At 70.0% G+C, this 113290-nt stretch carries 102 protein-coding genes, 3 rRNA genes and 2 pseudogenes (1 of these 107 cut by a window edge); 67 read left to right on the forward strand and 40 right to left on the reverse strand.

Annotated elements, in window-relative coordinates; all coding sequences use genetic code 11:
• Positions 1-17: 17 nt before the first annotated feature.
• Positions 18-1427 carry a DNA repair protein RadA gene (gene radA / locus PGH47_RS24150; protein WP_271665181.1) on the reverse strand — a complete coding sequence of 470 codons (1410 nt, stop codon included), beginning with the start codon at positions 1425-1427 and terminating at the stop codon, positions 18-20.
• 215 nt (positions 1428-1642) lie between these two features.
• Here radA and PGH47_RS24155 point away from each other — a divergent pair, with 215 nt between their 5' ends.
• Positions 1643-3439, forward strand: coding sequence for a BACON domain-containing protein (locus tag PGH47_RS24155; protein ID WP_271665182.1), 1797 nt, complete (start codon positions 1643-1645; stop codon positions 3437-3439).
• Positions 3440-3477: 38 nt separating this feature from the next.
• Here the strand turns inward: PGH47_RS24155 and PGH47_RS24160 are convergent, their stop codons facing one another.
• Positions 3478-4338 (reverse strand): hypothetical protein, encoded by an 861-nt coding sequence (locus tag PGH47_RS24160; protein WP_271665183.1) that lies wholly within the window; start codon positions 4336-4338, stop codon positions 3478-3480.
• A gap of 74 nt (positions 4339-4412) precedes the next feature.
• On the opposite strand from PGH47_RS24160, the gene PGH47_RS24165 reads away from it, so the two are divergent.
• The 4 genes from PGH47_RS24165 (at position 4413) to ilvD (ending at position 9157) form a co-directional block, all read left to right on the forward strand.
• Entirely contained in the window at positions 4413-5345 is a 933-nt protein-coding gene (locus PGH47_RS24165) for a Ppx/GppA phosphatase family protein (protein WP_030959342.1), read from the forward strand.
• 345 nt (positions 5346-5690) lie between these two features.
• On the forward strand, positions 5691-6515 hold the full coding sequence (locus PGH47_RS24170; RefSeq protein ID WP_271665184.1) for a sugar phosphate isomerase/epimerase family protein: 825 nt from the start codon (positions 5691-5693) through the stop codon (positions 6513-6515).
• Complete coding sequence (locus PGH47_RS24175; protein WP_271665185.1) at positions 6512-7138, forward strand: TetR/AcrR family transcriptional regulator; 627 nt, start codon at positions 6512-6514, stop codon at positions 7136-7138. Before PGH47_RS24170 ends, PGH47_RS24175 begins: the two co-directional genes overlap by 4 nt.
• 165 nt (positions 7139-7303) lie before the next feature.
• Positions 7304-9157, forward strand: a complete 1854-nt coding sequence (gene ilvD, locus PGH47_RS24180) for a dihydroxy-acid dehydratase (RefSeq protein WP_271665186.1) — start codon at positions 7304-7306, stop codon at positions 9155-9157.
• Between the two features lie 95 nt (positions 9158-9252).
• Here the strand turns inward: ilvD and PGH47_RS24185 are convergent, their stop codons facing one another.
• A complete protein-coding gene (locus tag PGH47_RS24185) occupies positions 9253-11439 on the reverse strand; it encodes a serine/threonine-protein kinase (protein WP_271665187.1) in 2187 nt (728 codons plus the stop codon).
• Positions 11440-11621: 182 nt separating this feature from the next.
• Here PGH47_RS24185 and PGH47_RS24190 point away from each other — a divergent pair, with 182 nt between their 5' ends.
• The 6 genes from PGH47_RS24190 to proC all read left to right on the forward strand — a co-directional run bounded on the left by PGH47_RS24190 (position 11622) and on the right by proC (position 16613).
• Positions 11622-11966, forward strand: coding sequence for an SH3 domain-containing protein (locus tag PGH47_RS24190; protein WP_271665188.1), 345 nt, complete (start codon positions 11622-11624; stop codon positions 11964-11966).
• Positions 11967-12033: 67 nt separating this feature from the next.
• On the forward strand, positions 12034-12546 hold the full coding sequence (locus PGH47_RS24195; protein WP_271665189.1) for an EamA/RhaT family transporter: 513 nt from the start codon (positions 12034-12036) through the stop codon (positions 12544-12546).
• A 428-nt stretch (positions 12547-12974) separates the two neighbouring features.
• Entirely contained in the window at positions 12975-13745 is a 771-nt protein-coding gene (locus tag PGH47_RS24200; protein WP_271665190.1) for a class I SAM-dependent methyltransferase, read from the forward strand.
• 329 nt (positions 13746-14074) lie between these two features.
• Positions 14075-14887: an ABC transporter ATP-binding protein gene (locus tag PGH47_RS24205; protein ID WP_271665191.1), complete on the forward strand. Its 813-nt coding sequence runs from the start codon at positions 14075-14077 to the stop codon at positions 14885-14887.
• Positions 14884-15675, forward strand: coding sequence for an ABC transporter permease (locus PGH47_RS24210; protein ID WP_271665192.1), 792 nt, complete (start codon positions 14884-14886; stop codon positions 15673-15675). The genes PGH47_RS24205 and PGH47_RS24210 overlap by 4 nt, the downstream gene beginning before the upstream one ends.
• A gap of 122 nt (positions 15676-15797) precedes the next feature.
• Positions 15798-16613 (forward strand): pyrroline-5-carboxylate reductase, encoded by an 816-nt coding sequence (gene proC / locus PGH47_RS24215; RefSeq protein ID WP_271665193.1) that lies wholly within the window; start codon positions 15798-15800, stop codon positions 16611-16613.
• Positions 16614-16656: 43 nt separating this feature from the next.
• Here the strand turns inward: proC and trpS are convergent, their stop codons facing one another.
• Positions 16657-17688, reverse strand: coding sequence for a tryptophan--tRNA ligase (gene trpS / locus PGH47_RS24220; protein WP_271665194.1), 1032 nt, complete (start codon positions 17686-17688; stop codon positions 16657-16659).
• Positions 17689-18517: 829 nt separating this feature from the next.
• On the opposite strand from trpS, the gene PGH47_RS24225 reads away from it, so the two are divergent.
• From PGH47_RS24225 to PGH47_RS24280, 12 genes are all read left to right on the forward strand, one after another.
• Positions 18518-20043: ribosomal RNA gene (locus tag PGH47_RS24225) — 16S ribosomal RNA — on the forward strand.
• 318 nt (positions 20044-20361) lie between these two features.
• Positions 20362-23486, forward strand: a 23S ribosomal RNA gene (locus tag PGH47_RS24230).
• A gap of 85 nt (positions 23487-23571) precedes the next feature.
• Positions 23572-23688 (forward strand): 5S ribosomal RNA (gene rrf, locus PGH47_RS24235).
• Together the 16S, 23S and 5S rRNA genes form the textbook arrangement of a ribosomal RNA operon.
• A 60-nt stretch (positions 23689-23748) precedes the next feature.
• Complete coding sequence (locus PGH47_RS24240; RefSeq protein ID WP_271668138.1) at positions 23749-24393, forward strand: HAD family hydrolase; 645 nt, start codon at positions 23749-23751, stop codon at positions 24391-24393.
• A 93-nt stretch (positions 24394-24486) separates the two neighbouring features.
• The gene (locus tag PGH47_RS24245; protein WP_271665195.1) at positions 24487-25254 is read left to right on the forward strand and encodes a VC0807 family protein; all 768 of its coding nucleotides are present in this window, start codon (positions 24487-24489) and stop codon (positions 25252-25254) included.
• Positions 25255-25320: 66 nt separating this feature from the next.
• A complete protein-coding gene (locus tag PGH47_RS24250; RefSeq protein ID WP_271665196.1) occupies positions 25321-26538 on the forward strand; it encodes an MFS transporter in 1218 nt (405 codons plus the stop codon).
• The gene (locus PGH47_RS24255; RefSeq protein ID WP_271665197.1) at positions 26489-27661 is read left to right on the forward strand and encodes an acetoin utilization protein AcuC; all 1173 of its coding nucleotides are present in this window, start codon (positions 26489-26491) and stop codon (positions 27659-27661) included. Before PGH47_RS24250 ends, PGH47_RS24255 begins: the two co-directional genes overlap by 50 nt.
• A gap of 255 nt (positions 27662-27916) precedes the next feature.
• On the forward strand, positions 27917-28732 hold the full coding sequence (locus PGH47_RS24260) for a phosphatase (protein WP_271665198.1): 816 nt from the start codon (positions 27917-27919) through the stop codon (positions 28730-28732).
• Between the two features lie 129 nt (positions 28733-28861).
• Positions 28862-29074, forward strand: a complete 213-nt coding sequence (locus PGH47_RS24265; RefSeq protein ID WP_004984898.1) for a helix-turn-helix domain-containing protein — start codon at positions 28862-28864, stop codon at positions 29072-29074.
• Positions 29075-29231: 157 nt separating this feature from the next.
• Positions 29232-29330, forward strand: a complete 99-nt coding sequence (locus tag PGH47_RS24270; protein WP_003948845.1) for a 30S ribosomal protein bS22 — start codon at positions 29232-29234, stop codon at positions 29328-29330.
• A gap of 254 nt (positions 29331-29584) precedes the next feature.
• Positions 29585-30646, forward strand: coding sequence for an NAD-dependent epimerase/dehydratase family protein (locus PGH47_RS24275; RefSeq protein ID WP_271665199.1), 1062 nt, complete (start codon positions 29585-29587; stop codon positions 30644-30646).
• 14 nt (positions 30647-30660) lie between these two features.
• Complete coding sequence (locus PGH47_RS24280; RefSeq protein ID WP_107904444.1) at positions 30661-31716, forward strand: lysophospholipid acyltransferase family protein; 1056 nt, start codon at positions 30661-30663, stop codon at positions 31714-31716.
• 108 nt (positions 31717-31824) lie between these two features.
• On the opposite strand, the gene PGH47_RS24285 is transcribed toward PGH47_RS24280, so the two are convergent.
• The 3 genes from PGH47_RS24285 to PGH47_RS24295 form a co-directional block, all read right to left on the reverse strand.
• Positions 31825-33072 (reverse strand): DUF5667 domain-containing protein, encoded by a 1248-nt coding sequence (locus PGH47_RS24285; RefSeq protein WP_271665200.1) that lies wholly within the window; start codon positions 33070-33072, stop codon positions 31825-31827.
• Positions 33073-33323: 251 nt separating this feature from the next.
• The gene (locus PGH47_RS24290) at positions 33324-34097 is read right to left on the reverse strand and encodes an ECF subfamily RNA polymerase sigma factor, BldN family (protein WP_107904440.1); all 774 of its coding nucleotides are present in this window, start codon (positions 34095-34097) and stop codon (positions 33324-33326) included.
• A 407-nt stretch (positions 34098-34504) separates the two neighbouring features.
• Positions 34505-35434: an HAD family hydrolase gene (locus tag PGH47_RS24295; RefSeq protein WP_271665201.1), complete on the reverse strand. Its 930-nt coding sequence runs from the start codon at positions 35432-35434 to the stop codon at positions 34505-34507.
• A gap of 131 nt (positions 35435-35565) precedes the next feature.
• Between PGH47_RS24295 and PGH47_RS24300 the strand changes: the two genes are divergently transcribed.
• The 5 genes from PGH47_RS24300 (at position 35566) to PGH47_RS24320 (ending at position 41300) form a co-directional block, all read left to right on the forward strand.
• Positions 35566-35853, forward strand: coding sequence for a glutaredoxin family protein (locus PGH47_RS24300; protein WP_269642374.1), 288 nt, complete (start codon positions 35566-35568; stop codon positions 35851-35853).
• 281 nt (positions 35854-36134) lie between these two features.
• Positions 36135-36905 carry a redox-sensing transcriptional repressor Rex gene (locus PGH47_RS24305; protein WP_030957690.1) on the forward strand — a complete coding sequence of 257 codons (771 nt, stop codon included), beginning with the start codon at positions 36135-36137 and terminating at the stop codon, positions 36903-36905.
• Positions 36902-38641, forward strand: a complete 1740-nt coding sequence (locus PGH47_RS24310; protein WP_271665202.1) for a glutamyl-tRNA reductase — start codon at positions 36902-36904, stop codon at positions 38639-38641. The genes PGH47_RS24305 and PGH47_RS24310 overlap by 4 nt, the downstream gene beginning before the upstream one ends.
• Complete coding sequence (gene hemC, locus PGH47_RS24315; RefSeq protein ID WP_126902604.1) at positions 38638-39597, forward strand: hydroxymethylbilane synthase; 960 nt, start codon at positions 38638-38640, stop codon at positions 39595-39597. Before PGH47_RS24310 ends, hemC begins: the two co-directional genes overlap by 4 nt.
• Entirely contained in the window at positions 39594-41300 is a 1707-nt protein-coding gene (locus tag PGH47_RS24320) for a uroporphyrinogen-III synthase (RefSeq protein WP_271665203.1), read from the forward strand. Before hemC ends, PGH47_RS24320 begins: the two co-directional genes overlap by 4 nt.
• Positions 41301-41369: 69 nt before the next feature.
• Here the strand turns inward: PGH47_RS24320 and PGH47_RS24325 are convergent, their stop codons facing one another.
• Complete coding sequence (locus tag PGH47_RS24325; protein WP_271665204.1) at positions 41370-42761, reverse strand: FAD-binding oxidoreductase; 1392 nt, start codon at positions 42759-42761, stop codon at positions 41370-41372.
• A gap of 161 nt (positions 42762-42922) precedes the next feature.
• Between PGH47_RS24325 and hemB the strand changes: the two genes are divergently transcribed.
• The gene (gene hemB / locus PGH47_RS24330; RefSeq protein WP_271665205.1) at positions 42923-43921 is read left to right on the forward strand and encodes a porphobilinogen synthase; all 999 of its coding nucleotides are present in this window, start codon (positions 42923-42925) and stop codon (positions 43919-43921) included.
• A 21-nt stretch (positions 43922-43942) separates the two neighbouring features.
• Here hemB and PGH47_RS24335 read toward each other — a convergent pair whose 3' ends face one another.
• On the reverse strand, positions 43943-44128 hold the full coding sequence (locus tag PGH47_RS24335; RefSeq protein WP_271665206.1) for a hypothetical protein: 186 nt from the start codon (positions 44126-44128) through the stop codon (positions 43943-43945).
• A gap of 305 nt (positions 44129-44433) precedes the next feature.
• On the opposite strand from PGH47_RS24335, the gene PGH47_RS24340 reads away from it, so the two are divergent.
• Together PGH47_RS24340 and PGH47_RS24345 are read left to right on the forward strand one after the other, a co-directional pair.
• Positions 44434-45786, forward strand: a complete 1353-nt coding sequence (locus PGH47_RS24340) for an aminotransferase-like domain-containing protein (RefSeq protein ID WP_271665207.1) — start codon at positions 44434-44436, stop codon at positions 45784-45786.
• Between the two features lie 71 nt (positions 45787-45857).
• Positions 45858-46694, forward strand: coding sequence for an arylamine N-acetyltransferase family protein (locus PGH47_RS24345; RefSeq protein WP_271665208.1), 837 nt, complete (start codon positions 45858-45860; stop codon positions 46692-46694).
• 10 nt (positions 46695-46704) lie between these two features.
• Here PGH47_RS24345 and PGH47_RS24350 read toward each other — a convergent pair whose 3' ends face one another.
• From PGH47_RS24350 to PGH47_RS24360, 3 genes are read right to left on the reverse strand one after another with little or no spacing between them, the layout of a single operon-like run.
• Positions 46705-47520: a DUF4253 domain-containing protein gene (locus PGH47_RS24350; protein WP_271665209.1), complete on the reverse strand. Its 816-nt coding sequence runs from the start codon at positions 47518-47520 to the stop codon at positions 46705-46707.
• Between the two features lie 31 nt (positions 47521-47551).
• Positions 47552-48421, reverse strand: coding sequence for a helix-turn-helix domain-containing protein (locus tag PGH47_RS24355; protein WP_271665210.1), 870 nt, complete (start codon positions 48419-48421; stop codon positions 47552-47554).
• Positions 48418-49239 (reverse strand): peptidoglycan-binding protein, encoded by an 822-nt coding sequence (locus PGH47_RS24360; protein WP_271665211.1) that lies wholly within the window; start codon positions 49237-49239, stop codon positions 48418-48420. Before PGH47_RS24360 ends, PGH47_RS24355 begins: the two co-directional genes overlap by 4 nt.
• 319 nt (positions 49240-49558) lie before the next feature.
• Between PGH47_RS24360 and PGH47_RS24365 the strand changes: the two genes are divergently transcribed.
• Entirely contained in the window at positions 49559-50014 is a 456-nt protein-coding gene (locus tag PGH47_RS24365; protein ID WP_271665212.1) for a peptidoglycan-binding domain-containing protein, read from the forward strand.
• A 74-nt stretch (positions 50015-50088) separates the two neighbouring features.
• Here PGH47_RS24365 and argS read toward each other — a convergent pair whose 3' ends face one another.
• Positions 50089-51846 carry an arginine--tRNA ligase gene (gene argS, locus PGH47_RS24370; RefSeq protein WP_271665213.1) on the reverse strand — a complete coding sequence of 586 codons (1758 nt, stop codon included), beginning with the start codon at positions 51844-51846 and terminating at the stop codon, positions 50089-50091.
• A gap of 144 nt (positions 51847-51990) precedes the next feature.
• Here argS and lysS point away from each other — a divergent pair, with 144 nt between their 5' ends.
• Positions 51991-53736, forward strand: a complete 1746-nt coding sequence (gene lysS, locus PGH47_RS24375) for a lysine--tRNA ligase (RefSeq protein ID WP_271668139.1) — start codon at positions 51991-51993, stop codon at positions 53734-53736.
• An 86-nt stretch (positions 53737-53822) separates the two neighbouring features.
• Here the strand turns inward: lysS and PGH47_RS24380 are convergent, their stop codons facing one another.
• The 3 genes from PGH47_RS24380 to PGH47_RS24390 form a co-directional block, all read right to left on the reverse strand.
• On the reverse strand, positions 53823-55133 hold the full coding sequence (locus PGH47_RS24380) for a DUF2637 domain-containing protein (protein ID WP_271665214.1): 1311 nt from the start codon (positions 55131-55133) through the stop codon (positions 53823-53825).
• A 167-nt stretch (positions 55134-55300) separates the two neighbouring features.
• Positions 55301-56197: a DUF3558 family protein gene (locus PGH47_RS24385; protein WP_271665215.1), complete on the reverse strand. Its 897-nt coding sequence runs from the start codon at positions 56195-56197 to the stop codon at positions 55301-55303.
• A 121-nt stretch (positions 56198-56318) separates the two neighbouring features.
• Positions 56319-57182 carry a DUF3558 domain-containing protein gene (locus PGH47_RS24390; protein WP_271665216.1) on the reverse strand — a complete coding sequence of 288 codons (864 nt, stop codon included), beginning with the start codon at positions 57180-57182 and terminating at the stop codon, positions 56319-56321.
• A 216-nt stretch (positions 57183-57398) separates the two neighbouring features.
• On the opposite strand from PGH47_RS24390, the gene PGH47_RS24395 reads away from it, so the two are divergent.
• Positions 57399-58592 carry an RtcB family protein gene (locus tag PGH47_RS24395; RefSeq protein ID WP_271665217.1) on the forward strand — a complete coding sequence of 398 codons (1194 nt, stop codon included), beginning with the start codon at positions 57399-57401 and terminating at the stop codon, positions 58590-58592.
• 242 nt (positions 58593-58834) lie between these two features.
• Here PGH47_RS24395 and PGH47_RS24400 read toward each other — a convergent pair whose 3' ends face one another.
• The 3 genes from PGH47_RS24400 to PGH47_RS24410 form a co-directional block, all read right to left on the reverse strand.
• On the reverse strand, positions 58835-59479 hold the full coding sequence (locus PGH47_RS24400) for a hypothetical protein (protein ID WP_333938102.1): 645 nt from the start codon (positions 59477-59479) through the stop codon (positions 58835-58837).
• Between the two features lie 148 nt (positions 59480-59627).
• Entirely contained in the window at positions 59628-59756 is a 129-nt protein-coding gene (locus PGH47_RS24405) for a hypothetical protein (protein WP_271665218.1), read from the reverse strand.
• Positions 59756-60532, reverse strand: coding sequence for an SDR family NAD(P)-dependent oxidoreductase (locus PGH47_RS24410; protein ID WP_271665219.1), 777 nt, complete (start codon positions 60530-60532; stop codon positions 59756-59758). Before PGH47_RS24410 ends, PGH47_RS24405 begins: the two co-directional genes overlap by 1 nt.
• 119 nt (positions 60533-60651) lie before the next feature.
• On the opposite strand from PGH47_RS24410, the gene PGH47_RS24415 reads away from it, so the two are divergent.
• Complete coding sequence (locus PGH47_RS24415; RefSeq protein WP_271665220.1) at positions 60652-61086, forward strand: ester cyclase; 435 nt, start codon at positions 60652-60654, stop codon at positions 61084-61086.
• 24 nt (positions 61087-61110) lie between these two features.
• Here the strand turns inward: PGH47_RS24415 and PGH47_RS24420 are convergent, their stop codons facing one another.
• Entirely contained in the window at positions 61111-61446 is a 336-nt protein-coding gene (locus PGH47_RS24420) for a YnfA family protein (RefSeq protein ID WP_271665221.1), read from the reverse strand.
• Between the two features lie 122 nt (positions 61447-61568).
• On the opposite strand from PGH47_RS24420, the gene PGH47_RS24425 reads away from it, so the two are divergent.
• On the forward strand, positions 61569-62072 hold the full coding sequence (locus PGH47_RS24425; protein ID WP_271665222.1) for a hypothetical protein: 504 nt from the start codon (positions 61569-61571) through the stop codon (positions 62070-62072).
• A gap of 53 nt (positions 62073-62125) precedes the next feature.
• Here PGH47_RS24425 and PGH47_RS24430 read toward each other — a convergent pair whose 3' ends face one another.
• Positions 62126-62533, reverse strand: a complete 408-nt coding sequence (locus PGH47_RS24430) for a winged helix-turn-helix transcriptional regulator (protein ID WP_271665223.1) — start codon at positions 62531-62533, stop codon at positions 62126-62128.
• A gap of 130 nt (positions 62534-62663) precedes the next feature.
• Between PGH47_RS24430 and PGH47_RS24435 the strand changes: the two genes are divergently transcribed.
• Positions 62664-63560, forward strand: coding sequence for an NADP-dependent oxidoreductase (locus tag PGH47_RS24435; RefSeq protein WP_271665224.1), 897 nt, complete (start codon positions 62664-62666; stop codon positions 63558-63560).
• A 144-nt stretch (positions 63561-63704) separates the two neighbouring features.
• On the opposite strand, the gene PGH47_RS24440 is transcribed toward PGH47_RS24435, so the two are convergent.
• Complete coding sequence (locus PGH47_RS24440; RefSeq protein ID WP_271665225.1) at positions 63705-64526, reverse strand: helix-turn-helix domain-containing protein; 822 nt, start codon at positions 64524-64526, stop codon at positions 63705-63707.
• Between the two features lie 62 nt (positions 64527-64588).
• Here PGH47_RS24440 and PGH47_RS24445 point away from each other — a divergent pair, with 62 nt between their 5' ends.
• The 6 genes from PGH47_RS24445 (at position 64589) to PGH47_RS24470 (ending at position 70762) form a co-directional block, all read left to right on the forward strand.
• Entirely contained in the window at positions 64589-65182 is a 594-nt protein-coding gene (locus PGH47_RS24445; RefSeq protein WP_271665226.1) for a TIGR03086 family metal-binding protein, read from the forward strand.
• A 144-nt stretch (positions 65183-65326) separates the two neighbouring features.
• The gene (locus PGH47_RS24450; RefSeq protein ID WP_271665227.1) at positions 65327-66421 is read left to right on the forward strand and encodes an LLM class flavin-dependent oxidoreductase; all 1095 of its coding nucleotides are present in this window, start codon (positions 65327-65329) and stop codon (positions 66419-66421) included.
• Entirely contained in the window at positions 66418-67023 is a 606-nt protein-coding gene (locus PGH47_RS24455; protein ID WP_271665228.1) for a CE1759 family FMN reductase, read from the forward strand. Before PGH47_RS24450 ends, PGH47_RS24455 begins: the two co-directional genes overlap by 4 nt.
• 177 nt (positions 67024-67200) lie before the next feature.
• Entirely contained in the window at positions 67201-67926 is a 726-nt protein-coding gene (locus tag PGH47_RS24460) for a response regulator transcription factor (protein ID WP_107904384.1), read from the forward strand.
• Positions 67927-69411 (forward strand): sensor histidine kinase, encoded by a 1485-nt coding sequence (locus PGH47_RS24465; RefSeq protein WP_376052412.1) that lies wholly within the window; start codon positions 67927-67929, stop codon positions 69409-69411.
• 85 nt (positions 69412-69496) lie between these two features.
• The gene (locus tag PGH47_RS24470; protein WP_271665229.1) at positions 69497-70762 is read left to right on the forward strand and encodes an ArgE/DapE family deacylase; all 1266 of its coding nucleotides are present in this window, start codon (positions 69497-69499) and stop codon (positions 70760-70762) included.
• Positions 70763-70775: 13 nt separating this feature from the next.
• Here the strand turns inward: PGH47_RS24470 and PGH47_RS24475 are convergent, their stop codons facing one another.
• Positions 70776-71525: a thioesterase II family protein gene (locus PGH47_RS24475; protein WP_271665230.1), complete on the reverse strand. Its 750-nt coding sequence runs from the start codon at positions 71523-71525 to the stop codon at positions 70776-70778.
• A 210-nt stretch (positions 71526-71735) separates the two neighbouring features.
• Here PGH47_RS24475 and PGH47_RS24480 point away from each other — a divergent pair, with 210 nt between their 5' ends.
• Genes PGH47_RS24480 through PGH47_RS24490 form a run of 3 tightly spaced genes read left to right on the forward strand, consistent with a single transcriptional unit; the run spans position 71736 to position 75297 of the window.
• Positions 71736-72800 (forward strand): LLM class flavin-dependent oxidoreductase, encoded by a 1065-nt coding sequence (locus PGH47_RS24480; RefSeq protein WP_271665231.1) that lies wholly within the window; start codon positions 71736-71738, stop codon positions 72798-72800.
• Positions 72797-74059 carry an MFS transporter gene (locus PGH47_RS24485; protein ID WP_271665232.1) on the forward strand — a complete coding sequence of 421 codons (1263 nt, stop codon included), beginning with the start codon at positions 72797-72799 and terminating at the stop codon, positions 74057-74059. The genes PGH47_RS24480 and PGH47_RS24485 overlap by 4 nt, the downstream gene beginning before the upstream one ends.
• Positions 74059-75297: an ATP-grasp domain-containing protein gene (locus tag PGH47_RS24490; protein WP_271665233.1), complete on the forward strand. Its 1239-nt coding sequence runs from the start codon at positions 74059-74061 to the stop codon at positions 75295-75297. The genes PGH47_RS24485 and PGH47_RS24490 overlap by 1 nt, the downstream gene beginning before the upstream one ends.
• 6 nt (positions 75298-75303) lie before the next feature.
• On the opposite strand, the gene PGH47_RS24495 is transcribed toward PGH47_RS24490, so the two are convergent.
• A complete protein-coding gene (locus tag PGH47_RS24495; protein ID WP_126899632.1) occupies positions 75304-76059 on the reverse strand; it encodes a sulfite exporter TauE/SafE family protein in 756 nt (251 codons plus the stop codon).
• A 4-nt stretch (positions 76060-76063) separates the two neighbouring features.
• A complete protein-coding gene (locus PGH47_RS24500) occupies positions 76064-77611 on the reverse strand; it encodes a PqqD family protein (protein ID WP_271665234.1) in 1548 nt (515 codons plus the stop codon).
• A 230-nt stretch (positions 77612-77841) separates the two neighbouring features.
• Here PGH47_RS24500 and PGH47_RS24505 point away from each other — a divergent pair, with 230 nt between their 5' ends.
• From PGH47_RS24505 to PGH47_RS24535, 7 genes are read left to right on the forward strand one after another with little or no spacing between them, the layout of a single operon-like run.
• The gene (locus PGH47_RS24505) at positions 77842-78087 is read left to right on the forward strand and encodes a phosphopantetheine-binding protein (protein WP_163016846.1); all 246 of its coding nucleotides are present in this window, start codon (positions 77842-77844) and stop codon (positions 78085-78087) included.
• Positions 78084-78890, forward strand: coding sequence for an FkbM family methyltransferase (locus tag PGH47_RS24510; protein WP_271665235.1), 807 nt, complete (start codon positions 78084-78086; stop codon positions 78888-78890). The genes PGH47_RS24505 and PGH47_RS24510 overlap by 4 nt, the downstream gene beginning before the upstream one ends.
• Positions 78887-81055, forward strand: a complete 2169-nt coding sequence (locus tag PGH47_RS24515; protein ID WP_271665236.1) for an amino acid adenylation domain-containing protein — start codon at positions 78887-78889, stop codon at positions 81053-81055. The genes PGH47_RS24510 and PGH47_RS24515 overlap by 4 nt, the downstream gene beginning before the upstream one ends.
• A 41-nt stretch (positions 81056-81096) precedes the next feature.
• Positions 81097-82296 (forward strand): TauD/TfdA family dioxygenase, encoded by a 1200-nt coding sequence (locus PGH47_RS24520; protein ID WP_271665237.1) that lies wholly within the window; start codon positions 81097-81099, stop codon positions 82294-82296.
• A gap of 44 nt (positions 82297-82340) precedes the next feature.
• Entirely contained in the window at positions 82341-82598 is a 258-nt protein-coding gene (locus tag PGH47_RS24525; protein WP_271665238.1) for an MbtH family NRPS accessory protein, read from the forward strand.
• Positions 82595-83830 carry an ATP-grasp domain-containing protein gene (locus PGH47_RS24530; RefSeq protein WP_271665239.1) on the forward strand — a complete coding sequence of 412 codons (1236 nt, stop codon included), beginning with the start codon at positions 82595-82597 and terminating at the stop codon, positions 83828-83830. Before PGH47_RS24525 ends, PGH47_RS24530 begins: the two co-directional genes overlap by 4 nt.
• A 13-nt stretch (positions 83831-83843) precedes the next feature.
• Positions 83844-84362: a flavin reductase family protein gene (locus tag PGH47_RS24535; RefSeq protein WP_271665240.1), complete on the forward strand. Its 519-nt coding sequence runs from the start codon at positions 83844-83846 to the stop codon at positions 84360-84362.
• A gap of 97 nt (positions 84363-84459) precedes the next feature.
• On the opposite strand, the gene PGH47_RS24540 is transcribed toward PGH47_RS24535, so the two are convergent.
• Together PGH47_RS24540 and PGH47_RS24545 are read right to left on the reverse strand one after the other, a co-directional pair.
• Entirely contained in the window at positions 84460-85062 is a 603-nt protein-coding gene (locus PGH47_RS24540) for an ABATE domain-containing protein (protein ID WP_271665241.1), read from the reverse strand.
• A gap of 194 nt (positions 85063-85256) precedes the next feature.
• A complete protein-coding gene (locus tag PGH47_RS24545) occupies positions 85257-86786 on the reverse strand; it encodes an MFS transporter (RefSeq protein WP_271665242.1) in 1530 nt (509 codons plus the stop codon).
• A 134-nt stretch (positions 86787-86920) separates the two neighbouring features.
• On the opposite strand from PGH47_RS24545, the gene PGH47_RS24550 reads away from it, so the two are divergent.
• Positions 86921-87586, forward strand: coding sequence for a TetR/AcrR family transcriptional regulator (locus PGH47_RS24550; protein ID WP_376052398.1), 666 nt, complete (start codon positions 86921-86923; stop codon positions 87584-87586).
• Between the two features lie 15 nt (positions 87587-87601).
• On the opposite strand, the gene PGH47_RS24555 is transcribed toward PGH47_RS24550, so the two are convergent.
• On the reverse strand, positions 87602-88501 hold the full coding sequence (locus PGH47_RS24555) for a LysR family transcriptional regulator (protein WP_271668142.1): 900 nt from the start codon (positions 88499-88501) through the stop codon (positions 87602-87604).
• Positions 88502-88580: 79 nt separating this feature from the next.
• Here PGH47_RS24555 and PGH47_RS24560 point away from each other — a divergent pair.
• Positions 88581-89477, forward strand: a pseudogene (locus PGH47_RS24560) (EamA family transporter); the annotation flags it as partial.
• 413 nt (positions 89478-89890) lie between these two features.
• Positions 89891-90694 carry an NAD(P)-dependent oxidoreductase gene (locus PGH47_RS24565; protein ID WP_271665243.1) on the forward strand — a complete coding sequence of 268 codons (804 nt, stop codon included), beginning with the start codon at positions 89891-89893 and terminating at the stop codon, positions 90692-90694.
• A gap of 91 nt (positions 90695-90785) precedes the next feature.
• Here the strand turns inward: PGH47_RS24565 and PGH47_RS24570 are convergent, their stop codons facing one another.
• The 8 genes from PGH47_RS24570 to PGH47_RS24605 all read right to left on the reverse strand — a co-directional run bounded on the left by PGH47_RS24570 (position 90786) and on the right by PGH47_RS24605 (position 98893).
• Positions 90786-91076, reverse strand: a complete 291-nt coding sequence (locus PGH47_RS24570) for an alpha/beta fold hydrolase (RefSeq protein WP_271665244.1) — start codon at positions 91074-91076, stop codon at positions 90786-90788.
• Positions 91077-91177: 101 nt separating this feature from the next.
• Entirely contained in the window at positions 91178-91900 is a 723-nt protein-coding gene (locus PGH47_RS24575; RefSeq protein ID WP_271665245.1) for an alpha/beta hydrolase, read from the reverse strand.
• 276 nt (positions 91901-92176) lie between these two features.
• A complete protein-coding gene (locus PGH47_RS24580) occupies positions 92177-92692 on the reverse strand; it encodes a DUF4760 domain-containing protein (protein ID WP_271665246.1) in 516 nt (171 codons plus the stop codon).
• A gap of 137 nt (positions 92693-92829) precedes the next feature.
• Entirely contained in the window at positions 92830-96297 is a 3468-nt protein-coding gene (locus PGH47_RS24585) for a type ISP restriction/modification enzyme (RefSeq protein ID WP_271665247.1), read from the reverse strand.
• A gap of 209 nt (positions 96298-96506) precedes the next feature.
• Entirely contained in the window at positions 96507-96860 is a 354-nt protein-coding gene (locus tag PGH47_RS24590; protein ID WP_271665248.1) for an ASCH domain-containing protein, read from the reverse strand.
• Entirely contained in the window at positions 96857-97978 is a 1122-nt protein-coding gene (locus PGH47_RS24595) for a hypothetical protein (protein ID WP_271665249.1), read from the reverse strand. Before PGH47_RS24595 ends, PGH47_RS24590 begins: the two co-directional genes overlap by 4 nt.
• Before the next feature lie 70 nt (positions 97979-98048).
• On the reverse strand, positions 98049-98444 hold the full coding sequence (locus PGH47_RS24600; RefSeq protein ID WP_271665250.1) for a hypothetical protein: 396 nt from the start codon (positions 98442-98444) through the stop codon (positions 98049-98051).
• A gap of 32 nt (positions 98445-98476) precedes the next feature.
• A complete protein-coding gene (locus tag PGH47_RS24605; RefSeq protein ID WP_271665251.1) occupies positions 98477-98893 on the reverse strand; it encodes a recombinase family protein in 417 nt (138 codons plus the stop codon).
• A 119-nt stretch (positions 98894-99012) separates the two neighbouring features.
• On the opposite strand from PGH47_RS24605, the gene PGH47_RS24610 reads away from it, so the two are divergent.
• From PGH47_RS24610 to PGH47_RS24620, 3 genes and pseudogenes are all read left to right on the forward strand, one after another.
• Positions 99013-100056: a helix-turn-helix domain-containing protein gene (locus tag PGH47_RS24610; protein ID WP_271665252.1), complete on the forward strand. Its 1044-nt coding sequence runs from the start codon at positions 99013-99015 to the stop codon at positions 100054-100056.
• Entirely contained in the window at positions 100053-100742 is a 690-nt protein-coding gene (locus tag PGH47_RS24615) for a YdcF family protein (protein ID WP_271665253.1), read from the forward strand. Before PGH47_RS24610 ends, PGH47_RS24615 begins: the two co-directional genes overlap by 4 nt.
• Before the next feature lie 28 nt (positions 100743-100770).
• A pseudogene (locus PGH47_RS24620) lies at positions 100771-101064 on the forward strand (WbqC family protein); the annotation flags it as partial.
• 178 nt (positions 101065-101242) lie between these two features.
• On the opposite strand, the gene PGH47_RS24625 reads toward PGH47_RS24620, so the two are convergent.
• The gene (locus tag PGH47_RS24625; RefSeq protein ID WP_003974483.1) at positions 101243-101680 is read right to left on the reverse strand and encodes a hypothetical protein; all 438 of its coding nucleotides are present in this window, start codon (positions 101678-101680) and stop codon (positions 101243-101245) included.
• A gap of 605 nt (positions 101681-102285) precedes the next feature.
• Between PGH47_RS24625 and hemL the strand changes: the two genes are divergently transcribed.
• The 8 genes from hemL to PGH47_RS24665 all read left to right on the forward strand — a co-directional run bounded on the left by hemL (position 102286) and on the right by PGH47_RS24665 (position 110542).
• On the forward strand, positions 102286-103620 hold the full coding sequence (gene hemL, locus PGH47_RS24630) for a glutamate-1-semialdehyde 2,1-aminomutase (protein WP_126900747.1): 1335 nt from the start codon (positions 102286-102288) through the stop codon (positions 103618-103620).
• Entirely contained in the window at positions 103617-104345 is a 729-nt protein-coding gene (locus PGH47_RS24635; RefSeq protein WP_271665254.1) for a histidine phosphatase family protein, read from the forward strand. Before hemL ends, PGH47_RS24635 begins: the two co-directional genes overlap by 4 nt.
• A 111-nt stretch (positions 104346-104456) precedes the next feature.
• A complete protein-coding gene (locus PGH47_RS24640; RefSeq protein WP_271665255.1) occupies positions 104457-105758 on the forward strand; it encodes a hypothetical protein in 1302 nt (433 codons plus the stop codon).
• A 66-nt stretch (positions 105759-105824) separates the two neighbouring features.
• The gene (locus PGH47_RS24645; RefSeq protein ID WP_271665256.1) at positions 105825-106430 is read left to right on the forward strand and encodes a TlpA family protein disulfide reductase; all 606 of its coding nucleotides are present in this window, start codon (positions 105825-105827) and stop codon (positions 106428-106430) included.
• 1 nt (position 106431) lies between these two features.
• Entirely contained in the window at positions 106432-107205 is a 774-nt protein-coding gene (locus tag PGH47_RS24650) for a cytochrome c biogenesis CcdA family protein (protein ID WP_030944790.1), read from the forward strand.
• 3 nt (positions 107206-107208) lie between these two features.
• Positions 107209-108939 (forward strand): cytochrome c biogenesis protein ResB, encoded by a 1731-nt coding sequence (gene resB, locus PGH47_RS24655; RefSeq protein ID WP_271665257.1) that lies wholly within the window; start codon positions 107209-107211, stop codon positions 108937-108939.
• Complete coding sequence (gene ccsB, locus PGH47_RS24660; RefSeq protein ID WP_271665258.1) at positions 108936-110036, forward strand: c-type cytochrome biogenesis protein CcsB; 1101 nt, start codon at positions 108936-108938, stop codon at positions 110034-110036. Before resB ends, ccsB begins: the two co-directional genes overlap by 4 nt.
• A 92-nt stretch (positions 110037-110128) precedes the next feature.
• Complete coding sequence (locus PGH47_RS24665) at positions 110129-110542, forward strand: SRPBCC family protein (protein WP_271665259.1); 414 nt, start codon at positions 110129-110131, stop codon at positions 110540-110542.
• Here the strand turns inward: PGH47_RS24665 and PGH47_RS24670 are convergent.
• The 3 genes from PGH47_RS24670 to PGH47_RS24680 all read right to left on the reverse strand — a co-directional run.
• Positions 110539-111936: a condensation domain-containing protein gene (locus PGH47_RS24670; RefSeq protein WP_271665260.1), complete on the reverse strand. Its 1398-nt coding sequence runs from the start codon at positions 111934-111936 to the stop codon at positions 110539-110541. The two genes, PGH47_RS24665 and PGH47_RS24670, sit on opposite strands and share 4 nt — an antisense overlap.
• Positions 111937-112076: 140 nt before the next feature.
• Positions 112077-113072 (reverse strand): isopenicillin N synthase family dioxygenase, encoded by a 996-nt coding sequence (locus PGH47_RS24675; protein WP_271665261.1) that lies wholly within the window; start codon positions 113070-113072, stop codon positions 112077-112079.
• Positions 113065-113290 carry the 3' portion of a nucleoside deaminase gene (locus tag PGH47_RS24680; protein WP_271665262.1) on the reverse strand. 224 nt of this gene lie beyond the right edge of the window, so 226 of the gene's 450 nt are visible here — the last part of the coding sequence; its start codon lies beyond the right edge, outside the window; its stop codon occupies positions 113065-113067. Before PGH47_RS24680 ends, PGH47_RS24675 begins: the two co-directional genes overlap by 8 nt.

The following is a 113290-nucleotide window of genomic DNA, read 5'->3' on the forward strand; positions in this document are numbered from 1 at the left end:
CGAGACCAGGGCAAAGTCTACCGGCGGTCCTCCTCGTCCCGTGGGGCCTCTCGCCGACGCGAGCGCGGAAGCACCCGGAGCGCGTCTCCTATGTCGGCCACTTCCAGCACCTTCATGCCCGTCGGGATCTTGCCGGGGTCGCCCGGGACGAGGGCGTGCGTGAAGCCCAGGCGGTGCGCCTCGGCGAGCCTGCGCTGCACGCCCGTGACCCGTCTGACCTCGCCCGCGAGGCCCACCTCGCCGATCGCGACGAGGTTCTTGGGGAGAGGTGTGTCACTGGCCGCGGAGGCCAGCGCGAGGGCGACGGCGAGGTCGGCCGCGGGCTCCGAGAGCTTCACGCCGCCGACCGTCGCGGAGTAGATGTCCCGCTTGCCGAGCGCGCTGATCCGGCCGCGCTGCTCCAGCACGGCCAGCATCATCGACACGCGCGAGGTCTCCAGACCGGACGTCGTGCGGCGGGGCGAGGGGATCTGGGAGTCGACGGTGAGCGCCTGAACCTCGGCCACCAAGGGTCGGCGGCCCTCCAGGGTGACGGTCAGGCAGGTGCCGGGGACCGGTTCGGCGCGACGGGTCAGGAAGAGTCCGCTCGGGTCGGCGAGGCCCGTGATGCCCTCGTCGTGCAGTTCGAAGCAGCCGACCTCGTCGGTCGCGCCGTAGCGGTTCTTGACGCCCCGCACGAGCCGCAGGCGCGCGTGCCGGTCGCCCTCGAAGTGGAGGACCACGTCCACGAGGTGCTCCAGGAGGCGGGGTCCGGCGATGGCGCCGTCCTTGGTGACGTGGCCCACGAGGAGCGTGGACATGCCGCGCTCCTTGGAGGCCCGGATCAGGGCGCCGGCCACCTCCCGGACCTGGGCCATGCCGCCGGGCGCGCCGTCGATCTCGGGGGAGGCGACCGTCTGCACCGAGTCGAGGATGAGCAGGGACGGCTTCACCGCGTCCAAGTGGCCGAGCACGGCGGACAGATCGGTCTCGGCCGTGAGGTACAGATGGTCGTCGAGGGCGCCGATGCGGTCGGCCCGCAGCCGCACCTGGCTCGCCGACTCCTCACCGGTGACGTACAGCGTGCGGTGCTCGTCGCTCGCCGCCTTGGCCGCCACGTCCAGCAGCAGGGTGGACTTGCCGACGCCGGGCTCGCCCGCGAGGAGGACGACGGCCCCGGGCACCAGCCCGCCGCCGAGGACGCGGTCCAGCTCCGGCACGCCGGTGGAGCGCGCGGTCGCCTGCCGCCCGTCGATCTGCCCGATCGGCAGCGCGGACGACGTGACCCGGCCCGGCGCCGTCGTACGGACCGCGGGCGCGCCGTACTCCTCGACCGTCCCCCATGCCTGGCACTCGGGGCAGCGGCCGAGCCACTTGGCCGTCTGCCAGCCGCACTCGGTGCAGCGGTAGGACGGTCGGTCCTTCGTGGTCTTGGTACGGGCAGCCATGCGATGAACCGTAGCCGAGCCCACTGACAACGCCGTACGGCTGTGCACGAGGCGCCTCTTCGGCCTCTGTTCGGGGCGCCGCGGCGGCCTACTCGTCATGCACAAGCCATGGAATCCGGGGTTCCTGTACCCCTTTGAGGGATCGTTTCACCCGTATGGATTAAAACTGCTCAAGCAGGCAGAAGGCGCAACTCCGGGCCGCCTACGGTCCACCAATGATGAGCAGCACTCCGGACACCACGACCCGCACCACCGGCGCGCATCGGGCGCACCGGGAGGCGCGTGATCGTGCGGCGGCGCGCACATTGGCGCAGCGGCCGCCCGCGCGCTACGAGCCTTATCTGGACGGGCTGTTCACCTACTGCCTGTCCGTCCTGTGCGACCACGACACCGCGACCGCCGCCCTCGGCGACGTCCTCGCGCTCGCCGAGCGCCGCGGTCAGCGCGTGCCCGAGACCGCCGCCGACCGGCGCCCCTGGCTGTACGCGCTGGCCCGCTGGGCGTGTCTGCGCAAGCTGGCCGAGGTCAAGCAGAAACGTACGGGCAGCCATGCGGCGGGCCGGCACGGCGCGCATCGGCCGACCGGCGCACAGCCCGCCGGACAGCCGGTCACCGAGGAGATCCAGGAGCAGCGGCGCCGCGAACTCGCCCTGCTCGCCTGGCCGGAGGCCGCCGGCACCACCCCGGAGCAGCGCGAGGCCCTCGAACTCGCCGTCCGCCACCACCTCGCCGCGGGCGAGGTCGCCGCCGTCCTCGGCCTGGACCTGGCCGCCGCGCGCGAGCTGCTCGCCTCCGCCGCCTGCGAGGTGGAGCGCACCCGCGCGGCCCTCGCAGTCGTCGAGACCGGCGCCTGCCCGAGCGTGGCCCGGCTGACCGGCGACAACCAGGTCGTGCTCGGCACGGCCCTGCGCCGCGAACTCGTCCGGCACGTCGACGACTGCCCGCGCTGCCGCCGCACCGCCGAGCGCGCGATCCCCGGCCGGTGGCCCGGCGCGGCCGTCACCCCCGCCGAACTGCCCGTCCTTCAGGCGCCCCGCGCGGCCCTGCACATGGCCCTCGCGCACCACCCACGCGCGCGGGGCGCCGCCGTGCCGCGCTTCGACCGGCGCGGATTCCCCATGGACCCGAAGGACCGTGCCGCCCGCAGGGACCGGCTACGCGCGCGTGCCGTCACCACGACCGTCGTCGCCACCGTGGTCGCCGCCCCGGTCATCGCCCTGTGGGCCGCCTACCGGGGCACCCCGACCGGCGAGGGCGTCGAAGGCGGCGCGGCCAGCGCCAGCGAGGCGCACGACCCGGGCGCCCTCGAGGGAGACAGCGCGGGCGGCGGCTACGAGAACGCGGGCAACGCCAGCACCGCCCCCGGCGGCCGCTTCGGCGACCACCCCGGCTCGGACGTCCTCGTCGAGGTCGTCGGCGTCAGCGGCGCGAGCGCGGGGAACCTGGACGTGAGCGCCGACCACAGCGGCGACACCACTCTCGTCACCCTCACGGCGACGGGCAGCAAGCCCGTGCGCTGGTCGGCGAGCACCGGCGCGCACTGGCTGTACCTGAGCCGGTCGTCGGGAACGCTCGCGCCGGGCGAGTCGTTGACGATCAAGGTGTACGTCGACCAGCTGCGCGAGCCGGCCGGGTTCTGGAGCGCGCGGGTGGCGATCTCACCGGCCGGTGCCGTCGTCGCCATCGAGGGCTACGGCACCGCCCCGAGCCCCTCCGACCCCGGTCAGGGCCCCGGCCCCGACCCCCTGCCCAGCGACCCGACCGCCCCCGGGACGCCCAGCGACCCACCGCCCTCGTCCTCCGGGCCCGACCCGACGCCGACGACCCCGGATCCGACGCACCCGACCCCGGGCGACCCGACGCCGAGCGACCCGACCGATCCCGGGACGCCCAGCGAGCCCCCGCCCTCGTCGTCCGACCCGGCGCCGTCGGACCCGTCCGGTTCGTCCGACCCGACGAGCTCGACACCGCCGCCCGGCGGGAGCGGGGAGCCCGGCCCGTCGGGGCCGTAGGTCCTCTCGTGCGGCGCCGTGCGGGAGGCGGCCGTCGGTCAGCCGGCCGGGTCCGCCGGGTGCGGGGCCAGCAGGGGCAGCTGGGAAGCCAGCCGCTCCTCGCACAGCTCGACCAGACGGTCGTAGCCGGCCTTGCCCATCAGCTCCGTCAGCTCCGGCCCGTAGGACACGTACACCGGGTCGCCGGCGCCGTGCGCCGAGGTCGCCGACGTGCACCACCAGTGCAGGTCGTGGCCGCCCGGACCCCAGCCGCGGCGGTCGTACTCACCGATCGACACCTGCAGTACCCGGGTGTCGTCGGGCCGGTCGATCCAGTCGTAGGTCCGCCGGACCGGCAGCTGCCAGCAGACGTCCGGCTTGGTCTCCAGCGGCTCGCGGCCCTCCTTCAGGGCGAGGATGTGCAGCGAGCAGCCCGCGCCGCCCGCGAAGCCGGGGCGGTTCTGGAAGATGCACGAGCCGTTGAAGGGACGGGTCTGGCGGTCGCCGTCCTCGTCCTCCGAGATCCAACCGTGCTCCATGCCCTCGTCGTGGTGCTGCCAGATCTCCGGCGTGAGCCTCGCCACATGCTCCGCGACGCGCTTCTCGTCCTCCTCGTCCGAGAAATGAGCCCCCAGCGTGCAGCAGCCGTCGTCCGCGCGGCCCGCCTGGATGCCCTGGCAGCCACTGCCGAAGATGCAGTTCCAACGGGAGGTCAGCCATGTCAGATCGCAGCGGAAGACCTGCTCGTCGTCCGCCGGATCAGGGAACTCCACCCATGCGCGTGCGAAGTCGAGACCCTTCTCGTCCGACTCCGGGGAGCCCTTCTTCGGCTGCTTCGACTTCGTGGCCGCCTTCGCCTGCGAAGAACCCTTGCCGGTTTTGGACGTCTTGTCGTCCTTCGCCTTTTTCGTCTTTGGCACGGGACCAGGGTACGGCGTCCGTACCTGCGACTTCGAGGACGGAGGATCGCCCAGCTGGCAGTAGCGTTCCGTACATGAGACTCGGTGTCCTCGACGTGGGATCGAACACGGTGCATCTGCTGGTGGTGGATGCGCACCCCGGCGCACGCCCGCTGCCCGCGCACTCGCACAAGGCGGACCTGCGCCTGGCCCAACTCCTCGACGGCAGCGGAGCCATCGGTCCCGACGGGGTCGACCGGCTGATCGGGGTCGTCCACGAGGCGCTCCAGGCCGCCGAGGACAAGGGTGTCGAGGAAGTCCTGCCGTTCGCCACGTCCGCGGTGCGCGAGGCGAGCAACGCCGACGACGTACTCGCACGGGTGATGGACGAGACCGGGGTACGCCTCCAGGTCCTCACCGGTGCGGAGGAGGCACGGCTGACCTTCCTCGCCGCCCGGCGCTGGTTCGGCTGGTCGGCCGGAAAGCTGCTCGTGCTGGACATCGGCGGCGGCTCCCTGGAGATCGCGTACGGCATGGACGAGGAGCCGGACGCGGCGGTGTCGCTGCCGCTGGGTGCCGGACGGCTGACCGCCGGGTGGCTGCCGGGGGACCCGCCGGACCCCGAGGACATACGGGCACTGCGGCGGCACGCGCGCGCACAGATCGCTCGCACGGTCGGCGAAATCAGCCGCTTCGGAGCGCCGGACCACGTGGTCGCGACGTCCAAGACCTTCAAGCAGCTGGCCCGCATCGCCGGCGCCGCACGCTCCGCCGAGGGCCTGTACACCCAGCGCGAGCTGAAGCGGGAGTCCCTGGAGGCCTGGGTGCCGCGGCTGGCCGGGATGACCACGGCCCAGCGCGCGGAACTGCCGGGCGTCTCCGAGGGCCGCGCCGGACAGCTGCTCGCCGGGGCGCTGGTGGCCGAGGGCGCGATGGACCTGTTCGGCGTGGAGACGCTGGAGGTCTGCCCCTGGGCGCTGCGCGAGGGCGTGATCCTGCGGAAGCTGGACCAGATGACGGTGGGCTGACGGATGCGGTCGGCGACCTGGGCCGACCCGGGCGGGCGGGCCCGCGCAGCCGTAGAGCTGTGGAGCCGTGGGACCGTGAGGCGCTCGCGGCGGCTGTAGGGCTGTGGAGCCGTGGGACCGTGAGGCGCTCGCGGCGGCCGTAGAGCTCGCGGCCGTACCCGCGCGCCCGCGGCCGGCGGCGCCCCACGCCCCGCGCGTGAACCCCGCCACACCCCCCGCCCCGCGCCCGCGCTCCACCTGCCCCGCATCGGCCCAGTTCGCGCACCTGGCCGGTTGTCGGCCCTCCCCGCGGGCGTGCGGTCATCGGTTCCCCCGCGTTCCGTGCCGCCCCGTACTCTGTCCCTCGTGGCAGAACCAGTGGTGCGCATCCCGGATGCGAAGGTCGCTCTGTCGACGGCCTCCGTCTATCCGGAGTCGACGGCGACGGCCTTCGAGATCGCCGCGCGCCTCGGTTACGACGGTGTCGAGGTCATGGTGTGGACCGACCCCGTCAGCCAGGACATCGAGGCGCTGCACCGGCTCAGCGACTACCACCGGATCCCGATCCTCGCCGTCCACGCTCCTTGTCTGCTGATCACACAGCGCGTCTGGTCGACGGATCCCTGGACCAAGCTCCAGCGCGCCCGGGCCGCCGCCGAGAAGCTCGGGGCGGGCACGGTCGTGGTGCATCCGCCGTTCCGCTGGCAGCGCCAGTACGCGCGGGACTTCGTCGCCGGCATCTGGCGTATGGCGAACGAGACGGACGTACGGTTCGCCGTCGAGAACATGTACCCCTGGCGCTACCGCGACCGCGAGATGCTCGCCTACGCGCCCGACTGGGACGTCACCAAGGACGACTACCGCCACTTCACGATCGATCTCAGCCATACGGCGACCGCCCGCGCGGACGCCGTGCAGATGATCGACCGGATGGGGGACCGGCTCGGGCATGTGCACCTCGCGGACGGGCGGGGGTCCGCGAAGGACGAGCACCTGGTGCCCGGCCGCGGCAACCAGCCCTGCGCCGAGGTGCTGGAACGTCTCGCCCTGACCGGCTTCGACGGGCACGTCGTCATCGAGGTCAACACCCGCCGCGCGATGTCCGGCGCCGAACGCGAGGCCGACCTCGCCGAGGCCCTCGCCTTCACGCGGCTGCACCTGGCCTCCGCGGTGAAGGTGCCCCGGCCGTGACCGACACGGCGGGCGGGCGGGGCGGCGTCGGCTCCAGGCGCCGGGGCCGGCCCCCGCGCGCAGAGTCCGCCGACACCCGCGACCGGATCCTGGACGCCGCCCGCGAGGAGTTTTCCGAGCGCGGCTACGACAAGACCTCGGTTCGGGGCATCGCCAAGGCCGCCGGCGTGGACTCCGCGCTAGTGCACCACTACTTCGGCACCAAGGAGCAGGTCTTCGAGGCGGCCGTGGAGGTCGCCCTGGTGCCCGCTCTGGCGGTGCGGGACGAGGTGCTCGAAGTGCCCCTCGACGATGTCGGCGAGCGCCTGACCCGCTTCCTCTTCGGGCTCTGGGAGAACCCCGTGACCCGCAGGCCGCTGCTCGCGATCGTGCGCTCCGCGGTCAACAACGAGGCCGCGGCCACCGTCTTCCGCCGCCTGGTCTCGGCCCAGCTGCTGCGCCGCATCGCCGGCGAGATCGACGCCCCGGACGCGGAACTGCGCGCCGAGCTGGCCGCCGCGCAGCTGGTCGGGGTCGCGATGCTGCGCTACGTCATCAAGATCGAGCCGATCGCCTCCGCGGACCCGGAGCAGATCATCGCCCGCGTGGCGCCCGTCGTACAGGGGCACCTGACCGGCCCGTGACGGCCCGGCCGGCTAGCTGCGCCCAGCCGTACGCCACTGATTCCGCGAGACATGCGTCCCGTATTCCGGACACCCCGTCCCGACCTCTGGATGACGGGCGTACGCTCGTTAGCAGTCAGAAGTCTCTGATCGCAGTCCCTGCAGTCCTTGAAGGAGCGAGCGACGATGCCCGAGCTGAGGTCCCGCACAGTCACCCACGGCCGCAACATGGCGGGCGCCCGCGCCCTTATGCGCGCCTCCGGTGTACCCGGTGCGGACATCGGCCGGAAGCCGATCATCGCGGTGGCGAACTCCTTCACCGAGTTCGTGCCCGGCCACACCCACCTCCAGCCCGTCGGCCGGATCGTCAGCGAGGCGATCAGGGAGGCCGGCGGCATCCCGCGCGAGTTCAACACCATCGCGGTGGACGACGGCATCGCCATGGGCCACGGCGGCATGCTGTACTCCCTGCCGTCCCGCGACCTGATCGCGGACAGCGTGGAGTACATGGTCGAGGCGCACTGCGCCGACGCCCTGATCTGCATCTCCAACTGCGACAAGATCACCCCGGGCATGCTGAACGCCGCCCTGCGGCTCAACATCCCCACGGTCTTCGTCTCCGGCGGCCCGATGGAGTCCGGCCGCGCCACGCTGGTCGACGGCACGGTCCGCACCCTCGACCTGGTCGACGCGATCTCCGACGCCGTGAACGACAAGATCTCGGACGAGGACATCCTCCGTATCGAGGAGAACGCCTGTCCGACCTGCGGCTCCTGTTCCGGCATGTTCACCGCCAACTCGATGAACTGCCTGACCGAGGCCATCGGCCTGTCCCTGCCCGGCAACGGCTCGGTCCTCGCCACGCACACGGCCCGCAAGGCCCTGTACGAGGACGCGGCCCGCACGGTCATGGACATCACCCGCCGCTACTACGAGCAGGACGACGACACGGTCCTGCCGCGCAACGTCGCCACCTTCGCGGCGTTCGAGAACGCCATGGCCCTCGACATCGCCATGGGCGGCTCCACCAACACGATCCTGCACCTGCTGGCCGCCGCCCAGGAGGCCGGCGTCCCGTTCGGGCTTGAGCAGATCAACGAGGTCAGCCGCCGGGTGCCGTGCCTGGCGAAGGTCGCGCCCAACGTCGCCAAGGACCGCACCTACTACATGGAGGACGTGCACCGCGCCGGCGGCATCCCGGCCCTGCTGGGCGAGCTGCACCGGGCCGGCCTGCTCAACGAGGACGTCCACGCCGTCCACAGCCCGTCCCTGTCGGACTGGCTGAAGACCTGGGACGTGCGCGGCGGATCCCCCTCGCCGAAGGCCGTCGAGCTGTGGCACGCCGCCCCCGGCTGTGTCCGCTCCGCCGAGGCCTTCTCCCAGTCCGAGCGCTGGGAGGCGCTGGACGAGGACGCCGAGGGCGGCTGCATCCGCAGCGCCGAGCACGCCTACTCCAAGGACGGCGGCCTCGCGGTCCTCAAGGGCAACCTCGCCGTCGACGGCTGCGTCGTGAAGACCGCGGGCGTCGACGAGTCCATCTGGACCTTCGAGGGCCCGGCGGTCGTCTGCGAGTCGCAGGAGGAGGCCGTCGAGAAGATCCTCAACAAGCAGGTGACCGACGGCGATGTCGTCGTCATCCGCTACGAGGGCCCCAAGGGCGGCCCCGGCATGCAGGAGATGCTCTACCCGACGTCCTTCCTCAAGGGCCGCGGCCTCGGCAAGACCTGCGCCCTGATCACCGACGGCCGCTTCTCCGGCGGCACCTCGGGCCTGTCCATCGGCCACGCCTCCCCGGAGGCCGCGTCCGGCGGCACGATCGCCCTCGTCGAGAACGGTGACCGCATCCGCATCGACATCCCGAACCGCTCGATCGAGCTGCTCGTCGACGAGGCGGAACTCGCGCGCCGTGAGCAGGCGTTGGACGGGGTGTACGCCCCGAAGAACCGCGAGCGCAAGGTGTCGGCGGCCCTGCGGGCGTACGCCGCGATGGCGACGAGCGCGGACAAGGGCGCGGTGCGGGACGTGTCAAAGCTGGGCTGACGCCCGTAGCCCGGATCGTGAAGGGCCGTCTTCTCGGAGACGGCCCTTTCGGCTGTCAGCGGCGGAGCTTCACCGGGCGCCCGTGGCTCACTCCGTCACCACTGCGACGGATCGCGGGCGTCGACGCCGAAGACGGTGCCGTCGGGGGCGGCGGAGTAGACCCGGCCACCGGCGAGCACCGGCTCCGGCAGGTTGGCCGCCAACCGGTCCGAGTCGGAGCCGAGCCGGGGCGGTGTCTGGCCGAGCAGCTTGCCGGTGCGGGCGTCCACGGCGAGCAGCCGGCCGTCCGGAGCGCTGACGTACACGTGCCGCTCGTCGGCGACGGGCGACGACGTACGGATCACGGACGTCTCCAGGCTCCACAGCTGCTTGCGCGCCTTCATGTCGACGGCGACCAGCGAGCCGCCGTCGCTGACGACGTAGACGACATTCCCCCGCACCGTGCCGTGCGCCTGCTGCATCGCACGGGACAGCGACACGCGCTGCGACGTCCCGTCGGTGGGGGAGTAGCGGATCACGGCCCTGGTGTCGCTGTAGATCCCGTCGACGGGGAGCAGGAGGACGGACCCGTCCGAGGTGCCGGCCAGCTCCAGCGTCCCCTCAAGGCGGGCGTCCCAGCGCACGTCACCCGTGGCAGGGTCCACCGCCGTGACACGGGTGCTGGATCCATCGTCGGACGTGGTCGTCCTGTACGCCAGCGGATCCTTCGCGAAGGACACGAAGTACGGCCCCCTGTGCCCCGGCAGCGAACGGCTCCACTTCTTCTCGCCCGACGCCCCGTCCACACCGGTGACCGTGCCGTCGGCACCGGTGAGCAGCAGCATTCCGCCCGCGGCCGACAGTTCGCCGTACACGGGCCCGTCCTGCCGCCAGGCCGACTTGCCGGTGGCGGGGTCGAACGCCTCCAGGCGGCCGTCCGTCGGCGCCGACGCCGGGCGCACGAGGCCGCCCGCGACGACGGGCGCCGCGCTCGCGGCCGACGGGGCCACGGGCCGGCGCCACAGCAGCCGGGCGTTGCCCGGGTCGAGTGCGTAGAGAAGCCCGCTCTGCGCGCACAGCAGCTTTCCCGCGCCATATGTGCACTGCGGCGTGCCCTTGTCGGGGGCCGGTGTCGCCGTCCACCCGGCGAAACCGGCCGACGTGGTCCGCGCGTCCCCGCCCTTCGGCGCCGGGTCACCACCGCCGAGCAACTGCACCGACGCCAGCGTGGCGACCGCGGCGAGCGCGACGACTCCGGCTCCGAGGGCGAGCAGCCGACGGCGCCGGGGTCCACCGGACGCCCCTTCGGGCTTCCTCCCGGCATCGGACGGCGACTTGGCATCCGAGCCCGAGCCCGAACCGGCCCCCGCCCCCGCCCTCGCCCCTGCCTCCGGCTCCGCCTCCGCGGGGGACTTCGGCTTGCGTGTCCCGTCCGTGGCCCGCTGCGCCGGTATGAACGCCTGCGTGTCGTACGACGCCGCCACCGACCGCAGCTCGCGCATCATCTCGTCGGGCGTCGGCCGGTCCTCGGGCTCCTTGGCGAGGCAGCGCAGCACCAGCGGCGCGAGATTCGGCGGCAGCCCGGTCAGATCCGGCTCGTCATGAACGACCTGGTAGGCCACGACATACGGGCTGTCCGAGTCGAACGGCCCCCGTCCCGTCGCCGCGTGCACCAGCACCGACCCGAGCGCGAAGATGTCGGCGGCCGGCCCGACCTCCCGTGGCCGCCGGAACTGCTCCGGCGCCATGAACGGCGGCGTGCCGATCAACTTCCCCGTCTCGGTCCGCAGTTCGCTGTCCTTTGGCCGAGAGATGCCGAAGTCGATGACCTTCGGCCCGTCCTCGGCGAGCAGCACGTTGCTCGGCTTCAGATCCCGGTGCACCACGCCGACGCGGTGTATGTCGCGCAGCGCCTCGGCCAGCCCAGCCATCAGCCGCCGCACCTGCGCCGGCTCCATCGGACCATTCCGCTTCACATGATCGGAAAGGGTCGGGCCGGGGATGAACAGCGTTGCCATCCAGGGCCGTTCGGCCTCCGGATCGGCGTCCACGACAGGCGCGGTGAAGGCGCCGCTGACCTTGCGAGCGGCCCCCACCTCCTGCCGGAAACGCCCTCTGAACTCGGGATCCCTGGCGAACTCGGCATGCACGACCTTCACCGCGAGCTGCATGCCCGAGGTGCTCCGCGCCAGATGGACGACGCCCATGCCACCGGAGCCCAGACGTTCCTCCAGGCGGTAGTGACCGGCGTATTCGGGAAGTTCCGCTTCCGCGCCCGCTCCGGCGTTCTGCTGTGGCGCCATGGGACCACCCCCGTGCTGTTCGTCCGCGCGCGCGACGCACGGAGCCTAGTCGATTACTCGTACGAGACAGAGGCGGCTTGCTAGCCTCCCTGTTCCCAACACGCACATGTGTGCGTGGCGTGATTTAGGGGAATCAACGGGACCCCATGGCAGCCATGGGGATCAACGGGGGAGGAACGATCATGTCCGCAGATCGCGTCGAAGAAGCCGAAAGAGCCGAGGAAACCGGGGGTGTCGCGGCCGAGGGCGTAGCGACGCTGGCCGCCACGGCCAACGCCGTGCGCTACTACTCGGTCGCACCGGGCGTCCGCCTGAACGTCCGCCGGGGCCCCGGCACCGCCTACGGCATCGTCCGCATCCTGCCCGAGGGCGCCAGGATCCCGATCTACTGCCAGACACCGGGCACAAGCGTGTCCGGTCCGTACGGCACGTCGAACATCTGGGACAACATCGACGACGGCGAGTTCGTCGCGGACGCCTACGTCCAGACGGGCAGCGACGGCTACGTCCGTCCGCGCTGCTCCTGAGCCGGCCGGTCCCGGTGCGCCGGGACCCGTACGGAGCCCGCGGCCCCGCCGGAGCCATAATCGACTCGTGAGCGAGAAGAGCGAGAAGAACGGCACGCCGGCCACCCCCGCGGGCTCCTCGGGCCCCCGCCCCGAGCCCCTGCGCTTCTTCGGCACGACCTGGGTCGACCACGACCACGGCTACACCGCCCGCCGCATCGGGGCCGGCGCCGGGTCCCTCCTCGCCGCGGCAGTCTCCTGCCTGGTGCTGCGCTTCGCCTACGAGGGGATCGCGATCGCCGGCCCCGGCAGCTTCGTGACCGTCCTGGTCGTGGCGATGTTCGCGATCTGCAGCGCGCTCGCCTTCCGCCACACCTGGGAGGCCTTCACCAAACGCCCCGACCCCGACCGGCACGCCTCCCTGCGGGGCCTGCTCACCATCGGCTTCGTCGGCTCCCTCCTCGCCTATTTCTTCCGCTCCCTCATCGAGGCCCCCGGCGAGAAGCTCCACCGCGAGGAATACGAGAAGGCCCGCAAGCAACACGATTCCCGAACCACCCGCCGCACCGGCAACCCATCCAAGAAACGCCGCCGCGACTAGGGGCTGGTTTGGGGTGCGGGGGTGAGGCCGGAGTCCGATGTGGGGGACGCTGCGCTGGCAGACGCGGGGAATGAGCCGCCATTGGAGGAGGGGGCTTGCGCCGCCGCTAGACGCCGGTGCGTGTGCGGAGATGAGCGGCTGGGGCGTGTCGCGTAGACGGACGGCCAAGGCGTGTTGGTGGGCCGAGCGCCGGGCGTGTGCGCATACAGGGACAGCGGCGTTCGTGCTGCACGGACCTGGCCGGCGGTGATGCCCTCCCTGGTCGCCCTCACGGAACTACGTCCCCACCGGACCGCGCCCTGCCTGGCGAGGCACGCCGCCGAACCGTGCCCGCCCACCTGGCCGCGCAGTCCGGCCGAGTCACGCCGCCCCGACCCACCCCACCAAACTCGGTGCACACGACACCAACCAGCGCGCACCATGGCCGTATGACCGCCCCCTCCCACTCCGACCGCGCCAGTTCCTTCAACGCCGCCGCGGCCCAGTACGCCGCGAACCGGCCCTCCTACCCACCCGCCCTCTTCGATGCGATCGAACAACTCGCCGGCCGTCCCCTCGCCGGGGCGCGGGTCATCGACATCGGCGCGGGCACCGGCATCGCCACCGACCTCCTCCGCCGACGCGGCGCCGACGTCCTCGCCGTGGAACCCGGCGACGGCATGGCCGCCCAGTTCCGCAGCGCCCACCCGGACATACCGATCGTCCGCGGCAACGGCAACCACCTCCCCCTGGCCTCCGCCTCCGCCGACTTCCTCACCTACGCCCAGGCCTGGCACTGGACCGACCCCGCCCACTCGGTGCCGGAGGCCCTGCGCGTGCTGTGTCCTGGCGGCGCACTGGCCCTGTGGTGGAACACCACCCCGCTCGACATCGCCTGGCACGCCGACCAGGCGCGACGCATCGAGCGCAGCTTCGGCAACCACCCCGCCGTCGAACAGAACGGCAGCGGCGCCCGAGCCGCCCTGGGCGACCCGACCGGCAAGCTCGACTTCATCCGCCGCAAGGTGCGCTGGAGCCGCCGCGTCCCTGTCGACACCCACCTGGCCAACATCGGCAGCCACTCGATCTTCCTCGTCCACGGCACCGAGGCGAGCACCGCTTTCCTCGCCGAGGAAAGGCAGCTCCTCCTCAACGCCTTCCCCGACGGTGTCGTCGAAGAGACCTACGACGTCGACCTCCTCGTAGCCACCACCCCCTGACGCATCCCGCCACCCGCGTTCTACGCCCTGCCCGTCCTACGCCCCGAACCGGCGAGGGCGGGCGAACTCATGCCCGGCACCCCGGAGCACCTCGACACCCCAGAGCACCTCGGCAGCCCGGAGCACCTCGACACCCCAGAGCACCTCGGCAGCCCAGAGCACCTCGCCAGCCCAGAGCACCCCAGCACCCCGCGACTTCACGAATCCCAGGGGCACCCCCCGGGCTCCGCGCACCCCAACGCACACCTCCACACGCACCTCCACGCACCCCCTCCCCAAGCCCACCCCGGCGCTTGACGCCACACCCCCGTCGGAGCATTATTCATCGCATGATGAATTATTCGCCGGCCGACGCCGTCCGCTCCGACCCTCCCGACACCCCAGCCATCCGAGCCGAAGCCCTGAACGTCGTACGCGGCCCGCGCCAGGTACTCCGCGACCTCGCCTTCACTGTCCCGCGCGGCCAGATCACCGGCCTGCTCGGCCCCTCCGGCTGCGGCAAGACCACCCTCATGCGGTCGATCGTCGGCACCCAGGGCAAGGTCACCGGCACCCTCGACGTCCTCGGTCGCCCCGCCGGCCACTCCACCCTGCGCACCCGCATCGGCTACGTCACCCAAGCCCCCTCCGTCTACGACGACCTGACGATCCGCCAGAACCTCGACTACTTCGCGGCGATCCTCGACCCCGGCCACGCCGCCGCCGACCGGCGACACGAGAACGTCACCCGCGCCATCGCCGACGTCGACCTCACCAGCCACGCCGACGCCCTGGCCGGCAACCTCTCCGGCGGCCAGCGCAGCCGCGTCTCCCTCGCCGTCGCCCTCCTCGGCACCCCCGAACTCCTCGTCCTCGACGAACCCACGGTCGGTCTGGACCCGGTACTGCGCCGCGACCTGTGGAACCTCTTCCACGACATCGCCGCCGCCCGCGGCGCCACCCTCCTCATCTCCTCCCACGTCATGGACGAGGCCGAGCGCTGCCACCGCCTCCTCCTCATGCGCGAGGGCCAGATCCTCGCCGACGACACCCCCCAAGCCCTCCGCACCCGTACGGGATCCGAGACCGTCGAGGCGGCCTTCCTGCACCTGGTCGACGAGGCGGTCGCCGCTGCCGCCCGCGCGAAGGAGACCACGCGATGACCACGACGACGAGCACCACCGGCACACTCCGGCCCGTCCCCACCGGCGCCCTGAACCTCGCCCGCACCACCGCCACCGCCGCCCGGGTCCTGCGCCAGCTCCGCCACGACCCGCGCACCATCGCGCTGATGCTCCTCGTGCCCTGCGTGATGCTGTTCCTGCTGCGCTACGTCTTCGACGGCAGCCCGCGCACCTTCGACAACATCGGCGCCTCCCTCCTCGGGATCTTCCCGCTGATCACGATGTTCCTGGTCACCTCCATCGCCACGCTGCGCGAACGCACCTCGGGCACCCTCGAACGCCTCCTCGCCATGCCCCTCGGCAAGGGCGACCTGATCGCCGGCTACGCACTCGCCTTCGGCACGATCGCGATCATCCAGTCCGCCCTGGCGACCGGACTCGCCCTCTGGTTCCTCGGCCTGGACGTCACCGGCAGCCCCTGGCTGCTCCTGCTCGTGGCCCTGCTCGACGCCCTGCTCGGCACCGCACTCGGTCTCTTCGTCTCGGCCTTCGCGGCCTCCGAATTCCAGGCCGTCCAGTTCATGCCGGCCGTGATCTTCCCCCAGCTCCTCCTCTGCGGCCTGTTCACACCCCGCGACAACATGCATCCCGCCCTGGAGGCCATCTCCAACGTCCTCCCCATGTCCTATGCGGTCGACGGCATGAACGAAGTGCTCAAGCACACCGACATGACCGCCAACTTCGTCCGCGACGCCCTGATCGTGGCGGGCTGCGCACTGCTGGTCCTGGGCCTGGGAGCGGCGACCCTGCGACGCAGGACGGCATGACCCCCGAGGGGCCGGGCCCGGCGTCGCCCGGACCGTCCGCCCACCGGACACGTCACCGCCAAAGGCGGCGCCCGGTGCGAGGATGAATCCGGACGACGCAACCCCCGGAGGACATCCCAGCCATGACTCAGAAAGTCGCAGTCCTCGGCACCGGCAAGATCGGCGAAGCCCTGCTCAGCGGAATGATCCGCGGCGGCTGGGCCCCGGCCGACATCCTGGTGACGGCCCGCCGCGCGGAACGAGCCGAAGAACTCCGCACCCGCCACGGAGTCACGCCGGTCACCAACGCGGAAGCCGCCAAGACCGCCGACACCCTGATCCTCACCGTCAAACCGCAGGACATGGGCACCCTCCTCGACGAGCTCGCCCCGCACATCCCCTCCGACCGCCTGGTCATCAGCGGAGCTGCCGGCATCCCCACCTCCTTCTTCGAGTCCCGCCTCGCCGCGGGCACCCCGGTCGTCCGCGTCATGACGAACACCCCCGCCCTCGTCGACGAGGCCATGTCCGTCATCTCCGCCGGCAGCCACGCCAGCGAGGCCGACCTCGCGCACACGGAGGAGATCTTCGGCTCCGTCGGCAAGACGCTCCGCGTCCCCGAGTCCCAGCAGGACGCCTGCACCGCCCTCTCCGGCTCCGGCCCGGCGTACTTCTTCTACCTGGTCGAAGCCATGACGGACGCCGGCATCCTCCTCGGATTGCCCAGGGACAAGGCGCACGACCTGATCGTCCAGTCCGCGATCGGCGCCGCGACGATGCTCCGCGACAGCGGCGAACACCCCGTCAAGCTCCGCGAGAACGTCACGTCCCCCGCCGGCACCACCATCAACGCCATCCGCGAACTCGAGAACCACGGCGTACGAGCCGCCCTCATCGCCGCCCTCGAAGCCGCCCGCGACCGCAGCCGCGAGCTCGCCTCCGGCAGCAGCAACAAGTGACGCCCCGCCGCCCCCTGCCCAGGGGGCGGCACAGCGCACCCCTCTATACGGTCACCCCGGTATCGGCGGTCGCGGGCACAGCCGCCGGCAGGAGTCCGATCGCCCGATACGCGGCATCCACGGTCGGCCGAGCCATCGCCCGCGCGCGCTCCGCACCATCCCGCAGCACCCCCTCCACATAACCAGGATCCGTGCACAGCTCCCTGTGCTTGTCCTGTACGGGCTTGAGGACCCCGATCACGGCCTCGGCGGTGTCGTTCTTCAAGGATCCGTACGATTCATATACACCGCTCAGCTCCGATGGGTTCCCACCCGTGCACGCCGCGAGGATCTCCAGCAGATTTGCCAGACCCGGCTGCGCCTCCCGGTCGTACACGACCTCCCGCCCGCTGTCGGTCACGGCCCGCATGACCTTCCGCCGCACCACGTCCGGCTCGTCCAGCAGATAGACGATCCCCGGCCCGGAGTCATCGCTCTTGCCCATCTTCGACACCGGATCCTGCAAGTTCATGACCCGAGCCGCGACCTGCGGCGAAGTGGCCCGAGGCACCACGAACGTATGTCCGTACCGGTCGTTGAACCGCGCCGCGAGATCCCGCGCGAGCTCCACATGTTGCGTCTGGTCGTCCCCGACCGGCACCTCGTCGGTCCCGTAAGCCAGGATGTCCGCCGCCATCAGCACGGGATACGTCAGCAGCGACAGCCGCACACTCCCGCCCCGCACCCGCTCCCGCGCCGCCTTCTCCTTGTACTGGATCATCCGCCTCATCTCGCCGTCCGTGGCCACGCACTCCAGGACGTACGACAGCCGCGCGTGCTCATCCACATGACTCTGTACGAAGACGGTGCACAGCTCCGGATCCAGCCCCGACGCCAGCAACAACGTCGCCGCCTGCCGACTGAGCCTGCGCACCCGCGCTGGATCGTGATCCACGGTCAGCGCGTGCAGATCGACGATGCAGAACAGCGCGTCGGCCTGGTGCTGATCGAGGGTCGCCCACCGCCGCATGGCCCCCAGGTAGTTCCCCAGCGTCAGATGCCCGGTCGGCTTGACCCCACTGAAGACTCGCGTCATCTCTTCTCCACCTCCTGGTCGAGACCGCCGTCCCCGGCCGGCCGACCCTCTGGAGGGAGATACGAAAACGGCCGCCGAGGCGGCGGCCGTTGAGTGCGTACGTGAGCGCGGCCGCCGTCAGGCGGCCCACCACAGCTGGGTACACGTACGCGTAGTCATGCGCCCCACACTACGCCCCCGGGGTGCCACGCGGAGTGAAGTTGACACGCCCAGACCCGGTACGTAGTGTTCTCCGAGTTGTCCGACGTGAGCGCCGACTCCGGTCGGTCCCCGGACAGCCACTCCGCAAGTACCAACCACTACTCGACGACAGCCGATCTGTCTGCCGTCGTTTCATTGGTATGCGTATTTAAGGAATGAGGAATCCGCGCCCGACAGGGTGCAGCCCCCGATTAGCTCGGGAGCGAGGAATCCGCTAAAGTCTCACTCGTCGGAACGGCCCAACGGCCGGGAAGACAAGCCCCGCTGACTGGGAGTCAGACCCGAAAGGATCTGATAAAGTCGGAACCGCCGGAAAGGGAAACGCGAAAGCGAGAACCTGGAAAGCGCCGAGGAAATCGGATCGGAAAGATCTGATAGAGTCGGAAACGCAAGACCGAAGGGAAAAGCCCGGAGGAAAGCCCGAGAGGGTGAGTACAAAGGAAGCGTCCGTTCCTTGAGAACTCAACAGCGTGCCAAAAATCAACGCCAGATATGTTGATACCCCGTCTCCGACCGTCAGGTTGGGGCGAGGTTCCTTTGAAATAACACAGCGAGGACGCTGTGAACCGGGAGATTATTCCTCTCCTGGTTCCGCTCTCGTGTGTGTGCACCGGATTACCGGTAAACATTCACGGAGAGTTTGATCCTGGCTCAGGACGAACGCTGGCGGCGTGCTTAACACATGCAAGTCGAACGATGAACCACTTCGGTGGGGATTAGTGGCGAACGGGTGAGTAACACGTGGGCAATCTGCCCTTCACTCTGGGACAAGCCCTGGAAACGGGGTCTAATACCGGATAACACTCCTGTCCTCCTGGACGGGGGTTAAAAGCTCCGGCGGTGAAGGATGAGCCCGCGGCCTATCAGCTTGTTGGTGAGGTAATGGCTCACCAAGGCGACGACGGGTAGCCGGCCTGAGAGGGCGACCGGCCACACTGGGACTGAGACACGGCCCAGACTCCTACGGGAGGCAGCAGTGGGGAATATTGCACAATGGGCGAAAGCCTGATGCAGCGACGCCGCGTGAGGGATGACGGCCTTCGGGTTGTAAACCTCTTTCAGCAGGGAAGAAGCGAAAGTGACGGTACCTGCAGAAGAAGCGCCGGCTAACTACGTGCCAGCAGCCGCGGTAATACGTAGGGCGCAAGCGTTGTCCGGAATTATTGGGCGTAAAGAGCTCGTAGGCGGCTTGTCACGTCGGGTGTGAAAGCCCGGGGCTTAACCCCGGGTCTGCATTCGATACGGGCTAGCTAGAGTGTGGTAGGGGAGATCGGAATTCCTGGTGTAGCGGTGAAATGCGCAGATATCAGGAGGAACACCGGTGGCGAAGGCGGATCTCTGGGCCATTACTGACGCTGAGGAGCGAAAGCGTGGGGAGCGAACAGGATTAGATACCCTGGTAGTCCACGCCGTAAACGGTGGGAACTAGGTGTTGGCGACATTCCACGTCGTCGGTGCCGCAGCTAACGCATTAAGTTCCCCGCCTGGGGAGTACGGCCGCAAGGCTAAAACTCAAAGGAATTGACGGGGGCCCGCACAAGCAGCGGAGCATGTGGCTTAATTCGACGCAACGCGAAGAACCTTACCAAGGCTTGACATACACCGGAAACGTCTGGAGACAGGCGCCCCCTTGTGGTCGGTGTACAGGTGGTGCATGGCTGTCGTCAGCTCGTGTCGTGAGATGTTGGGTTAAGTCCCGCAACGAGCGCAACCCTTGTTCTGTGTTGCCAGCATGCCCTTCGGGGTGATGGGGACTCACAGGAGACCGCCGGGGTCAACTCGGAGGAAGGTGGGGACGACGTCAAGTCATCATGCCCCTTATGTCTTGGGCTGCACACGTGCTACAATGGCAGGTACAATGAGCTGCGATACCGTGAGGTGGAGCGAATCTCAAAAAGCCTGTCTCAGTTCGGATTGGGGTCTGCAACTCGACCCCATGAAGTCGGAGTTGCTAGTAATCGCAGATCAGCATTGCTGCGGTGAATACGTTCCCGGGCCTTGTACACACCGCCCGTCACGTCACGAAAGTCGGTAACACCCGAAGCCGGTGGCCCAACCCCTTGTGGGAGGGAGCTGTCGAAGGTGGGACTGGCGATTGGGACGAAGTCGTAACAAGGTAGCCGTACCGGAAGGTGCGGCTGGATCACCTCCTTTCTAAGGAGCATCTAGGCCGCCAAGCTTGCTTGGTGGTCCAGAGCCACTACGTCGGCAAACGATCGACGGTGGTCAGCTCATGGGTGGAACGTTGATTATTCGGCCGATCTTCTGGGTCGGAGGCTTGCCAGTACTGCTCTTCGGAGCGTGGAACGCATGATCTCCGGACAGGGTCCGGCCGGGCACGCTGTTGGGTGTCTGAAGGTACGGCCGGTCAGGCTGCCTTCAGGTGCTGGCCCCAGTGAACTCGTGCTTCGGTGCGGGGTGATGGGTGGCTGGTCGTTGTTTGAGAACTGCACAGTGGACGCGAGCATCTGTGGCCAAGTTTTTAAGGGCGCACGGTGGATGCCTTGGCACCAGGAACCGATGAAGGACGTGGGAGGCCACGATAGTCCCCGGGGAGTCGTCAACCAGGCTTTGATCCGGGGGTTTCCGAATGGGGAAACCCGGCAGTCGTCATGGGCTGTCACCCTTGTCTGAACACATAGGGCAAGTGGAGGGAACGCGGGGAAGTGAAACATCTCAGTACCCGCAGGAAGAGAAAACAACCGTGATTCCGGGAGTAGTGGCGAGCGAAACTGGATGAGGCCAAACCGTATACGTGTGAGACCCGGCAGGGGTTGCGTATGCGGGGTTGTGGGATCTCTCTTTTACAGTCTGCCGGCTGTGAGACGAGTCAGAAACCGTTGATGTAGGCGAAGGACATGCGAAAGGTCCGGCGTAGAGGGTAAGACCCCCGTAGTCGAAACGTCAGCGGCTCGTTTGAGAGACACCCAAGTAGCACGGGGCCCGAGAAATCCCGTGTGAATCTGGCGGGACCACCCGCTAAGCCTAAATATTCCCTGGTGACCGATAGCGGATAGTACCGTGAGGGAATGGTGAAAAGTACCCCGGGAGGGGAGTGAAATAGTACCTGAAACCGTGTGCCTACAAGCCGTGGGAGCGTCGGACGTCAAGTTTACTTGATGTCTCGTGACTGCGTGCCTTTTGAAGAATGAGCCTGCGAGTTTGCGGTGTGTTGCGAGGTTAACCCGTGTGGGGAAGCCGTAGCGAAAGCGAGTCCGAATAGGGCGGTTTAGTAGCGCGCTCAAGACCCGAAGCGGAGTGATCTAGCCATGGGCAGGTTGAAGCGGAGGTAAGACTTCGTGGAGGACCGAACCCACCAGGGTTGAAAACCTGGGGGATGACCTGTGGTTAGGGGTGAAAGGCCAATCAAACTCCGTGATAGCTGGTTCTCCCCGAAATGCATTTAGGTGCAGCGTCGTGTGTTTCTTGCCGGAGGTAGAGCACTGGATAGGCGATGGGCCCTACCGGGTTACTGACCTTAGCCAAACTCCGAATGCCGGTAAGTGAGAGCGCGGCAGTGAGACTGTGGGGGATAAGCTCCATGGTCGAGAGGGAAACAGCCCAGAGCATCGACTAAGGCCCCTAAGCGTACGCTAAGTGGGAAAGGATGTGGAGTCGCAGAGACAACCAGGAGGTTGGCTTAGAAGCAGCCACCCTTGAAAGAGTGCGTAATAGCTCACTGGTCTAGTGATTCCGCGCCGACAATGTAGCGGGGCTCAAGCGTACCGCCGAAGTCGTGTCATTCATACAACAGGGCCAACGCCCGTATGGATGGGTAGGGGAGCGTCGTGTGCCGGGTGAAGCCGCGCCGGAAGGCAGTGGTGGACGGTTCACGAGTGAGAATGCAGGCATGAGTAGCGATTCACACGTGAGAAACGTGTGCGCCGATTGACTAAGGGTTCCTGGGTCAAGCTGATCTGCCCAGGGTAAGTCGGGACCTAAGGCGAGGCCGACAGGCGTAGTCGATGGATAACCGGTTGATATTCCGGTACCCGCTGTGAAGCGTCAAACATCGAATCCAGTGATGCTAAGCCCGTGAAGCCGCCGGCTGAGTCTTCGGACGAGGTCGGAGTGGTGGAGCCGGTGACCCGAGCTGGTAGTAGGTGAGTGATGGGGTGACGCAGGAAGGTAGTCCATCCCGGGCGGTGGTTGTCCCGGGGTAAGGGTGTAGCCCGAGTGGTAGGCAAATCCGCCACTCATACAGGGTGAGACCTGATGCCGAGCCGATTGTGGTGAAGTGGATGATCCTATGCTGTCGAGAAAAGCCTCTAGCGAGTTTCATGGCGGCCCGTACCCTAAACCGACTCAGGTGGTCAGGTAGAGAATACCGAGGCGTTCGGGTGAACTATGGTTAAGGAACTCGGCAAAATGCCCCCGTAACTTCGGGAGAAGGGGGGCCACGTCTGGTGAGGAGACTTGCTCTCCGAGCTGGGGGTGGCCGCAGAGACCAGCGAGAAGCGACTGTTTACTAAAAACACAGGTCCGTGCGAAGCCGTAAGGCGATGTATACGGACTGACGCCTGCCCGGTGCTGGAACGTTAAGGGGACCGGTTAGCTCAGATTCGTCTGGGCGAAGCTGAGAACTTAAGCGCCAGTAAACGGCGGTGGTAACTATAACCATCCTAAGGTAGCGAAATTCCTTGTCGGGTAAGTTCCGACCTGCACGAATGGCGTAACGACTTCTCGACTGTCTCAACCATAGGCCCGGTGAAATTGCACTACGAGTAAAGATGCTCGTTTCGCGCAGCAGGACGGAAAGACCCCGGGACCTTTACTACAGTTTGATATTGGTGTTCGGTTCGGCTTGTGTAGGATAGCTGGGAGACTGTGAACTCTGGACGCCAGTTCAGGGGGAGTCGTCGTTGAAATACCAGTCTGGTCGTGCTGGATGTCTAACCTGGGTCCGTGATCCGGATCAGGGACAGTGTCTGATGGGTAGTTTAACTGGGGCGGTTGCCTCCTAAAGAGTAACGGAGGCGCCCAAAGGTTCCCTCAGCCTGGTTGGCAATCAGGTGTTGAGTGTAAGTGCACAAGGGAGCTTGACTGTGAGACCGACGGGTCGAGCAGGGACGAAAGTCGGGACTAGTGATCCGGCGGTGGCTTGTGGAAGCGCCGTCGCTCAACGGATAAAAGGTACCCCGGGGATAACAGGCTGATCTTCCCCAAGAGTCCATATCGACGGGATGGTTTGGCACCTCGATGTCGGCTCGTCGCATCCTGGGGCTGGAGTCGGTCCCAAGGGTTGGGCTGTTCGCCCATTAAAGCGGTACGCGAGCTGGGTTTAGAACGTCGTGAGACAGTTCGGTCCCTATCCGCTGCGCGCGCAGGAATATTGAGAAGGGCTGTCCCTAGTACGAGAGGACCGGGACGGACGAACCTCTGGTGTGCCAGTTGTTCTGCCAAGGGCATGGCTGGTTGGCTACGTTCGGGAGGGATAACCGCTGAAAGCATCTAAGCGGGAAGCCTGCTTCGAGATGAGTATTCCCACCCACTTGATGGGGTAAGGCTCCCAGTAGACGACTGGGTTGATAGGCCGGATCTGGAAGCACGGTAACGTGTGGAGGTGACCGGTACTAATAGGCCGAGGGCTTGTCCTCAGTTGCTCGCGTCCACTGTGTTGGTTCTGAAACCACGAACAGCCCCGTATGGCCACATGCGGTGCGGCTGACAGTTTCATAGTGTTTCGGTGGTTATAGCGTGAGGGAAACGCCCGGTTACATTCCGAACCCGGAAGCTAAGCCTTACAGCGCCGATGGTACTGCAGGGGGGACCCTGTGGGAGAGTAGGACGCCGCCGAACAAATTTTAGGAAAGGCCCACGCCGTATGGCGTGGGCCTTTCTGCGTTTAAGCTCAAACCTATGCGCTATGACCTGGTGATCTTCGACAATGACGGCGTGCTCGTCGACAGCGAGCCCATTTCCAATCGGCTTCTCGCCGCGTACCTCACGGAACTGGGGCACCCGACGTCGTACGAGGACTCCATTCGGGACTACATGGGCTCGGCGATGCACAGGATTCACGACCTGGTGCTGGAGCGGACCGGGGAGCGGCTGCCCGAGGACTTTGACGACGTGTTCCATGCGAGGGTGTTCGCCGCGTTCGAGCGGGAGTTGAAGGCCGTGCCCGGTGCGGTGGACGTGCTGGAGAAGCTCGGCGCGGACGGGGTGCCGTACTGTGTCGCGTCCTCCGGGAGCCATGAGCGGATTCGGGTGGGGCATCGGACGACGGGGCTCGACCGGTACTTCGACGAGGGACGGGTCTTCAGCTCGCAGGATGTGGGTCGGGGGAAGCCGGCGCCGGATCTGTTCCTGCACGCCGCCGAGCGGATGGGGGTCGCGCCGGCGCGGTGTCTCGTCGTCGAGGACAGTCCGCTGGGGGTGCGGGCGGCCGTAGCGGCAGGGATGGACGTCTATGGGTTCACCGCCATGACTCCGGCCGCGAGGCTGGCCGGGGCGACGCAACTCTTCTCCGACATGCGCGAGTTGGCTGACCTGCTCGTGTGATACGAGGCGGTGGCGCGGGGCTGACATTTGTCATGCAGAGGGCTGGACGATCGTTTCTACCGGGGACCCTGTGCCGGACGCGAAGCTGAGGGCATGACGAACACGGGGACCACCAAGGGAAACAGCACCAACCGTCGCAGCGTGCTGCGGAACTTCGCGCCGCTGCTCATCGATGTCGCGGTGCCCATCGGGGCGTACTACCTCCTGAAGAACGGTTTTGGGACGAGCACCCTGATGGCGCTGGCGCTGAGCAGCATCGTGCCGGCCGTGCGGACCGGGTGGGGCGTGCTGAAGTCACGTGAGGTGAACGGGATGGCGGCGCTCATCCTGTTCGTGAACGTCGTGTCGCTGCTGTTGAGCTTCGTGGCCGGGGACCCGCGGCTGATGATCGCCAAGGACAGTGCCGTCAGCAGCACCATCGGCATCGGGATCATCGTCTCCGTGGTGCTGGGCAAGCCGATGATGACCGCCGGTATGAAGCCCTGGGTGGTGAAGGGGGACGCCGGTCGGGAGGCCGCCTGGGCTCGGCTGCACGCCGGGTCGGCGCGGTTCCGGCGGGCCGAGCGGATGTTCTCGCTGGTGTGGGGTGTCGTACTGCTCTCGGAGTGTGTGGTGAGGGTCGTGGGGGCGTACACCCTGCCGGTGGACACGATGGTGTGGGCCGGCAATGTGATCATGGTCGTCGCGATGGCTCTGGGTTTCGTGGTCGGCGGTGCGCTGGGTGCCGGTCCGATGGCTGCCATGGTCGTCGCGGAGGCCAAGTCGGAGGCGGGGGAGGGGCGTCGGGCCGGTGAGGTCGCCGGGGCCCGTGAGCTCGTCCGCGCCGAGCTGGCGCCCGCCGATCTCGCGCCCGCCAAGTAAAGCTGAGGGAAATTCATCTTTGGCTGGATCTACCCACCGGTACAACGGGGCTCTACGCTCGCCGCCATGACTGATGTGCTGCGGCGCGGTAGGGCCTCGTTGGCGTTGAGCTTCTTCGCTCAGGGTGTTGCCTTTGCCCTGCTGGTGACGCGTATTCCGGCCATCCAGGACCGGTACGGCGTCTCCGACGCGTTGCTGCCGGCCTTCCTTGCGGCCGTGCCGATCCTCGCCGGTGTCGGCAGTGTCGCCACCGAGCGGCTGGTGAAGCGAATACCGCCCAGCCGGGTGCTGCGCTGGTCCCAGCCCGTCGTGCTGCTGGCGCTGCTCGGGGTCGGCGCGGGGGAGCGGATGGTCGAGCTGGGCGTGGCGCTGGCCGCGTTCGGGCTGGCCGTTGGGGCGTTGGACGCCTCGATGAACATGCTCGGGGTGAGCCTCCAGCGGGCGTACGGGCGCAGCATCATGCTGAGCTTCCACGCGGCGTACAGCCTGGGCGGGATCGTCGGGGCCTCGCTGGCGTGGGTGGGGGCGCACTGGGATCTGGCGCTGTTCGTGTCGTATCTGCCGGTCGTGGTGGTGCTGTTGCCGGTCGCGTTGGTGGGGAGCCGGTGGTACGTCGACGGGGGCGGCGGGGACGAGGTCGTGCCGGAGGCCGCGGGTGAGCGTGGGCCCGTCGTGTTCAAGGTGCTGTTGCCGCTGTGTCTGGTGATGACGTTCGCGTACATCGGGGACTCGACGGTCTCCAACTGGAGCGCGAAGTACCTCCAGGACGTGCTGGGCAGTTCGGAGCAACTGGCGACCGTGCCGTACAACGTCTACATGGTGACCACGCTGGTGGGGCGGGCCATCGGGGACTTCGGGGTGCGGCGGTTCGGGGCCGTCGTGGTCGTGCGGGGCGGGGCGCTGGTGGCGGCGGCCGGGTTCGCGGTGGTGGCTTCGGCGCCGGGGGCCTGGGTCGGGATGCTGGGGTTCACGCTGGTCGGGGTGGGGTTGTGCGTGCTGGTGCCGCAGACCTTCGCGGCGGCCGGGCGGCTGTTCCCGGGGGCTTCGGATGTGGCCGTCGCGCGACTCAATGTCTTCAACTACGTGGGCTTTTTGATCGGGTCGCCGTTGGTGGGGGCGCTGGGCGACGCGTGGAGCTATCGCGGGGCGATGCTCGTGCCGATGGTGTTGGTGCTGGTGACGCTCGGGTACGCCCGTTCGTTCGCCGCTCAACCGGACCGATACGGTGACGGGCATGAGCGGCCGCGCACAGCTGATGTGGGACGAGGCAGTAACGGGCTATGACTTCGGTCAGCAGCATCCGATGGATCCGGTCCGGCTTGCCCTGACCCGGAGGCTCGTCGATGCCTTCGGGCTCGACCGGGAGGTGGAGGTCGTCGCGGCCAAGCCCGCCGGGGAGTCGACGCTGCGGCTGGTCCACCGCGAGGACTACATCGAGGCCGTGAAGGCGGCGTCGGTCGAGCCGGGGGCGGCTGACATGTCGTACGGGCTCGGGACGTTGGACGATCCCGCGTTCGCCGGGATGCACGACGTGTCGGCGCTGATCGCCGGGCAGTCGGTGGGGGCGGCGGAGGCGGTGTGGCGCGGGGAGGCGCTGCACGCGGTGAACTTCGCGGGCGGGTTGCATCACGCGATGCCGGGCGGCGCCTCGGGCTTCTGCATCTACAACGACGCCTCGCTGGCCATCGCGCGGCTCCTGGAACTGGGGGCCGAGCGGGTCGCGTACGTCGACGTCGACGTGCACCACGGTGACGGGGTCCAGGCCGCGTTCTGGGACGACCCCCGGGTACTGACGATCTCGCTGCACGAGCACCCCCGCACCCTGTTCCCGCAGACCGGGTGGCCCGAGGAGACCGGGGCGCCGGGCGCGGAGGGCGCGGCGGTGAACGTGGCTCTGCCGGCCGGTACCGGGGACGCCGGGTGGGTGCGGGCGTTCCATTCCGTGGTGCCGGAGCTGCTGGCCGAGTTCCGGCCGCAGGTGCTGGTGACGCAGCACGGTGCCGACACCCACTTCGAGGACCCGCTGGCGCATCTGGCGGTGTCGCTGGATGCGCAGCGGGCCGTGCAGGTGGCGTGTCACGACCTGGCGCACGAGTACGCCGACGGCAGGTGGGTCGCCCTGGGCGGTGGCGGATACGCCGTGGTGGAGGTCGTGCCGCGGTCCTGGACGCACCTCGTGGCCATCGCCGCGGGCCGGCCGGTCGAGCCGGAGGCGATGATCCCGGAGAGCTGGCGGCAGGAGGTCTTCGCGCGCACGCGGCAGCTGGCGCCGATGCGGATGACCGACGGCCGGTGGCCGGTGTCCTGGGCGGACTGGGAGTCGGGGTACGACCCCGGGGACCGCCTGGATCAGGCTGTACTGGCGGCCCGACGGGCGGTGTTCCCGCTGCGGGGCCTGCTGCCGTAGCGGCGCCCGCTTGGCGGTGACACCGGCGGGGTGAGGAGCTGAGCCGGCGCTCGACGTGTGCGGCGTCCGGTGCGCGGGTGACGCCGGCCAACTGGGCTTCGCCGCAGCCGTGTTGTGCGATCAGGGGTCTCTTCCGGCCATTGCGGGTGGTTTTGGGCTCGCTCGGCGGCCGCTGTCACAGTGTCGTTACGCCAACTGTGCGTTGTTTCCCCGTTCCGTCGGCATTCGTCCGTTCCGTCGGTCACGATCGCTGACGTGTTGAGTACCGGTGCCCTGCGCGCCCATCTTCTAGCTGCGCGGCTTGCCGGGCCCGTGGCCACTTCCCGTGAGGAGAGTCTGCGGAGTTACCGGCTCTTCGCGGCCCGCGATCCTCGGGTGCTGCTCGGGCTCGATCCCGAGGGGGTCTGGGGGCAGCGCGAGCTGATTGCGCTGATGGCGGAGAAGTGTGGGGTTTCGGCCGATCCGCATCATATTTCTGGCCAGGATGTGATCGATCCGGAGCTGACTCTGACCGCTCTGGATGCTTTTGCGGAACGCCTCGCGGCAGTCGCCCAGCGCAGAGCGCCTGTCCTGCTCGGCACCGGGCACCCCCATCGACTGCTCGGCTTCTACGCCGCCTTGGCGGACGCGTTATCGGCGGCGGGATGTGCCGTTCTCACCCCTGCGCATGGCCACAGTGTCGACATAACGACCCGGTTCGGACTACGCACGTACAACCTTGCCTACGTACGAGGAGTCGCGCTGGTGCGGGAACCCGGCGCCTCTCGCCCCGGTTGTGAGCCCGGCGCACACACGCATTCACCCCTCCCGGTTCGCACGGCCCTGGCGGCCGCCGCGGAGGCCGGCGGCCCCATGCCGGAGCTGGTGATCGGGGACCACGGCTGGGTCTGCGGGGCAGGTCAGCTGGGGTTTGAGGCCATTGGTCCGGCCGATACGAATGACCCCGCGCTCTTTGTGGGGCAGGCGGAGGGGTCCGTGTCCGTCGTCGTTCCACTTGATGACGCTGTGCGGTCTGATTACTACCGACCGCTTACCCGCTACGTACTCAATCGAGCGTGTCTGTCACAGTAAGGCGCCGATGCCATCCCCTCTTCCCCACTCGCATCACCCGCCCCTACATTGGGGAGTGAGCACGCAACGACGAAGAGTCACCGGAAGGGGAAGCCGGTGGCCGTCGAGTGCGGAAGGTTCAGGTGTGTCATGGCTGCAGCTGGCGAGAGGCCTCTGAACGAGGTTCAGTTCCTTACCGTGGCGGAAGTCGCCTCGGTGATGCGAGTGTCGAAGATGACCGTGTACCGGCTGGTGCACAGCGGTCATCTGCCCGCGATCCGGGTGGGGCGGTCGTTCCGCGTCCCGGAGCAAGCGGTTCACGAATACCTCCGCGAGAGCTACGTGGGGGTGGAAACCGCCTGACGGCAGAGGGCGGGAGGGGATCCTCAGGGCACTTCGGGATTCCCCCTCGCCTCCTCGATTACGACCTCAGCGCTCGGACGGGTAGGCTAGCCCCTCGTAGGTCGTGTGGGCCCATGGCGCCCAAACACCGAGTGATGAGAAGTGAGCGAGGGTAGTCGTGGGCTCTGTTATCAAGAAGCGGCGCAAGCGGATGGCCAAGAAGAAGCACCGCAAGCTGCTCAAGCGCACGCGCGTTCAGCGTCGCAACAAGAAGTGAGCGACGCTGCGAAAGCAGCGTGATTGTGGCCCCCCACCGCACCGGTGGGGGGCCACACGCGTATCGGGGGCGATGTGCGAAGGGCCGAACTCTGTGCGTATGCCTGGACAAAGGACTGACCCGTCCGGTGGTATGCGGAGAATTATCGTCACTTCGTGCATTGGGCGGTCATCACAGCGCAACATCGACCCGCTAAGTTGGCCGCACACGGGGAACTCGGCAGGGGTACGAGTGCTGGAAGGAAGGCGCTGATCTTGGGCAAGGTCGTGCTCGTGACCGGAGTGGCCCGTCAACTGGGGGGCCGTTTCGTACGACGGATCCAGCGTGATCCCCAGGTGGACCGGGTGGTGGCCGTGGACGCCGTCCCGCCCGAGCACCATCTGGGCGGAGCCGACTTCATCCAGGCCGACATCCGGCAGCCCACCATCGCGCGGGTGCTGGCGGAGAGCGGCGCCGACACCGTCGTCCACATGGACGTGACCGGGACCGCGCTGGGCAGCGGCAGCCGGACCACGGTCAAGGAGACCAACGTCATCGGGACCATGCAGCTGCTCGGCGCCTGCCAGAAGTCCCCCACCGTCAAGCGCCTCGTGGTGAAGTCCAGTACGAACGTCTACGGGTCCGCGCCCCGCGACCCGGCCGTCTTCACCGAGACGACCCCGCCCAAGTCCCTGCCCAGCGGCGGCTTCGCCAAGGACGCCGTCGAGGTCGAGGGTTATGTGCGCGGGTTCGCGCGGCGGCGGCCGGACGTCGCCGTGTGCGTGCTGCGGTTCGCCAACATCCTCGGCCCCTCCGCGGACACTCCGCTCGCCTCGTACTTCTCGCTGCCGGTGCTGCCGACCGTGTTCGGCTACGACCCGCGGCTCCAGTTCGTCCACGAGGACGACGTGATCGAGGTGCTGCGCATCGCCTCGCACGAGCCGGAGCGGGGCACGCTCAACAGCGGCACCTTCAACATCGCCGGTGACGGCGTCCTGCTGCTCTCGCAGTGCTCCCGGCGGCTGGGCCGGCCCACCGTGCCGCTCCTGCTCCCCGCGGTCACCTGGGCGGGCTCCCTGGTGCGTACGCTGGGCATGTCGGACTTCTCGCCGGAGCAGATCCGGTTGCTCACCCACGGCCGGGTGGTGTCCACGGACCAGATGCGAGAGACACTCGGATTCAAGCCGAAGTACACGACGGCGGAGACCTTCGCGGAGTTCGCACGCGGCCGCGGACCGGGTCTGCTGCCGCCGGAGGCCCTCGCGGGGGCCGTCGACCGGATCGCCGCGCTGCCCCTGCCGGGCGGCGGCCACCTCCCGACGCAGAGCGCCAACTGAGGAGCGCATCAACGATGGCGGACGCCAAGGTCATTCCGTTCGACGACGACCGGTCCCGCGGGAGCGCCGTTCAGCGGCCGTCGCGGCGCCGGAGCGCGGGGAGCCGGCGCAAGAGCGGTGAATCCGCGCTGGTACGCGAGGTCCAGCCTCTCCCGGGACGGTCCATCGCGCAGGATGATGTTCCTGTGACACGCGAGGAAGAGCCTGCGCCGACGAGGCCCCAGGACGACGGCGGCCTGGAGCGGCGTATCGCGAGCGGCCTGGCCTTTCTGCGCCGCCGCCTCACCGGGGACTACGAGGTCGACGACTTCGGGTACGACGAGGAGCTCACCGACCAGGTCCTGATGTCCCTGCTGCGCCCGGTGTACGAGAAGTACTTCCGGGTCGAGGTGAAGGGCGTCGAGAACATCCCGGCCGAGGGCGGCGCGCTGATCGTCGCCAACCACTCGGGCACGGTGCCGCTGGACGGCCTGATGATGCAGGTCGCCGTGCACGACCACCACCCCGCGGGCCGGCACCTGCGGCTGCTCGCGGCGGACCTGGTCTTCGTCCTGCCGGTGGTCAACGAACTCGCACGCAAGCTGGGCCACACCCTGGCCTGCGCGGAGGACGCCGAGCGGCTGCTCGGGAAGGGGGAGTTGGTCGGGGTGATGCCGGAGGGCTTCAAGGGCATCGGCAAGCCCTTCGGCGAGCGCTACAAGCTGCAGCGCTTCGGCCGCGGCGGCTTCGTCTCCACGGCCCTGCGCAAGCGCACGCCGATCATCCCGTGCTCGATCGTCGGGGCCGAGGAGATCTACCCGATGATCGGCAACGCGAAGACGCTGGCCCGGCTCCTGGGCTTCCCGTACTTCCCGCTGACGCCGACCTTCCCGTGGCTCGGCCCGCTCGGCGCGGTCCCGCTGCCGACGAAGTGGACGATCCAGTTCGGCGAGCCGATCCCCACGGACGGCTACCCGCCGGAGGCCGCCGAGGACCCGATGCTGATGTTCAACCTGACCGACCAGGTCAGAGAACAGATCCAGCACACGCTGTACAAGCTGCTTGTGCAGCGGAGGTCGGTCTTCTTCTGAGGCGGCCCTGAGTCTCCCGCTGTCGGGCGGAGAAACGGTTGTACGACGATGGGGGCGCCCTCTGTGTGAGGGGCGCCCCCATCGTCGTGTCGGCGATTTCGCGGTGGCCTAGTTCGCGTCCTCGCCCTCGATGCCCAGGCCGGGCAGGAGGCCCGGGAGCAGGGGTGGGAGGGTGACGGCGGGCTCGGTGGTGGGCGTCGGTGTGGAGGACGACGAACCCGAGCTGCCGGTGTCCTTCGGCGGGTCGAGGAGGCCGCCGGTGTTTCCGCCGAGCAGGCCCTCGCCCTCGCTGCCGGAGCTGTCCGCCGAGTTGCTCGGACGGCTGGAGCGATGGCCGTCGGAGGAGCCGCTGCCGCCGGCGCTGGGCCGGGCCGACCGGTCGGAGCCGGACGTACCGGTGGAGGCCGATCCGGAACCGCCGTGCCGCTTGCCCTCGCCGCTCCGGGCCGGCTGCTCCGGCAGGAGGGACTCCAGCGGGGCGACCTCTTCGTCTATGGCGTCGAACACCGATGACACCTGGTCGCCGACGTCCCCGAGCTGGACGGGCAGCCGCTCGCGGAGGCTGCCCCACACCGCGCGGTGCGAGCGGGAGAAGGCGGACAGGGCCTGGATGGGGCCCAGCGAGTCGGGGTCGCGCTCATAGGCCTCGCGCAGCAGCCGGTGGCCCTCGGAGGCGTCGTGCCGCATGCCGTACAGAGCGCGGCGGATCTCCGCCATCGACTCGTGGTCGAGCTGTCCGCCACGGTCGCGCTCCATCAGCCGCCGGGCCTCGCTCAGCCGGGTGGACGCCTGGTCGAGGTAGCTGCGCCCGCGCTCGTCCTCGCCGTCGGCCAGGACATTGAGCTTGAAGTCCTCGATGCCGCGCTTGAGGCCGTACAGCGAGTCGCCCGGCAGGGCGTCGGAGCTCGCGGCGGCCACCCCGCCGAAGGCTCCGGCGGCGACGCCGACACTGAGCCCGCCGGCGGTGAGGCCCTTGGCGAGACGTGAGCGCGGCCGCAGTTTGCCCAGTGGGGAAGCCCGGTGCGCCCCTCGTCCCCGTTCCGAACGCTGCCCGGGCAGGGCCGGGCCTGCCTCGGTGCCCGTGGTGCCCTCCCGGAGCATTGCCTCCATGGCGGCCACGAGCTGTGCCCGCTGGACGACCTTCACCTCAGGGTCGAGCTCGGGCTTTGGCAGCTCGCCGAGACCCTCGGTGAGGGTCAGAAGGCGACCCTGCTCGGTGTGTTCCGCAGCAGCGTCCGCCGGTGCCGTTCCATCGGGCTGCTCGGGCTGTTCGGCCGCCGAACCCCGGTCGGTCAGCTCGTCCAGGGCCTGGGCGAAGGCGTTCGCCCGCCGGTGTGCCGATACGTTCGCGATCACTGGCGGCACCTCCTCTCGTGATGACGGTCGACTCCCCAGGGGGTCCTGAGGGTTGCACGCCCTGACCACTTGCACACGATCGAGTGATCGAAGTCGGCCAGGGAGTGACCACAGGGAGCCTGCATCCCGCACAACGAGCGGCTTGGCACTTGGGTTACGGACTGCGGATGAACGGACCGCGAAGTCAACAGACTTTCACCGAGGGTGAGTTGAAGGTTGCGGAGAGTGCTGGATCGGTACCGGTGAAACGCTCAGCGCGCGTCGTCCGGCAGCAGTCGGGCCAGGGTGCGGACGGCCCGGTACTGGAGAGTCTTGATGGCGCCCTCGTTCTTGCCCATGACCCGGGCCGTCTCGGCGACGGACAGGCCCTGGAGGAAGCGGAGGGTGACGCACTCCTGCTGCTGGGGGTTGAGCCGCCGTACGGCTTCCAGGAGGGCGGCGTTGGAGAGGGACTCCAGGACGGAGTCCTCGGGGGAGCGCTCGACCTCGTTGGCGTCGAGCATCTCGCCGGTGGTCACCTCCAGCCGGAAGCGGCTGGACTTGAAGTGGTCGGCGACCAGGTTGCGGGCGATGGTGACGAGCCAGGCGCCGAAGTCCCGGCCCTGCCAGGTGAAGGTGCCGATGCGTCGCAGGGCCCGCAGAAAGGTCTCACTGGTGAGGTCCTCGGCGGTGGCCTTCCCGCCGACGCGGTAGTAGATGTAGCGGTAGACGGTGTCGCTGTACTGGTCGTAGAGCCGGCCGAACGCGTCGGCCTCGCCGGCCTGCGCGCGTTCGACGAGATCCATCATTCGAGCGCTGTCGCTGTCCGCGGCGGGCCGGCGCGCGGTCGTCGCGCCGGTCGAGCGCCCCCGTCTGCCGACTGCGGCGCCGCCGTCGGCGAGCGCGTAGCACGGGCCTACGGGTGCGGCGGTTACGGCGAGGGCGGGGACGGCGTACGCGGTGGGGACGAAGCCGCGCAACAGGTCCAGGACCGTTGCGCGCAGCGTAGCCAGGCCCGAGGCGTCAACCCCGACGTGTGGGTACACGGGACTCCCAGAGGCAGAGCTTCCATCACGTGCAGTACGGAACCATTCACCCGTCGTAGCGACGGAGAGGTACCGGTTTGCGTCTGAGGAGAATAACGCTTCGTGCAGGCACTGCTACGCCCAGTTGCTCAAATCACCGATTGCGTCTCTTCTGTAACCGATTGACGCCCGATCAAGTGCCGCAGAGTGACCGTTTGTTGATCGATTACGTCCGTGTTGGGGCTGACTCCAGGGCGTGTTGTGGCCGTGTGCAGCCAAGGGGACTGGACAGGGAGTCACGGGGGTATGGGGTGCCGATTGGCCGGTCGGCTCGGGCGTGGCCCGTCGTGCGAAAGCACGACGAGGCCGCCGCGGGCAGATCCGGCGGCGGCCTCGGTCAGGCGGATTCAGTGGCGGTGCGGGCGCATTCAGCGGCGGCGGCGGTGCAGGGCGATCGCCGCTGCCGTGCCGCCGGCGACGGCGCCGACGCCGGCGGCGGCCGGGATGCCGACCTTGGCCGCCTTCCGGCCGGTGCGGTAGTCACGCAGGCGCCAGTCCAGGCGGCGGGCGTGTTTGCGGAGCTTGGTGTCCGGGTTGATGGCGTAGGGGTGGCCGACCAGGGAGAGCATCGGGATGTCGTTGTGCGAGTCGCTGTACGCCGCGCAGCGGGCGAGGTCCAGGCCCTCCGCCAAGGCCAGCGCGCGTACCGCCTCCGCCTTCGCCGGGCCGTGCAGCGGCTCGCCCACCAGCTTGCCGGTGTAGACGCCGTCCACTGATTCGGCCACCGTGCCCAGGGCGCCGGTCAGGCCCAGACGGCGGGCGATCACAGTGGCGATCTCCACCGGGGCCGCCGTGACGAGCCACACCTTCTGGCCCGCGTCCAGGTGGGCCTGTGCGAGGGCCCGGGTGCCCGGCCAGATGCGCTCGGCCATGTACTCGTCGTAGATCTCCTCGCCGATCGACTGGAGCTCGGCGACGCGGTGGCCCTTGACGATCGACAGCGCCGAGTCGCGGGCCTCCTGCATGTGTTCCGGATCCTCGACGCCTGCGAGCCTGAACCAGGCCTGCTGCCAGGCGAACTTCGCGAGGTCGCGGGTCTCGAAGAACTTCCGCTTGTACAGGCCCCGACCGAAGTGGAAGAGGGCGGCGCCTTGCATCACGGTGTTGTCCAGGTCGAAGAAGGCCGCGGCCTCCTCGTCACCGAGCACCGGGAACTCCGGCTCGGCCTCCGAGGACTCCGAGACCTCTGTCGCCTCCTGCGAGGACTTGCGCGCGGCCTCCGCCGAAGCCTCGCCAGCCAACACGCTCCGCGCCGTGGCGGAGCGCCTACGGGGAGTGAGCCATCCAAGAGCGGCCATGACCGTGAGCATAGCCAGTTTGTTCGGTGCTTCCGGAGTCGAGAGGTTTGAAGGCTGTGAACTCTCCGCGACCGCGCAGTTAAACGGCGTGGTCGGGCGACGGCCGGTCATCCGGGCTCCGGCGCGCGAGAATGGCTGACATGAGCCCCCTCTTCCGTCGCGCCACGGCCAAGTCCCCCGGGGACCGGCTGGTCACCCTCATCGGCAAACCCGACTGCCATCTGTGTGATGACGCACAGAGCGTCGTCGAGAGGATCTGCGGCGAGCTGGGGGTTCCCTGGGAGTGGAAGGACATCACCCAGGACGCCCAACTCCACGACCAGTACTGGGAACAGATCCCCGTCGTCCTCGTCGACGGAGCCCAGCACACCTTCTGGCGCGTGAACGAGGATCGCCTCCGCAAAGCACTGACCGGGTAGTCCAAAGTCCTCGGGAAACGGCTTAGGATCGACGGCGACTTGGTCTCGGGGGCGGGGATCGTTGAGGAGAGTGTGCGGTTTTGCCCTCAAGAGTTGAGGAACGGTGGTGCGTGTGCGCCGGTTCCACACCAGTGCGCCGGGCGTGCGTGAGCCCGGTCACGTTGGGCGGGCAAATCGGACACCATCTTTGTGCACGCGTTCACAAAGACATAGCCTGCATTCGACGGGGCGGTCTAGGTACATGTGACCGCCTGCCCCCACGCTCTACCCGCAGGAGCACCGTGGCAACTGGCCGAACTCACCGACCGGCGACCCGCAGCCGAGGGATTCCCGAGGCCACCGTCGCCCGGCTTCCGCTGTACCTCCGAGCCCTGACCGCACTGTCGGAACGCTCGGTACCCACGGTCTCCTCCGAGGAGCTCGCGGCCGCGGCGGGGGTCAACTCCGCCAAGCTGCGCAAGGACTTCTCGTACCTCGGGTCGTACGGAACGCGCGGTGTCGGCTACGACGTCGAGTATCTCGTCTACCAGATCTCCCGCGAACTCGGGCTGACCCAGGACTGGCCGGTTGTCATCGTCGGCATCGGTAACCTCGGCGCCGCCCTCGCCAACTACGGCGGATTCGCCTCCCGCGGCTTCCGGGTCGCCGCGCTCATCGACGCCGACCCGGCCATGGCCGGCAAGCCCGTCGCCGGGATCCCGGTGCAGCACTCCGACAGCCTGGAGAAGATCATCCAGGAGAACGGCGTGTCGATCGGTGTCATCGCCACTCCCGCCGGTGCCGCCCAGCCGGTCTGCGACCGCCTCGTGGCCGCCGGTGTGACCTCCATCCTGAACTTCGCGCCGACCGTGCTCACCGTCCCGGACGGTGTCGACGTGCGCAAGGTCGACCTCTCCATCGAGCTGCAGATCCTCGCCTTCCACGAGCAGCGCAAGGCGGGCGAGGAGGCCCACACCGACGGCGCGGGACCGGCCGCCGCCACCCGTGAGGGGTCCGACGACTCCGCCGATCAGGGGCCCGACGGGGACGTACCCGCCGTGATGCCGGCATGAGTCTCCTCGTCGTGGGGCTGAGCCACCGCAGCGCCCCGGTCAGCGTGCTGGAGCGGGCCGCGCTGGGCACGGACGCCCAGATCAAGCTGCTTCAGGACACGGTCGCCGCCGAGCCCGCCACCGAGGCCGCGGTGCTCGCCACCTGCAACCGCATCGAGCTGTACGCCGACGTGGACAAGTTCCACGCCGGTGTCGCCGAGCTGTCCACGCTGCTCGCCCAGCACAGCGGGGTGGGCCTCGACGAGCTCACGCCGTACCTCTACGTCCACTACGAGGACCGGGCCGTCCACCACCTCTTCTCGGTGGCCTGCGGGCTCGACTCCATGGTCGTCGGCGAGGGCCAGATCCTCGGGCAGATCAAGGACTCCCTCGCCAAGGCGCAGGAACTGCACAGCGCCGGACGCCTGCTGAACGACCTCTTTCAGCAGGCCCTGCGGGTCGGCAAGCGCGCCCACTCCGAGACCGGCATCGACCGCGCCGGCCAGTCCCTGGTCACCTTCGGCCTGGAGCAGCTGGCCGAGGGCACGGACGTCACAGAGTGGGCCCGCGGCAAGAAGGCCCTGGTCATCGGCGCCGGTTCGATGTCCTCGCTGGCCGCGGCGACGCTCGCGCGGGCCGGGGTCGCGGAGATCGTCATCGCCAACCGGACGCAGGACCGCGCCGAGCGGCTCGTGGAGATCCTGACCGACGGCACGGACGTGCCCGCCCGCGCGGTACCGATGGAGTCGGTGCCGGTCGAGCTGACACGTGCCGACGTCGCCGTTTCCTGTACCGGCGCGACCGGCCTCGTCCTCGCGGCCGAGGAGGTCGCCGCCGCGGTGGAGGGCCGTACCGGTCGTCCGGTCGCCTTCGACGGGGCCGGGAGCGGCGGTCGTACGGCCGACCGGGCGCCCGCGCCCAGGGCGAACGCAGACAGCGCCGACGTACGGCAGACCCCGCTGCCGCCCACCAGCGTCGGCACCGACGAGAACTGCCCGCTGGACGTCGCCGCCGTGCAGGGAGGTTTCTCCGTGCTCGGCGAGGCCGCCGTCGCAGGGATGGACGCGGCCACCCTGGAGCAGCACGCAGCGTGGGCCGCGGGCAGCGCCGTCGACCGGCGGGAGGCCGCCCGGCGCAGCCCCGAGGCCGACGCCGAGCTGATCACCGCGCTCGCCGCGACCGCGGCCACCGTCGGCCGCATCCCCGAGCGCCGCAAGCCCGAACCCGTGATCGAGGTGCCCCGGCCCACGCCGGCGCTGTCCCTGCTCGACCTCGCCATGCCCCGCGACATCGACGCGGCCGTGCACCGGCTGACCGGCGTGCGTCTGGTGGACATCGAGTCGCTGGCGGAAGCCTCCGCCGACGCCCCGATGGCGGCCGACGTCGACCAGGTCCGCCGGATCGTCTCCGACGAGGTCGCCGCCTTCGGCGCCGCGCTGCGGGCCGCGCACATCACGCCCACCGTCGTCGCGCTGCGCGCGATGGCCGCCGATGTCGTGGCGAACGAGATCGCCCGGCTGGAGGGCCGTCTGCCCGGCCTCGACGACAAGCACCGCGGTGAGATCACGCAGACCGTGCGGCGCGTGGTCGACAAGCTGCTGCACGCCCCGACCGTGCGGGTCAAGCAGCTCGCGGCCGAGCCCGGCGGCGCCGGGTACGCGGACGCCCTGCGGACCCTGTTCGACCTCGATCAGGAGACGGTGGCCTCCGTCTCCCGCGCCGAGGACAGCACCGAGAAGAACCGAGGCCCACGATGACTCAGCAGGCACTACGGCTCGGCACCAGGCGCAGCAAGCTCGCCATGGCCCAGTCCGGGCAGGTCGCGGACGCCGTACGCCGGGTGACCGGACGGCCCGTCGAACTCGTCGAGATCACCACGTACGGCGATGTCTCGCGCGAGGCCCTCGCACAGATCGGCGGCACCGGCGTGTTCGTCACCGCCCTGCGGGACGCGCTCGTCAGGGGCGAGGTCGACTTCGCGGTGCACTCCCTGAAGGACCTGCCGACCACGCAGCCCGAGGAACTGGCCCTGGCGGCCGTCCCCGAGCGCGAGGACCCGCGTGACGTGATAGTCGCCCGGGACGCCCTCAAGCTCACCGACCTGCCGCGCGGCGCGCGCATCGGTACGGGCTCGCCGCGCCGGATGGCCCAGCTGAACGCGTACGCGCGCAGCCACGGGCTGGACTTCGAGACGGTCGCGATCCGCGGCAACGTCGACACCCGGATCCGGTACGTGCGCGACGGCGAGCTGGACGCGGTCGTGCTGGCCGCGGCCGGCCTGAATCGCATCGGCCGCAGCGAAGAAGTGACCGACTTCCTGTCGGTCGACACGGTTTTGCCCGCCCCCGGCCAGGGGGCACTGGCGATCGAGTGCACCGCGGACAACGCGGACCTCGTCGCCGCGCTCGGCGAGCTCGACGACCCGTTCACACGGGTCGCCGTGAGCGCCGAGCGATCACTGCTCGCCGCCCTGGAGGCCGGCTGCTCCGCCCCTGTGGGCGCGCTGGCCGACCTTTTGGCCGACGGGCAGATTGTCAAGGAAATGCGCCTGCGTGGCGTCGTCGGCACGACCGACGGTTCGCGCATGGTGCAGCTGTCCACCACCGGTCCCGTGCCCGAGACGCACGACCAAGCGCTGGCGCTCGGTCGCGAACTCGCTACCGAGATGCTTGCCCAGGGCGCGGCCGGTCTGATGGGGGAGCGAGCACAGTGAGCCCCACCACCCTTCCCGCCGGCCTTGAACACGGGCACGTCACCTTCCTCGGTGCCGGACCCGGGGATCCGGGGCTGCTGACTCTGCGCGCCGTCGAGGCACTGGCGAACGCGGACGTACTGGTCGCCGAGCACGAGGTGCTCGACGTCGTACGCGTGCACGCCAGAGCCGGCATCGCCGAAGTGCACACGGACACGGGTCCCGATGCGGACGCCGTGCCGGGCACAGGCACGCCTCAACTAGCGGTTGTTGACGGCGCGTCAACGACCGCTGGGCTACCCGCGGTGCGGGATGCCGCACATCTTGTCATGGAGGCCGCGCGCGGCGGCAGGCGGGTCGTGCGTGCGGTGTCCGGGGATCCCGGGCTCGACACGTACGCCACCAACGAGATGCTCGCGTGCGCCGCGGCCGGTGTGCCGTTCGAGGTCGTACCGGGTGTCGCCGCGGCCGTGGGCGTCCCCGCCTACGCCGGCGTCCCGCTGCGTGACGCGCAGGGCGCGGACGTGCGGATCGTCGACGCGCGCACCGCGTCCGACCGTTGCTGGACCGAGGTCGGCGCGTCGGACGGGACCGTGGTCGTGTCGACGACGCTGGACTCCGTGGGTGCGGCCGCCGGTGAACTGGTGTCGGCGGGACGCAAGCCCGATACGCCGCTGACGGTCACCGTCGCCGGCACGACGACCCGGCAGCGGACCTGGACCGCGACGCTGGGCACCATCGCCCAGACGCTGAAGCAGGCCAAGGTGCTGCCCTCGCCGGAGGGCGGCCGGCCGGTGATAGCCGTGGTCGGTGAGCGTTCCGCCGCAGCACAGCGCGACCAGTTGTCGTGGTTCGAGTCCAAGCCGCTCTTCGGGTGGCGGGTGCTCGTGCCGCGTACGAAGGAGCAGGCGGCTTCGCTCTCCGACCAGCTCCGGTCGTACGGGGCCGTGCCGCACGAGGTGCCGACGATCGCCGTCGAACCGCCGCGCACGCCCCAGCAGATGGAGCGGGCCGTCAAGGGGCTCGTGACCGGACGGTACGAGTGGATCGCCTTCACCTCGGTGAACGCGGTCAAGGCCGTGCGGGAGAAGTTCGAGGAGTACGGGCTCGACGCCCGTGCGTTCGCCGGGATCAAGGTCGCGGCGGTGGGGGAGCAGACCGCGAAGGCGCTCATCGCCTTCGGCGTGAAGCCGGACCTGGTGCCGAGCGGTGAGCAGTCGGCCGCGGGGCTGCTGGAGGACTGGCCGCCGTACGACCCGGTCTTCGACCCGATCGACCGCGTGTTCCTGCCGCGGGCCGACATCGCCACGGAGACCCTGGTGGCCGGGCTCATCGAGCTCGGCTGGGAGGTCGACGACGTCACGGCCTACCGGACCGTGCGGGCCTCGCCGCCGCCGGCGGAGACCCGGGAGGCGATCAAGGGGGGTGGCTTCGACGCCGTTCTCTTCACCTCGTCGTCCACGGTGCGCAACCTCGTGGGGATCGCCGGCAAGCCGCACAACGTGACCGTGATCGCCTGTATCGGTCCCGCCACCGCGAAGACCGCCGAGGAGCACGGGCTGCGGGTGGACGTGATGGCTCCGGAGCCGTCCGTGCACAGGCTGGCCGAGGCGCTGGCGGACTTCGGGCTGCGGCGGCGTGCCGCGGCGCTGGAGGCCGGCGACCCGGTGACACGGCCGAGCGAGCGCAGGCCCGGGGCTCGGCGCAGGCGGTCGACCACCTAGGCAGGGGAGTCGCGGCGGGGGCGCGGGCCATGAGGCTCGGCGCCCCCGCCGACGCATGTCACGGTGAAGTCAGGCGCCGGACGCCACCGTGTGGCCGAAGCTGAGCAGGTTGGACGGGTCGTAGGTCGACTTGTCCTTGCACAGGCGGTCGTAGACCTCGGGGGTCCAGGCCCGGGCCCGGTCGGCGTCGTCGCCCGGGGTGCCGTGGATGTTGACCATGGTGTGCCCCGTCCCGTAGGGGGCCATGGCCGTGTGCAGGGCTGCCGTGGCGGCCTCGATCGCCTCGGCGGCGGGCGGGGCGGCCAGGACGCCCACGGTTTCCAGGAAATAGTCCGCGTCCCGGGCGCATATCGCGTCCTCCAGCCGGGCCGGTCGGGCCAGGGCACCTCCCATGTGCCGGATCTCCACCAGCAGCAGGGGACAGTCGGGGACCTCCGGGCCGACCTGGGCGAGGAACGCACCGATGGCGTCCGGGGTCAGGTCGTGCAGCAGGGCGCAGGACTCCCGCGCGGGAAGCGGGTCCTGAGGCTCCATGTAGATGCGGTCCATCGCCGCGTACGGCATTTCCTCCACCGTGTCGACGGTCACCGGCGCGGCCGAGCGGATCGGGGACAAGAGCTCTTCGCCCGTCTTCGGGTCGCCGGTCCAGGCGACCGCCACCCTGGCCCAGAAGCCGCCGCGCAGCGGCTCTGGGATCTGGGGCAGGGGCGGCAGGCGCAGCAGGCTGAACGCCGTGCACATCTCGTCCGGGACCTCGTGCGTCCAGTCGGCCCAGGCGGTCAGAAGTGCCTCCGCGTGTTCGCCAGGGCAGTAGATGCCGCCGCCGAGGAGGGTGGCGAGGGGGAGCAGGTCGAAGGTCATGGACGTGACCACTCCCACGTTGCCCTTGCCGCCGCGCAGCGCCCAGAACAGTTCGGGCTCGTGGTCCGGGTCGCACTCGCGGAGTGTGCCGTCCGGTGTGGCCACCTGGAACGAGCGGACAAGGTCGGCCGCGTAGCCGTAGGTGCGGCCAAGCGCCGGGAGCCCGCCGCCCAGGGTGTAGCCGACCACACCCGCGTCGGTCGAGGTGCCGCAGAGCGCGGCGAGGCCGTACGGCGCGGCTGCGTCCAGGACGTGGCGCCACTTCGCTCCGGCCGCGGCGGTGGCGAGACGGCCGTCCGGGTCGACGCGTACGTCGGTCATGCGTTTCGTGTTGACCAGCAGGCCGTGGTCGATGGGGAAGTTCGCCCCGTGGCCCGTCGCCTGGATCGCGACGGGGGTGTTCGTGGCCGTCGCCCAGCGCAGGGCCGCGACGACGTCGTCGGCGCCTGTCGCGCCCACGACCACTTCGGGGGTGTGCAGCGCCGCCAGGTTGAAGCCGGTGACCTCGTCGGCGTAGCCGTCGTCGGCGGGGCGCAGGACCGGGCCGCGGATGTCGGAGAGGGCGAACAGGTCGGGAGTGTTGTGGTGGGTCGCTGTCATCGCGGCCTCCGTGGAGCGTGTACGGAGGGATGGTTCGAGGGTGTCTGCGGGAGTGTTCCAGTGCCTTTCTTCAGGATGGACCCGTGATCGTGCCCCTCGCATGCCGGGCCCCGACGGGACGTCGGCAAAGGTGCTGCCGGGGCGGGCGTAGCGTAGGTGGCATGACGACGTACGGATCCTTTCCCGGTACTCGGCCGCGGCGTCTGCGGACCACCCCCGTCATGCGGCGCATGGTCGCCGAGACGCGGCTGCACCCCGCCGACTTCATCCTCCCGGCCTTCGTTCGCGAGGGCGTCCGCGAGCCGGTGCCCATCGCCACCATGCCGGGTGTCGTCCAGCACACGCGGGACAGCCTGAAGAAGGCGGCGCTGGAGGCCGTGCAGGCCGGGGTCTCCGGGATCATGCTCTTCGGGGTGCCCGAGGAGGAGAAGAAGGACGCGCTCGGGACGCCGGGGACGGATCCCGACGGCATCCTCCAGGTCGCCATCCGCGACGTGCGCGCCGAGGTGGGCGACGACCTGCTCGTCATGTCCGACCTGTGCCTGGACGAGACCACCGACCACGGGCACTGCGGTGTGCTGGACGACGAGGGGCGTGTCGACAACGACGCGACCCTGGAGCGCTACGCCGAGATGGCGCAGGTGCAGGCCGACGCCGGGGCCCACGTCGTGGGGCCCAGCGGCATGATGGACGGGCAGATCGGCGTCGTCCGTGACGCGCTCGACCAGATCGGGCGGGAGGACGTCGCGATCCTCGCCTACACCGCCAAGTACGCCTCCGCGTTCTACGGGCCCTTCCGCGAGGCCGTCGCCTCCTCCCTCAACGGCGACCGCAAGACGTATCAGCAGGACCCCGCGAACGTCCGGGAGTCGATGCGCGAGCTGGCCCTCGACCTGGAGGAGGGCGCCGACATGGTGATGGTCAAGCCGGCCGGGCCCTACCTCGACATCCTGGCCCGGGTCGCCGACGCGGTGGACGTGCCGGTCGCCGCCTACCAGATCTCCGGCGAGTTCTCGATGATCGAGGCCGCCGCCGAGAAGGGCTGGATCGACCGGGACCGGGCGATCCTCGAGACGCTGACCGGCATCAAGCGGGCCGGCGCGCGCAACATCCTCACCTACTGGGCGACGGAGGCCGCGCAGAAGCTGGGCCGCCAGTAGCCGCGGCGCACCCGGGCACCGTCACCGTCCGTCCGACGGCGGTGGAGTCGTGGGCGCGGTGGCCGTCGGGCTGGTCGGGGTCGACGGACCCTCGTCGCGCAGGCCCTGGCCGTCCTCGCACGCGGTGAGCGCGAGTACGGCGACCGCCACCAGCGTGGCAGCGAGCAGCCGGGCCCGGGAGCGAGGGGGGTGTGCGGACGCGGACATGGTGCGGCCCTCTCCATGGGTGGGGGTCGGGGTCGCCCTCCAGCCTGCGTGATCATCCGTCCCGACCGCCACCATGGACCGCGGATTCGGGACACCCGAGCGATGGGACGGCCGCTGACCTGCGGGGATGCCGGACAGCGGGGACCGGCCGTGGGACGCCGGAAGGCGTCGGGACCGGCGGCCCGGCCTCGGGTGCGGGACGGCGGGGTCCGTATCCCGGAAAGTCGCTTGTAGAGGACATGTAGTTCTCTAGGCTGCCCGGCACGAGCCGTCGCCCGTGTCGCCGCAGCCCAAGGAGCCGTGTCATGACCGTCATCGAACCCGCGCCCCCGACGGCCCCGGCAGCCGCGCCCCCGACCGCCCCGGCAGCCGTGCCGCCGACCGCCCGGGACGCCGCGCTCCCGACCGCCCCGGCAGCCGTGCCGCCGACCGCCCCGGCAGCCGCGCCCCCGACCGCCCCGGACGCCGCGCTCCCGACCGCCCCGGCAGCCGTGCCGCCGCTCGCGGCGCGGACCGGCGCCGTCGGCGGTTCGCCCGTGCGGGACATCCTCGCCGTCACCGCCCGGCCCGAGGTCATCAACTTCGCGGGCGGGCTCCCGGCCCCCGAGCTGTTCGACCGGGAGGCCATCGCGGCCGCCTTCCGGGACGTGCTCGCCCAGACTCCCGCGCAGGCCCTTCAGTACTCCACCACCGAGGGCGAACCCGCTCTGCGCACCGGGCTCGCCGCCCGCATGTCGGCACGGGGATTGGCGACCGACGCCGACGACCTGCTCATCACCACCGGCTCCCAGCAGGGCCTCTCGCTCCTGGCCACCGCGCTGCTGGAGCCCGGCGACACGGTCCTGGTCGAAGACCCCTGCTATCTGGCGGCACTTCAGGCGTTCGGCCTGGCGGGAGCCCGGGTCGTGGCCGTGCCCTGCGACGCGGACGGCGTGGACCCGCGGGCGCTGGAGGAACTGGTCGCGCGGGAGCGGCCCAAGCTCTTCTACACCGTCCCCACCTTCCAGAACCCGACCGGCCGGACCCTGCCCGCCGAACGCAGAGCCGCCGTCGCCGAGGCCGCCGCCCGGCTCGGGGTGTGGATCGTCGAGGACGACCCGTACGGCGAACTGCGCTACGACGGCGAGCGCGTGCCCTGGATCGCCTCGTACCCGGGCGCCGAGGACCGGACGGTGCTGCTCGGCTCCTTCTCCAAGGTGATGGCGCCCGGCCTGCGGCTGGGCTGGCTGCGCGCCCCGGCCGCCCTGCGGCGGGCCTGCGCGGTCGCCAAGCAGGCCGCCGACCTGCACACTCCGACCGTGAACCAGCTCGCCGCGGCCCGCTGCCTCGGCGGCCTCGACGCCCATGTGGCCCGCGTCAGGGACGTCTACCGCGAACGCCGCGACGCCATGCTGGCGGGTCTGCCCGGGGCGCTGCCGGAGGGCTCGACCTGGAACCGGCCCGAGGGCGGCATGTTCCTGTGGGCCCGCCTGCCGGACTCCTACGACACGACGGCCCTGCTGCCTCAGGTCGTGCGGCACGACGTCGCCTACGTCCCCGGGGCACCCTTCTACGCCGGTGAACCCGACCGCTCGACCCTGCGGCTGTGCTTCGTGACGCAGACGCCGGAGGAGATCGGGGAGGGGCTGCGGCGGCTGGGCAAGGGGCTGGGGTCCTAGGGCCAAGGGCGCAGCGCGGGTCGGACCGTGGACGGCGGACGGGGAGCGGCCCGTGTTCCTAGGGTGAAGGCATGACCGAAACCCAGAGGTTCGATCCCGACGCGTATCTCCGGCGGATCGGTTGGGAGGGGGAGCGGCGGGCTGACCTGGCGACGCTGCGGGGAGTGCACCTGGCGCACATGCGGGCCATCCCCTTCGAGAACCTGGACGCCCTGCGGCGTATCGCCCCCTCCCTCGATCCGGCCGACCTGACCGCCAAGCTGCTGCACAGCCGGCGCGGCGGCTACTGCTACGAGCACAACACCCTGTTCGCGGGCGTCCTGGAGGCGCTCGGGTTCCGGGTGACCCGGCTGGCCGCACGGGTCGTCGTCGGAGCGGACCGCATCGACAGCCGGCCCCGCACCCACATGGCGCTCCTCGTCGAGGCACCCGGCGACCCGCAGCCCTATCTCGCGGACGTCGGCTTCGGCGCGATCGGCGCGCTGCTGGAACCGGTGCCGCTGACGGCCGGCGTCGAGTTCGAGGACGCCGGGCGCCGGCACCGGCTCGGCCACGCCCCGCACGACGGGCCGCTCCCGCTGTGGCTGCTGCAGGCCCACGACCGGACGAAGGACGAGTGGGCCGGCCAGTACGCGTTCACCCTGGAGCCGTTCGAGAAGCCCGACTTCGAGGTCATCAACTGGCACATCGGCACCAACCCGCGCTCGCCCTTCACCCAGCGCGTCTACGTCCAGAGCCTGTCCGCCGAGCGCCACCTGCTGCTCAACGGCCGGCTCCTCGCAGATACGCGGGTGGACGGAACGGTCGTCGAGCGGGAGGTGACGGGGGAGGCGGAGGCGCGGCGCCTGCTGGACGAGGAGTTCGGGATCGACGTCCCCGAAGGGATGACGCTGCTGCCGCCCGCGTGAGGACGGGCCGTCAGTCCCACCAGAAGTGCCAGGCCGGCCGGCCCAGCAGACGGTTCTCGGCATAGGCGCGGACGCTGGTGTCGCCGCTCTGCAGGATGTTGTCCGGGCAGAACGCGAAATGCTCGGCGGCGACGGCCTCCGCCTCGGCCACGGTGGCCGGCGGGAACGCGACGGAGACGAGCAGGTGGTCGAAGCCGAGCGCCACCACGCGTATGCCGAAGCGGTCCTCCCAGGAGCGCAGCACCGCGCACAGGCGGGCGGTGTCGCCCTCGTGGTTCACCGGGCCCGACCAGCCGATCGCCGCCGGGATGTCCGCGCTGCGGCGGGCCGGGACGAGTGCGAGGCGGGGCTCCTCCAGCAGGCCGCCGCTCTCCACGAGGTCGTCCGCGATGTCCATGGCCACGGCGTCCGGGTCCTCGGCGGAGCCGGAGCCGGAGTCCGGGTCGGCGGTGGCGTCGGCCAAGCCCGGCCACTCCTCCTGCGTCTCCCCGGCGGCGTACTCCTCCCAGAGATCCGCCAGCACCTCGTCGGCGTCGTGATCTCCCGGGTACGACACCGCGTCCGGCGCCAGCTCCCAGTCCTGAGGGCCGCCGTGCCGGCCGCCTCCGTCCACGACGACCGGCAGCAGGCCGGCGGACCGCCGGGCCGGGGCCAGCGCGGCCCAGTCGCCGGGCGCCGCCTTTCCGTCCGCGAGCCACAGCAGGGGCTCGTGCCAAGGGCCCTCGTCGGTCGCGTCGACGAGTCGGCCGGGCGGGAGTCGGAGACCGAGAGCGGCACCCGTGGGGTCGCTCGTGAGCTTCGGCAGCGGATTGGGAAGAGTCGCCATGCCGGTGACTGTAGGGGGCGGCACTGACAACTCACCTCGCCACCCGGCTGTCGAAGCACTCCTCGCCGCCGGCCACCGGGTCGAAGCAGGCCCGCACGACGCTGCCCGGGTCGGCCGCGGTCATGGGCGTGTAGACGTAGGAGTCCGCGTCGACGCCGTTCCGGATCTCCACGCTGCGGACGCGGCCGTTCCCGGTCCCGCTCCCGGCGCTGTTCCCGGCATTGTCCCCGGCGCCTCCGGTCGCCGACATCTCCAGCCGGTCGCCGATCCGCGTCCCCCACATCCGGGCCCAACTCGTCCCGCACTCCTGGCTGTAGCGCAGCTCCAGCCACGCGCCGGTCGCCGTCCGGTACGAGGCGAGGGTGAGCGGCGCCCCCGCGCACTTCATCCGCATCGGGCTCTTGCCTTCACAGACCTCCCCCCGGCAGCGCGGCCCGGCCACGGACGGCGGCGGCGACAGCGCCGCCCCGGGCTCGCCGCGCCGGTCCGGCAGCAGCAGGGCCGCCGCGGCGACGCCCCCGACGACCACGGCGGACACCGAAGCGAGCACCGCGACCAGCGTCGCGCGGCGGTGCACGCAACTCTGGTCCGCCGAGCCCCGCCGGCCGTCGTCCTCGACGGGCGCGGCCTCTTCAGGGGGCTTGGCCGCCGCCCGTCCGCTGCCCTCCGACTCGGCGATCTCCCACAGCGCCAGACAGCGCCCCTCCGGCTCCCCGGCGAGGCGGCACAGCTCCCGCACCGCGTCGCGCGGCGGGAGCGTCCTGCCGTTGAGGTAGCGGTCCCAGGACGACTTGCTGAACGCGGTCTTGGCCGCGAGCCCGGCCAGGCTGAGGCCGGTGCGGCCCTTCAACTCCCGTAACGCGGCGGCCAGTCGGCCCCGTTCCGGCGACGGCGCCGTCATTGCCGAAGCGCCTTCCAGGTGTGCGGCCCGATGATGCCGTCCACCACCAGGCCCGCCCGCCGCTGCACCTGCCTGACCGCGCGCTCGGTCACCGGCCCGAAGATCCCGTCGATGACACCCGGCGAGAAGCCCGCCCGGCGCAGCAGACACTGCGCCTCGGCGACCTCCGGCCCGGCGTGGCCGCTGGCCAGGATGGCGTCCCGGGAGCGGCTCAGACCCGCGTACCAGTGGCCGTCGACCCGTTCGGGACGGCAGGTGTACGCCGGTGCCGAGGGCGGGGCCGACGCGGAAGGCGGCATCGACGCGGACACGGCCGGGGACGACTGCCCGCCGGTCGCGAGCAGGGGCGAAGCCGGCTGTGCCGGGTCGCCGCCGCTCAGCCGGACGACGAGGAGTACGGCCGTGGAGAGCGCCAGCACCAGCGCCACGGCCCCCGCCACCAGGGCGACCCGCAGCGAACGGCCGGGCGACCGGGGGCCGGTGGTCTCGGCGGAGAGGCCCTCCGGTGCCACGAGCTGCTCCGGCTCACCGGCCGTCGCCTCGCGGCGTCCGTTCCGCCACGCCTCCGCCCCCACCTCGTGCAGCGCCAGCAGCCGGGTCGGCTCCTCGTCCACGGCCCGGGCCAGCGCTTCGACGGCCTCCCGCGGTGGCAGCGACCGGCCGCCCAGGTACCGCTCCCACGACTTCTGGCTGTACCCCGTCCGCGCCGCCAGCCGCCGCAGGCTCAGCCCGCTGTGATCCTTCAGCCGACGCAACCGCACCACCAACTGCCGCACGCGCGGATCCAGTTCCGCGGGCAGCGCTGCCCAACGCGACATGTTCCCCCCATTCGCGTTCACGGTCCGGGCCCGCGGTCCGTGGTCAGCGGCCCCCGCGCCCCCGCCGCATTCTGCAACAGCATCCACGGCCCGCACCGGAAGTCGGTTCCGGCACCGGTACGGAATCGGCCACCCACCCCGTCACAGGCGTCCCGCCATGACGTCCACGTCGGAGGCATCCGCGCAGGTCAGCGCGTGGGACGTCCCACGACGACGTCACTTGCGCGGCGGCCCTGGCAACGCTCGCCGCCCGCCCCGCACTCTCGTCCCACCAGCCGGCGGCAGGGGCCGGCACCCCAACAGAGCGAGAGGGAAACGCATGCGAGCGAACATCTGGACGAGGACCCTCGTGAGCGCCGGCGCCGTCCTCGGTCTCGCCGCCGGAAGCCTCGCGACCGCCGGCACGTCCTTCGCCGCCTCGGACGCGAAGCCGGCCGTGCGCGCCGAGGTCGGCGTCCTCGCGGTGAACAACCTCGGCCTGAGCACCACCGAGGCCCGCTACGTCCAGTGCTGGATCCAGGACTACTGGGACTACACCGGCGCCCTCGACGGGCAGCTCGGCACCAACAGCTGGAAGGCGCTCCAGCGCTGGCTCAAGACGCACTGGGGCTACAACGACAGCATCGACGGGATCGTCGGCCCGAACACCATCAAGGCCCTGCAACGTGACCTGAAGGCGCACCACGGCTACACCGGCGCGATCGACGGCATCGCCGGATCGGGCACCAAGGCCGCGTTCAAGGACTTCGCGGCCGACTCCAAGCAGTACTGCTGAGCCGTCGGCCCGGAACGACCGCGGCCCGTCCTCCCCGCGGGGGAGAGGACGGGCCGCGGCGTCACGTCACGGGCTCAGAGGCGCTCGGGCGTCCGGATGCCCAGCAGGGCCATGCCCTGGTGGAGCGTGCGGGCCGTCATGTCGCACAGCAGCAGACGGTTCTCGACCTGCTCCGGCGACTCGGCCTTCAGCACCGGGCACTTGTCGTAGAACGACGTGTACAGCGACGCCAACTGGTACAGGTACGCGGCCAGCTTGTGCGGGGCGTACTCCGCCGCCGCCTCGAAGACCGTGTCCCCGAACGCGTCCAGGTGCAGGCCGAGCGCCCGCTCCGCCGCGTGCAGTTCAAGCTCCGGGTGGGCGGCCGGCTTCGTCTCGCCCGCCTTGCGCAGGATCGACTGGATACGGGCGTACGCGTACTGGAGGTAGACCGACGTGTCGCCGTTCAGCGAGACCATCTGGTCCAGGTCGAACTTGTAGTCCCGGTTCGGCGACGTCGACAGGTCGGCGTACTTCACGGCGCCGATGCCGACCTGCTGCGCCCGCTCCTGGATCTCGTCCTCGGTGAGGTCCCGCGCCTTCTCCCGGACCACCTCGGCGGCCCGCTGCACCGCCTCGTCGAGGAGGTCCTCAAGACGTACGGTCTCGCCCTCACGCGTCTTGAACGGCTTGCCGTCCGCGCCCAGCACCGTGCCGTAGCCCATGTTGTGCGCGGTGACCCCGTCGGTCAGCCAGCCCGCGCGCCGCGCCGCCTCGAAGACCATCTTGAAGTGCAGCGACTGCCGCACGTCCACGACATAGATCAGGGACGTGGCGTGCAGGTCCGTGACCCGGTTGCGGATCGCCGTCAGGTCGGAGGCCGCGTAACCGAAGCCGCCGTCGGCCTTCTGCACGATCAGCGGGACCGGCTTGTCGTCCTTGCCGCGGATGTCGTCGAAGAAGACGACGAGCGCGCCCTCGGAACGCTCCGCGACACCCATCTCCTCCAGGAGGCGGGCGGTCTCGGGCATGCCGTCGTTGTACGCGGACTCACCGACGATCTCGTCGTCGCGGATCTCCATGTCGAGCTTCTCGAAGACGGAGTAGAAGTAGACCTTCGACTCGTCGACGAACTGCTGCCAGAGCTCCAGCGTCTCCTTGTCCCCGGACTGCAGGGCGACGACCCGCTTGCGGGCCCGCTCCTTGAACTCCTCGTCCGAGTCGAAGACCGCGCGCGACGCCTTGTACACCCGGTTCAGGTTGCTCATCGCCTGCTCGCCGTCGACCTCGGCCGCGGGGGCCAGCTCGCCGGGGTTCTCGAACAGATGCTGGATGAGCATGCCGAACTGGGTGCCCCAGTCGCCGATGTGGTGCCGGCCGATCGTCTTCTCGCCGGTGAAGTCGAGCATGCCGCGCAGGGCGTCGCCGATCACCGCGGAGCGCAGATGGCCGACGTGCATCTCCTTGGCCACGTTCGGCTGGGCGTAGTCGACGACCGTGATGCCGGGCTCGGCCTTGGGCGCCACGCCGAGCCGGTCGCCGTCGGCGTACCGCGCGGCCAGGTTCTCGGTGATCACCCGGTCCGTGAGGGTGATGTTGAGGAAGCCGGGGCCGGAGACCTCGACGTCCTTGATCACGTCACCGGTGGTGATGCCGGCGACGACCTGGGCGGCCAGCTCCCGGGGGTTGGACTTGGCCTTCTTGGCGAGGGCGAGGATGCCGTTCGCCTGGTAGTCCGCCCGGTCGCTACGTCGCAGCAGCGGGTCGACGTCGGTCGCCTCCGGCAGGGTGGCCGAGAGGGCGGACGTGAGCTGCTGTTCGACGGAGGCGCTGAGGGGCGTGACCGAGGCCATGGGATTGGGAGCCGTTCTCCTCGTGGGTCGGATGGACGCAGTCAGTATCCCATGGGTGGTAAAGCCGTTTTCTCGACCGGGATGCCTTCTGGGAGAATGCAGTGCCGGCCGTTGACCGTACGGCTGCCCTGGAGAAAGAAGGACGTGCCGATCGTGGCTCAGAGCACCGAGACCACCGACTGGGTCTCCCGTTTCGCGGATGAGGTCATCGAGGAGTCGGAGCGTCGGGCCCCGGGCAAACCGGTCGTCGTCGCGTCCGGACTCTCCCCCTCGGGCCCCATCCATCTGGGCAACCTGCGCGAGGTCATGACCCCGCACCTGGTCGCCGACGAGATCCGGCGGCGCGGCCGCGAGGTCCGGCACCTGATCTCCTGGGACGACTACGACCGCTACCGCAAGGTGCCCAAGGGGATCGCGGGTGTCTCCGACGAGACCCACCTTCAGCACATCGGCAAGCCGCTGACCTCCGTGCCCGCGCCGGAGGGCTCCGAGCACCCGAACTGGGCCGAGCACTTCAAGGCGGCCATGGTCGAGGCGCTGGCCGAGCTCGGCGTGGAGTTCGACGGGATCAGCCAGACCGCGCAGTACACCTCGGGCGTGTACCGGGAGCAGATCCTGCACGCCATGAAGCACCGCGGCGACATCGACGCCGTGCTCGCCCAGTACCGCACCAAGTCCAAGGGCGGCGCGAAGAAGTCGCAGAAGCCGCTCGACGAGGCCGAGCTGGAGGCCGCCGAGGGCTCCGGCGCGGCCGGCGAGGACGACGGCAGCCACGGCTCCGCCGGGTACTTCCCGTACAAGCCCTACTGCGGCAACTGCGAGAAGGACCTCACCACCGTCACCTCGTACATCGACGACACCACCGAGCTGTCGTACACGTGCAACGAGTGCGGCTTCTCCGAGACCGTGCGGCTCAACGAGTTCAACCGCGGCAAGCTGGTCTGGAAGGTCGACTGGCCCATGCGATGGGCGTACGAGGGCGTCGTCTTCGAGCCGAGCGGCGTCGACCACTCGTCCCCGGGGTCCAGCTTCCAGGTCGGCGGGCAGATCGTCGGGATCTTCGGCGGCAAGCAGCCCATCGGGCCCATGTACGCCTTCGTGGGGATCTCCGGGATGGCCAAGATGTCGTCCTCGCGCGGTGGAGTGCCCACCCCGTCCGACGCGCTGAAGATCATGGAGCCGCAGCTGCTGCGCTGGCTCTACGCCCGCCGCCGGCCCAACCAGTCCTTCAAGATCGCCTTCGACCAGGAGATCCAGCGGCTCTACGACGAGTGGGACAAGCTGGACACGAAGGTCGAGGACGGCTCCGCGCTGCCCGCCGACATCGCCGCGCACTCCCGTGCCGTGCGCACCGCCGCGGGTGAGCTGCCGCGCACGGCACGCCCGATGCCGTACCGGACGCTCGCCTCCGTCGCCGACATCACCGCCGGACACCAGGACCAGGCGCTGCGGATCCTCTCCGAGCTCGACCCGGAGAACCCGCTGGCCACCCTGGACGAGGCCCGCCCCCGGTACGACAAGGCCGAGGCGTGGATCAACACGCAGGTGCCCGCCGACCAGCGGACCATCGTGCGCGAGGAGGCCGACGGCGAGCTGCTGAAGTCCCTCGACGAGGCGTCCCAGCAGTCGCTGCGGCTGCTCCTCGACGGCCTCGCCGAGCACTGGTCGCTGGACGGGCTCACCCACCTCGTCTACGGCGTGCCCAAGGTGCAGGCCGGGTTCGCCGCCGACGCCACGCCCAAGGAACTGCCGGCCGAGATCAAGACCGCCCAGCGGGCGTTCTTCGCCCTGCTCTACCACCTGCTGGTGAGCCGGGACACCGGACCGCGACTGCCCACGCTGCTGCTCGCGGTCGGGCAGGAGCGGGTGCGGCGCCTGCTCGGCGAGTAGCCCGCGAGACGAAGAAGGGGCCCCCGACCTGTCGGGGGCCCCTTCTCGTGCGCTTCGGACGCCGTCCGCGTCAGGCGATGTGCTCGTCAGGCGATGTGCTCGTCCGTCAGTTCCGCGTTGAGGCGGTTGGAGAAGCGGTTCACCATCCGCTTGGACTCGGCCTCCTCCAGCGTGACGCCGTACGTGGCCTCGACGTCGGCGATAAACCCGCGCGGGGTCGGCGCGCCGTTCCCGCCCTTGATCGACTCACGGAAGACCAGGTAGTAGTCCTCCTCGCCCGGCGCCGGCGCCGGGGTGCCGCCGCCCTCCCCCAGCTGACGGGTGCGGTTGGGGGTCACCGGGATCGGAAAGGTACCGGTGTCCTCCGGAGACGGCTCCTGGGTCGGGGGCTCCTCCACGTACTGGTCCTGGTACTGCTCCGCCTGGACCTGCTCCTGGTACCACTCCTCGTAGTGCTCCTGCGGGTCGTACAAGGCGTCGTAGCCGCCCTGGTACTCGACCTGGCGAGGCGTGTTGAACCAGTCCTGCACATACTCCTGCTGACCCGGTGCCGGCGGCCCCGCCAGCTCGGGACGCTGCTCGCCGGCAGGCGCCGTCCGCTGCTGCGGGACGGGCGCCGCAGCGGTGGCGGCCGGCGCCGGCGCGGAAACCTCGGCCGCGGGCGCGACACCCAGGGCCTGCTGCCGTGCCGGCGGCAGCACCGCCGGCTCGATGCCCGCCGCGGCAAGCCCCGCCGGAGCCGTGTCCGCGAGCGGAACGCCGTAGCGCGCCAGACGCAGCGGCATCAGCGACTCCACCGGCGCCTTGCGCCGCCACGCGCGGCCGAAGCGGGAACGCAGCCGGGCCTGGTACACCAGGCGCTCCTGCTCCAGCTTGATGACCTGCTCGTAGGAGCGCAGCTCCCACAGCTTCATACGACGCCAGAGCAGGAACGTGGGCAGCGGGGAGAGCAGCCAGCGCGTGAGGCGGACGCCCTCCATGTGCTTGTCGGCGGTGATGTCCGCTATGCGGCCGATCGCGTGCCGGGCGGCCTCGACGGCCACCACGAACAGGATCGGGATGACCGCGTGCATGCCGACGCCCAGCGGATCCGGCCACGCCGCCGCGCCGTTGAACGCGATCGTCGCGGCCGTCAGCAGCCAGGCGGTCTGCCGCAGCAGCGGGAACGGTATTCGGATCCAGGTCAGCAGGAGGTCGAGGGCGAGCAGGACACAGATGCCCGCGTCGATGCCGATCGGGAACACATAGCTGAAGTTCCCGAAGCCCTTCTGGATGGCCAGCTCACGGACGGCCGCGTACGAACCGGCGAAGCCGATGCCGGCGATGATCACGGCGCCGAACACGACCACGCCGATGAGAACGCGGTGCATCCGAGTCAGCTGGGGTGGCCCGGCCACTCGTACTCCCCTCCCATTGCGTGTTGTTGCGCGCAACAGAGTGGCACATCCGTACGGCGTACGTTCTCCCGGTACGGGCACGAGCCCGGACCGTTATCGGGCCGGGCTCGTGCAAAGGGCCTGGCTGAGCTGCGCGTTGTGACGCAGCGCCGTGCCCGGTGTGACGGTCAGCTCTTCTTCGCCGCTGACTTGGAAGGGGAGCTGGACGCCGCCTTCGACGCGCTGCCGGACGGAGACTTCGAAGCAGACTTCGAGGGGGCGCTGCTCGGCGTGCCCGCAGAGCCGCCGTCATTGGCCTCGGCCACCGCGGCCACGACCTCCTTGACGGCCTTCTGGGCGAGCTTGTTCAGGGTGTCCGCGCTCGGGGTCTTCTCACCGGCGAGACCGGCGCCGTTGTAGTCGAGCGTCACGACGACGTTCTCGACCCGGGCCACGACCGTCTCCTGCTTGAAGGAACCCTCCTTCTTCTTCAGGTCGTAGCGCACCGCCGTCGCCTGGTCGCCGACCCCGGCGACCGGCTCCGACTTCAGGCTCTTCGCACCGGACACCGACTTGGCGTCCTGCACCTGCGTCTCGTAGTACCCCTGGGCCAGCTTCTCGCCCGAGCCGCGCGTCACATCCGACTCGAAGCGCAACAGGGAGACGTTGAGCCAGCGGAACTGCGAGCCCTTCACGCCGTTGTTGTCCAGGCTGCTCCAGGAGCAGGAGCCGCGCGTCGACGCGTCGTCCGAAGAGCCCTTCTTGCCCGACTTGGCCTTGGGAGCCAGGTCCTCAAGGGTCTTCTTGCCCAGCACCTTGCACGCGTCCGGGATCGACTTGTACGCGGCCGCCTGCACCGTCGGCGACGGGCTCGCGGACGACGACGCCGAGGACTTCGTACCGCTGTCGTCGGCGGCCTTGTCGCCCGAACCGGAGTCCGAGGAGCAGCCCGCGGCGATCAGCATCACGGGGACTGCGGCCGCGCAGACAACGGCTCGGCGCAGGCCCCTCGCCCGCTGCTCACGCTGGTCACGCCGGACAGGCTGGTCTCGCTTCACTGCTCGCTGCATGGTTCCTTCACTCATGACTGCCACTGTGGTTCCTGCGGTCGGATCGGGTCCGAGGGGCCACGGTACGCGGTGAAGAAGCTGTGCGGTCTCGTTTCGGTTACGTCGCACAGGGGGGTGCAGGTGTGAAGAACGGGCGCTACTCCGACAGCGCGTCCGCCAGCCGTGCGGCCAGTTTCTGCGCCCTGTCCTGCATTTCCTCGCTGTCCGGGACGACACCGACGGCCGCCGACTGCTCCTCGTACTCGATGGTCACGATCACGTTGGACGTGCGGAACGCCACAGTCACCGTGCGCTGCTGAGCCGTCGAACCGGAGCCGGCGAGCTGGTCGTCGAGGAACGCCTCGTCGCCGAGGTCCTCCAGTACCCGGGGCTGGAGTTCAGCGGCGTCGGCGGCGTCGGTGGACGCGGACGCAGAGGGGGACGTCGAGGACGAAACGGACGGGGACGGGGAGTTGGCGGCCGGGGAGGAGGGCGAGCCGCTCGGGCTGCCGCTCGGGTCGGTGCTCGCCGTGCCCTCGCCGCCCGCGGTGTCACTGTCCGAACTCACGGGCTCGGGCAGGTCCGCCGCCTCCTGCTTGGTCGCGAAGAGCTCCTCGGCCTCGCTGTCGTCGCTGACCGAGGTGTCGTACGACACGACGCGCTCGAAGCCGACGAAGAGGTGGTCGGTGGCGTCGGCCGAATCCACCTTCCAACGGCAGCCGATCTTGCGGTCGGTGTCGTAGGTGAGCGTCGGTGTGCCCTCGTACGCCTTCTCCTGCTGGTCGGCGTTCGTGAGTTCCTGGATGCCGGGCAGGAGCGAGTCGAGGGTGTCCTCCCCGACCACGCCGCAGGGTTCGGGGAGCGTGCGGTAGCGGCCGGGTTCGGCCGTCGCGGTCGCCGTGCCGGCGTCGCCCGGGTTGGAGTCGTCGGTCGCGCCGCCGCTGTCGGAGCTGCCGGTGCAGCCTGCCAGCAGCGCCGCGAGGAGTGCGGCGACGCCGGATACGTAGGCCTTCCGCTGCACGGTCAGGCTCCTCTCGACGGTGGCTGTGTGGTCGGTCCGCTGCCGGTCTCTCAGTGTCCCCGCTGGTTATTCGCTTGCCGCGCGGGGGCGCCCACTGGAGACAATGTGTATCGCACGCACCACCGTGGACGCCGGTCCGTTGTCCCTTTTCATCGACCCTGGCGCCGGTTTTGCGATTTCAGACTTGTGTTTTGTTTCCGGGGGATTGAGGACGATATGTCGTACGTGGAGATGCCGGGCGCGAAGGTTCCCATCCGTATGTGGGCCGACCCGGCGACGATCGAGGGCTCCGCACTCCAGCAGCTCCAGAACGTCGCGACCCTGCCGTGGATCAAGGGCCTCGCCGTGATGCCGGACGTGCATTACGGAAAGGGCGCGACGGTCGGGTCCGTCATCGCGATGCAGGGGGCCGTGTGTCCCGCGGCGGTCGGCGTGGACATCGGCTGCGGTATGTCGGCGGTGAGGACGTCCCTGACGGCGAACGACCTGCCGGGGGACCTGTCCCGGCTGCGGTCGAAGATCGAGCAGGCGATTCCGGTGGGGCGGGGGATGCATGACAGCCCTGTCGACCCCGGCCGGCTGCACGGCTTCGGCATGTCCGGGTGGGACGGCTTCTGGGGGCGGTTCGACGGGGTCGCCGAGGCGGTGAAGTTCCGTGAGGAGCGGGCGACCAAGCAGATGGGAACGCTCGGAGCCGGGAATCACTTTGCAGAAGTAAACGTTTGCGATTCGGGGCGGGTGTGGCTGATGCTGCACTCCGGTTCGCGCAACATCGGCAAGGAACTGGCCGAGCATCATATCGGTGTGGCCCAGAAGCTCCCGCACAACCAGGGCCTGGTCGATCGTGATCTCGCGGTCTTCGTGGCGGACACACCGCAGATGCAGGCGTACCGAAACGACTTGTTCTGGGCGCAGGAGTACGCCAAGTACAACCGCACGATCATGATGGCTCTCCTCAAGGACGTCATCCGCAAGGAGTTCAAGAAGGGGAAGCCGACCTTCGAGCCGGAGATTTCGTGTCACCACAATTATGTGGCCGAGGAACGGTACGAGGGCATGGATCTGCTCGTGACTCGTAAGGGCGCGATCCGGGCCGGCTCCGGCGAATACGGGATCATCCCCGGTTCGATGGGAACGGGCTCGTACATCGTGAAGGGTCTCGGCAACGAGAAGGCCTTCAACTCGGCGTCGCACGGCGCGGGTCGGCGCATGAGCCGTAACGCGGCGAAGCGTCGCTTCACGACGAAGGACCTGGAGGAGCAGACCCGGGGCGTGGAGTGCCGGAAGGACTCCGGTGTCGTCGACGAGATTCCGGCTGCCTACAAGCCGATCGAGCAGGTCATCGATCAGCAGAGGGACCTTGTCCAGGTCGTGGCCAAGCTGAAGCAGGTCATCTGCGTGAAGGGGTAGAGAGTGACGGGCGGGGTGCTGGTGGGCCGCGCCCGTCACCCACTGTTCAGTCCGGCAGCGGCACTACTCCGTGCAACAGCTTCCACCGACGGTTTTGACACGGGCTGGTGGAGTAACCGAGCTCCGCTGCCGCGTGGGCGATGGTTGGTGCAGCAAGGAGGACTCGGTCCATTTCGGCGGTCCATTGGATGCGCGGTGGCCTGCGTCCCATCCCTGCGGGACGGACCCATGGGGCGATTGAGTCAGCAGCGATCTGCTTCCGCTCCAGTGACAGGCAACCCGGGTAGTAGACGTGGGCAGTCCAACTGCTGGGCGTTTTCCTTCGTGTACATGACGTTGTAAATGCCGTCCCGCGCGTTGCGTTTGAGGGTGCGTTCGGCTCCTGTGATCTCCCTTGCGTAGGAGCACGCGAAGACCGCGATGGCAGTGCTCTTCGTTGCCAGGGACAAGAAGGGGAACCCCTGGCTGGTGTATCCCACCGAACCGTCGGCGTCGACGACCCCTCGTAGGTAGTCGCGGTGTGAGAACTCGATACCTGGCGGAGTGATTGTCTTCGACTTGCGGCCGTACGGCAGGCCGAGTTCGTTGAGCTTGGTCCTGGCTTCGAGGGAGCAGAGGCTCCAGATCGCTGAGTGGGCAGTCTCGGCGAAGTTCGTGGATCGAGTGCGCTCGGTGATGCTGCTGTTGTACGGCGTCAGCTTCTGGAACGTACGCAGGAGATCGATGTCTCGCGCGCCGATCTCGACCGTCAACCGCCCCCGCTGCCGGGACTGTTGGGAGAGATGCCCGTCCGCCTGTAAGAAGCCGAACATGTAGGCGTACTCGGGGACCGTCAGGTCCATGAATTGGTGGACGCTAGGCTCGCAGTCAGCCACGAGGAAGCTCATCCTTCCTTGCTGGTCAGGCCCTCGGTCGGGTTGCCGCCCGGCCGGGGGCCGTCGTTTTGATGTTGTGGCGCGAGCCTAGGTCGACTGTTCGGACTGCGGTCGGGTGATCGGTGATGATCACCCTTGTGAGTTAACACGCCGCTCCGGGTTACTTCGGGGCGTGGGTCACCGCGTAGATCATCACGAAGGCCACGATGTGGATGCCGAAGAGGAAGTAGCCCAGCCACCACCACATCTGGCGTTCGTTGTGGGGGTCCTTGCGATCGTCCTGTGCCACTACAGGTCCCTGTGCACCTTCGTGTTGGATGCCTGGGCGCGGGGGCGGACGACGAGGAGGTCGATGTTCACGTGGCTGGGGCGGGTGACCGCCCAGGTGATGGTGTCGGCGACGTCGTCGGCGGTGAGGGGCTCGGCCACGCCCTCGTAGACCTTCGCCGCCCTGTTCTCGTCGCCGCCGAAGCGGGTCAGGGCGAACTCGTCGGTCCTGACCATGCCGGGTGCGACCTCGATGACGCGGACCGGGCGGCCGACGATCTCCAGGCGGAGGGTCTCGGCGAGGACGTGGGCGCCGTGCTTGGCGGCGACGTAGCCACCGCCGCCCTCGTAGGTGCCGTGGCCGGCCGTGGAGGACAGGACGACCACCGTGCCGTCGCCGCTCGCCTCCAGCTTGGGCAGCAGGGCCTGGGTGAGGTTCAGGGTGCCGATGACGTTCGTCTCGTACATCGTGCGCCAGTCGGCCGGGTCGCCGGTCGCGACCGGGTCCGCGCCGAGCGCGCCGCCGGCGTTGTTGACGAGGACGCCGATGCTCTTGAAGGCCGTCGCGAACTCGTCCACGGCCGTGCGGTCGGTCACGTCGAGCTGGTACGCGGTCGCGGCGTGCCCGGCCGCGTTGATCTCCTCGGCCAGCGCCTCGATGCGGTCCTTGCGGCGGGCGGTGAGGACCACGCGGTAGCCGGCCGCGGCGAGCTGCCGTGCCGTGGCGGCTCCGATTCCGCTGCTCGCACCGGTGACGACGGCGATGCGGGAGGCGGCGGACGGTGCGGCGGTGGGCATGGCTGCTCCTCGTGCGGGTCGATGCGGCTGGGGCCGGGGCCGAGAGCCTGTCCGGCCAGGATAGGCGCGCGGTGCGGTGGGACAATGAGACGGGTGATCCCTCGGGCAGGAGGTGGATCATGGGACAGGCACGTGAGGTCATGGACCGGCTCACCACGGCGATCACCGCGGGGAACTCCGACGCCATCGCCGGTCTCTACGCGCAGGACGCGGTCGCGGTCACCCCGGACGGCGGGGAACTGCACGGGCGCGACGACATCGCGGCGTACTGGCGGCAGATGACCGAGGCGGTGCCGGACGGCTCGTATCAGTCGGTGCACGCCTACGAGGTCGGCAACACGGCCATCGACGAGGGTGTCTTCACGGGCAGGAACACCGGGCCGATCCAGTTGCCGACGGGGGAGACGCTGCCCCCGACGCAGAAGGACATCAGGATCCGCGGGGTGGACTTCGCCACGGTCGACGACGACGGGCGGATCGTTGACTACCGGCTCTACTTCGACGAGATGGAGTTCCTGGGGCAGTTGGGGCTGCTGCCCGACGAGGCGTCCTGAGCCGGGTCCGGCGGGAGACGCCGGTCAGTTCCCTCGCGGCGCGTACATGATCACCGCCATGCCCGCGAGGCAGATCAGTGCGCCCGTGACGTCCCAGCGGTCCGGGCGGTAGCCGTCGGCGACCATCCCCCAGGCCAGCGAACCGGCGACGAAGACACCTCCGTACGCGGCGAGGATCCGGCCGAAGTTCGCGTCGGGCTGGAGCGTGGCGATGAAGCCGTACGCGCCGAGGGCCATGACGCCGGCGCCGATCCACAGCCAGCCGCGGTGTTCGCGCACGCCCTGCCAGACCAGCCATGCGCCGCCGATCTCGAACAGCGCGGCGACGACGAACAGGGCGACGGAGCGGAGGATCGGCATGGCGACGAGCTTCGCATGCCGTCACGGGAGGCTTTTCGCCGCGTGTCACCTGTTGGACGGCGCCTGCCGGGCGCCGGGCGGGGGATACATCGCTACGACCACGTGGAGTGAGGAGTGGCGGTATGCGGCGGATGCGGGTTGCTGCGGTGTGCGGCGCGGCCGTGGTGACGGCGGTCGGCGGGGTGGCCCCGGCCGCCGGGGTCCCGGGGGAGGTACCCGGGGCCGCTGCCGTGCGCGGGGCCGAGGCCGGGCTCGCCTATCACGGCTCCGCCGGCATCGTCGGGGACCGGGTCGACGTACGGTTCACGCCGCACAATCACGGGGCGGCCGCCGTGCCGGACTCCGTGGTGCGGATCCGCTGGTCGCAGCCGCTGGAGGAGGGGCAGCTGCTGCCCGCGCGGTGTGCGCCGGAGGGGGACCGGGCGGTGCGGTGCCGGGTCGGGCGGCTGGGCGCGCACGACACGGGTGAGCGCATCGGCCTGCGGGTACGGCTGCGCGAGGCGCCGACGGAGGTGCTGCTGGAGTTCGACCCGGTGGGCAGCGACGGAACGGTCGACGAGAGCCGGGCGGCGGCGGAGCGGCAGCGCGTGCTGGTGCTGGACACGGGGGACACGTACTACTTCTGACCTCAGCCCTCCGGGGTCCTCAGCCCTCCGGGGTCCTCGGCTCTCCGGGGTCCTCAGCTCTCCGGGGTCTCGGCGTCGTAGCGCTCGCGGGACCGGTGCACCTCGTCGAAGTGGGTCTCCGCCCAGGTCTTCACGGCGGTCAGCAGCAGGGCGAGGTTCTGGCCGAGCGCGGTCAGTTCGTAGTCGACGCGGACCGGGACGGACGGGGTGACGGTGCGGGTGAGCAGGCCGTCGCGTTCGAGGGTGCGCAGGGTCTGGGTCAGCATCTTGGGGCTGACGCCGGCGATCTTGCGGCCGAGGTCGCTGTAGCGCAGGGGGCCGGGGGCGAGGGCGGAGACGACGAGGCTGACCCACTTGTCGCTGATGCGGTCCAGGAGCTGGTTGGTCGGGCAGCTCTTGAGGAATGCGTCGTACTCGATCCGGGCCTGTTCGCGCCGCTGGGCCGCCGTCGTGGTCGCCATGGCTCACCTCTGGGGTAGGTACGCACTCTCAGGTAACTACTTACCCAGAGATAGTAACTCTTCCTAGGGTTGCTCGCAGGTGGTCGGGAGAGCCTCCCGTCCACACGCTGACGAACCGAGGAGAGTCGCTGTGCGTGCTGTAGTGGTGGATTCGGTCGGTGGGCCCGAGGTCGTGGAGGTCGTGGAGACCGGCGTACCGGAGCCCGGCGAGCGGCAGATAAGGATCAAGGTCGCGGCGGCCGCGCTGAACCCCGTGGACGCGGGTGTGCGGGCCGGGGTCTTCGGAGCTCTTCAGGGGCGGACCGGCCTCGGCTGGGACGTCGCCGGGACGGTGGACGCGGTCGGCGGCGCCGGCCCGTGGAGCGTGGGCGACGCGGTGGTGGCCCTGCACTACGGCATGGTCAAGCCGCTCGGCACGCACGCCGAGTACGTCGTGGTGGACTCGGACGCCGTGGCCGCGGCGCCGGCGACCGCGGACGCGGTGCACGCGGCTTCGCTGCCGCTGAACGCGCTGACCGCCCTCCAGGCCCTGGACCGTCTTGAGCTGACGTCCGGGCGGTCGCTGCTGGTCACGGGTGCGGCGGGAGCGGTCGGCGGCTACGCCGTGCAGCTCGCCTCGCGGCGCGGGATCACGGTCACGGCGCTGGCCCGGGAGGCCGACGAGGAGTTCGTACGGTCGCTGGGTGCCGCCGGTTTCACGGCGGGCGGTGCCGGGGCGGGGAGCTTCGACGCGGTGCTGGACGCGGCGGTCCTGGGTGCGCCCGCGCTGGAGTGGGTGCGGGACGGGGGCGCCTATATCGGCGTCATCCCGCATGCCGAGCCGGGGCCGGTGCGCGGGGTGCGGACGGGTGCGGTCGAAGTGAGTGCCGACGGTGCGCAGCTCGCCGAACTGGTCCGGCTGGTGGACGAGGGCGCGCTGGCCCTGCGGGTGGCGGAGACCTACGCCCTGGACGACGCGGCGAAGGCGCACGCGCGGCTGGGGGAGGGTGGGGTGCGGGGGAGGCTGGTGCTGGTGCCGCTGCCGTGACCGGGGTGCCGCGATGTGGGGTCGTTCGGGTGCGGGGCCGTCGTGGCTGGTTGCGCCCACGCGGCGGTAGCCGCATGTCGAGGACAGCCCCGCGCCCCTTTGGGGCGTTGCTGCTCGGCGGCGTCTTTGGAGCAGGGCCAGGGGCTATCGGGGCTCTGCCCCCTGTGCGTACGCCGTCGGTGGTACCCCCACCGTCGCGGTGAAGTCCCGTACCAGGTGGGCCTGGTCGGCGTAGCCGAGGTCGGCTGCGAGGGTGGCCCAGTCGACGTCCGTGCGGGTGCCGGCGAGTTCCAGGGCCTCGTGGATGCGGTAGCGCAGGATGCACCACTTGGGGCTGACGCCGACGTAGTCGGCGAAGAGCCGTTGCAGCGCCCGGACCGACAGGCCCTGTGCCTGGGCGAAGTCGCCGACGCGCAGGACCGTGCGGTCGGCGCGGATGCGGCGGACGAGGCCGATCGCGAGGTCGGCCTGGGCATCGGGGGTGCGGGGGAGCGCGAGGAGGAAGGCGTCCAGGGCGGCCACCCGGGCGGCGTCGTCGGCCGGGGTGACGATCGTGCGGGCGGTGTCGGCCGTGGCTCCTGGGAACACCTCGCCGGCGGGCAGCGCGCGGCCCGTCCAGCGGGAGACGGGGGCGTCGGGGGCGTACGGGCGGAATCCGCCGGGCCGGTACTTCACCCCGCACACCCGGCCCCGCCCGGTCAGCTTGCGGGTGTACATGCCGAGCGCGACGCCGGTGACCTCGGCATACGGCGGTCCCTCGTCCTCGTCCCACTGGAAGGTGAGGTTGACGGCCGGGTGCGGGACGACGTGGGAGGCGTAGGGCTCGGGCAGGTCCCAGTCGATGAGCCAGTACCACTCGACGTACCGGCGCAGCGGCTCGGCGGGCTCGTGGCGGCGGAACCGCACGCGCCGCAGCAGCTCGGACGGGTCGACGATCCCGCGGGTGTCGTGGCGGGGTGCCTCCATGGCCGGATCGTACGTCGCGTTTCTTCAAGAAGGGCAGCCGCCGCAGTCCCTACCGTCGAACCATGGACACGAACGGTGTGAAGACGTACGGCATCGGCGAGCTGCTGGCGATGGCGCGCGAGCGGGCGGTCGTGGTGGTGCGGGGCATCCCCGACGAGGCGCTCGGCGCGCCCACGCCCTGCGCGGAGTACGACGTGAAGGCCCTGGTCAATCACCTCTGCCAGGTGATCGTGCAGTTTCAGCGGCTGGCCGCGAAGGAGGCGTCGGACTTCGGCGACAGCATTCCGGACCGGGTCGCCGAGGACGCCGAGTGGCGCGAGGGGCTCGTGCGGGAGGCGGACCGGCTGGTGGCGGCCTGGTCGGCGCCCGGCGCGGAGGAGGGGAGGACCGGCGGGATGGACATGCCGGCGCGGCTGGTCGGCTCGATGGCGCTGCTCGATCTGACCGTGCACGTGTGGGACCTGGCGCGGGCGACGGGCCAGGACCTCCCCGGTACCGACGAGCCGGTCGTGGCGGAGCTGACCGGCGCCGTGGACACGCTGGCGCCGACGGCCCGGAAGATGGGGGTCTTCGGGGAGCCGGCTCCGGAGCCGGCGGGCGCGTCCCCCTTCGAGCGCCTGCTCGCCCGGACCGGCCGGGACCCGCACTGGGGGTAGTCGTGGCGGGCCGGCGACCGTCCGGGCAGGTCCGCGGCCCTCCTTGCCGGTCGCCATTCCTCCGGGCGGGCCGGGAATAGTCCTCGCCGGGTCTCCGTTCTCCGGGTATAGTTGAACCGTCAACAACCTGGAGGGTGAGCGACCATGCAGTTCGGGATCTTCAGCGTCGGCGATGTCACGCCGGACCCCACCACGGGCCGTACGCCGACCGAGCGCGACCGCATCAAGGCCATGGTCGCCATCGCGCTGAAGGCCGAGGAGGTCGGACTCGACGTCTTCGCGACCGGTGAGCACCACAACCCGCCGTTCGTGCCGTCGTCGCCGACGACGATGCTCGGCTACATCGCGGCGCGCACGGAGCGGCTGGTGCTGTCCACCTCCACCACGCTCATCACCACGAACGACCCGGTGAAGATCGCCGAGGACTTCGCGATGCTCCAGCACCTGGCCGACGGCCGGATGGACCTGATGATGGGCCGCGGCAACACCGGCCCGGTCTACCCCTGGTTCGGGCAGGACATCCGCCAGGGCATCAACCTCGCCATCGAGAACTACGCCCTGCTGCACCGGCTGTGGCGCGAGGACGTGGTGAACTGGGAGGGGAAGTTCCGCTCGCCGCTGCAGGGCTTCACCGCCACGCCCCGCCCGCTGGACGGCGTCGCGCCGTTCGTCTGGCACGGCTCCATCCGCTCCCCGGAGATCGCCGAGCAGGCCGCGTACTACGGCGACGGCTTCTTCCACAACAACATCTTCTGGCCCGCCGACCACACCAAGCGGATGGTCGAGCTGTACCGGTCCCGGTACGCCCACTACGGCCACGGCACGCCCGAGCAGGCGATCGTCGGCCTCGGCGGCCAGGTGTTCATGCGGAAGAACTCCCAGGACGCGATCCGCGAGTTCCGGCCCTACTTCGACGTCGCCCCGGTCTACGGGCACGGCCCGTCGCTGGAGGACTTCATGGACCAGACCCCGCTGACGGTCGGCTCCCCGCAGCAGGTGATCGAGAAGACGCTCGCCTTCCGCGAGTACGCCGGTGACTACCAGCGCCAGCTGTTCCTGATGGACCACGCGGGGCTGCCGCTCAAGACCGTGCTGGAGCAGCTCGACCTGCTCGGCGAGGAGGTCGTGCCGGTGCTGCGCAAGGAGTTCGCCGCCGGCCGTCCGGCCGACGTGCCGGACGCGCCGACCCACGCTTCCCTGCTGGCCAGGAAGGAGTCGCAGGAGGTGACCGTCGCATGAAGCTCGTAGTCGTGTCCGCGGGGCTGAGCGTCCCGTCCTCCACCCGGTTGCTGGGCGACCGGCTGGCGGCGGCGGCCGTACGGACCGCCGCCGAGCCCGTGGAGGTCGAGGTGGTCGAGCTGCGCGACCTCGCCGTGGAGATCGCGCACAACTTCACCAACGGCTTCCCCGGCCGGCAGCTGGCCGCCGCGATCGACGCGGTGACCTCGGCCGACGGACTGATCGTCGTCACGCCGGTGTTCTCGGCGTCGTACAGCGGACTGTTCAAGTCCTTCTTCGATGTGATCGAGAAGGACGCGCTGGCGGGACTGCCGGTGCTGATCGCCGCGACCGGCGGCACCGCCCGGCACTCCCTGGTCCTGGAGCACGCGCTGCGCCCGCTCTTCGCCCACCTGCGCGCCGTGGTCGTCCCGACCGGCGTGTACGCCGCCTCGGAGGACTGGGGCGCGGAGGGCCTGGACGGCCGCGTCGACCGGGCTGCGGGGGAGCTGGCCGCGCTGATGCAGGGCCTGTCGGGGGCGAGGCGGCCCGCCGGGGACGACCTCGCGGTGGTGCCGTTCGCCGAGCAGCTGGCGGCACTGTCGAGCCCGGCCGGCGGCTGAGGCGGGGAGGCATGTACCAGCCCGTCCGGCGTTTGAGGACGAGGCCGTCCAGGCCGAACGGGGGTCCGGGGGCGGAGCCCCCAGGGGCGGCCGTGTGAGGGTGTGAGCCCAGTAAGAAGGGCAACAGCAGCGCGGTCCACCCGGCCGAACCGCCGGAGGCCTTGGCAGACTGAACGGGTGTCCCAGACTGTTCTCCTCGCCGAAGACGACCGCGCCATCCGCCACGCCCTGGAGCGCGCGCTGACCCTGGAGGGCTACCAGGTCACCGCGGTCGCCGACGGCGTCGAGGCGCTGGCGCAGGCCCACCGCACGCCGCCGGACGTGCTCGTGCTGGACGTGATGATGCCCGGCATAGACGGGCTCCAGGTCTGCCGGGTGCTGCGCGCCGAGGGCGACCGCACCCCGATCCTGATGCTGACGGCGCTCGTGGAGACCCAGGACCGCATCGCGGGCCTGGACGCGGGCGCCGACGACTACGTGGTGAAGCCCTTCGACGTGGAGGAGGTCTTCGCCCGGCTGCGCGCCCTGCTGCGCCGCACCAGCGAGAACAACGGCACCCCCGCCCCCGTCGACGTACCCAGACAGCCCCCCGGGCCGATCGGCCGGCTGATCGAGGCCGCCGGGCTGCGGATGGACCCGCAGGCACGCCGGGCCTGGCGGGGCGAGCGGGAGCTGGAACTGACGCGGACCGAGTTCGAGCTGCTGGAGCTGCTCGTGCGCAACGCCGGCATCGTCCTCGACCACGCCACCATCTACGACCGCATCTGGGGCTACGACTTCGGCCCCGGCTCCAAGAACCTCGCCGTCTACGTCGGCTACCTGCGCCGCAAGCTCGACGAGCCGGGCGCCCCGCAGCTGATCCAGACGGTCCGCGGGGTGGGTTACGTGCTGCGGGAGGACTGAGTGGGCGGCCCCGCCCGCCGTCGGCTCGCCAGGAGCCTCGCCGCACGGCTGCTGACCGGACGCCGGCGGACCGGGCTCGTCTCGCTGCGCTCCACCTTCGCCGTGTCCTTCGCGGCCGTCACCGCCGTCGTCACCGTCCTGGTCGGCCTGCTGTCGTACACCGCCGCCGCCCGGCTGGTGCGGGTGGACCAGGAGTCCGTGTTCGACGAGGTGGTGCAGGACCTGCGCGGCGAGGTGCGGCAGCGGCCGATGCTGCCGGACGACTTCTCCTCCTCCGCGCCCGGCCACGATCTCGTACGGCCCGCCCGTACCGATGTGCAGGTGCTCGGCCCGGACGGCGCCGTCGTCGACCCGGGGCGGCCGGGGCTGCCGGTGACGGCGTCCGACCGGCGGATCGCGGCCGACGGGACGGCCGGGCGGATGGTCCAGCACAAGGACGTCGACGTCGGCAGCGACGTCTACCGCGTGGCGACCGTCGCGCTCGGCGGCGGCCGGGGCGCGGTGCAGATCGCCCAGGAGTTCAGCGACACCGAGGACCTGCTGCGGGCGCTCCAGCAGCGGACGGTGCTGCTGATGGCGGCCGTGGTGGTCCTCGCGGGGCTCTTCGGCTGGTGGCTGGCCCGGCGCATCACCCGACGTCTCGTCGTCCTCACCGACGCGGCCGAGGACGTCGCGCGCACCCGGCAGCTGGGCATCCAGGTGCCCGTCACCGGCTACGACGAGGTCGGCCGGCTCGGCCGGGCCTTCGACCGCATGCTGGGGCGGCTGGCCCAGTCCGAGGAGGACCAGCGGCGGCTGGTGCAGGACGCGGGCCACGAGCTGCGCACCCCGCTCACCTCCCTGCGGACCAACATCTCCCTGCTGCGCCGCATCGACGAGCTGCCGCCCGACACCCGCGACGAGCTGGTGGCCGACCTGGGCCAGGAGGCACGCGAACTGACCGACCTGGTCAACGAGCTGGTCGATCTGGCGGCCGGGCAGTCCGACACCGAGCCGGCCCAGCGGGTGGACCTCGCCGACATCGCCGAGGACGTCGCGGTGCTCGCCCGGCGGCGCACCGGACGGCGGATCCTGGTGCGGGCGAGCGGCGAGACGACCACGGAGGGCCGGCCCGCGATGCTGCAGCGGGCGGTGACCAACCTCGTGGAGAACGCGGCGAAGTTCGACCGCGACGGCAGCGCGCCCATCGAGATCGGCATCGCCGGACCCGCCCTCCCCCACTCTCGGCTTCGCTCGAGCGGGGGGACCCCCATCGGCCCCGTGCGCGTGGAGGTCCTGGACCGCGGTCCAGGCATCGCCGAGGACGACCTGATCCGGGTCTTCGACCGCTTCTACCGCGCCGCGGACGCCCGCTCCCTGCCCGGGTCCGGGCTGGGTCTCTCCATCGTGCGGGAGGTGGCGCTGGCGCACGGCGGGGCGCCGTTCGCGTTCCACCGGGAGGGCGGCGGGACAGCGATCGGCTTCACCGTCGGCGGCTCCGGCTGACTCGCGCTCTCTCGGATCTCCCCGTCATGGGCCACCATCTGAGCGGGCGGGCCGTGCGCCCGGTGGCGAGGGGAGGAACGTCGTCGTGCTGAGTGACGTGGAGAACGCCGTACTGGCGGAGATCGACGAGGCCGGGATCGGGCGGACGCTGCTGGAGCTGATCTCCGTGCCGAGCGTGACCGGGAGCGCCGCCGAGTCGGAGCTCCAGCATCTGCTGGCCGGACGGCTGGAGCGGCTCGGGCTCGACGTCGACCTGTGGTCCATGGACCTGGACGCGCTGCGTGCGGACCCGGAGTTCCCGGGGACGGAGGCAGAGCGGGACGAGGCATGGGGGCTGGTCGGGGTCACCGAGGACGGCGGGGACGGGCCCACCTTCGTGATGCAGGGCCATGTCGACGTCGTACCGCCCGGGGACCCGGACGCCTGGGACGGCGACCCGTTCGTGCCCAGGGTCGTCGGGGACGTCGTGCACGGGCGTGGCGCCTGCGACATGAAGGCCGGGCTGACCGCCCACCTCGCCGCGCTCGCCGCGATCCGGGCCGCCGGGGTGCGGCTGCGCGGGCGGGTCGGGGTGCACTTCGTGGTCGGGGAGGAGGACGGCGGCCTCGGCGCCTTCGGCACGCTGCGGCGCGGCCACCGCGGCGACGTCTGCGTCATCACCGAGCCGACCGGCGGCGCCCTCGTCACCGCCAACGCCGGCGCGCTGACCTTCCGGATCGCCGTGCCCGGCAAGGCGGCCCACGGCAGCGCCCGCGACCAGGGCGTCAGCGCGATCGACGCGTATGTGCCGCTGCACGCGGCGCTGGCCCGGCTGGAGACCGAGCGCAACCGGGACGCCGACGCGCTGATGGCCGAGCACCCGATCCCCTACGCCCTGTCGGTGGGCACCGTCCGCGCCGGGGACTGGGCGAGCAGCGTGCCCGATCTGCTGGTCGCCGAGGGGCGGCTCGGCGTACGGCTCGGCGAGGACCCGGCAAAGGCGCGGGCCGCCTTCGAGCGGTGCGTCGCCGAGGCCTGCGCCGCCGACCCGTGGCTGCGCGGGCATCCGGCGACGGTGACCTGGCCGGGCGGGCAGTTCGCCAGCGGCCGGCTGCCCGAGGGCCACCCGCTGCCGGCGCTGATACGCGGCGCCCACGCCGATGCCGGGGGAGCCGCGGACCCGCGCGAGTGCGGGGCGCCGTACGGCAGCGATCTGCGGCTGTACTCCGGGGCGGGGATCCCGACGCTGCAGTACGGGCCGGGCGACATCCGGGTGGCGCACAGCGCGCGGGAACAGGTGTCCCTGGCCGAAGTGGCGCAGGTGGCACGGACGTTGGCGGTGACGGTGCTGCGGACGGTCGGCACCGCGTGAGCCCGTGCGGCGGTCAGGAGCGGCCGGCTGAAACGCTGTCGAGGATGTCGGCCAGCAGCTCCCGCTGATGCTCCGTGAGGAAGAAGTGGCCGCCCGGGAAGGTGCGCAGGGCGAAGTCGCCGGTGGTCGCCTCGCGCCAGGCCGCCGCCTGCGCCACCGTGACGCCGGGGTCCGTCCCGCCCGCGTAGACGGTCACCGGGGTGCCGACGCGGGCGCCGGGCGTGGGGCGGTAGGTCTCCATCAGGCGCAGGTCGGCGCGCAGCGAGGGCAGGACGACCTCCAGCAGGTCGGGGTCGTCGGCCAGCGTCTCGTACGCGCCGCCGAGGCCGCGCACGCCCGCGAGCATGGTGGCGTCGTCCTTGTCGTGCAGGGGGCGGCCGGTCCGCTCCGCGAAGGGGGTGGCCTGGCCGGAGGCGAACAGCCGCAGCGGGGGCGTGCCCCGGTCCTCCAGACGGCGCGTCACCTCGTAGCCGACGGTGGCTCCCATGCTGTGGCCGAACAGGGCGAACGGCGTGTCCAGCAGCGGGGCGAGGGCTTCGGCGACGGCGTCAGCGAGGGTGTCCATGTCCGCGACGCAACTCTCGGCCAGACGGTCCTGTCGGCCCGGGTACTGGACGGCCACCGGCTCCACCTCCGCGGGCAGCGCCTCCGCCCAGCTGCGGAAGAAGGCGGCGGTGCCACCGCCGTGCGGCAGACAGAACAGCCGCAGCCGGGGTGCGTCCGAGGGGCGGTAACGCTTTAGCCAGCGGGTGGAGTGGAGCACTTTTCAGACATCCTTTCCTCGCCCTTGAACAAGCCACGGTAACCGCCGATCGGCATCTCCGGCAGACATTCCAGAATATGGATCGATCTTGACTGCCCAGGCGGGCACGTGTCAGTGTCCCCAAGGAATATGAGTCGCACGGGGGAGCGAATGCCCGGTTTGGCCATGATCGGGTAGGGGTGACCTCGTATTCACGAACGGGGAACCAGCATGGCGGAGCTGAAGTTCCATTGGTGTTCACCGCTGGACAGTGGGCAGCAGAAAGCGACCGAAAAATACCGGTCCGGGGAGCTTGACTTCGACGGGATCGTCGACTTCGCGCAGGAGGCCGAGCAACTCGGCGTCGACTCCCTGCTCATGGGCATCAGTTACCACATGCCCGACCCGCTTCCGATGATCGGCGCCCTGGTGCGCGAAACGGAACGCGTCAAGTTCATTCTCGCCTATCGGCCGGGTCTTTTGGGCCCCACGCTCTTCACTCAGGTCGTGAACACCATTTCCTGGATGTCGGACGGCCGGATATCGCTGAATCTGGTGGCCGGAATTTCCCCCGCCGAGCAGGCGTACTACGGCGACTTCCTGGCTCACGACGACCGCTATGCCCGCTCGAATGAGTTCCTGAGTGTCCTGCACCGCTTCTGGGAAGGCGAGAATCCGCTTTCTCACCGGGGCGCGCACTATCGCGTCGAAGAAGCCCAGCTGGGACTGGGATACAAAGGCGGCGGCCGCCCCACGATCTACATCAGCGGAGCCTCCGCTCCCGCGCAGAAGACCGCCGTCGACTTCGGCGACTGCTGGCTGCGCTACGGCGACACCCCGGAGGGCATCGCACAGGCCACCGCCCCCGTGCTCGCCAACGGCTGCCGGGCCGGCATCCGTATGCACGTCCTGGCCCGCCCGACCCGCGAGGAGGCGCTGACCGACCTCGCCGAGATGATGCGCGACCCCGACGAGGATCACCGCGCCTGGGTCACCAGCTTTGTCGCCGCCTCCGACTCCGAGGCGGTGAAGAACTCCTTCCGCCTGGCCGAGAAGGCCCAGGACGACTGGCTGTCCCCCTACCTCTACTCCGGCGCCGTCGCCTACCGCGGCGGCCCCGCGCTCTGCGTCGTCGGCAGCTACGAGGAGGTCGCGGCCTACCTGTACGAGTACAAGGCCGCCGGCGTCAGCGAGTTCATCTTCTCCGGCTGGCCCACCCGCGACGAGATGCGGATCTTCTACACCCACGTACTGCCGCTGATCCGCGAGCACGAGCGCACCGCCGGACCGGCATGACGGCGCGGGTGGAGAGCCTGCACCGGGGGCTGTTCGCCACCGGCGTGCTGCTCGGGCTGATCGCGGAGCAAGTGGTGCTGTTCGCCGTGCCGTTGCTCATCTTCCAGGACACCGGTGACGTGTCGACGCTCGGCTTCGCGTTCGCCCTGGAATGGCTTCCCGGACTGCTGGCCTACCCCTTCGCGGGACTGATCGCCGACCGGGACGGCGGCGCCCGGCTGTTCTCCCGCGTCTCCGTGGGCCGCGCCGCCGTCCTCGGCCTTGCCGTCGTGATCGTGGTGGCCGAGCCGGGCTGGACGACGGCCGCCCTGATGACCAACGGCGCACTGCTGTCGATCCTCGCGGCACCCGTGCGGATGTCGGTCGAGAAGATGGTCCCGCAGGTGGCCCGCGGCGAGAAGCTGGCGACCACGCAGTCGCTGGTGCAGAACATGGAACTGCTGGCGATGGCCCTCGGGCCCGCCCTCGCCGCCGTCGCCGTACTGGTCCTCGGCAAGGTGTGGCTGCTCGCCCTCGCCGCGGGCGTCTTCCTGCTCGCCGCCGCCTGCTGGCTCCCGCTGCCCCGGCAGAAGTGGCAGCCCGGGAACGGCGGCGGTGCCCGGGAGATCCTCGGCGAGCTGGGGCTCGGCTGGAGACTGCTGATCCGCAACCGCCCGGTCCGGCTCCTTGCCGTGCTCAACTTCGCCATCAACCTGGTCTTCGCCACCGTGCTCAGCGCCAACGCCGCGCTCGTCACCGGCGTGTTCGGTGCCTCCGAGTCGTCCTACGGCATGCTCAACACCTTCGTCGGCATCGTGGGCCTGGGAAACCTGCTGGTCATCCCGCTGCTGCTGCGCAAGGTCGACGTGCACGTCCTCGGCGTCATCGGGTTCACCTCGCTGTGCGCGGCCCTCTTCGTCGCCGGCACCGCGGGCTCGTTCGCCGTCTACGGCACCGCCTTCGTCGCGGGGATGACCGGAGTGGCGTACTACAACGTCTTCAACCGCACCCAGCGGATCAAGGTCATCCCGCAGGAGCACCTGGGCAAGGTCATGGGCCCCTTCTACCTGCTCAACCTGCTCTCCTACCCGATGGCCGGGCTCCTGGTCGGCACCGCCGGCGAGGCGATCGAGCCCCAGGACCTGGTGACCGTGCTCGCCGTGCTGCTCAGCGTGTTCGGGGCCGTCCTGCTGCCGCTGGTCATGCGCAGCTTCCGCCAGGTGCTCACCCCGCGGGACACGGGCTCCCCGGACGTTCCCCAGACAACAGAGGTGCACTGATGCATATCGTCCTGGTCAATCGCTGGCCCCGGTTCTCGGACGGGATCCGCTGGGACAACGAGCTCACGCGCTACGAGGAGTTCATCGACCACGACAAGCACCGGGTGAGCTACGTCGTCGACGCGCTCGGCGCCGAGGGCGTGCTCGTCGACCCCGCCCGCATCGCGCACTACGTGCAGGTCGAGGACGTCAACGACTACGACGCACTGCGCTCGGCGGTCCAGGAGGTCACCGAGAAGGCCGGGCCCGTGGACCAGCTGATCGCACTGTCCGAGTTCACGTTGGAGATCGCCGCCCGGGTGCGGGTCGCGCTCGGCATCCCCGGGCCAAGCCCCGAGCAGGTGGCCGTGTACCGGGACAAGGTCCGCATGAAGGAGGTGCTGGCCGAGGCGGGGGTGCGGGTACCGCGCTTCGCGCCCTGCGCCGACCTGGAGAGCTGCGTCGCCTTCGCCGGCTCCACCGGCTACCCGGTGATCCTCAAGCCCGTCGACGGTGCCGCGAGCATCGGTGTCCACCGCGTCGACGACGAGGCCGCGCTGCGGGAGCTCGTGCCCACGCTCGACCTGACCCGGTACGAGATCGAGGAGTTCGTCACCGGCGTCATCCACCACGTGGACGGCTTCGCCGACGCGCGCTGCCAGGTGCCCTTCCAGGTCGCGTCCGTGTACGTCAACGACTGCCTCGCCTTCGGCTCCGGCTCGCCGCTCGGCTCGGTGGTGCTGCGCGAGAGCGAACTGCGCACCCGCATCGAGGACTTCACCCGCGAGTGCATCGCCGTCCTCGGGATGTACGACACCCCCTTCCACCTGGAGCTGTTCGTCACCGAGAGCGGCGAGCTCGTCTTCCTGGAGGTGGGCGGCCGGGTCGGCGGCAGCGAGGTGCCGCACCTGGTGAACAAACTCTTCGGGGTCAACCTGTACGAGGCATGGCTGCGCGCACTGTCCGGCGAGAGCCTCGACCTGCCGCCCAAGTCCGGAGACCCGAGCGGCGGCTGGCTCGTGCTGCCCAAGCCGGACGGGCTGCCGCTGCGGGTGCGCAGGGCGTCCCCGATGAAGGAACGGTTCGAGACGATCTGGCGCGAACTCGTGCCCCGGCCGGGGCAGGTCCTGGAGCCGGGCGGCAGCTACGACGCCCTGCACAGCGGCCGGTTCATCCTGCTCCACGAGGACCAGCAGCGGGTCACGGACGACATCCATCGCATCATCGAGACCTTCGAGTTCGAGGTGGAGCAGCCATGAGCCCGCTCACGTGACGATCATGACCGTCGCCGCGGTGACCCCGACGACGACGATCACGACGCGCAACGCCATCGCCGGCAGCTTGCGGCCCACCTTGGCCCCGAGCAGACCGCCGACCGTCGAACCGGCCGCGATCACCGCGGCGGCCGCCCAGTCGACGTCGGCGACCGCCACGAACACCACCGCGGCGGCACCGTTGACGATGGCCGCCAGCACGTTCTTCGCCGCGTTCAGCCGCTGGAGGTCGTCCCGCAGAAAGCTCCCGAACAGGCCCATGAGCAGCACCCCTTGGGCCGCGCCGAAGTAGCCGCCGTACACGCCGGTACCCAGCACCCCGCACCACAGCGGCACCCCGCCGTCCGCGCCGCCGCGCTCCGGGCGCTTCCTCAGCCAGGCGTTCAGCCGGGGCTGGAGCAGCACCAGGGCGCACGCGGCGAGGATCAGCACCGGCACCACGGTGTCGAAGGCGGCGGAGTCCAGCTGGAGCAGCAGCAGGGCTCCGGTGAGGCCGCCGATCAGGGACGCGGCGCCGAACCGCAGCAGCCGGCGCCGCTGCCCGCGCAGCTCACGGCGGTAGCCGTAGGCGGCGCTGAGCACCCCCGGGACGAGCCCGATGTTGTTGGTCACGTTGGCCAGAACCGGCGGAAAACCGCAGGCCACCAGAGTCGGAAAGGTGATGAGCGTGCCGGACCCCACCACTGCGTTGATGGCGCCCGCGGCCACGCTCGCGGCCCCGATGGCGACGGCTTCCACGAAGTTCAACGAGTTACCTTCCAGAGATCAGCTCGTCGACGACGGGACCGTCGGGCGTGTGCCGGGTCGCGATGCGCTGCTTGTGGGGATCGCCGTCGAGAATCAGGTCCACGACCCCCGACTGTCCCATGCCGGTCATGGAGCGCGTGGTCCGGGCCGCCAGTACGCGCAGCTGGGCCAGCGGAAGCCCGCTGAACCGCTCCAGCTCGGCCACCAGGTCCGCCTCGTCGCCGGCCGGGTCCGCCTCGGAGGTGAGCAGCGCGACCATGGCGTCCACCCGCTCCAGCAGCTCGGGCTGTTCGGCCTTGACGTAGCCGGCCAGACCGGCGCCGCCGTCGGTGAACGGCGAGTGGACCATGCAGACCAGCTGCTCCTCGGTGATCTCGAAGCAGTCCTGCGCGTAGGTGTCCATGCCGGCGCGCATGCGCTCGACGGCGCCCTCGCCCTCGTACCGGGAACCGATCAGCTCGATCAGCTGGTCGGGGAACTCCTTCTTGCGCATCAGCTGCTTGCCGAACTTCACGTACTCGTCCAGGCCCTCCTCGTAGGAGCGGCCGTAGACGCGCTCGCACTTCAGGCCGCGTATGTGGGCCATCAGCGCCGGGTTGCCGCAGTCGGACTCGGAGAAGCTGAAGGCGAGTTCGTCGAAGCGGAAGCCGAGGAAGTCCGTCAGCAGGTCCCAGTGGTCGCCGGAGGCGTAGGCGGTGTCGTCGTAGATCGAGAAGAAGCGCAGCTGGTCGGGGGTGTCGTGGTGGACCCGGCGCTCGTGGATCAGATTCTTCGCCCCGGCGCCGTAGATGTCGCTGAAGTAGGCGCGTCCGATGTTGTCCGTGGCCTTCAGGACGCCGCGGAAGCCGGCCCGGTCCTGTCCCTCGGGGGCGACGCCCATGCGCTCCGCGAGACGGTGGATCCACACCAGGTAGGTGCGCTGCTCGTAGGGGGAGTCGCCGGTGATGATGACGTCCACGCCGCCGTCGTGGGAGGCGCCGAGGCCGAAGGCGTGGGCCGCGCTCAGGTTGCAGGCGTTGCAGAAGGTCGGGCGGCCGTCGCCGAGGGTGCGGTGGCCGGTGACCAGGATGTCGAGGCGGTTGCGGGCGACGACGTGGTCGCGCTGCGGCAGGTCGACGTGGAATGGCGAGATTTCGTCCCCGTCGACGAGCAGTTGCTCGCAGTCGGGGTCGGCCTCCAGCCGGAGCGCCGCGTAGGTGCGGTCGATGTTGTGCATCACGGCGACGGGCATTCCGGCGTGCCGCATGGTGACCACGCGCAGCCGGAACGTCTCACCCGCCTCCTCCAGCAGCCGCAGCTGCATGGCCCGCACGAAGGCGGTGGTGTAGGCGCTGTCCTTGCCGCCGCCGTAGGCGACCATGACGACCCGCTCCGGGAGCGGGCCCAGTTCCTCCAGCTGGGCGCGGAGTTTGGGGACGCAGCGTTCCACCTCGTCCCAGTGGCCCGAGGACATCCAGTGCCGCAGCTCCTGAAGGGTCGTCCTGCGCAGTGCGGCGACGTCCTGCGGGGCCGGCCGGCCGGGCCCGGTCGTTTCGGTGATCTGGGTGGACAATGTCGGATCCCCTCACAAACGGAAGGGGGAATTTCCAAATTCAGTACGCGATCCGCGCGTCCCGGGCATCCCCCAATGCAACTCGCCGGAGGATAGCGCAGGGGTGACTCGGAATGTCCACCGCAAGAAAAGGATTGAGACGCGGCAAAAACGGACTCTCCCCTTCGGTTGTCTCATGATCCGAGATCGAACCTTTTCCGATCCGTTAAGTGCGTGCTACCGTCCGTGGCGTGATCGAGAATGGCCTCTCAGGCGCAGAGATCGAGCAGGAGATTCGAGACATCTGGAGGGGGTTGTTCGGTGTCGACGTAGGTCCTGATGACAACTTCTTCGACCTCGGCGGCGACTCGCTGAAGGTGGTGGACGTCGTCGCGGCCGCTCGAAAGCGGGGGATCACTTTCCGCAGTTCGGCGGTGTTCAGAAACCCGACGCCGTCTCTGCTGGCGTCCAGCCTGACCAGGGATGATGCCAGGTGAGCCAGCAGGAGCTGCCCAACGGTATGACCGTGCACGGGCTGAACCGCAATGAGACCGAGTATCTCTACAAGGAAATCTTCGAGGACGAGGTTTATACACCGGGCGACGGTTTCGGTTTTCCGGAACGGCCCGTTGTCTTTGATGTGGGCGCCAACATAGGAATGTTCGCTCTGTTCATGGCGGCGAAGTTCCCGGAAGCCCGGATCTTCTCCTTCGAGCCGGTGCCGCGCACCTTCGACGCATTGCAGAAGAACGCCGGTGGCGTGCCGAACGTGTCCGTCTTCAACATGGCCCTCGGGGACGCCGCGCAAACCCGTGAGCTGACTTTTTACCCGCAGTACTCGATGATGTCGGGCTTCGACGCCGATCCGGAAGTCGACCGGGCGTTGGTCAAGTCGTACATCGGGAACATCGCGGAAACACTCGACGAAGACCGCCGGGATTTGCTCCTGGAAGAGGCGGACGAACTGATCGGCGAGCGCTTCGACACGGTGGAGCGGGTGCCCGTCCGGATCGACCGGCTGGAGACGGTCGCCGCCGACCTCGGCATCGACCGCATCGACTTCCTGAAGATCGACGTCGAGGGCTTCGAGGTGAAGGTCCTCGAAGGCATCGGCGACGCGCTGTGGTCCCGCATCGGCCGGGCCGCCGTCGAGGTCGAGGACGACAACGGCGAACTGGCCGTGGTCACCAAGCTGTTCGCCGAGCACGGCATGGAGACCGTGGTCGAGCAGCCGGCGGAGTACCGCGGCACCAGCGTCTACACCGTCTTCGCCGCCCGTCCGGCGGGAGGCGCGCCATGACCCCGGCCGGCGCGAGCGGCGCCACGGTGTTCGCGCTGCCCACGGCATGGCGCCCGGCGCCCGGATCCGACCCGGCACCGGAAACGGCCGTCGTCGAGCACGCCGACCTCGCCGACGGGCTGGGCGCGCTCGCCGGGATCTGCGGCACCGACCTGCCGACCGTGCTGCTGGCCGCCCACATCAAGGTGCTGGGCATGCTGGGCGAGGCGGACGAGCGGTGCGCCGAGGTCGCGGACGGCGCCGGGATACGGCACGTCACCGTGGTCCGGACGGCGGCCACCTGGCAGGAGCTGGTGTTACGCGTCGCCAAGGCGGAACGGCCGGCGGCCGGCTCCGCCGACGAGGTGACGCACGGCGAACGCGCCCTGTTCACCGCCGGGGCGGAGGCCGGCGGTGAGCGGGACGGGAGCGACGAGGGCGACGAGGGCGTCGAACGGTTCGCGTACGGCCTGCGTGTCCGTGCGGACGCGCGTCGGCTGACGCTCACCGCCGCCCTCGCCCCGCCGTACCTCGCCCGACTCGCCTCGATGTACCGCGAGGTCCTGCGGGCCATGGCGGCCGGCCCCGACGGGGACGCGCTCGCCGCCCGTCTCGACCCGGACGAGCGCCGGGAGGTGCTCGGCGACTGGAGCACGGGGCCGCGGCTCGACCGGGGCGCCGGCACCGTCGTCGAGCTGATCGAGGCCCAGGCCGCCGCGACGCCCGACGCGACGGCCGTCAAGGTCGCCGGCACCGGGACGACGTACCGGGAACTCGACGGGCGGGCCAACCGCATCGCCCGCCGGCTGGCCGGGCTCGGCGCCCGTCCCGACGCACTGGTCGGCGTCTGCCTGCGCCGCACCGCCGATCTGCTGCCCGCGCTGCTCGGCGTGTGGAAGTCCGGCGCCGGCTATCTCCCGCTCGACCCGGCCCTGCCCGCCGAGCGGCTGCGGCACATGATCGACGCCGCCGGATGCGAGCTGGTGCTCACCGAGTCCGCCCATCTGCCGGCCCTGGAACCGCTGACCGGCGGCGACGTCGTCCTCCTCGACCGGGAACGGGAGTCGATCGAGGCGCTGCCCGCGACACCCCTCGACCGCACGACGCATCCGCGCTCCCTCGCCTACGTCATCTACACCTCGGGCTCCACCGGCAACCCCAAGGGCGTGATGGTGGAGCACACCGGGCTCGCCAACTACCTGCTGTGGACGGCCGAGACGTACGCGGCACGCGGCACCGGCGGCTCCCCGGTGTTCTCGTCGATCTCCTTCGACCTGGGCATGCCCAGCCTGTTCGCCCCGCTGCTGACCGGGCAGCCCGTCCATCTGCTGCCCGACCCGCTGGACACCGCCGACCTCGGCGACGAACTCGCGGCCGGGGCGCCGTACAGCTTCATCAAGATGACTCCCGGCCATCTCGACCTGCTGAGCTACGACCTGACCCCCGACGAGATCCACTCGCTCGCCGGACTCGTCATCGCCGCCGGCGACGCGTTCACCAGCGAACTGGCGCGGCGCTGGCTGGAGTTCGCCGGGCCCGGCGGCACCCCGGTGGCCACCGAGTACGGGCCCACCGAGATCACCGTCGGCAACTCCGGGGAGACGCTCACCGAGCCGCCCGCCACCGAGCTGATCCCGCTGGGCGCTCCCATCCCCAACACCACCATGTACGTCCTCACCGACCGCCTCGAACCCGTGCCCGTCGGTGTCCCCGGCGAGGTCTACATCGGCGGTACCGGCGTGGCCCGCGGCTACCTGGACCGTCCCGGCCTGACCGCCGAGAGGTTCCTGCCCGACCCGTACGGCGCACCCGGATCCTGTCTCTACCGCACCGGTGACCGGGCACGGTGGCGGGCCGACGGCTCGCTGGAGTTCCTCGGCCGCGTCGACCACCAGGTCAAGATCCGCGGGTTCCGGGTCGAACTCGGCGAGATCCAGGCCCGGTTGCGCGAACACCCGGACGTCACCGAGGCCGTCGTCATCGCGGTCGGCCCGGTCCGCTCCCGCTCCCTGGCGGCCTATGTGATCCCCGCCGGGGGAACGCCGATGGACGCCACCGGACTCCGGGACCACCTGGCGGCCGTACTGCCCGCCTACATGCTCCCCGCGCACTTCGTCGCCATCGACCAGGTGCCGCTGACGACCAACGGAAAGGTCGACACCCGCGTGCTGCAGGGCCTGCTCTGACCGCGGCGTGTCCCGTCCGTACCTCACGAGAGGCGAACAACGTGTCCATCGCTGACATATCGGCCGGGTCGGGGACGTCCCACGACACGGCCGGACCGAAGGAGGGGGCCGAGTCCCGGTCCGGGGCGGAGGTCGACGACGCGGCCGAGCCCGGGTACGGGGCGGAGGTCGACGACGCGGCCGAGCCCGGGTACGGGGCGGAGGTCGACGACACGGCCGAGCCCGGGTACGGGGTTCAGGTCCATGACGCGGCCGCGCCCGGCCCCGGCCCCGGTGCCGAGAGCGAGGTTCCGGTCCGGCTGGAGCTCACCGGCGAGGAGCGTGCCGCCGTGGGTGAGCTGGCCGAGCAGCTCACCCGGGTCCCGCCCGGCCTGGTCGACGCGCACGCGTGGGTGGCCGAGGCACGCCGGCTGAGCTGCCGGCTGCCCCTGCGGCTGCTGGAGCGGATCCGCCAGTACCGCAGCGACCCCGGCCCCGACGGCATGCTGTGCCTGGCCGGTCTGCCGGTCGAGGACGGGCCGCTGCCCGAGACGCCCGCCGTGCCGGACTCGGTCGAGCGGGACGCCACCGTGCCGTCCGCCGTCGCGATGCTGATCGGACAGCAGCTCGGCGAGGTCATCGCCTACCGCGACGAGAAGTACGGGGCGCTGGTGCAGAACGTCGTGCCGGTGCCCTCGCTCGCCGCCTCCCAGAGCAACGGCGGCTCCGTACCGCTGGAGTTCCACATCGAGAACGCCTTCCATCCGCACCGGCCGCACTACGTCGGCCTGCTGTGCCTGCGCTCCGACCACGAGGGGACGGCCGGCACTCAGATCTGCTCGGTCCGCCGGGTCCTCTGCCTGATCGACGAGGCCGACCGCAAGATCCTGGAGGCGCCCCGCTTCGTGACCGAGGCGCCGCCCTCCTTCCGCTCCGCCGAGCGCACCGAGGCCCACCCGGTCCTCGTCGGCAACCCCGAGGACCCCGACATCCGCGTGGACTTCAACGCCACGGTCGCCCTCGACGAGGAGGCCGCCGGCGCCCTGGTCCGGCTGCGCGAGACCATGACGGACGCCTCCGAGTCGGTGGTCCTGCGCCCCGGCGAGCTGGTCTTCGTCGACAACCGCCTGGTCCTGCACGGCCGTACGAACTTCGTCCCCCGCTACGACGGCCGGGACCGCTGGCTGCACCGCATCTTCGTCCACCTGGACAACCGCCTCACCCGGGCGCACCGGGCGGGCAACGGTCCGGTGCTGGTCTGAGCGGGCCACCGACAACCGACGGACGGCACATGGAGAGCAGCAGCGTGACCACAGCAGACGTGGACGTCGACGGGAACGACGTGAACGGGTCCGGGGCGGGCGCGGGGGACGCGGTCGAGGCGTTCGTCGTGGTCGTCAGCGAGGAGGGCCGGCACTCCCTGTGGTGGCCCGGCCGGCCGGTGCCCGCGGGCTGGCGCGTCGCGTCCGACCCCGGCAGCTGGCAGGAGTGCCTGGACCTGATCGAGGAGCGCTGGACCGGGCTGCGGACCCGGCCCCGGCTCGCTCAGGGGGACCCGCGGTGAGCGCCCGCCCCACCCTGGTCCTGGTGGACGCCCTCACCACGGGCGCCATGCTGGCCCGCGCGGCCGCCGCCGACCACCGTGTGGTGCATGTGCGTTCGCGCGCGGAGCTGCCGGCGACCTTCGCCGCGAGCCTGCCCACCGAGGTCTTCGCGGAGGACCTCACGTATCCGGGCCGCGCGGATGAGGTGCTCACCCGGCTGCGGGCACAGGCACCGGTCGCCGTGATCGCCGCCAGCGAGTTCGGCGTGGAGGTCGCCGACGAACTCGCGGGCCGCCTCGGACTGCGCGGGAACGACCCCGTGCTGTCGACGGCCCGGCGCGACAAGTCCCGCATGATGGAGGTCCTCGCGGCGGCCGGCGTGCCGACCCCGCGTCAGCTGCGCGGCAGCGATCTCACGGAACTGCTCGACTGGCGCCGCGCCCAGGGCCTGGCGCGGGTGGTCGTCAAACCGCTGGACAGCGCCGGCTCCGAGGACGTGTACACCTGCGACACCGAGCAGGAGGTGGCCGCAGCACTGCGGGCGGCCCTCGGCAAGACCAATCTGATGCTGTGCGCGAACGAGGCGGTGCTGATCCAGGAGCACCTCGCCGGGGACGAGTACGTCGTCAACAGCGTGAGCAGGGACGGGAATCACTGGTTCACCGATGCGTGGATCAGCCGCAAGCAGGTCGTCTCCGGCAAGCGGCTCGTCTACGACCACGAGGACCTGCTGCCGCCGGACGCACCCGTGCTCGACGAACTCCTCGACTACGTCGGCCGGGTGCTCGACGGCCTCGGCATCGCCCACGGCCCGGCCCACACCGAGCTCATCCTCACCCCGCACGGGCCGCGCCTGCTGGAGACCGGCGCCCGGCTGTCCGGCCTCGCCAACCCGCCCGCGCTCCAGCGCTGCACCGGCGCGGACCAGGTCACCCTGACCCTCGACAGCCACACCTCGCGGGCGGCGGCACTGCGCTCCCGCCCCCGGCGCTACGTCCGCCACGAGTCGGCCCGCTGCGTCAACCTCCTCGCCCACCGCGAGGTCCCCCTGCCGACGCACGCGCTGCGAGCGGCCCTGGAACGGCTCCCGGCCTTCGAGAGCGTCCGCTTCCGCAAGGCCGACGGCACCCGGACCCGCCCGACCGTCGACCTCAACTCCTCGCCGGGCGTGGTGTTCCTGGTGCACCGGGACCCGGAGGAGATCGAGAGCAGCTACAAGATGCTGCGGGCCGTGGAACGGGAGTTGCTGTGAGGAGACAGGTCCTATGCCGGTGAGTCCGGAGAGCTTCAGGGAGTTGTTCGGCTCCTTCCCGGCGCAGGTGGCGGTCATCACCGCGGTCGGTACGGACGGCCGGCCGCGCGGATTCACCTGCACGACCACGTGCGCGGTGTCGGCGGCCCCACCCCTGCTGCTGATCTGCGTGGACGAGAACTCCCAGACGCTGCCCGCGATCCTGGCCGGCCGGAGCTTCGTGGCGAACGTCCTCGCGGCGCCCGGCGAGGAGGCGTCGAGGATCTTCGCGGGCAAGGCGCGGGACAAGTTCGACCGGGTGGCGTGGGAGCCGTCGCGCAGGGCGGGCGGCGCCCCGATCCTCACGGACGTCGCGCTGGCGTACGCGGAGTGCCGGGTGGTGCAGACCGTGACCGCGGGCGACCACCGCATCATCGTCGGCGAGGTCGAGGGCAGCGCTGTCTACCCGCGCGAGCCGCTGCTGTACGGCAAGGGCGAGTACCACGCCTGGCCGGTCGTCCCGGTGGCCGTGGGCACGGGCGCGGGAGGCTGAGCGGGGTGCTCGCCGCCGATTCCGCCCGTCGCGAGCGAACTGGCCCTGACCTTGGGAATCTCCCGCACCCCACCGGCACTGGCGTGACCCTCGCCCCTCAGTCGGCCGTCGCCCGGGTGCGGCGGGCGTAGGCGCGGGCCGCGCGGGCCCGGTCGCCGCAGCGGGTGGAGCACCAGTGGCGGCGGCCGTGGCGCAGGAGGTAGCGGTTGCAGGGGGCCGAGCCGCAGGCCGTGAGGCGTTCGGCGTCGGCGGAGGTGAGCAGGTCGGCGGCGTCGGCGGCGAGGGTCGCCAGCGCGTGGTCGACGATCTCGGTGGTGGGGTGCGTCGCGGCCCGGTAGGGACCGTCCTTCTCGTCCCACCGGAGCAGCGGAGCCGTCGGCACCCTGGTCAGCGCGTCGTTGACGGCGGTCAGCGCGGCCGGCAGCGCGGGCAGCGCCGCGACCCGCGAGTCGAACAGCGACCGGACCTGCTCGCGCAGCGACCGCAGCTGTGCCGCGCACATCTCCCGGATCCCGGCGTCGACGGGAGCGAGCCCGCGCTCCACGAGCCACTCGTTCGCCGCGGCCGGAGTGCCGAGCTGATCCACGAAGTGTCCGCCCGGCAGCGCGATCACGCTGTTGACGAGGGCGAGCGACGGGTACTGCTCCGCGCCCGGCGCGGGCGGCACGGGCGGCTCGACGTTCTCGTTCATGGCTCTCATGGTACGGAGTCCGTCGATCCGTGAGATGCCCGCAGCCCGGCGCGGCTCGGGAGGGGGAGGAGGAGCCGCCGGGCCGCGGGGCGGAAGGGCGGGGCACCCGCACGGGATGCCTTCGGCGGACGCCCCCCCGGCGGGCGCTCACCGGCAGAAACCCCCCGGCGGGCGCTCACCGGCAGACACCCCCCGGCGGGCGCTCACATGTGGACGACCGGCGCCGCGTCCGGATCCGTGGCCGGTGCGCCCCTCCGGTACAGCACGACGCTCACGACCAGGCCGACGGCGAAGAAGACCGCCGACCACCAGTAGGCGGTGGAGTAGGCCTCCAGCCCTGCCTGCGCCTGCACCGCGGGGTCCCTGGGGTTCCGGCCGGTGAGGTAGTCGGTCGCGGCGCCGGTGGCCAGCGTGTTCAGCAGGGCCGTACCGATCGAGCCGCCGACCTGCTGCATGGCGTTGACGGTGGCCGAGGCGACCCCGGAGTCCCTGGCGTCCACACCGGCGGTCGCCAGCCCCATGGCGGGCGCGATGACCAGCCCGAGCCCGAAGCCGGCTGCGAGCAGCGGGGGCAGCACATCGGTGGCGTAACCGCTGTTCAGATCCAGTGCCGTCATCCAGACCATGCCGGCCGCGGCCAGCCCCATGCCGAGCGGGACGATCGGCTTGGGTCCGATCCGGGGCACCAGCACGCTGGAGGCGAGGGTGGCGCTGATCATGAGTGCGACGGTCATGGGCAGGAAGGCCAGCCCGGTCCTGACCGGCGTGTAGCCGAGGCTCTGCTGGAGGTAGTAGGTCAGGAAGAGGAACACCCCGAACATGCCCGCGCCGCTGATCAGGACCGAGACGAAGGAAGCGCCGCGGTTGCGGTCGAGCAGCACGCGCAGGGGCAGCAGAGGGTGGTCGGCACGCGTCTGCCACCAGGTGAACGCCGCCAGCAGTACGGCTCCGGCGACCAGGAAGCCCCAGGTGGCCGGCGAGTCCCAGTCGTGCGTCTCGGCGTTGGAGAAGCCGTAGACCAGGCCGAACAGGCCACCGCCGACCAGGATCGCGCCGGGCACGTCGAGCGTGGCGGACCGGTCCCGGCTGGTGCGGCGCAGCAGCACCGCTCCACCGACGAAGGCGACGGCGGCGAAGAGCAGGTTGACGTAGAGGGTCCAGCGCCAGTCGAGGTGCTCGGTGAGCAGTCCGCCGAGCAGCAGCCCTATGGCTCCGCCGGCGCCCGCGATGGCGCCGTACACGCCGAAGGCCTTGGCGCGTTCCCTGGCGTCGGTGAAGGTCGTCGTCAGCAAGGACAGGGCGGCGGGTGCCAGCAACGCGCCGAACAGGCCCTGTACGGCACGGGCGGCGACCAGCATCTCGAAATTGGTCGCGGCCCCGCCGAGCGCGGACGCCCCGGCGAAGCCGACCAGGCCGACCAGGAAGGTCATCTTGCGGCCGAACAGGTCGGCGATCCGGCCGCCGAGCAGCAGCAGACTGCCGAAGGCCAGGGCATAGGCGGTGACGACCCACTGCCGGTCGCCGTCGGAGAAGCCCAGGTCCTGCTGTGCCGACGGCAGGGCGATGTTCACGATCGTGCCGTCCAGCACGACCATCAGCTGGGCCACACCGATGACGGCGAGGATCCACCAGCGATGGCGCGGCGACGCCTCGGCGGACGGCGGGGGTGGCGGGTCGACGGGGGAGGTGGGGGAGTCGGTGGCGTCGGTGGCGTCGGTGGGGGTCCGGGACATGGCGAGGGCTCCGCTTCGAGGGTTCTGACGGTTGTCAGATTTGCCTGACGAGTGTCAGATTAGCTCTCGTCTGACAGGTGTCAAGTAAGGTGTGGGCGGCCCCCCGAGTGAGGCCACGCAGTGAGGAGGCAGGAGTGGGTGCACGAGCCGAGTCCGCCCGCAGGCCGGGACGCCCCGGCGCGGACACGCCCGCGGTGCCGGAGGAGCAGAGCATCCTGCAACGCGGCCTGGAGGCCTTCGCGGAGCTGGGATACGACCACGCCTCCGCGCGGGAGCTGGCCCGCCGACTCGGCGTCAGCCACAACTTCATCAACGACCGCTACGGGTCCAAGGCGGCCTTCTGGCGCGCGGTCGTCGACCACGCCCTGGGCGGGCAGCTGGCCCGGATGCCCGAGGTGGACGACTCGGTCGACGACGCCGAGCGGCTGCGGCTGATCATCACCGGCTTCTACCGCAGCGCCGTGGACACTCCGCTGGTCGGACGGCTCTTCGTCGAGGAACTCAACCGGGAGACCGAGCGGTTGGACTACCTCTACGAGCGCTACATCGCCCCCACCCTCCAGACCCTGACGCCCAGCATCGAGCGGCTCGTGGCCGAGGGGCGCATGGCACCCGTACCGATGGACGTCCTGTTCTTCGCCGTCATCCCGCCCGTCTCCGGCATGGTGGAGGTGCCGCTGGCCCGCCGCCTGGGCAGGGCCGTGCCCGCCTCGCCCGAGCAGCTCACGGCCACGGCCGAGACGCTCGCTGCGCTGGTGGTCAACGGGCTGCTGGCGAAGGGGCCGGTGCCGCGCGGCTGAGCCCCCGACCCCGGGTCAGGAACCCGCGGAGTGCGGCCGTACGCCGAGGACGTCGAGCATCGCCCGGGTCGCCGGGCTGGGGTTGAAGCGGCTCCACACCAGGTACTCCAGGCGATGCGGCCCGTCGAGCACGCGGACCAGCGCCAGTTCGGGATCACCGGCGGCCAGCGGACGGACGTACGCGGAGGGCAGCAGCGCGATGCCGAGCCCGCGCGCGACCAGCCGGGAGATCAGCTCGACCACCCCGGCCTCGTAGGCGACGTCGCGGACCAGGCCCGCGGCGGCGAAGGCGCGGTCGGACTGGGCGCGGGCGGGGGTGCCGGCCGCGAAGTCCACGAAGGTCTCCTCGGCGATCTCCTCCAGCGTGACCCGCTGCGCGCCCGCGAGCCGGTGCCCGGCCGGCACGACCAGGGCGTGCTCGTCGTGATCGAGGACCAGGGTCTCCACGCCGGACGGCCGCTCGCCCTCCGGCAGCCCGAGAAAGGCGATGTCCAGCTCGCCGTCCCGCACCGCCGCGGCCAGCTCGTCGCTGCGCCCGGAACGCAGCACGACGTGCACGTCCGGGTACCGGGCGCGGTACCGCTGAAGCAGATCCGGTACGTCCACCGCGGCCGTCGTCACGATCACACCGACGGCGAGCCGGCCCCGTACGACCCCGGTCGCGGCGGCGGCGTCGGCGACCGCGCGGTCGGCGGCGGCCAGGCAGTCGCGCGCCGCGGCCACGAACGCCACGCCGGCGCTGGTGAGTTCGACGCGGCGGCTGGAGCGGGCGAACAGTTTGACCCCGAGCTCCCGTTCCAGACCGGCGATCCGATGGCTGAGGGACGACTGCACCACGAAGCAGCGCTCCGCAGCGCGCGTGAAGTTACGGGTTTCGGCCACGGCGACGACGTAGCGCATCTGCTGGAGATCCACAGACCCATGATTCTGGTTCATGGCTGCGATGACAACCATGTGTTGGAGGCATGGGGCCGGGCTGCGGAGACTGCTTCTCATGCATCCCACGACCGAGCGGCCATCGGGGCTGCCGCGGGTCTCCCGCGCGCTGCCGATCGCGACCGTCGCACTGACCGCCCTCGCCCCCGCGGCGTGGGGCACCACCTACGCCGTGACCACGGAACTCCTCCCGCCCGGCCATCCGATGTTCGCCGGGCTCGTCCGCGCCCTGCCCGCCGGACTGCTCGCCCTGGCGATCACCCGCGTGCTGCCGCGCGGCGACTGGTGGTGGAAGGCCGGCGTCCTCGGCGCGCTCAACATCGGCACCCTGTTCCCGCTGCTGTTCCTGGCCGCCGAACGACTCCCCGGCGGCGTCGCCGCCACCCTCGGCGCCGCCCAGCCGCTGCTGGTCGCAGGGCTCGCCATCGCGGCGCTCCACGTCCGGCCGACGGTCTGGCGATGGACCTGGGGCGTGCTCGGGGTGGCCGGGGTCGGGCTCGTCGTACTCGGTCCGGAGGCCCGGCTGGACGCGGTCGGAGTGCTCGCCGGTCTCGGCGGTACGACCGCGATGGCCTGCGGCACGGTCCTCACCAAGCGCTGGGGGCGACCCGCCGGCGTCGGCCCCCTGACCCTGGCGGGTTGGCAACTGACCATGGGCGGGCTGCTGTTGCTCCCGCTCACCCTCGCCATCGAGGGTGTGCCGCAGCGGATCGACGCGGGGGCGGCGACCGGCTACCTCTGGCTCGGCAGCGTGGGCGGGCTGATCGCGTACACGCTGTGGTTCCGTGGCATCGGGAAGCTGTCGGTGGGCGCTTCGGCACCGCTGGTGCTGCTGTCCCCGCTGGTCGCGACGGTCATCGGCACAGCCCTGGGCGAATCCCTGAGCCTGCCCCAGTCCCTCGGCTTCGCCCTCGCTCTGGCCGCGCTGCTGGCAGCGCAGTTCGAGTCCGCGGCGGGGGTGTGGAGGGTGCTGGTGCGTGGGCGACGACAACAGCGGCCGGGGCCGGGGCCGGAAGGGTTGCGTGGAGGGGGGCCGGTTCTGGGGGTGCCGGTCCGGGGTGAGTCGGTTCTGGGGGTGCCGGTCGAGGGTGAGTCGGTTCCGGGGGTGCCGGGGGTGCCGGGGGTGCCGGGGGTGCCGGGGGTGCCGGTCGAGGGTGAGTCGGTTCCGGGGATGTCGGTCCGGGGTCAGTCGGTTCCGGGGATGTCGGTCCGGGGTGAGTCGGTTCCGGAGGTGCCGGTTCGGGATGAGCGGGTTGGAGAGGGGCGAGTTCGGTGACGGGGAGTTCAGTTGCGATCTCGGCAACGCCGGTTCCGGAGAGGGCGGTTACGGCCGCTCCACCGGTCGGCCGGTCTGCCCGGTCTGCCCGCATGACGATCGCCGTGCTCGGCGCCACCGGCATGGTCGGCAGCCGGGTGATCGCCGAGGCGGTGGCACGCGGACACCGGGTGCTCGCCCTGTCCCGGAAGCCCGGGGACGGCGACCCGAACGTCACGCCGGTCGCGGTCGACGTCGGCGACCCGGACGCCGTACACGAGGCACTTGCGGGCACCACCGCGACGGGCGCCACCGCAACGGGCACGACTGCGACGGGCGCCACCGCAACCGGCGTCACCGCGACCAGCACTGTTGCGTCGGGCGTCACCGCGACCGGCACCGTTGCGTCGGGCACCACCGCAACCGGCGCCACCCCACCACGCCCCCCGGACGCCGTCGTCCTCTCCGTGCGGACCTTCCCGGCCGACCGGGAGTTCCTGGTCGGCGCCACGCGCACGGTGCTGGACGCCGCCGCGCGGCTCGGCACGCGCGTGCTCGTGGTCGGCGGGGCCGGTGCCCTGCGCAGTCCCGGCGACCCCGATCTGCCGGTGGCCGACAATCGCGCGTACGTGCCGGACGAGTACCGGGCCGTGGCGCTCGCCGGGACGGCACAGTTGCGGACCTGCGAGGCCCACGCCGACGCCGACTGGGTCTACCTCAGCCCACCGGCCGAGCTCGAACCCGGCGAACGGACCGGCCGCTACCGCCGCGGCACCGACACCCTGCTCACGGCCTCGGACGACGGCCGGTCGTGGATCAGCGCGGAGGACCTGGCCGTGGCGGTGGTCGACGAGGTCGAGAGCCCCGGCACGGAACGCCACATCACGGTCGTCCACCGGCCGTCGTGCAGCGCGTAATTCAGGGCGATCCAGGTGCCGTAGGAGTGGCCGCACAGGTGCGCCCGTCGAGGCCCAGCCCGCCGAAGAGCACGTCGAGCCAGGCCACAGGTCACCGGCGCCGCGCAGGGGGAGCCCCGTCGTGCACGCTGCGGCCGATGTCGCCGATCAGGTCGACGGCGTACACCCGGTGGGCGGGGGCCAGTTCTCCGACGGTGGCGAACCACGCCGCCGACGTCGCCCCGCCGCCGGGCAGCAGCACGACCGGAGGGCCGTCCTCCCGCCCGCAGATCAGCACACGGGTGCTGCCGTGGGGCGACTGGACATCGGCACCACGCAACTCCACGGGCCACTGCCGCAGAACGGCGTCGTACGCCTCGAAGAAGACTGCCTCGTCACCCATGCTCCGGCCCTCGCCCGCGCGAAATCCCTGACCCACCGATGATCTCGCCCGGACCCGCGTGTAGGGGCGGGGTCGAGGAACCCCGCCCCTTCTGCCCGGCCTTACTTCAGGTGTCGGTCCAAGAACCGGCACCCGTCCTCGAGTTCGAACCACGGTGTGCCGGTGTGGCCGCCCAGATTGGCGTGCAGCGTCTTCTCCTTGCTGCCGAAGGAGTCGAACAGGTCCAGGGCCCGCTGCCGGGGGTTCCCTTCGTCGTCCCACTGGAGCAGGACCAGCAGCGGGACGGTGACCTGCCGGGCCTCCGCACGCTGGGCGAGGGGTACGTAGCCCCCGGCGAAGAATCCGGCGGCCGCGATGCGCGGCTCGGACGCCGCGAGGCGGATACCGAGGGCGGTCCACCCGGAGTACCCGACCGGGCCGCCGATCTCGGGCAGCGCCAGGAGGGCGTCCAGGGTGGTCAGCCATTCCGGGGCCGCCTTCTCGACCAGCGGGCCGACGAGGGCCTCGAAGATCCCGTCGACCGGCTCGCCGGCCTGCATCGCACGGCGGAGGTCGGCGCGGACCTGCTCGTCGGCGGCGGAACGGGGCCGGTCACCGCATCCGGCGGCGTCGATGGTGGCCACCGCGTAGCCGCACGCCGCGGTGTGCCGGGCCCGGGCCACCAGCCGGCCGTCCTTCTTGGGCAGCCCGTTGTTGTGGGCCATCAGGATCAGCGGGACCGGTGCGGCGGATCCGGGCGTCCACAGGGTGCCGGGGATCTCGCCGAGGGTGAATTCGCGTTCGAGGACGCCGTCGTCGAGGCGCTGCTCAGAAGTGAAATGCATGGTCGTGCCCTTTCGGGAGTGCGCTTGAACGGCGCTCCCGGACGACCTATCGCCCGACCGCGACCCCGGAGGGGAGCACCCACGTCGATACTGCGTTCACGGGTACCACCTCCTCACCCTCCGGCACGGTCACCGAAAAACTACCAACGGCAGCCCCACCCCACCAACAGGTTTTCGCGACGCCGCATGACAAGGTGGAACCCGACTCCTGTGGCCCTGGATGTTCCCTCGCAGGGTGAAGCGTTTGGTCGGCCATCACTGTGCATGCGTCGACGATCAGCGCTGTGGAAGCCGCCACAGTTGCGTTCCTGCTCGAGCTCGGTCCGCAGGAGTCTCGCGGACGAGGTGGTAGAGGTTCTCGAAGTATTCCTGCCAGCGGTTCGGATCCGGCATGGCGTTCTGCGCCCGCTTTGCACGCTCCGCCTGCACAAGAGGTCGCAAGCCCTCCCAGACCGAGATCACGGACCCGCCGAGGTATCCGGAGACGGGTTCGATGTCCACCACCCCGTGAGCGACCAGAGCTCCGAGATTGTCGTAGAACCAGGCCAGTTCACGGACCAGAAGCCGCTCATCCTCTGGCAGCCCGGCCAGTCCGGCTGACAGGTCACAGGCGGGCAGGCGTTCGTGCACGACCTGCCGGGCCTGCGCCAGTCGCACGCTTCGATGTTCACGGAAGAGATCCACAAGTACGGGCAGCGTGTTGGCATGCTCGGTCAGCCGCAGTTGTCGAAACGAGACGGCTCCGGTCACTGCGAGCGCTACCAGCGATACCACTAGGGCCGCGATTTCCAACGTGCCTCCGTCAGCAGCTGTTTTGGTTCCGGCCCCTTTCGCCGTGTCGCGCTGTGACCGATCAGAAGAACGAGGTGCGGACTCTGGCGAGCGAGCCGTTGTGGATGCGCGGTACTGGTTGCTGCCGGCGCCATCAACTAGGCCGGGCCGCGACGCCGACGAGTTCGTGGGGCGGGGTGCACGGGTGAGTGAGGCTTGGGCTGCCTGGTATTCGCGGGATCATTCGGGAGAGATAGGGGGTCGACGGGGCCTGGCGGTTGGCCATCGACTGTCTCCATGCCGGGCAAGAATTCATGGTCCGGACCGTTGCGAGCGTGCTGCGCGCGCTCGGGTACCGGGAGGATGTGGCGGCGGGTGAGTTCAGCGACGTCGATCATGGGTGCGGCGACGATTCGGCTGAGGAGCTCCTCCTGCTGAGGTTCCGCGGCGGTGAGATGCCTGAGTACGGCAAGGATCTCGACGAGTTCCCGGCTCCAATCAGGTTCCCACCGCTCAGGGCGTTCGCGGTCGAGATGACTGGTTACTTTGCCGACAGTGCGGTCGCTGCGGTAGGCGAGCCAGCTGTCCAGTACGTTGCGCCCGCCCGTCGTGTAGTTGCGCATGCGTGGAGTGACACCGGTGAAGATGCCGCCCTCGATGATCAGACGCCCGTGCTCACTGTCGTAGCTGATGGTGGAGGGCAGCACGTCCGCCCCGACCTCTCGGGCGTACTTGATCTCAGGGTGTATGGGGATCCACCAGTTGGTTGTTGTGCCTGCTGGGCGCCCGTCGCCAGGGTTGATGCAGCGTGTGCCGTAAGTGGAGGCCCACAGGATGTGGCGCCCCAGACGGATCGCGTCGTGCCATAGGGCTCCGTCGGCTGTGAGGGGGATTCGCACGCCTGGGGAGTTGAGGTCGTCTGCGTAGCGTTCGGTGAAGGCTGGGTGGGCGGTGACGGCGGCGATGTAGGCCAAGAGGTCTTCAGGCAGGACATCCCGGATGCCGTAGGAATTGGCGAGGTGGTTTTGCAGGCCCGGTGCGATGTTCGGGACACGGTCGGCGTGTAGGAGCGGTAAGGCGCGGCCGCCATTGCCATTGAAGAAGTGCACGTCCGGGATGAGCGCCGTGAACAGCAGCGCCGGACCGGTTTGCAGGCGTTGGGTGTGTTGTTCGATGACGAAGACCTGGCCATCGACGGCCGCGCGCCATAGGTCGGGGCGTGAAAAGTCGATGACACGGCCGTCGGGTATGAGCCACTGGCGGTCCAGGGCCCTGCGGGCGATTCGTTCTGGTTTAGGGCATGGGCCGCGTTCGTCGCGGAGCAGGGTTGGCGGATGAGGGTGGCCGGGGATGTGGCGGGCCTCTTTGTCCAGAGTGCGGTCGCGGGTCTCTTTGAACAGTGCCTGCTTCGTGGTGGAGTCGCGTTCCTGGATGAGGAGGTCCCAACGTCGACGCAAGGTCGTTTGGGACGGGCTGATGACCCAGTTCCGGTTGGTCGTGATGCCGGGCTTATACCAGGGCATGAGGTCGGTGAGGGCGGGGAAACTGTCCCAGCCGCTGCTGGAACCGGGCGTGAATGGAGCGGACTCGGCAGGGCGGGAGGTGTGCCAACCAGGTCCGCCGATGTGCAGATCCTGCAGCTGCTGTTCTTTGGTTTGGCGGGTGCCGTGGACGGCTGTGTAATGGACGGGAGCCAGGTCCTCACATAGCTCGCCTTGGCGGCGGACGAAGATGGCGATGGCTAGTTCCTGCTGGACACCGGGGAAGAAACGGCTGTTGAGCGGAGGTCTTTTGGTTTCGGGTGTGAGGTCGATAACCCAGCCTTCGGTGCACGTGCGCCGCAGGTAGGAACGCATGCCTTGGAATCCGGCGCCACGGATGAATCCGCTGGTGCTGACGAAGCAGACGACCCCGTGGCGGTGATCGCCGTGCTGGTCGAAGACTTTGTGGGTGGCCCAGCGCCAGAAGTAGGTGCACAGGCTCTTCAGTTTGTTTTCGTACACGCCTGCAGCACCGCGCAGCCGGAAGTCGTCCAGAGGCGGGGCACCGCGGCCCGGTGAGCCCATCTCGATCCATCCGCCCTGACCTTCCGCCTGTTCGCGATGGGGAGGGTTGCCGATGACGACGGTGATCCGTTCGTTGCGCTGGATGGTGCTGGCTGCCTCGGCGTCATCACGTAGAGGCCCCCACAAAGCGCCGTAACGATCGAAGAGTTCACTGGGCCGCCACGGGTCGGCGAGAGTGTCGGCCAGGTGCAGGCGCATATCACGCAGCCGGACCCGGGCATTGAGGTGCCTCAGCATCTGCCCCACGCGCATCTGAGCGACAGCAAAGGCGCCCATCTGCTTTTCGAACCCGATCAACCGGCTGGCGAGTTCTTGCACGGATTCGGCGCGGAAGCCGTCGTTGCCGCCCTCGGACTGTTTACGGGCGACGAGGTCGATGATGCCGGTCAGGAAGGTGCCGGTTCCCATCGACGGGTCGATGATGGACACGCCAGGGTCGGCGAACCCATCCGGGCAATCCAGCGCGTTGGCCAGTACCTCGTCAACAAGGCGGATCATCTCCGTCACGAGCGGGGCCGGGGTGTAGTAGGTTCCGGAGTCCTTGCGCAGGTCGGCGTCGTACTCATGCAAGAAGTGCTCGTAGAGATGGACGTGGAAGCCGGGTTCGCCGGCGAGGGAACTTCTCCAGTCGATGGCGTCAATGACGCGAACGAGCATGTCCAGGCTGTCGCGGAATTCTCCCTCGACCTGGTCGGTGAGGATCTGCAAGGCCCGGCCCATGACGGAGTGCTCAGCTCCAAGACGTCGGCCCACCTCGTGCAGGCTCATGCCGACTAATGCCTTGTCGTTGCCGCCAGCGGTGTCGGAACCGGCGAGCAGGAGAGCGAAGGTGACGGACTGCGCGTAGCGGTCGGCGAAGGCCGCCCGCTTATCCCGGTCATCCGTGGTTGGGAAGAGGTCAACCTCAAGCGTGGAGGCCAGGTCGGTGAACGGGCGCTGGTGGCGCGGGAGGCTCGACTCGGCATCGAGACGGTCGTGAACAGCATCACGCAGAAGGGCGCAGAGAGGGGCGACCTGGGAGACCACCTCCCGCATCGACGTCACTGGCCTGGGATGCCAGCCGAAGAATGCGATAAGCATCGCCTCGAAGGCGGACTCACTGGCGACCGGTAGCCGTAAGCGGGAGCCAGCGCTGCGCAGATCACCCTCGAAGTGGATGGTGTCGCCGTACTGCCGACCTGAGCGGTACATGATCCAGGTCTGACCGTTCGTGTAGATCAGGTTGGGCAGATTCGCCATACCTTCCCACTGACGGCGGTCGCGCTGGTTCAGGCCGCCAGGATGGATCACGCTCTTGTCGGGGCTTTTCAGCTCGACGTAGCCGACGATGTTGCGCGGTAACTTCCCAATCCGCACTGCGAGGTCAGGGCGTATCCGGTGCGCGGCGATGGCCACCTCGGCATGTAGGACTGCCTGGAGCCCTAACACCCCTGCTGCGTCGACGAGAAGAGTTTCTACCGCTCTGCGGATGGCGGCTTCCTTCTGCCCGTGCAGCAACGCCTGCTTACACGTCGCACCAAATTCGCTGACGATCCCCCGAAACCGGTCCTTGCGCTGCATCCTGCCCCCTGAGGCCAGCACAACCCGCACCTTCATCAACTCACGGTAAACACAACATCACTCTTCGTCGAGAGTGCCGTCCAAGGCGCCGAGTCGAGTGTCCGTTCAGTGGCAGCGGTGCCGATGGGGGAAACGCCTGGCATGCGGGTAGTGGAGCTGGACGGCAGGAGCGGAGGGCGATGCCTAGACGAGAGGCTGCTCGCAGTGCGTCAGCCGCTGAGCTTTATCCGGATGGCCAGGACGCCGAGGGCTTCCTTCTCGGGTGGGTAGATGTTCCGGATGTTGGCGAGTTGGTCGTCGCGGGTGGCCGTCGGGTTGACGTTGTCCGACCCCTCGCCGTCGAGCATGGCTTCGAAGTCGGCGTACTCGGTGACACGTTGGATGTTCACATGACAGGTCTCGTCGGTCCCTTTGATCCGGAAACGGATGGTGTCGCCAGCGGCGAGGTCGGCGAGGTGGGGGTATTTGACGCGTACTTCGATGGTCTTGGCGCCGGCGGCCACGAGATCGAAGTACTGGCGGTAGAGGTTGAGTTCGTGGACGCGTGGGGTGGTGTTGCTCATCGGGCGGGGATGCTCCTGGGTGCTGGCGTGGTGATCAGGCGACCGATCTCGGCTGCGGAGTACGAGCGGAAGAAGTGTCGCGGGTCGGACAGCAGAGTTTCTGCCGTGGCCAGCAGTTGATCGGCGTACTCGGGGACGGTGCCGGGCCACTGCCGGGTGTCGAACATCCAGTCGGCGGCGCCTTCCGGTAAGGGGGCACGGCCTTCACGGATGAGGGACTTGGACAGCTTCGCGCCGGTGTCGGTGACGACCTGCGGGCAGAAGAGGCGGGCGGGGAGTTGGGCGCGAGTGAGGCCGACGGCCTGGAGAGCTTCGTCGACGAGGAGGGAGCCGAAGATCCAGTCGCCGCCCTTGACCATGACGTGCAGCGTCCCATGGGGCGGTGCGCCGGTGAGGGCGAGTTCCTTGACGAGATTGCGGTAGAGAGTGGCCAGGTCGAGATAGGCACCGGCGGTGGGTGTGATGGTGGTTCGGTAGGGGCCGTGGTGGAGGCAGACGGCGACGACGGTGGCGTCTCCTCGGTCGGTGAGATGGACTCGTGTGCGTTCCGCGTGTTTCTCCGCCCAGCCGCAGCCTGTGTGCGGGCAGGGGATGCGCAGGTGCGGGGTGCCAGTGGAGGGGGCGAGCCACCAGCGGGCGGCGTCGAGGCGGGGGAGCAGTCGTAGCCAGGTTCGGCGGAAGTGCTCGCCGGCCTGCTGCTGCGTGTAGGTCTCGATGCGGTGCGGGATTCCCAGGCGCCGGGACAGCGCCGTGAAGAGAGGTTGGTAGAGGGCGTTGACGAGGTCGGCCACGGCCGTGTCGCCGAGGGCTTGGGCATAGGCGCGTTGGTAGCGGTGGCCGCTGGCGGGGTCGATGGCCAGGTCGTACGGGGCGTTGTCGAGGGCGCTGAAGAGGACCTCGGTCGGGATGCCGAAGCGGTCGCGCAGGCGGGCGGCTATGGCGAAGGCCAGGGACTGTACGAGGGAAGTGCCGATATGCGGGGCGCCGTTGATCTGAGTGCCTACGACGAGCACGATCCGCTCGGACGGAGCGGCCAGGATGCGTGGGGTCAGGACGTCCTCGGCGCGGAGAAGTGCGTTGGCAAGAACGGTGTTCGGTGAGACAAGGTGGGTTGTCACAGGTGTCCCCTTGAGGTTGGGGCAGAGAGGCGTGGGGCCCGGGTTCTAAGAGAGGCGTGGGGCCCGGGTTTTAGAGGTAGGCGCCGGCGCGCGCTTCGCCCATGGGCGCGGTGACGTACGGGTGCTGGAGAGCAGCGCGGAGGGCGTCCGTGTCGGTGAGGGTGTCGTCGTCGGGTAGCTCGCACCACCCGCCGAACCAGTCGTCGAGCAGCTCCAGGCCCGGCGCGACGAGCCAGGAGTTGGTGGAGAGGTGCCGTACCGGCAGATCGTCCCAGCTGGTTGCGGTGCCGGTCGGGACGGCGTAGTAGAGACGCCCGTTGGGCCTGTCGTAGAGCACGGGGCCGACGGAAGTACCAGTGCAGCGCAGGTAGGCCAGGGCCAGGAGGCCGATCTCGGCGGAGGTGCGCACGACGTCCCAGCCGTCGCCGACCTTCAGCAGCCGCAGCCCCGGCACGTCATTCACCATGGGTGCTCTTCGCAACGCATCGCGCACGGACATCACGCATCCCCCTGAGGCCAGAAGCTGTAGCTCGCGCCGAGCGAAGAAGTGGATTCCGTGGTCGGTGTGAAGTGGCGGACCACGATCAGACGAGCGCCTGCTTTTGTTATCCGCCGCTTCCGCTCGGTGCCGAGGCCCTTCGGGCCGAGGTGGCTGGGAGCCGGAACCACAACACCGTAGGCATCGGGGAGTTCGAGCGCGTCGAGCAGACCGACGAAGGCCGGGGATTGGATGGTCATCGTGGAGTCGCGTTCGGCGAAGACACCGCACAGAGCCAGTTCGTGCAGTTCGCAGTACTCGGTCAGGCAGTCGACGAGTGCCGCGTGACGGGACAGCCCGCCGGTGACGGGGCGTAGGTAGCCGAACACCTGAGGAAAAGCGACGGGGCGGCGTTCGGTGATGAGGTCGTCGTCCATGCCCATAGCGTCGGCCGTCGTGAACGGACTCGAAATGACCTGCTGTTGTACTTCCGTTGCACTTCCCACCCCACGTCGTCACAGACGGTGCTTCCATACGTGACGGAGGGAGGTCATCCGTGGTCAGCGTGCAGCAATGGACAGGTCGGGAGGCGAGCGCCCTGCGCGCCGCGTTGCGTATGAGCACGCGTGCTTTCGCCGAGCACCTCGGTGTCGCGCTGCGCACGGTTGCGAAGTGGGAGAGCCTCGGCACGGAGAACCAGCCCCGACCGGACACCCAGGCCATCCTCGACACCGCACTCGCACGGGCGGATTCCGCCGCCCAAGCCCGCTTCGAGGCAACACTGTTCCCTGAGCGAAAGAGCGCGCGGCCGGCGGACTACGAGACCTGGAGCGAGGACATCGAGCGCGCTGTTGTCTGCATCAGCCGTCAGGACTTCCCGTTCGCCTCGACCCTGTTGAATCGCTGGATGGGCAGCCGTGCACCCCAGCAGTTGGACGACAAGGGTTTCTATTTGTACGGCCGTTCGCTCGTACTCCTGGGCGACCTCCAGCGCGATCAGGGCGCGATCCTCGGTCCGCTCTCCGCCCGCCACTCCTACCTGACCGCCCACGGCATGTTCACCGAGCTCGACATTCCACGCCGGGTGGCTCAGATCGAGCTGTCCCTGGCCGTCGTTCAGGAGATGTCGGGCGAGTTGGAATCCTCCGCTCGTCACTACGAACTTCTTGCCGGGGACCAGCGCCTGAGCCCGCGTGACCGTGCCAAGGCGCGGCTGTGGGTGGGTACGGCGCTGAGCAAGGAGGGCCACAACGAGTACGCCACCAACGCGATGACGGCAGCCACTCGTGCATTCGAGGATTTGGGCGAGCCGGAAGACTGGTCGGTCGCCCACCAGAAGCTGGCCTTGGCCCATCGCGGTGCCGGTGACCTGAAGCAGGCACTGCACTGCATCGACATCGCGCGCACCACCGGCACGGTCGACTCCCCGATGCAGCGGGTGAGGCTGGACACCGCGTACGGGCACATCCTTCTGTCGGATGCGGCGACCCGGAATGATGGGCTGTTCGTCCTCGATCAGGCGGTACAGGTGGCCCGACAGTACGGGCTGAGCCACCAGCTGCGCAGTATTGAGGGCATCCGAAAGGGCCAGCAAGGATGAGCCAGGGAGTGCCAGTGCCGGAGCAGCAGCAGCGCCAGATCACCGACGAGCAGTTCCACGACGCGACGCTGATCTGGAATTACCACCAGATGGGCCACGAGCTGCGCCCTTGCTCGGCGGCGATCGGTTTGGGCAGCCACGACCTCGGGGTCGCGACTACTGCCGTCGGCCTTTACCGCGCTGGCCTTTTCCCGGTCGTGGTCTTCAGCGGCGGCAACAGCCCCACCACCCGCGTTCGCTTTCCGCGCGGCGAGGCCGTCCACTACCGCGAGCACGCGCTGAGTCTGGGGGTGCCGGACGAGGCGATCATTGTGGAGTCGAAGGCCGCAAACACCGGCCAGAACATCACCTTCTCCCACGAACTGCTGGCCGAGGCCGGGGTGGAAGTGCAGTCGCTGTTGCTGATCTCCAAGCCGTACATGGAGCGCCGCTCGTACGCGACCTGCCGCAAGCTGTGGCCCGAGGCCGAGGTCGTATGCGCCTCCGAGTCGCTGGAGTTGGACGACTACATCAAGTCGATCGGCGACGAGAAGCTCGTCGTCGACATGCTCGTGGGGGACCTGCAACGGGTGATCGAGTACCCGAAGCTCGGCTTCGCCGTCGAGCAGGACGTACCGGGGGACGTGCATGACGCTTACGAGCGCCTCCTGGGCGCCGGCTTCGACAGCCGCCTCATCAGTACCTGAGCCGCCCATCGCCGATGCGTCGGGCGGGCTGTGCGCGATCGACCAACCCAACCTGTTTCCCAGGCTGTCCACGCTGGCAAAACTGTTCTCCGCCGACCGCTGGATCGTTCTGAACGATGTGCAGTTCACTCGGCGGGACTACCAGCACCGCGCTCGTCTCGCCGCCCTGGACAGTCCATCCCGACAGCAGTGGCTCACGCTCCCGACGCACGTTCCCCACGGGCGCCCGATGCTGATCAACCAGGCGCGGCTCGTTGATCCGCGTCGCTCGCGCCGGACGGTCCAACTTCTCGTTCGCCAGTACTACGGCCGCAGCCCCTACTCAGGGCCCACAGGCTGCTGGATCGACGGGTCCAAAAGGACGACGGCGAGCCGCCCGTAGCCCAGGGCATATCAGCGCCCCCAACGAAACCAATGTGTCCGTTCCGCCTAACGGGCCCGCTCCGGCACCAAAAAGGGCGAGGCCCGAAAACCTCGCCCGAAACCAATGAAATCCCAGCTCACGGCCACACAAGGCAATAAGGCTGATGCCCCGCCTCATGCAACCGGTGCGAGAAGTCCTGCCACTCGTGCAGCAGTTGGTACACGTTGAACGCGTCCCGCGGGCCACCCCGGTCCGGCACCGTCGACCAGATGAAGGCGGCCGCGCCGACCGCTTCCTCTCCTATGCCCCGCAGCGGGTCGACGACCGTCATCGGCAGCTTGACGACCGCGTAGTCGGGGTGCAGGACGACAAGCTCCAGCGGCGGCACCTTGTGCAGGGGCACGCCCTCGATGCCGGTCAGCACCATCGCCGCCATGGTCTCCGGCTTGATCTTGGTGAACATGCCGTTCATGCCGAGCTCGTCGCCGCCCAGCTCCTCGGGCCGCATGGAGATGGGGACGCGGGCAGCGGTGGCGCCGTCCGGCGCGCCGAAGTACTTGTACGTCACCCCCACCCGACCACCATTCCTGCTCCCCGCCCGGAGACGGTCGACCTGGCCGTCGATCCGCCGGTCGAACGGCTCGTGCTCACTCGGTACACCCGGTACACCCGTTGCGTCTGGCATACCTGGTACAACGTGTCCCTGGCGTGCTTCGTTCGAATCCTCCGCGTCGCGCCGGTGCTTTCCCCGCCGGGCACGTCGAGGACCCAGGTCATCAGTCCCCTCGCCCAGTCCGCCACCGCGATGCATATCTCCACCCGACTGCTTTTCTAGGACGCGCAGGCCCCGCCGCGCAACCCGATCATCGTGTCAGTGACCTCCCCCACGGCCGCCCGCCGAAACGTGCGCTGAAACACCTGTCCGCGGGATCTTTTCAGTCCCCGATCACCACGCCCCGCATGAGCTGTGTGTATCACGTCCAGTCTCGCAGATTCCCGGAGAGGTGACGGCGGGTGAAGGCAGGGGCGCCAGGGGTGCGGGAGGACGGGGCGACCGCTCCCCGCGCCGGTAGCGGCCCGCGGGCGTCGCCGACCGCTGGCCTACCCTGAGGAGGTCACTGGCAACCGGAGTCCGAGATCATCGGAGTAGGTCAGAGAAGGTCGGAGTAGTCGCAGGCCATGAGCGAAGCGCCCTCTTCAGGAACGCCCTATCCATACGATGCGCCTGCCTCGCAGGCTCTGTTCGACCGTGCGGCCGCCGTCACGCCGGGCGGCGTGAACTCCCCGGTGCGCGCCTTCCGCGCCGTGGGCGGTACGCCCCGTTTCATGGTGTCCGGCACCGGTCCGTACCTGACCGACGCGGACGGGCGTGAGTACGTCGACCTCGTCTGCTCCTGGGGACCCATGATCCTCGGGCACTCCCACCCGGACGTGATCGCCGCCGTCCAGGACGCCGTCTCCCGCGGCACCTCCTTCGGCACGCCCGGTGAGGGCGAGGTCGCGCTCGCCGAGGAGATGGTCGACCGGATCGAGCCGCTGGAGCAGGTGCGGCTGGTCTCCAGCGGCACCGAGGCCACCATGTCGGCCATCCGGCTCGCCCGCGGGTTCACCCGGCGCACCAAGGTGATCAAGTTCGCCGGCTGCTACCACGGGCACGTCGACTCGCTGCTCGCCGCCGCCGGCTCGGGTGTGGCCACCTTCGCGCTGCCCGACACGCCCGGCGTCACCGGCGCCCAGGCCGGCGACACCATCGTGCTGCCGTACAACGACCTGGAGTCCGTGCACGAGGCCTTCCACCGGCACCCCGGCGAGATCGCCTGCGTCATCACCGAGGCCTCGCCCGGCAACATGGGCGTCGTCCCGCCGCAGCCCGGCTTCAACGAGGGGCTGCGGGACGCCTGCCACAAGAACGGCGCCCTGTACATCTCCGACGAGGTCATGACCGGCTTCCGCACCAGCCGCGCCGGCTGGTACGGCGTCGACGGGGTCAGGCCCGACCTCATGACGTTCGGCAAGGTGATGGGCGGCGGCTTCCCGGCCGCGGCCTTCGGCGGGCGCGCCGATGTGATGGCGCACCTCGCCCCGGCCGGCCCCGTGTACCAGGCGGGCACCCTGTCCGGGAACCCGATCGCCACCGCCGCGGGCCTCGCTCAGCTGCGGCTCCTCGACGAGGCCGCCTACGCCAAGGTCGACGCGGTGTCGCGGACCGTCCAGACCCTCGTCACCGAGGCCCTCACCAAGGAAGGCGTCGCCCACCGGCTGCAGAACGCCTCCAACATGTTCTCGGTGTTCTTCACCGACCGTGAGGTCCGCAACTACGAGGACGCCAAGCGGCAGGAATCCTTCCGCTTCACTGCCTTCTTCCACTCGATGCTGGCGCAGGGCGTCTATCTGCCGCCCTCGTCCTTCGAGTCCTGGTTCGTGTCCACGGCGCACGACGAGCAGGCGGTCCAGCGCATCGCCGACGCCCTCCCGGCGGCGGCCCGAGCGGCGGCGGAGGCCACGGCGGAATGAGCGGCGACATCAACGAGAACGACATCAACGAGAACGACATCGACAAGAACGACAGTGACGTCACCGTCGTCCACGTGATGCGGCACGGCGAGGTGGCCAACCCGGACGGGATCCTCTACGGCCGGCTTCCGGGCTACCACCTCTCCGAGCTCGGCCGGCAGATGGCCGACCGGGTCGCCGAGCACCTCGCCCCCCGTGACGTCACCCATGTGTGCGCCTCCCCGCTGGAGCGGGCGCAGGAGACGGCGACGCCGATCGCCAAGGCGCACGGGCTCGACCTCGCGACCGACGAGCGGCTCATCGAGGCCGGCAACGTCTTCCAGGGCAAGACCTTCGGCGTCGGCGACGGCGCGCTGAAGAAGCCCGGGAACTGGAAGCACCTGGTCAACCCGTTCCGGCCGTCCTGGGGCGAGCCGTACGTCGACCAGGTCGTGCGCATGATGGGCGCGCTGGACGCCGCCAAGGACGCCGCCCGCGGGCACGAGGCCGTGCTGGTCAGTCATCAGCTGCCGATCTGGATCGTGCGCAGTTATGTCGAGCGGCGCCGGCTGTGGCACGACCCGCGCAAGCGGCAGTGCACCCTCGCGTCCCTGACGACCTTCACGTACCAGGGCGACAGGATCGTGTCCGTCGGCTACACCGAGCCCGCCATCGATCTCGTGCCCGCCCATCTCCGCGCCGGCGCCCAGCCGGTGAAGGGGAAGGACAAGGCTTTCGGCGCTTAAGACGCCTTTGTGACATTTGTTTCGAATCCTCCGTGATCTGGAGGAACCTCCTCGTTCGTCGTGCCCTCTGACTGGGTGACCACCAGAGCAAGCACGACGGACGGGGCAGCAATGCGCAACTTCAGCCGAAGGGGAGCCATCGGACTCGGTGCCGGAGCGGCCGCCGGCCTCGGACTCGCGGGGTGCGGCACCCTCACCTCGTCAGACGGTTCGAACGGGTCATCGGGTTCCGGGGACGGCTCGGCAAACAAGCCGGGCGCCCAGACGGACCGCGCCCGCCCCATAGGCGACGGCTCCACCTCCTTCACCGGCAAGCAGCCGAACCAGCCCGCCAAGCCGGAGCCGCTGGAGCCGGGCCAGGAGCCGCCGCAGTTCGTCATCTTCTCCTGGGACGGCGCCGGCGAGGTCGGCAACGGACTCTTCCCGCGCTTCCTCGACCTCGCCAAGGAGCACGAGGCGCACATGACCTTCTTCCTCTCGGGGCTGTATCTGCTGCCCGAGAGCAAGAAGCGGCTCTACGACCCGCCGAACAACCCGCGCGGCGCCTCCGACATCGGCTACCTCACCGACGACCACATCAAGCAGACGCTGAAGGGCGTGCGGCGCGCCTGGCTCGAAGGTCATGAGATAGGCACGCACTTCAACGGCCACTTCTGCGGCGGCACCGGCACCGTCGGCAACTGGACCCCGAAGCAGTGGCGCAGCGAGATAGACCAGGCCAAGTCCTTCGTCAAGGAGTGGCGGACGAACTCCGGGTGGACCGATCTGCCCTCGCTGCCCTTCGACTACGACAAGGAGCTCGTCGGCGGCCGTACGCCCTGCCTGCTCGGCCAGGACAACCTGCTGCCCACCGCCAAGGAGCTGGGCTGGCGCTACGACGCCTCCTCGCCCGGCGGCCGTCAGGTGTGGCCGGACAAGAAGCAGGGGCTGTGGGACCTGCCGTTGCAGCAGATACCTTTCCCCGGCCGCAGCTTCGAGGTCCTGTCGATGGACTACAACATGCTCGCGAACCAGTCGGTCAACTCGACGAACGCGCCCAGCCACAACTACCCGGCCTGGCGCGAGCAGTCGGCACAGGCGTACATCCAGGGCTTCAAGCGGGCATTCGAGTCGAACCGGGCGCCCTTCTTCATAGGCAACCACTTCGAGCAGTGGAACGGCGGCATCTACATGGACGCCGTCGAGGAGGCCCTGAAGCACATCGCGCGGGAGAAGGAGAAGGGCGCGGACGTCCGACTCGTCTCCTTCCGGCAGTTCGTGGACTGGATGGACGTACAGAAGCCGGACATTCTCGACAAGTTGCGCACTCTGGAAGTCGGGCAACAGCCCGCCGGGGGCTGGAAGTCCTTCCTGAAGGCCGACTCCACCGGCTCTTCCTCGGGCTCCTCTGAAGGCACCCAAAACGCTGCCTGAAATGCGGTTTTGCGCCCGGGAGGGGGGTGCGCAAGATCCCCGGAACGGACATGCGAAACTTTTCACATGAGTGCCGCCCGTCGCGCCCGTAGCCGTACCGCCCTGCTCGCCACCACCGGCGCCGCCACAGCCGCGCTGGTCCTGTCCGCGTGCACTTCGGGCGGTACGTCCGGTGGCGGCGGCGACACCAACTTCGTCACCGGCAACAACGGCATCGACACCGTCGCCCAGGGCAAGCGCGCCGCGGCGCCGGCCCTCTCCGGCGAGACCATCGACGGCAAGCAGCTCGACACCGCCTCCTACAAGGGCAAGATCCTCGTCATCAACGTCTGGGGATCGTGGTGTCCGCCCTGCCGGGCCGAGGCGAAGAACTTCCAGACCGTCTACGAGGACGTCAAGGGCCAGGGCGTCGAGTTCGTCGGCATCAACACCCGGGACACCAGCACCACCCCGGCGAAGGCCTTCGAGAAGGAGTTCGGGGTCACCTACCCGAGCCTGTACGACCCCACGGGCAAGCAGATGCTCCGCTTCAAGAAGGGCACGCTCAACCCGCAGGCGATCCCCTCCACGCTCGTCATCGACCGGGAGGGAAAGATCGCCGCACGGGCGCTGATGCCGCTGGGCGAGGACACCCTGCGCAGCATGATCAAGCCCGTCCTCGCGGAGAAGTGACGTGAGCGCACTGTCCACGCTCGCCGAGGGCGCGACCTACAACGGCACCGTCATGCACGGCGCCCTGCTCCTCGCGCTGCCGATCGCCGTGCTCGGCGGCCTCGTCTCCTTCTTCTCCCCGTGCGTCCTGCCGCTGGTCCCCGGCTACCTCTCCTACGTCACCGGAGTCAGCGGCACCGACCTGGCCGAGGCCCGGCGCTGGCGGATGGTCGCCGGTGCCTCCCTGTTCGTGCTCGGCTTCACCGTCGTGTTCGTCTCCGGCGGGGCCCTGTTCGGCTACTGGGGCTCGACCCTCCAGGAGAACAAGGACCTCCTGACGAAGATCCTCGGCGTCCTGATGATCCTGATGGGCGTCTTCTTCATGGGCCTGATGCCCTGGCTGACCCAGCGGGAGTTCCGCTTCCACACCCGGCCCGCCACCGGACTCGCCGGCGCCCCCCTGCTCGGCGCCTTCTTCGGCATCGGCTGGACGCCCTGCATCGGCCCGACCCTGTCCTCCGTGCAGACCCTCGCCATCAACGAGGCCAGCGCCGGACGCGGCGCCCTGCTGACCGTCGCCTACTGCCTCGGTCTGGGCATTCCGTTCGTCGTCACTGCCGTAGCCTTCCGCAAGGCGCTCGGCGCCTTCGCCTGGATCAAGCGTCACTACGCCTGGGTCATGCGCGTCGGCGGCACCATGATGATCGTGACCGGTGTGCTGCTGCTGACCGGCGCGTGGGACCGCATCGTGCAGGAGATGCAGGTCTGGTCCAACGGCTTCACTGTGGGGATCTGATCGATGAGCGAGACGAAGACCAGCGCGCCCGACAGCACGCCGGCCGCGGGTGACGAGGACCTGGGCGCCGCCGGTTCCCAGCTCTCCACCGCCCCCGCCGAGGACGCCCCCAATCTGCCCTCGCTCGGTGTCATCGGCTGGGCCCGCTGGTTCTGGCGGCAGCTCACCTCGATGCGGGTCGCGCTGCTGCTGCTCCTGCTGCTGTCGCTCGGCGCGATCCCCGGCTCGCTCATCCCGCAGACCGGCATCGACGAGACGAAGGTCGCCGAGTTCCGCAAGGCGCACGAGACGCTCGCCCCGATCTACGACAAGCTCGGCCTCTTCAACGTCTACAGCTCGGTGTGGTTCTCCGCGATCTACATCCTGCTGTTCGTCTCCCTCATCGGCTGCATCGTCCCGCGCACCTGGCAGTTCGTCGGCCAGCTGCGCGGCCGGCCGCCGGGCGCCCCCAAGCGGCTGACCCGGCTGCCCGCCTACACCACCTGGCGCACCGAGGCCGAGCCCGAGCAGGTCCGCGAGGCCGCGCTCGCCCTGCTGAAGAAGCGCCGCTTCCGCGCCCACCTCACCGGTGACGCCGTCGCCGCCGAGAAGGGCTATCTGCGCGAGATCGGCAACCTCGCCTTCCACATCGCGCTGATCGTGATGCTGATCGCCTTCGCCTGGGGCCAGCTGTTCAAATCCGAGGGCAACAAGCTGGTCGTCGAGGGCGACGGGTTCTCCAACACCCTCACCCAGTACGACGACTTCAAGTCCGGCAGCCTCTTCACCCAGGACGACCTGGACCCGTTCAGCTTCAACCTGAAGAACTTCACCGGCACCTACGAGGCGTCCGGCCCCAACAAGGGCACCCCGCGGATCTACAAGGCGGACATCAGCTACAGCGTCGGCGCCGACGGCAAGGACAAGAAGACCACCATCAAGGTCAACGAGCCGCTGGAGATCGGCGACTCGAAGGTCTACCTCGTCAGCCACGGCTATGCCCCCGTCATCACGATCCGCGACGGCAAGGGCGACATCGTCTACCGCGACGCCGTGCCCCTGCTGCCCCTCGACGGCAATGTCACCTCCACCGGTGCGATCAAGGTCATGGACGGCTACCGCAACGCCAAGGGCGAGCGGGAGCAGCTCGGCTTCCAGGCCTTCTTCCTGCCCACCTACGTCAAGGGCAACGAGCTGGCCTCGCAGTTCCCCGCGCTGCTGAACCCGGTGATCAACCTGGAGGCGTACCACGGCGACCTCGGGGTCGACGCGGGCATCCCGCAGAGCGTGTACCAGCTCAACAAGAAGAACCTGAAGGGCTTCAAGGACGCCAAGGGCGCCCAGGTCCGGGAGAACCTCAAGCCCGGCGAGTCCATGAAGCTCCCCAACGGCGCGGGCACGGTCACCTTCGAGAAGGAGATCAAGGAGTGGGCCGGCTTCCAGGTCGCCCGCCAGCCCGGCAGCGGCTGGGCGCTCGCCGGTTCCCTCGCCGCGATCTTCGGCCTCGCCGCCTCCCTGTTCATCCAGCGCCGCCGCGTGTGGGTGCGGGCCGCCACCGGTAGCGACGGCGTCACGGTCGTCGAGATGGCCGGCCTCGGCCGCAGCGAGTCCGCCAAGGTGCCCGAGGAGCTCGGCGACCTCGCCGGGATCCTCTACGAGCAGGCGCCGGGCGCACCCGATGCCGAAGACGACCCCGCAGAATCCGAAGCTTCCCCCGACCCCCAAGTCGTACCTGCCGAAGGGGCTGAGAAGTGACTCTCGCCGCCGCAACCGATCTGGCCGCCGCCACCAACGAGAACCTCGCCAGTATCAGCAACACGCTGATCTACTCGTCGATGGCCGTCTACACCCTGGCCTTCTTCGCGTACATCGCCGAATGGCTCCTCGGCAGCCGCAGCAAGGTCGGCCGCACGGCCGCCGCGCTCACCCCGGCCAAGGCCGCCAAGGCCGCGGCGCCCGCCGTCACCGTGAAGAAGGGCGGCTCGACCGCCGTACTGGAGCGGCCGAAGGTCGTCGTGCGGGCCACGGCCGGGCAGCGGGACGTCCCGGACGGGCCCGGCGCCCACGGCGGGGACGAGCAGGGCGACCTCTACGGGCGTATCGCCATCTCCCTCACCGTCCTCGCCTTCCTGGTCGAGTTCGGCGGTGTGCTCACGCGGGCCCTGTCGGTGCAGCGGGCGCCGTGGGGCAACATGTACGAGTTCAACATCACCTTCTCCACGGTCGCCGTCGGTGTGTACCTGGCGCTGCTCGCGCTGAAGAAGAACGTGCGCTGGCTCGGGCTGTTCCTGATCACCACGGTCCTCCTCGATCTCGGCCTCGCCGTCACTGTCTTGTACACCGCCAGTGACCAGTTGGTTCCCGCCCTTCACTCGTACTGGCTGTACATCCACGTCTCCACGGCGATCTTCTGCGGCGCGGTGTTCTACGTCGGCGCGATGTCCACGCTGCTCTACCTCTTCAAGGACAGCTACGAGAACAAGCTGGCGAACGGCGGCAAGCCGGGCCGCTTCGCGAACTCCGTCCTGGACCGGCTGCCCGCCTCGGCGTCCCTGGACAAGTTCTCCTACCGCGTCAACGCCGCCGTCTTCCCACTGTGGACGTTCACGATCATCGCGGGCGCCATCTGGGCGGGTGACGCCTGGGGCCGCTACTGGGGCTGGGACCCCAAGGAGACCTGGTCCTTCATCACCTGGGTCGCCTACGCCTGCTACCTGCACGCCCGCGCCACGGCCGGCTGGAAGGGCCGCAAGGCCGCCTATCTGGTCCTCATCGCCTTCGGCTGCTGGCTGTTCAACTACTACGGCGTCAACATCTTCGTCTCCGGCAAGCACTCGTACGCAGGCGTTTAGGCCCGTACCGAAAGCGACCGGACCGTGGCCGTTTCCGCAGGTCAGCGCCCGTAAGGGGTGCGCTTCGGGCGCGGCGGGGTCAGGCTGGTGTCATGACCGGTTCGATTGAGCAGGGCATCAGCCAGACCCACGGGAACACCCACATCCTGCACTTCCTGGTGCGGCTTCCCCGGCCCATGGACGCGGTCTGGCCGAGCCTCGCCACCCCGGAGGGGCTCACGTCCTGGTGCACTCCGGTCGACGTCCTCGAACCGCGCCTCGGCGGCGAGGTCGACCTGCGCGACTTCGGCAGCGGGCAGATCACCGCCTGGGACGTGGACCGGGTCGCCGAGTACACGGTGGAGGGCGGCCGGATCAGGTTCCACCTGGAACGGGACGGCGCGTCGGGCGCCGCCCTCCGCTTCACCCACGAGTTCCAGGGCGAGGCGGAGACGGAGCAGCGCTGGCGGGCGCGCTTCGAGTTGCTGATCGAGGCGTTGGAGACGGTCCCTGAAGGGCCGCACTAGGCCTGGCGGACGGTCGAGGCGATGACGTCCCGCAGCCGCTCCACGTACAGCCGCATGTTCTTCTGCGCCACGTCGGTGTCCGGGTAGCGGCCGGCGAACCACAGGCCCTCGTGCAGCCGGGTGACCCAGGCGCACACCTGGTCGCCGTACGACACCCTGATCAGCCCGTACGCCTTCTGCTCGGTCCACTGTCCGGAGCCGGCGGTGCCGCGGGTGTCGACGTAGGAGACGATCGAGTACAGGTCGGGCGAGGTGGGGCGGAAGTCCGTGCCGAGCAGGTGCAGCACCCGGGCGAGCGGCATGCGGGCCAGATGCCGGGCGGCGTGCAGCGCGTCGCGGACCGTGCGCAGGGCGCTGGGCAGGTCGTACGCCTGCTCCACCGGGATCTCGATGGGCGCGCCGCCGACGTACCAGCCCACCGAGTCGGTCCAGCGGGACTTCACCCGGGTGTGGAACGGCACGACGGTGCGGTAGACCGGCTGTCCGCCGAGGTCGTGGACGATGAGGGCGGTGGCGGCCAGGACACCGACCGAACTCCCGCCGTACGGGCGGCAGTACGCCTCGAACGCGGCGGCCGTGTCCGGGTCGGTGAGCTCCTCGCGCAGCAGCTTCTGGGTGGGCAGGCCGGCCTCGGGGTCGAGACCTAGGTCGACGGGGAAGTTCGGCAGCCGGCCGTCGCAGCGGCGGATGAACTCCCGCCAGCGGGCGACGATCTCGTGGCGGTCGTCGATCCGGTCGGCGTCCGTGCGCTCGATCTCGCAGAAGTCGACGTAGCTGCTGGCCGGCGCCGGCTGCGGGGACGTGCCCGCGAGCCGTGCCGTGTACAGCTCGTGGAGCTCGGCGGGGATGCGGTGGATGGACTGGGCGTCGACATTGCTGTGGTCGAAGGCCATGTACACGCTGGTGGAGTCGTCCCGGACGACGGCCGTGTAGATGAAGTTGGGCCAGCGCAGCGCGTCCGCCGTGACGTCGAAGCGGTCCTGGAGGTGGCGGACCAGGTCGTCGGGGTCGGTGAAGTCGCCGACCTCCGTGCGGTGCAGGGAGACGGCGTCGGCGTCGAGCGTGAACCTGTGCATCCCGTCGCCGGCCGCGCCGGACCAGCGGAAGCCGCTGCGCAGCGTCTCGTGCCGGAGCGTCCAGTCGCGCAGCGCCTCCTGTAGCGCGTCGAGGTCGGCCCGGCCCGGCATGTCGAAGGCCGTGCCGAGCCAGGTCGGGACGAACAGTCCGCCGTCCCGCACGGACCGGGCGGTCCTGATGTGCGACTCCTGGATGTACGCCGGGGGCCGTGAGTCCTCCGGCAGGTCCGCCGCCGCCGCGACACTCGCCGGACTGAACGTCCATTCGACGAGTCGTCCTGGCCGGACCTCGCAGCGCTGGATGTCAGTCATTCGCACGGGCGGCTCCATTCGCGGCGGGGGACACACCCGAAAGGGTGGTATCCCGCCCAACGAGGCAACCCTTTCTCGGAAACGGTCCGCGATCGGACGGGCCGACCGGCCGGATCGAGTTGACCAGCCGGTTCGGGCGACGATGGTCAGCCGGTTCGGTCGACGGTGATCGAGTCGAGCTGCTGCCGCAGATACACGTGGGAGTCGACCGGCGGGTGCGCCACCCGGCCCACCGGGGCGGGTACGGACTCGACGATCGTGCCGGGCGTGCACTCCCCGAAGTACACGAGCGACATCAGTTCCTCGGCGGGCGCGTCCGCGGGCGGCGGCAGCACCCGGTGCCGCCCCGACCGCCACCGGTCACCCGTCCAACGGGCCATCAGATCGCCGATGTTGATGGTGAACGCGGCCGGGTCGTAGGGCGCGTCCTCCCAGCCGCCGTCGTCCGTGTAGACCTGAAGGCCGCCCTTGCCCGCCTGCCGGTCGAGGATCGTCACCGTCCCGAAGTCGGTGTGCGGCCCGATGCGGAACTGACCCGGCTCCGGCTCCCCCAGGACCTCCCTGCCCGGGTACCAGTTGATGTTGAAGCCGTACGTCGGGTGGTCCATGTGCCGGGTGAAGAAGTCGGGTTCGAGGCCGAGGGCCTCGCCGAGCAGGGCGAGGAGCCGGTTCTCCAGCTCGCCCATCCGCGCGAGGTACTCCTCGACCAGCGGCCGCAGTTCGGGCACCTCGCCGGGCCAGACGTTCGGCGCGTACCACTCGGCGTTGACCACCGGGTCCTCGAAGGGCTCGTGCGTGGCGAAGCTCAGCGACTCCTTCAGGTCCGGCGGGGTCTCGGTGCCCTCCGAGTAGCCGTTGGCCTCCGCGCCCGGCCCGAGCCAGCCCCGTCCGCCGACCTTCACCTCGTACGCCTGCTTGGTCTCGGCGGGAAGCGTGAAGAAGGCGCGCGCGGCGGTGCGGATCCGGGCGCGCAGGGACGGGTCCACGCCGTGCCCGGTGACCAGCAGGAACCCTGCGGTCCGCAGGGCCTCGTCGACGGTGCGGGCGATGGCCCCGCGGGCCTCGGCGTCACCGTTCAGCCAGGGCCGCAGGTCGACGGTCGGGATGCGGGGGGTGCCGGGGGTACGGCGTCGGTCAGTCACCGATGTCCTCGTTCCACAGGTCGGGATGGTGCTCGATGAAGGCACGCATCAGGTCGACGCACTCGGGGTCGTCGAGCAGCACGATCTCCACACCATGCCCGGCCAGCCAGTCCTGTCCGCCCCGGAACGTGACCGCCTCGCCGATCACCACCCGGGAGATGCCGAACTGCCGGACCAGGCCCGAGCAGTACCAGCAGGGGGAAAGGGTGGTCACCATG

Source organism: Streptomyces sp. HUAS 31, from assembly GCF_028198125.1.
GTDB lineage: Bacteria > Actinomycetota > Actinomycetes > Streptomycetales > Streptomycetaceae > Streptomyces > Streptomyces chartreusis.

What these genes read in the sequence shown, in the direction of transcription:
- PGH47_RS24485 (WP_271665232.1), top strand. Translation starts at nt 72,797, where the DNA reads ATGACGGCGCGGGTGGAGAGCCTGCACCGGGGGCTGTTCGCCACCGGC.
- proC (WP_271665193.1), top strand. Translation starts at nt 15,798, where the DNA reads ATGACTCAGAAAGTCGCAGTCCTCGGCACCGGCAAGATCGGCGAAGCC.
- PGH47_RS24340 (WP_271665207.1), top strand. Translation starts at nt 44,434, where the DNA reads ATGACCGTCATCGAACCCGCGCCCCCGACGGCCCCGGCAGCCGCGCCC.
- PGH47_RS24190 (WP_271665188.1), top strand. Translation starts at nt 11,622, where the DNA reads ATGTCCGCAGATCGCGTCGAAGAAGCCGAAAGAGCCGAGGAAACCGGG.
- PGH47_RS24200 (WP_271665190.1), top strand. Translation starts at nt 12,975, where the DNA reads ATGACCGCCCCCTCCCACTCCGACCGCGCCAGTTCCTTCAACGCCGCC.
- PGH47_RS24515 (WP_271665236.1), top strand. Translation starts at nt 78,887, where the DNA reads ATGACCCCGGCCGGCGCGAGCGGCGCCACGGTGTTCGCGCTGCCCACG.
- PGH47_RS24345 (WP_271665208.1), top strand. Translation starts at nt 45,858, where the DNA reads ATGACCGAAACCCAGAGGTTCGATCCCGACGCGTATCTCCGGCGGATC.
- radA (WP_271665181.1), bottom strand. Translation starts at nt 1,427, where the DNA reads ATGGCTGCCCGTACCAAGACCACGAAGGACCGACCGTCCTACCGCTGC.
- PGH47_RS24210 (WP_271665192.1), top strand. Translation starts at nt 14,884, where the DNA reads ATGACCACGACGACGAGCACCACCGGCACACTCCGGCCCGTCCCCACC.
- PGH47_RS24490 (WP_271665233.1), top strand. Translation starts at nt 74,059, where the DNA reads ATGCATATCGTCCTGGTCAATCGCTGGCCCCGGTTCTCGGACGGGATC.
- PGH47_RS24385 (WP_271665215.1), bottom strand. Translation starts at nt 56,197, where the DNA reads ATGAGTGAAGGAACCATGCAGCGAGCAGTGAAGCGAGACCAGCCTGTC.
- PGH47_RS24600 (WP_271665250.1), bottom strand. Translation starts at nt 98,444, where the DNA reads ATGGTGAATGACGTGCCGGGGCTGCGGCTGCTGAAGGTCGGCGACGGC.
- PGH47_RS24245 (WP_271665195.1), top strand. Translation starts at nt 24,487, where the DNA reads ATGACGAACACGGGGACCACCAAGGGAAACAGCACCAACCGTCGCAGC.
- PGH47_RS24165 (WP_030959342.1), top strand. Translation starts at nt 4,413, where the DNA reads ATGAGACTCGGTGTCCTCGACGTGGGATCGAACACGGTGCATCTGCTG.
- hemC (WP_126902604.1), top strand. Translation starts at nt 38,638, where the DNA reads ATGACTCAGCAGGCACTACGGCTCGGCACCAGGCGCAGCAAGCTCGCC.
- PGH47_RS24455 (WP_271665228.1), top strand. Translation starts at nt 66,418, where the DNA reads ATGAAGCTCGTAGTCGTGTCCGCGGGGCTGAGCGTCCCGTCCTCCACC.
- PGH47_RS24350 (WP_271665209.1), bottom strand. Translation starts at nt 47,520, where the DNA reads ATGGCGACTCTTCCCAATCCGCTGCCGAAGCTCACGAGCGACCCCACG.
- PGH47_RS24565 (WP_271665243.1), top strand. Translation starts at nt 89,891, where the DNA reads ATGACGATCGCCGTGCTCGGCGCCACCGGCATGGTCGGCAGCCGGGTG.
- PGH47_RS24480 (WP_271665231.1), top strand. Translation starts at nt 71,736, where the DNA reads ATGGCGGAGCTGAAGTTCCATTGGTGTTCACCGCTGGACAGTGGGCAG.
- PGH47_RS24395 (WP_271665217.1), top strand. Translation starts at nt 57,399, where the DNA reads ATGTCGTACGTGGAGATGCCGGGCGCGAAGGTTCCCATCCGTATGTGG.
- ilvD (WP_271665186.1), top strand. Translation starts at nt 7,304, where the DNA reads ATGCCCGAGCTGAGGTCCCGCACAGTCACCCACGGCCGCAACATGGCG.
- PGH47_RS24605 (WP_271665251.1), bottom strand. Translation starts at nt 98,893, where the DNA reads ATGGACGACGACCTCATCACCGAACGCCGCCCCGTCGCTTTTCCTCAG.
- PGH47_RS24590 (WP_271665248.1), bottom strand. Translation starts at nt 96,860, where the DNA reads ATGAGCAACACCACCCCACGCGTCCACGAACTCAACCTCTACCGCCAG.
- PGH47_RS24400 (WP_333938102.1), bottom strand. Translation starts at nt 59,479, where the DNA reads ATGAGCTTCCTCGTGGCTGACTGCGAGCCTAGCGTCCACCAATTCATG.
- PGH47_RS24155 (WP_271665182.1), top strand. Translation starts at nt 1,643, where the DNA reads ATGATGAGCAGCACTCCGGACACCACGACCCGCACCACCGGCGCGCAT.
- PGH47_RS24295 (WP_271665201.1), bottom strand. Translation starts at nt 35,434, where the DNA reads ATGGCCGCTCTTGGATGGCTCACTCCCCGTAGGCGCTCCGCCACGGCG.
- PGH47_RS24440 (WP_271665225.1), bottom strand. Translation starts at nt 64,526, where the DNA reads ATGGAGGCACCCCGCCACGACACCCGCGGGATCGTCGACCCGTCCGAG.
- resB (WP_271665257.1), top strand. Translation starts at nt 107,209, where the DNA reads ATGAGCGAGACGAAGACCAGCGCGCCCGACAGCACGCCGGCCGCGGGT.
- PGH47_RS24640 (WP_271665255.1), top strand. Translation starts at nt 104,457, where the DNA reads ATGCGCAACTTCAGCCGAAGGGGAGCCATCGGACTCGGTGCCGGAGCG.
- PGH47_RS24255 (WP_271665197.1), top strand. Translation starts at nt 26,489, where the DNA reads ATGAGCGGCCGCGCACAGCTGATGTGGGACGAGGCAGTAACGGGCTAT.
- PGH47_RS24540 (WP_271665241.1), bottom strand. Translation starts at nt 85,062, where the DNA reads ATGAGAGCCATGAACGAGAACGTCGAGCCGCCCGTGCCGCCCGCGCCG.
- PGH47_RS24300 (WP_269642374.1), top strand. Translation starts at nt 35,566, where the DNA reads ATGGCTGACATGAGCCCCCTCTTCCGTCGCGCCACGGCCAAGTCCCCC.
- PGH47_RS24430 (WP_271665223.1), bottom strand. Translation starts at nt 62,533, where the DNA reads ATGGCGACCACGACGGCGGCCCAGCGGCGCGAACAGGCCCGGATCGAG.
- PGH47_RS24635 (WP_271665254.1), top strand. Translation starts at nt 103,617, where the DNA reads ATGAGCGGCGACATCAACGAGAACGACATCAACGAGAACGACATCGAC.
- PGH47_RS24280 (WP_107904444.1), top strand. Translation starts at nt 30,661, where the DNA reads ATGGCGGACGCCAAGGTCATTCCGTTCGACGACGACCGGTCCCGCGGG.
- hemB (WP_271665205.1), top strand. Translation starts at nt 42,923, where the DNA reads ATGACGACGTACGGATCCTTTCCCGGTACTCGGCCGCGGCGTCTGCGG.
- PGH47_RS24575 (WP_271665245.1), bottom strand. Translation starts at nt 91,900, where the DNA reads ATGCATTTCACTTCTGAGCAGCGCCTCGACGACGGCGTCCTCGAACGC.
- PGH47_RS24265 (WP_004984898.1), top strand. Translation starts at nt 28,862, where the DNA reads ATGGCTGCAGCTGGCGAGAGGCCTCTGAACGAGGTTCAGTTCCTTACC.
- PGH47_RS24450 (WP_271665227.1), top strand. Translation starts at nt 65,327, where the DNA reads ATGCAGTTCGGGATCTTCAGCGTCGGCGATGTCACGCCGGACCCCACC.
- PGH47_RS24410 (WP_271665219.1), bottom strand. Translation starts at nt 60,532, where the DNA reads ATGCCCACCGCCGCACCGTCCGCCGCCTCCCGCATCGCCGTCGTCACC.
- argS (WP_271665213.1), bottom strand. Translation starts at nt 51,846, where the DNA reads ATGGCCTCGGTCACGCCCCTCAGCGCCTCCGTCGAACAGCAGCTCACG.
- PGH47_RS24665 (WP_271665259.1), top strand. Translation starts at nt 110,129, where the DNA reads ATGACCGGTTCGATTGAGCAGGGCATCAGCCAGACCCACGGGAACACC.
- PGH47_RS24585 (WP_271665247.1), bottom strand. Translation starts at nt 96,297, where the DNA reads ATGCAGCGCAAGGACCGGTTTCGGGGGATCGTCAGCGAATTTGGTGCG.
- PGH47_RS24185 (WP_271665187.1), bottom strand. Translation starts at nt 11,439, where the DNA reads ATGGCGCCACAGCAGAACGCCGGAGCGGGCGCGGAAGCGGAACTTCCC.
- PGH47_RS24240 (WP_271668138.1), top strand. Translation starts at nt 23,749, where the DNA reads ATGCGCTATGACCTGGTGATCTTCGACAATGACGGCGTGCTCGTCGAC.
- PGH47_RS24535 (WP_271665240.1), top strand. Translation starts at nt 83,844, where the DNA reads ATGCCGGTGAGTCCGGAGAGCTTCAGGGAGTTGTTCGGCTCCTTCCCG.
- PGH47_RS24445 (WP_271665226.1), top strand. Translation starts at nt 64,589, where the DNA reads ATGGACACGAACGGTGTGAAGACGTACGGCATCGGCGAGCTGCTGGCG.
- PGH47_RS24420 (WP_271665221.1), bottom strand. Translation starts at nt 61,446, where the DNA reads ATGCCGATCCTCCGCTCCGTCGCCCTGTTCGTCGTCGCCGCGCTGTTC.
- PGH47_RS24645 (WP_271665256.1), top strand. Translation starts at nt 105,825, where the DNA reads ATGAGTGCCGCCCGTCGCGCCCGTAGCCGTACCGCCCTGCTCGCCACC.
- PGH47_RS24335 (WP_271665206.1), bottom strand. Translation starts at nt 44,128, where the DNA reads ATGTCCGCGTCCGCACACCCCCCTCGCTCCCGGGCCCGGCTGCTCGCT.
- PGH47_RS24615 (WP_271665253.1), top strand. Translation starts at nt 100,053, where the DNA reads ATGAGCCAGGGAGTGCCAGTGCCGGAGCAGCAGCAGCGCCAGATCACC.
- PGH47_RS24325 (WP_271665204.1), bottom strand. Translation starts at nt 42,761, where the DNA reads ATGACAGCGACCCACCACAACACTCCCGACCTGTTCGCCCTCTCCGAC.
- PGH47_RS24570 (WP_271665244.1), bottom strand. Translation starts at nt 91,076, where the DNA reads ATGGGTGACGAGGCAGTCTTCTTCGAGGCGTACGACGCCGTTCTGCGG.
- PGH47_RS24545 (WP_271665242.1), bottom strand. Translation starts at nt 86,786, where the DNA reads ATGTCCCGGACCCCCACCGACGCCACCGACGCCACCGACTCCCCCACC.
- PGH47_RS24250 (WP_271665196.1), top strand. Translation starts at nt 25,321, where the DNA reads ATGACTGATGTGCTGCGGCGCGGTAGGGCCTCGTTGGCGTTGAGCTTC.
- PGH47_RS24360 (WP_271665211.1), bottom strand. Translation starts at nt 49,239, where the DNA reads ATGTCGCGTTGGGCAGCGCTGCCCGCGGAACTGGATCCGCGCGTGCGG.
- PGH47_RS24415 (WP_271665220.1), top strand. Translation starts at nt 60,652, where the DNA reads ATGGGACAGGCACGTGAGGTCATGGACCGGCTCACCACGGCGATCACC.
- trpS (WP_271665194.1), bottom strand. Translation starts at nt 17,688, where the DNA reads ATGACGCGAGTCTTCAGTGGGGTCAAGCCGACCGGGCATCTGACGCTG.
- PGH47_RS24310 (WP_271665202.1), top strand. Translation starts at nt 36,902, where the DNA reads ATGAGTCTCCTCGTCGTGGGGCTGAGCCACCGCAGCGCCCCGGTCAGC.
- PGH47_RS24425 (WP_271665222.1), top strand. Translation starts at nt 61,569, where the DNA reads ATGCGGCGGATGCGGGTTGCTGCGGTGTGCGGCGCGGCCGTGGTGACG.
- PGH47_RS24365 (WP_271665212.1), top strand. Translation starts at nt 49,559, where the DNA reads ATGCGAGCGAACATCTGGACGAGGACCCTCGTGAGCGCCGGCGCCGTC.
- hemL (WP_126900747.1), top strand. Translation starts at nt 102,286, where the DNA reads ATGAGCGAAGCGCCCTCTTCAGGAACGCCCTATCCATACGATGCGCCT.
- PGH47_RS24205 (WP_271665191.1), top strand. Translation starts at nt 14,075, where the DNA reads ATGATGAATTATTCGCCGGCCGACGCCGTCCGCTCCGACCCTCCCGAC.
- PGH47_RS24355 (WP_271665210.1), bottom strand. Translation starts at nt 48,421, where the DNA reads ATGACGGCGCCGTCGCCGGAACGGGGCCGACTGGCCGCCGCGTTACGG.